Genomic DNA, 115,343 nt, shown 5'->3' on the forward strand with positions numbered 1-115,343 from the left:
GGGACAGCTCGGTGCGGTCTTTTTCCCTCTCCCCATTGGGGAGAGGGTCAGGGTGAGGGGGAAACCCCACATCCCTGTGCTATGATTCATCCAGGAAAAAAATAACAACAGAATGAATCACATGAATAAACTTGATGCCTTTATCCAGCACGCAGTCAGCTCTGTTCCCGTCAGCGGTACGTCGCTTATCTCCTCACTGTATGGCGACGCGCTTTCCCATCGCGGCGGAGAGATCTGGCTCGGCAGCCTGGCGGCCCTGCTGGAAGGGATGGGTTTCGGCGAGCGCTTTGTGCGCACCGCGCTGTTTCGCCTCAACAAAGAGGGCTGGCTGGACGTGTCCCGCATTGGCCGCCGCAGCTTTTACCGTCTCAGCGACAAGGGGCTGCGTTTGACCCGCCGCGCGGAAAATAAAATCTACCGTGCGGAATTGCCGGCGTGGGATGGTAAATGGCTGCTGCTGCTTTCCGAGGGGCTGGATAAAACCACGCTCGCGGACGTGAAAAAACAGCTCATCTGGCAAGGGTTCGGCACGCTGGCGCCGAGCCTGATGGCCTCGCCGTCGCAGAACCTGGCGGACGTACAGTCTCTGCTGCATGACGCGGGCGTGGCGGAAAACGTCATTTTCTTTGAAGCCCATTCGCCGCTGGCCTTGTCACGCGCGGCGCTACGATCCCGCGTGGAAGAGTGCTGGCAGCTGACCGAGCAAAACGCGATGTACGAAACGTTTATCAACTCGTTCCGTCCGCTGCTGCCGCTGCTGAAAGAGGCGCCGCCTGAGGATTTGACCCCGGAACGCTGCTTCCAGATCCAGCTGTTACTCATTCATTTTTATCGTCGCGTGGTGCTGAAAGATCCGCTGTTGCCGGAAGAGTTACTTCCTGCGCACTGGGCGGGCCAGAGCGCGCGACAGCTGTGCATTAACATCTACCAGCGCGTGGCGGCGGGAGCCCTGGCGTTTGTCAGTGAGAAGGGGGAAACCTCCGTGGGCGAGCTGCCCGCTCCCGGCACGCTTTATCACCAGCGTTTTGGTGGTCTGAATATCACATAAGGAGAGGGTATGCCTGTTTATCAAATTGATGGTCTGACGCCGGTCGTGCCTGAAGAGAGCTATGTTCACCCGACGGCGGTGCTGATTGGCGACGTGATCCTCGGCAAAGGTGTTTACGTGGGCCCTAACGCCAGCCTGCGCGGTGATTTTGGCCGGATCGTGGTGAAAGACGGCGCGAACATCCAAGATAACTGCGTGATGCACGGTTTTCCGGAGCAGGACACGGTGGTGGAAGAGGACGGGCATATCGGCCATAGCGCGATCCTGCACGGCTGCATTATCCGCCGTAATGCGCTGGTGGGGATGAATGCGGTCGTGATGGACGGGGCGACGATCGGCGAAAACAGCATCGTCGGGGCGGCGGCGTTTGTGAAGGCCAAAGCGGAGATGCCTGCGAATCACTTAATTCTTGGCAGTCCGGCGAAAGCGATTCGTGAGTTAAGCGCGCAGGAAATAGCGTGGAAAAAGCAGGGCACGCGGGAGTATCAGGTACTGGTGGATCGCTGTAAGCAGACGCTGCATCAGGTGGAGCCGCTGCGGGAAGAAGAGCCCGGACGCAAACGGCTGGTCTTCGATGATAATTTGCGGCCCAAGTCGGCTGGCCGGGATAAATAAGGCCGTTCGTTCGCGCACGTTGATCAAGGCGTGAAGATGAACTTAATACGCTTCCGGCAGGGGGCGGTCAATCGACACCAGCTTTCCGTGCTTCATGGTGATATAGCCCCCGGCTTTGAGATCTGCCAGCACGCGGAAGACATGCGTGCGTGACAGGTTAGTGCGCTTGATGATAAACAGCGCCAGGCCCTCATTCTCTCCCGTGTGGGTCTCCTGCCGATAAAGATAGCGATAGAGCATCGGTTTGATGGTCTGGTAGCTGGTGACCTGCCTGCGTTCATTGTGCAGGTCGATGGTAAAAATGGACATGTAGGTCAGTATGGTGGCCAGCGCCTGCATGCGCTCAGGCCCGCCCTCAAAAAATATCTGGTCGAAGTCGGCCCAGGCTATTCTCACCAGTTTCACCTTCGCACTGCTGCGATATTCATACTTCACCAGTGGACAATACCTTTCCATTAACCCTATCGGCATATACTCGATAGTATTGCCAATATTTAGGCCATCATCAGGCATTAATATCGTCAGCGACCCTTCAGTACAAAAATAGATATAGCCAGGCTCGACGGTGAATTTTTTATTTGCGGCAACGGTTAAGGCCTCGCCTTTACAAAGCATGTGCGGAAAGAATTGCTCAATATTGAGTTGCTGATAATAGGTATGGATATCCTGGAAATTCACGCTAAGCCTCTCCCCGCAACGTCTGCCGTGGTAGCGAGTATAGCAGCAATAGCCCCCGGATTACGAACCGATAAATAACCAGTCCCATATGGGACTATGATGGGAAAGTATTCTGATTAGAATGGTCGTCAATGAGTTCGCATTAAAATTATCCGCCAACCGTAAATATCCAGGCGGCGCAATTAATCTATGAGGCCATTCAATGAAATTAACTCTAATCGCTAAACAGCTGGCGCTTGCCGGTGTGTTGACGTCGCTGTCGCTTTCCGCGTTTGCGGAAGTACAGCCGCAGGATGCCACTGCCACAACACGACAGGCAAATAACGCCCTGTATAACAAATTACTGTTTGCCGATAAAACCGACTTTGAGAACGCCCATAAAGGCTTTATCGCCCCGCTGCCGCAAAACATGATTAAAGGCGAGCAGGGGAACGTTATCTGGAACCCGGCGAAATATGATTTCGTGAAAGAGGGTGAAATAGCCCCGGATACGGTAAACCCGAGCCTGTGGCGTCAGTCACAGCTGATCAACATTGGCGGGCTGTTTAAGGTCACCGACGGCGTGTATCAGATCCGTAATCTCGATCTCTCCAACATGACCATCATTGAAGGCGAGAAGGGCATCACCGTTATCGACCCGCTGTTAAGCGCTGAACCGGCGAAAGAAGCGCTGGATCTCTACTACGCAAACCGCGGCAAGAAACCGGTCGTCGCTGTGGTGATCACCCACAGTCACGTCGACCACTACGGCGGCCTGCGCGGTGTGGTTGACGAAGCCGACGTGAAGTCCGGCAAAGTGAAGATCTACGCCCCGGAAGGCTTTATGAAAGAAGCGGTTTCCGAAAACATTATGGCCGGGAATGCGATGAGCCGCCGTGCGAGCTATATGTACGGCAATCTGCTGAAGCCGGATGCAAAAGGCCAGGTGGGGGCGGGTCTTGGCACCACCACTTCTGCGGGTACGGTGACCCTGATCCCGCCGACCAACTACATTACCCATACCGGCCAGCAGGAAGTGATCGACGGGCTGACCTACGACTTTATGATGGCGCCGGGCTCAGAAGCCCCGTCCGAAATGCTGTGGTATGTCAAAGAGAAGAAAATGATCGAAGCCGCAGAGGACGTGACCCATACCCTGCACAACACCTACTCCCTGCGCGGCGCGAAAATCCGCGATCCGCTGGCCTGGTCTAAGTACATCAACGCCGCCATTGAGCGCTGGGGCGCGGACGCGGAAGTGATTATTGCCCAGCACCACTGGCCGACCTGGGGCAACGAGAATATCGTCAAGCTGATGAAAGGCCAGCGCGATATGTACCGCTACATCAACGACCAGACCCTGCGTATGGCCAACAAGGGGCTGACCCGCGACGAGATCGCCGCTGAATTTAAACTGCCGGAATCGCTGGAAAAACAGTGGGCGAGCCGCGGCTACTACGGTTCCGTCAGCCACGACGTCAAAGCCACCTACGTGTTTTATCTCGGCTGGTTCGACGGCAACCCGGCTACCCTCGACGAACTGCCGCCTGAACAGGCTGCGAAGAAGTTCGTGGAATACATGGGAGGGGCCGATGCCATCATGCAGAAAGCCAAAGCTGACTATCAGCAGGGCAACTACCGCTGGGTGGCGCAGGTGACCAGCAAAATTGTCTTCGCCGATCCGCAGAACGCTGCGGCACGTAATCTGGAAGCCGACGCGCTGGAGCAGTTAGGTTACCAGGCGGAAGCGGGCACCTGGCGTAACTTCTACCTGACCGGCGCGCAGGAACTGCGTAATGGCGTCAAGAAGCTGCCGACGCCGAACACCGCCAGCCCGGATACCGTGCGGGCGATGACCCCGGAAATGTTCTTCGACTACTTGGGCGTGCACATCAACGGGGTGCGGGCCGGTAACGCGAAAGCGGTCTTTAACATCGATCTCGGTAAGGATGGCGGCAAATACAAGCTGGAGCTGGAAAATGGCGTGCTGAACCATACCGCCAACGCGCAGGCGAAGGATGCTGACGCAACCATCACGCTGGATCGCACCACGCTGAACGACATCATCCTTAAGAAAGAGACGCTGAAGCAGGCGATGGATAAGGGTGACGTGAAGGTGAGCGGAGACGGAGCGAAGCTGGAAGAGATGCTGAGCTACATGGATAAGTTTGACTTCTGGTTCAATATTGTGACGCCATAAGTTTAGCGTTCATCCTGGTTAATCCTGGCGCCTTATTGCGATAAGGCGCCATTTTTTTATTCACGCATCGCCAGCGCGCTGGCGCTTGCCGGATCGAACAGCGAAATACTCTCGATCTGATCCAGCATGATCACTTTGCGAAAATCCATGGCGCTTTTGGGCTCTGAATCGAGCGTAATGTCATGCTCGGCATACCATTTGCTGTAATTATGTTCGATACAGAGCTGCATGTTCTTCCCGTCACGGTAGCCGCTCAGCATCGGAATAAGCACGATATTGGCCGTTTTTTCATACTCCAGCGTGGCGGTATGGATCATGCCAATATAGATCCGCCGCGATTTCAGCGTGACGTGCGCCAGTTCACCTTCCTCCATGCACTGATAGAGCAGCTGTTCAATCCCGCTCGACTGCGCCAGCCGCTTGTACAATCTTTTCCGGCCTTCACCGTCCAGCCGCGCGCTTCCGGCCCAGTTCGAGCGGTAGAGACAAAACAGGATCGCAAAAGTTAGCATCACCACCACCGGGGCCTGAATCCCCAGGAAGCTCCAGTTCATAAAATCAATTTGCCAGTCGGCATATTTTGCTGACGTGAAATGGAACGTGTTATCGGCGGCGGAGAGGGCGAACAACAGCAGCCACAGCAGGCCGGTGGCGATCACCCCCTGAAGAACAAAAATACAGCCATACAGCGCCACAAGAAAATAGACGTCCCAGCCAAAGGATCGCTTGATTTTAAACCGTGTTGAGAGGTCGCGGCTGGTGTACCAGTACCCGCATACCATTAATACCATGAATATTGCCGTTCCCATTTCAGGCCCTCTTCAGCGCGTTGACATGGCGCAGAAAGTCCTGCCGCACCTCATGGCTTTTGTAGTTAACCGAGGCGTTTCCATCCTGATCGATGATGATGCGGTCTCCATCCTCTACGGCTTCGATAATTTCCTGGTGACTCATGACCTGCAACAAGGATTCCGGGCTGGAAAAGAGCGTCATCAGTAAATGTTTCATCGCGTGACATCCTTATGAATTAAAAGGATAAGTCTGGAAGATAAATGGCACCTTTGCCTTAAGGTTATCCCTAAAAAAACGGCACTCTGGCGGCGAAATTCAAATTTTTGCACAAAATGGCTGCGCAAGGTGACATCGCAGGTAATTGAAAAATAATAAGAATAAAAAATATATCTGCGCAAACTTGGACAAATAACGTTAATTGTGTAAGTTTAAATTATGCGATTTCGCTACGTTGTTTACACCCAGGATGTGACCCATGAGCACGTTGCCGTCCGTCATCAGTCGGTTCGTTGATTACTACGCCACGCTGGATACCCAGCCACCTTCGGCGCTGGCGGGGATTTATCGCGCCGATGCCACGCTTATCGATCCCTTTGGCGAACACAGCGGGGTGTTCGCGATTCAGCGCTATTTCACCCATCTGCTGGCTAACGTCCAGCACTGTCGCTTTACCGTCGATGCACCGTTGCAGCAGGGCGATCGCTTTGTGGTCACCTGGGTGATGCACTGGTCGCACCCGCGTATCGCCCGGGGGGCAATGCGCCAGCTGCCGGGCTGCTCCGTGGTAGACATGCGCGACGATCGCATTGTTCGCCAGCGGGATTACTACGATGCCGGAGAGATGATTTATGAACATCTCCCGATACTCGGCTGGGCCGTGCGCGGCGTGAAGCGGAGAGTGAAATCATGAAAACGGTTCTGATCACCGGCGCAAGCTCGGGCATCGGGGCGGGGCTGGCGAAATCGTTTGCCGACGATGGTTACCGGGTGATTGCCTGCGGGCGCGATGCGCAACGTCTGGCAGCCGTCCATCAGCACAGCCCCAACATTACGGTGCGCCAGTTCGATATGACAGACAGGGACGCCTGTCGCCAGGCGCTCGCGGACTGTGCTGCCGACACGGTGATTCTCTGCGCCGGAACCTGCGAGTATCTCGACCGCGGCGAGGTGGATGCCGGGCGGGTGGCGCGGGTCATGACCACCAATTTCATCGGGCCGGTAAACTGCCTTGCGGCGTTGCAGCCGCAGCTGGTATCCGGCAACCGCGTGGTGCTGGTCAGTTCGATGGCGCACTGGCTTCACTTCCCGCGAGCCGAAGCGTATGGCGCCTCTAAAGCGGCGTTAACCTGGTTTGCCGACACGCTGCGCCTCGACTGGGCACCGAAAGGGATTGCCGTCACGGTCGTTTCACCCGGTTTTGTCGACACGCCGCTGACCCGCAAAAACGATTTCCCGATGCCGGGCCGGGTCAGCGTGGGGGACGCCGTCCACGCCATTCGTCGCGGTCTGGCAAAAGGGAAGGATCACATCGCGTTTCCCGCCGGATTCAGCCTGGCGCTGCGCCTGCTTTCCGGCCTGCCCGATGTACTTCAGCGCGCACTGCTGCGCAGGATGGTGCGATCATGAAAATCGCAATTATCGGTAGCGGCATCGCCGGGTTAACCTGTGCCTGGCGTCTCGCCGGACATCACCAGGTTACGCTGTTTGAAGCGCAGGCCACGCCGGGCGGCCATACCGCAACGGTGGATGTCGACACGCCGCAGGGCACCTTTGCCATCGACACCGGTTTTATCGTCTACAACGACCGCACCTATCCGCGCTTCATGGGGCTGCTCAGCGAACTGGGCATCTGCGGGCAAAAAACGCAGATGAGCTTTTCGGTGCACAACCCGCAGAGCGGGCTGGAGTACAACGGGCACACGCTGACGTCGCTTTTCGCCCAGCGACGTAATCTACTCAACCCGGCCTTCTGGACGCTGCTGAAGGAGATCGTGCGCTTTAACCGGCTGGCGAAACAGACGCTCAGGGGCGAAGTCGATGGTTCCGCCACGCTGGAAACGTTCCTGCGCCAGCACGGTTTTACGCCCTTTTTTGCGCGCCACTACATCCTGCCAATGGGGGCGGCTATCTGGTCGTCGTCGCTACAGGAAATGAAACGCTTTCCGCTGCCGCTCTTTTTACGCTTTTTTGAAAACCATGGTCTGCTGGACATCACCCATCGTCCGCAGTGGTACGTGGTGCCAGGCGGCTCCCGGGAGTATATCCGCGCGATGCTGGATACGCTCGGCGATCGCCTGACGCTGCACCTCAACGCGCCGGTCCAGCAGGTTATTCGCCACGATCGTGGGGTTGATATTGCGCGTGAGGGTGTAACAGACACCTTTGATCAGGTGATCTTCGCCTGCCACTCCGCTCAGGCGCTGGCGATGCTCGCCAGCCCAACGCCGGCTGAACGCGAGGTGCTGGGGGATATTGGCTGGCAGCGTAACGAGGTGGTGCTTCACCGCGATCCGCGCTGGCTGCCGGTACGCGAACGCGCGTGGGCGAGCTGGAACTACCGCCTCAGCGAGCAGGATCGGGCCAGCGCCTGCGTCACCTACAACATGAATATCTTGCAGGGACTGCCGCCGGGCAGCCCGCTGTTTTGCGTCACCCTCAACCCGGAAACGCCGGTGGAGGAACGCTTTGTGCTGCGCCGCTTTGTCTATGAGCATCCGCTTTTTAACCCGAAAAGCTGGCAGGCTCAGGCCCGGCGCGGCGAAATAAATGGTCGCCAGCGGAGCTGGTTCTGCGGCGCGTACTGGTACAACGGCTTCCACGAAGATGGCGTACGCAGTGCGCTGGACGTGGTCAACGCTATCGCGGCCGGGGAGGGCAACTAAGATGAACAGCTGCCTATACCACGGTACATTGCGCCATCGTCGGCTTGCGCCGAAAGCGCACCACTTTACCTACAGCGTGTTTATGGCCTGGCTCGATCTGGATGAGCTGGACGCGCTGCCCTCCGTCGGCGTGCGTCGTAACCGCGTTGCGTCCGCGGCATTTTATGATGCGGACTACCCGCTGGGTACACCGCTCAAAGCGCGTGTCCTTGAGCGTCTGGAAAATCTGACCGGCGAACGTCCGGCGGGGCGGGTCATGCTTCTGACTCAGCTGCGCTATTTCGGTTTTCATTTCAACCCGGTCAATTTTTACTACTGCTATGACGGGGAAGACACCCTGCGCTGGGTTCTCGCCGAAGTCCGTAACACGCCGTGGAATGAACGACATTACTACGCGGTAGCGGGGCGGGACGCCCCGCCGACGGAGAAAGCGTTTCACGTCTCGCCCTTTAATCCGATGGACATGATCTATCACTGGCGCTTCAACAGTCCGGACAGCACGCTGCGCATGCATATCGAAAACCATCAGGAGACGAAGGTGTTTGATGCCACCCTGACGCTGCGCCGGGCGCCGCTGACGCGCGCGGCGCTGCGTGCGCTGCTGGTGCGGATCCCGTTGATGACCCTCAAAACCGTTTTCGCCATTTACTGGCAGGCGCTCAGGCTGTGGCTGAAGCGCGTGCCGCTGCATAACCATCCCCTCAGCAGGAGTGAACGCTCATGACCAATCCCGTCTTTGCGCTTGAACCCGATATCCCGCGCAACGTCCGCGTCGCGCGATGGTTGCTCTTCCGCCTGCTGAATGGCCTGCGCGGTGGCTCGCTGACGCTGCGTGAAGGCGCGCAGACGTTCCAGTTCGGCGACGCCTCCGCCGCGCTTCACGCTGAGGTGCAGGTACTTGCTCCGGGCGTCTACTGGCGCATTTTAACCGGGGGCAGCCTCGCCGCGGCACAAGCGTGGATGGATGGCGACTGGGAGACGCCCCACCTGACGCCGCTGCTGGAGCTGATTGCGCGCAATAGCCAAATCCTCGGAAAGCTGGAAAAAGGGTTTCGCCTGCTCGGGAAACCGGTGGAACGGCTGCGGCACTGGATGCGGCGCAACTCCCGCGCGCAGGCGCGGGAAAATATTGCCGCCCATTACGATCTGGGCAACGCCTTTTACGCCCACTTCCTGGATGAGCACCTCCTGTACTCCAGCGCGCTGTTTAGCGGGGACGAGCAGGATCTGACCGCAGCCCAGCAGGCGAAAATGGCGAGGCTGTGCGACCAGCTGGCGCTCACGGCAAACGATCATCTGCTGGAGATTGGCACCGGCTGGGGGGCGATGGCGGAATATGCCGCCCGTCATTACGGCTGCCGGGTGACCACCACCACGCTGTCGCAGGAGCAGTACCACTGGGCCACCGCGCGGATCGCCCGGGCAGGGTTGCAGGATCGCGTTGAGGTGCTGCTCTGCGACTACCGCGATCTGACCGGGGTTTACGACAAGCTGGTCTCGGTGGAGATGATTGAGGCCGTCGGTCAGCGCTACCTGCCAACATTTTTCCGCACCTGCCAGGCGCGTCTGCGTCCGGGCGGGCGGATGGCGATTCAGGCCATCACCATTCAGGATCAACGCTATCGCGACTACAGCAAAAGCGTCGATTTTATTCAGCGCTACATCTTCCCCGGCGGCTTTTTGCCCAGCATCACCGCCATGAATGAACTCATGACCCGCCATACCGATTTTGTGGTGCGTAACCTCTTCGATATGGGACCGGACTACGCCCGCACGCTGGCGCACTGGCGTCAGCGCTTCGTTCACGCCTGGCAGGAGATTGAAAAGCTCGGGTTTGATGACCGTTTCCGCCGGATGTGGCTCTACTACCTCGGCTACTGTGAAGCCGGGTTTAATGCCCGCACCATCAGCGTGGTGCAGTTGACTGCGGAACGCGTATGAAGCGCTACGGGCAGGTATTTCTGCTGGCCATCGGGTTTGATCTCTACTGGACGCTGGTGGTGCTGTTTCGCGAGCAGGGGCTGGTCATCTGGATCGCGCTGGCGGTGCTTGCCTGGCTGTTGTTGCCGCCATCATACCGGGGATACGCCCTTGTGCTGGCGGCGTCGGGGGCGCTGCTGGACGCCCTCTGGGCGCTGACGGGGCTGATTGCGTTCACGGGCGCGTCCCTGATGCCGCTATGGATGGTGGCGCTGTGGCTGATGTTTGCCACCGTCTGGACGCAACTGACCCGCACGACCACCTTGCCGGGCTGGTTGCTGACGGTGCTGGCGACCCTGGGCGGGCCGGTGGCCTACCTGATCGGCGAGCGTCTGGGGGCCATTACGTTTCAGGAGCCGACCTTTATCGTCGTCAGCTGGATGTTCCCCGGCTGGCTGGTGCTGATGCTGTTTTTCCACCTGTTAATAGGGAGACGACAATGAGAAAGCGGGTACTGATGCTCGCGTTGTTCGTCTTCACCTGTACCGTGCAGGCGGCAGACTGGCTGAGCTGGCGCAAGGTGGGCGACGCCACTCTCACCTGGGGGCCGTTTACCGTTTATAGCTCTCAGCTTCTGACGCCCGACGGCCGCTATACAGAGTTAGACGGCGATAATGCGCTGATTATTACCTATGCCCGGGACATCGATGGTGACGACCTGGTTGAGGCGACCCGCGACCAGTGGCAGGCGCAGGGCATTTTGCAGCAGGAGCCGCAGAGTGAAGCCTGGCTGAGGATGCTTAAAGCGCTCTGGCCCGACGTCACGCCCGGCGCGCAGCTCGCGTTTGTGGTTAATAACGGCCAGGGGCAATTCTGGTATCGCCCCACGGCGTCGCAGAAAAAATTTACGCCACTCGGGCCACGCCAGACGGCAGCGTTTAGCTCACGCTTTCTGGCGATCTGGCTCGATCCTCGCACCGAGTATCCTGAACTGCGTCAGCAGTTAATCGGAGGAGCACAATGAAACGTTTCCTGTTAATGGCGCTTGCCCTGACGATGCTGGTGGCCGGATGTAGCACCGAGGTGACAGAGTATCGTCAGCAGCAGCCACGGCTTGATATTTTTACTTACTTCCAGGGGAAAACCGAGGCGTGGGGGATGGTGCAGGATCGCAGCGGTAAGCAGATCCGCCGTTTTCACGTCGAGATCGCCGGGGATGTTATCGGCGATACGCTGACCCTGAATGAACATTTTGTCTACGATGACGGCGAGAAGCAGCAGCGCGTCTGGCATATCCGCCGCGTTGGGCAGAATCGCTATGAAGGCACGGCGGGTGACATAGAAGGTGTCGCGACAGGCCAGGCGGCGGGCAATGCCCTTAACTGGCGCTACAGCATGAACGTGAAGGCGGACGGCAAAACCTGGCTGCTGCACTTTGATGACTGGATGTATTTGCAGGACAGCACCCGTCTGTTTAATAAAACCGAGATGAAGAAATTTGGCGTCACCGTCGCCACGGTGACGCTGTTCTTTACCCGCAAAGCGGGCGGTTAACCCTCTTCGGGCTGAGGTTTACTGCTTGAGTAGATGAAGAAGAGGGCAATACTCAGGCAGACGACGGCCCCGAAACGGCTCACTGAAAACGGAATGGCTTCATTGTTCAGCCAGCCAAAGTTATCAATCAGCATGCTCATGGCCAGCTGGCCCAGGATAACCGCTACCGTGGCAACGGCGGTCCCGATGCGCTGCACCGCGAGCACCATAATCACGATATAAGGCACGCCGCAGAGGGCGCCCAGAAGCTGCCATTTGGGTACATCCATCAGGCTGATCGCCTGTTTCGGCTCAAAAAAGAAGATCAGCAGGGCGGTCACCAGCGCGCCGACGGAAAACGTCAGAAACGCGCTTTTAAATACCCCCACGCTGCTGCCTAATTGCCCGTTAATAGCAGCCTGAATGCTCAGCGTTGCGCCGCCAATCACCGCCAGAATAATCATAATTACTGTCATAACGTTACCCCTGCGCCACGAGAATGAGCGCGGCGATGATAAATCCCAGCGCAATAATGCGTTTTGTATCGATCCTGCGGTGAGGCGTACCCAGCAGGCCATAGTGGTCAATAATCAGGCTTTTAAAAACCTGGCCTGCCAGAATGCCGATCATCGTCATGGCAATGCCGATCGCAGGCGTGGCAATGGTGAGAATGATGACGTAAACCGGGCCGAGCACGCCGCCCAACAGGTGCCATGAAGGCTGCGCAAAAAATGAGGGACTGTTGCGCGGGCTGAAAAACAGCATCAGCATAAACGTCAGCCCCGTTCCCACGCTGAATATGCTGAACGCCGCCCACAGGTCGCCCACCTCTGCGCCCAGCGGCCCCAGCAGTCCGGCCTCCACGGACAGCCCCATGCCACCGGCAATCACCAGTAAAATTAAAATAATGTGCATAACGCTTTTTCTCCTTTTTCCAGGCGGAGAAGATTACGTCTGAACATCATTGAGAAAAATGCCATAATGCAGGAAACACCTTTGCAGGAAATGCATTAATGATGGATGCCGGACATATCAGCATTCGCGCGCTGCTGATCTTTATCGACGTATATGAAACGCAGAATTTTTCCGTGGTGGCGAGGCGGGAAGGGATTTCTGCGTCGCAGGTTTCCCGCGTGATCCACCAGCTTGAGGACGCCCTCGGGCAACAGCTTTTCTACCGCAATACGCGGGCGATTATGCCCACAGAGAGCGGGCATCTTTTTGTGCGCTATGCCCGGGCGATGGCCGGGAATATGGAGGACGCGCGACGCGAGCTGGATGAACGCGCCCGCGAGCCGTCGGGCACGCTGCGTATCAATGGCCCGGTCTTTTTCGGACAGAGGCACATCGCGCCGGGCCTGCCGGGGCTTCTGGCGCGTTACCCTCGTCTCTCCATTGAACTGACCCTTACCGACGATTTTATCGATCCGCACCGTGACGCCGCGGACGTTATCTTTCGCATCGGCGCGCTGACGGACTCCTCGTTTCACGCCCGGGTGTTCGGTCAGCAGTTCTACCATCTGGCGGCCTCGCCGGACTATCTGCAAAAACATGGCGCACCCGAGGGGCCAGACGATCTCAGCCATCACCACTGTCTGGTTTACCGCGGTTCGTCCGGGCCTAACCGCTGGCTGATCCGGCAGCCGGGCGAGGCGTGGGTTCACTATCCCATCGTACCGCTGATGACCTCCAATAATGCGGAAACGCTCCTGATTGCGGCGCTGGGCGGCATGGGCGTTGTGCTTTTCCCGGACTGGATGGTGAGCGAACGGCTCAAAAGCGGTGAGCTGGTGGCGCTGCTGCCGGAAATGGAGTGTTCAATTAATACGGAGCCACTGACGATTGCGGCGATTTACCCGAACGCGCGTCATCCGCCCCTGAACGTCAGGGCGGTGATTGATTACTATATTGAGCGATTCGGTACGCCGCTGTACTGGCAAACCTGAAGGTTAGCGGGCAAGCTCGCGACGGATAATGTCAGCCCCGGCGCTTAACGCCTTCAGCTTACCGTTGGCGACCTGGCGGGAAAGGGGAGCCATACCGCAGTTGGTGGACGGATAGAGCTTGTCTGCATCAACAAACTGCAACGCCTTGCGCAGCGTATCGGCCACCTCTTCCGGCGTTTCGATGGTCTGGGTGGCGACGTCAATTGCCCCGACCATCACTTTTTTACCGCGGATAAGCTCCAGCAGATCCATCGGCACGCGCGAGTTGTGGCACTCCAGCGAGATGATATCGATCGTCGAGGTCTGCAACTTTGGAAATGCCTCTTCATACTGGCGCCATTCGGAGCCGAGCGTCTTTTTCCAGTCCGTATTGGCTTTGATGCCGTACCCGTAACAGATATGTACCGCGGTTTCGCATTTCAGCCCTTCAATGGCGCGCTCCAGCGCGGCGATACCCCAGTCATTCACCTCGTCGAAAAAGACGTTAAAGGCAGGTTCGTCGAACTGAATAATGTCCACGCCAGCCGCTTCCAGCTCGCGGGCCTCCTGATTGAGAATTTTAGCGAACTCCCAGGCCAGCTTTTCGCGGCTTTTATAGTGGGCATCGTATAGCGTGTCGATCATGGTCATCGGGCCGGGCAGCGCCCACTTGATCGGCTTGTCCGTCAGCTGGCGCAGGTATTTCGCGTCGTCAACAAACACCGGTTTCTGGCGCGTCACCGCGTCTACCACGGTCGGCACGCTCGCATCGTAGCGGTTACGGATGCGCACCGTCTGGCGGTTCTCAAAATCCACGCCGCTGAGATGTTCAATAAAGGTGGTGACGAAATGCTGGCGGGTTTGTTCCCCGTCGCTGACGATATCAATCCCGGCGCGGATCTGTTCATCCAGAGACAACCGCAGCGCATCCTGTTTCCCTGCCAGTAATTCCTCGTCCTGGAGTTTCCACGGCGACCAGAGCGTTTCCGGCTGCGCAAGCCAGGTGGGTTTCGGCAGGCTGCCAGCCGTTGATGTCGGGAGCAATGTTTTCATAAAAGAACCTTTTATCCGTATTAAATTAAAGCGTGAAGTGTTGAGACCACTGCTCAAGAAGGGTTTTATAGGGTTTGATAAACCGCTCTTCGGTATATTTACCCTGTTCAATGGCCAGCCGGCTGCGCTCTTCACGGTCATAGACGATTTTGGTTAATGAGTGATCTTGCTGATTCAGGTCGGGCTGATAGCACTGTCCCGCAGCGGAATTGGCGTTATAAATTTCCGGGCGATAGATCTTCTGGAACGTCTCCATGGTGCTGATGGTGCCGATCAGTTCCAGATTGGTGTAATCACGCAGTAAATCGCCGGTGAAGAAGAAGGCAAAAGGCGCGACGCTGTTTTCCGGCATGAAATAGCGAACCTTAAGGCCCATCTTCGCGAAGTACTGTTCCGTTAGCGACTCGCCGTCCGGCTGGTACTCATAGCCCAGCACCGGGTGGTGGTTACCGGTACGACGATAGGTGTCTTTGCTGGAGACGCTCAGGCAGATCACCGGCGCTTTTTTAAAGTTCGCCTGATATTCCGCAGAATGAACGAAGCTTTTAAAAATATTGCCGTGCAGCTCGCCAAAATTCTCGGGGAGGGAAAAACGGGCCCGATCTTTATTGTGTTCCAGCAGCAGGACGCTGAAATCATAGTCACGAACATACGATGAGAAGTTATTTCCGACGATGCCTTCGATGCGCTCGTGGGTTTTTTTATCCACGATTGTCGTTTGCAGAATTTCGATGGCCGGGAAAGTAAAATCGCCGCCGATGTTCATATCAACTGAAATAATCTCCAGCTCGACGGCATAGCGGTCAGCTTTCGGGTTATCCCAGCTCGCCAGCGCGTTAAAGCGGTTGTTGATCATCACCAGCGTATTGCGCAGGTTCTCCTGACGCTTCTCGCCACGCGCCAGGTTGGCGAAGTTGGTGGTGGTACGCGTATTTTCTGACGGGTTATAATTTTCATCAAAGCAACTGCGCTTAAGGGTAAATGTGAAAGCCTGACTCATTTGGTTATGCATCCTAAGTTCATGTTGCCGAAACGTTATCAATGCATAATTTATGCCTGAGCCTCTGGCGCAGGGGAAGTGACTTAATTTCACTGCGTCATGAGGGTTCTTCATGAACTGCGCGATTCAGGTATAATCCCCCGACATTTCCAACCGGTTTAAACGATCATGACAAAACTCACCCTGCAAGAGCAGATGCTGAAAGCGGGCTTAGTCAGCAGTAAAAAGATGGCGAAGGTTCAGCGCACGGCGAAAAAATCCCGCGTCCAGGCTCGCGAGGCGAGAGAGGCTGTTGAAGAGAACAAGAAAGCCCAGCTGGAGCGTGATAAGCAGCTGAGCGAACAGCAAAAACAGGCGGTGCTGGCAAAAGAGTTCAGGGCGCAGGTGAAGCAGCTGATTGAGATGAACCGCATCACCGTGGCGAAGGGCAACATTACATTCAACTTTACCGACGGCAACCTGATCAAAAAAATCGAGGTCGATAAGCAGACGCAAACCCAGCTGATCAACGGTCGTCTGGCGATTGCCCGACTGGTGATTAATGCGAAGGGCGACTGTGATTACGCGATTATCCCGGCGGTGGTGGCGGATAAAATTGCCCAGCGCGATGCGGACAGCATTGTGCTAAACAGCGCCCTGAGTCAGGAAGAGCAGGACGAAGACGATCCGTACGCAGACTTCAAAATCCCTGACGATTTAATGTGGTAATCCCCGCTCAGAACGGTGCGGCGTGACGGGCGTTTATCGTCTCGCCGCTCAGCGGATGAATAAAATTCAGAGCGCTGGCATGCAGCATCAGCCGGGGCGTATCTTCCGCGTCCGGCCATTCCAGACCACCATACAGATCGCACCCCAGAATAGGGTGGCCTAACTGCTGGCAGTGAATGCGCAGCTGGTGGGTGCGCCCGGTCTCCGGGGTAAGCTCAACCCGCGTCAGCGGCATTGTCGTATCCTGGTAAATACGTTCCACCACCCGATAGCGGGAGCGAGCGGGCTTACCGGTGCGGGCACAGATCGTCATCAGCGGAAACAGCGCCGGATCTTTGGCAATTGGCGCATCCACGGTCCCTTCGTCCTGTTCCACATGTCCGCACAGCAGGGCGGTGTAAACCTTGTTCACGGCGCGCTGACTGAACTGGTGGCAAAGCGCGGCGTTGATCGCTTTGTTACGCGCAATGACCATCAGACCCGAAGTGCCAAAATCAAGACGATGCACCAGCGTGCAGCCGGGAAAGGTTTGAACCAGACGGTGGTGGACGGAATCGCGGTTTTGCGGATTTTTCCCCGACAGGCTGAGCAGACCGGAAGGTTTGTTGATCAGCAGCAGATGCTCGTCCTGCCAGAGGATCTCAATGTCGTCGTGACAGGGTGGTGCAATAAACGTATCGATAATGACAGACATCAGGCCGCCGGGCTGGAGAGTGGGTGCGGATGATAACGAAATACGGGGGAAAAGAAAAACCCTCCCACCGGGCGGTGAGAGGGGGAAAACTTAGGCAGCGACCAGGCTGTCGATAGCGGCTTTCGCGTCGGTCTGCGCTTTGGTGGCCACTTCCGGGCCGTAAGCGATACCTTCAGCGAACACAAAGTTCACGTCGGTAATGCCGATGAAGCCCAGGAACAGCGTCATGTACGGTGCGACCAGGTCGGTAGGGGTATCTTTGTGAATACCGCCGCGGCTGGTCAGGACGATAGCGCGTTTACCTTTCACCAGACCTTCCGGGCCGTTCTCGGTGTAACGGAAGGTTACACCAGCGCGCGCCACCAGGTCGAAGTAGTTCTTCAGCTGGGTAGGAATGTTGAAGTTGTACATTGGGGCGTTGATCACGATAACGTCGTGCGCCTGCAACTCAGCAATCAGCTCGTCGGAGAGCGCCAGGGCTTCCTGCTGACGTGGGGTAAGAGGCGCATCGCTCGGACGCAGCGCGCCAACCAGCTCGCCGTCCAGAACAGGAATTGGGTTTGCCGCCAGGTCACGCACGGTGATTTCATCCGCGCTGTGCTGTTCACGCCACTGTTCAACGAAATAGTCAGACAGCTGACCAGACTGTGAATACCCTGCCAGAATACTGGATTTCAACACTAATACTTTGCTCATGGGAAATTCCTGTTTTGTATTTGATTGAGGGGGTTGCCCCGTTGCTTGTTGACACTTTATTCACAATCCTGCCACAGGGATAGCGCAATATATCGAAGCCTATGTTCGAATTTTTTGAATAAGGCGCGAAAAGCGCTGATGTGGTACTCTATAGCAATCATTAAAAAGAGATTTTATCCGGCAGTGCACTGCCCGTTAACGCTATGACAGAACACCAAAAATTGACCTTCCCGATGCTGATGCAAAAGCTTGATTCGCTGATGCTGCGCGATAAACAGCGGTTTGCGCGCCGTCTGCACGGCGTGAAGAAGGTTAAAAATCCTGATGCACAACAGGCCATTTACCAGGAGATGGCCAACGAGATTGAACAGGCGGCAGGGAAAGTTGTGCTGCGTGAAGCCGCACGTCCGGAGATTACCTATCCGGAAAATCTGCCCGTCAGCCAGAAGAAACAGGACATTCTTGAGGCCGTACGCGACCATCAGGTGGTGATCGTCGCGGGGGAAACCGGTTCAGGTAAAACCACCCAGCTGCCGAAAATCTGCATGGAGCTGGGCCGCGGGGTGAAAGGGCTGATCGGTCACACCCAGCCGCGTCGTCTGGCGGCGCGCACCGTGGCGAACCGTATTGCGGAAGAGCTGCAAACGGAGCCGGGCGGCTGCATCGGCTACAAGGTGCGATTCAGCGATCACGTCAGCGATAACACCATGGTTAAGCTGATGACCGACGGTATCCTGCTGGCGGAAATCCAGCAGGATCGTCTGCTGATGCAGTACGACACCATCATCATTGATGAAGCGCACGAGCGCAGCATGAACATCGATTTCCTGCTCGGCTACCTGAAAGAGCTGCTGCCCCGGCGTCCGGATCTGAAAATCATCATCACCTCCGCGACCATCGACCCCGAGCGCTTCTCAAAACATTTCAACAATGCGCCGATCATTGAAGTCTCAGGCCGCACCTACCCGGTTGAAGTGCGCTATCGCCCGATTGTGGAAGAGGCGGACGATACCGAGCGCGACCAGCTTCAGGCCATCTTTGATGCCGTCGACGAGCTGGGCAACGAGAGTTCTGGCGACATTCTGATCTTCATGAGCGGCGAGCGCGAGATCCGTGATACCGCCGATGCGCTCAGCAAACGCGATCTGCGCCATACTGAGATCCTGCCGCTGTACGCGCGCCTGTCGAACAGCGAGCAGAACCGCGTGTTCCAGCCCCATAGCGGACGCCGCATCGTGCTGGCGACTAACGTGGCCGAAACCTCGCTGACCGTACCGGGTATTAAATACGTGATCGACCCGGGTACGGCGCGCATCAGCCGCTACAGCTACCGAACCAAAGTTCAGCGCCTGCCGATTGAGCCGATTTCGCAGGCGTCGGCTAATCAGCGTAAGGGTCGCTGCGGCCGCGTGTCGGAAGGGATCTGTATTCGTCTCTATTCGGAAGACGATTTCCTGTCGCGCCCGGAGTTTACCGATCCGGAGATCCTGCGGACCAACCTGGCATCCGTTATCCTGCAAATGACCGCGCTGGGGCTGGGCGATATCGCCGCCTTCCCGTTTGTGGAAGCGCCGGATAAGCGCAATATTCAGGACGGGGTGCGGCTGCTGGAAGAGCTGGGGGCCATCACCACCGACGAACAGGCGACGGCCTACAAGCTAACGCCATTGGGTCGCCAGCTTAGCCAGTTGCCGGTCGACCCGCGTCTGGCGCGCATGGTGCTGGAGGCGCAAAAACACGGCTGCGTGCGCGAGGCGATGATCATTACCTCGGCGCTCTCCATTCAGGATCCGCGCGAGCGTCCAATGGACAAGCAGCAGGCGTCGGATGAAAAACACCGTCGCTTCCACGATAAAGAGTCCGATTTCCTCGCCTTTGTGAACCTGTGGAACTACCTTGGCGAGCAGCAAAAAGCGCTCTCGTCGAACCAGTTCCGCCGTCAGTGCCGGGTGGATTTCCTCAACTACCTGCGCGTACGCGAGTGGCAGGATATCTACACCCAGCTGCGCCAGGTGGTGAAAGAGCTGGGCATCCCGGTAAACAGTGAACCGGCGGAGTACCGCGAAATTCATATCGCCCTGTTGACCGGCCTGCTGTCTCATATCGGGATGAAGGATGCGGATAAGCAGGAATATACCGGCGCACGCAACGCGCGTTTCTCCATCTTCCCGGGCTCCGGTTTGTTTAAGAAGCCGCCGAAGTGGACCATGGTCGCCGAGCTGGTGGAAACCAGCCGTCTGTGGGGGCGTATTGCCGCGCGTATCGATCCGGAGTGGGTTGAGCCGGTGGCGCAGCACCTGCTGAAACGCTCATACAGCGAGCCGCACTGGGAGCGCGGGCAGGGCGCGGTGATGGCGACGGAAAAAGTCACCGTCTATGGCCTGCCGGTGGTCGGTGCGCGGAAGGTTAACTACAGCCAGATCGATCCGGCGTTGAGTCGCGAGCTGTTTATCCGCCACGCGCTGGTGGAAGGCGACTGGCAGACGCGTCATGCCTTCTTCCGCGAAAACCTGAAGCTGCGCGCCGAGGTGGAAGAGCTTGAGCACAAGTCTCGCCGTCGCGACATTCTGGTGGACGACGAGACGCTGTTTGAGTTTTACGATCAGCGCATCAGTCACGATGTGATCTCGGCGCGCCATTTCGACAGCTGGTGGAAGAAAGCCAGCAAAGAGACCCCGGACCTGCTCAACTTTGAAAAGAGCATGCTGATCAAAGAGGGCGCGGAGTCGGTCAGCAAGCTCGATTACCCGAACTTCTGGCATCAGGGCAACCTCAAGCTGCGTCTGACCTATCAGTTTGAGCCGGGCGCGGATGCCGATGGTGTGACGGTACACATTCCGCTGCCGCTGTTAAACCAGGTGGAAGAGAGCGGGTTTGAGTGGCAAATTCCCGGCCTGCGCCGTGAGCTGGTCATAGCATTAATCAAATCCCTGCCTAAACCGGTGCGGCGTAACTTTGTGCCGGCGCCGAACTACGCCGAAGCGTTTTTAGGCCGCGTCACGCCGCTGGAGCTGCCGCTGCTGGACGCGCTGGAGCGTGAGTTCCGCCGCATGACCGGGACCACCATCGACCGCGACGACTGGAACTGGGATCAGGTGCCCGATCACCTGAAAATCACATTCCGCGTGGTGGACGATAAAAACAAAAAGCTGCTCGAAGGCCGTTCTCTGACGGAGCTGAAAGAGGCGCTGAAAGGTAAAGTCCAGGAGACGCTCTCTGCGGTGGCCGATGACGGCATTGAGCAGAGCGGGCTGCACATCTGGAGCTTTGGTCAGCTTCCGGAAAGCTACGAGCAGAAGCGCGGGAACTATAAGGTGAAAGCCTGGCCCGCGCTGGTGGATGAGCGCGACAGCGTGGCGATTAAGCTCTTTGACAATCAGCAGGAGCAACAGCAGATGATGTGGCGCGGGCTGCGTCGACTGCTTCTGCTTAACATCCCGTCGCCGATTAAGTATCTGCACGAGAAGCTGCCGAACAAAGCCAAGCTGGGGCTCTACTTTAACCCGTACGGTAAGGTGCTGGATCTGATCGACGACTGCATCTCCTGCGGTGTGGATAAGCTGATCCACGAGGCGGGCGGTCCGGTCTGGACGGAAGAGGGCTTTGCTCAGCTTCATGAAAAGGTGCGCGCGGAGCTGAACGACACCGTGGTGGAGATTGCCAGACAGGTTGAGCAGATCCTTACCGCCGTGTTCAATATCAACAAGCGCCTGAAGGGGCGGGTGGATATGACCATGGCCCTGGGGCTGTCGGACGTCAAGGCGCAGATGGCGGGGCTGGTGTATCGCGGCTTTGTCACCGGCAACGGCTTTAAGCGTCTGGGCGATACGCTGCGTTATTTGCAGGCGATTGAGAAGCGTCTGGAGAAAATGGCGGTCGATCCGCATCGCGATCGTGCGCAGATGCTGAAAGTCGAAAACGTGCAGCAGGCGTGGCAGCAGTGGCTCAACAAACTGCCGCCGGCGCGTCGCGATGACGACGACGTGCGGGAGATCCGCTGGATGATCGAGGAGCTGCGCGTCAGCTTCTTCGCTCAGCAGCTGGGAACGCCGTATCCCATTTCGGATAAGCGTATCTTGCAGGCGATGGAGCAGATTCAATAATGATTTTTTTATATGTATTAGGAGAGAAGTTATGCTTTCAAAATTAAAACTGGAGAATTTTAAATCCTTTTGTTCCATGCAAGAGATAGAATTCGCACCTATAACACTGATTTTTGGCAAAATTCTTCTGGGAAAAGCTCCATAATACAAGCTATTCTTGGTTTAAAACAATCATTAGCTAATGCCTCAGGAACTGCTAATTTTGTTTCTTGCGGTAAAAATGTTGATTTAGGCGGTTTTTTAGCTGTAGTTAATGGCCATGACTCATCAAAGAAAATGAGACTTTCATTTTCATTTTCCATTGGTTTAACTGCTGAACAATATAAGGATGAATTTTCCGAAAAGCCCATATTTGCAAGTTCTGACATTAGAACTATGGATCTAGTTTTCCAAAGTATTAATGTTTCTGAAAAAGTAGATAATGTCTTGAGTGAGTGCAGATATACAGTTGCGACTCCAAATTCAAAACAATCAAAATTATATATAAACTTAGCTAAGGGTGCTAGTGGTTATACAAAATCATCTGACTGGAGTTATTATGCTGACGATAAGACAATAAACTCATTCTATGGGTATTTTGAACGTAAGAACAGTAGGATTTATGCTGAAGCAACAGATGATATAAACAAATGGATCTATGAATCGCTATCAAGTGGTGTATATAAGGTAAGAAAAGATCTGTCACTTCCTTTATTGCTTGCAAGCGAGTTCATGACAAATATTCCAAATGAAACATTGCAGTCTATTAGTGAAGAAATAAAATATGAGTTTTCAAAAGTAAAATATCTGGGCCCACTGAGAACGCATCCTAAACGTTTTTATTCTACAGCAAAGGATTCTATCTCAGAAACTAAAGGTGAAACAAATCTTGGCGGTGAGATTTATGAATCTGGCCCTGAGACAGTGGAAAAACTAAATGATTGGTTATGTAATTTTGAAATACCTTATATAATAAATGTTTCAAATTTGGGTGATTATACTACAGGACACGTTGTATCGCTTACGTTGCAAGATACCAGAACAAACACAATAGTTACACCTGTGGATGTTGGTTTTGGAATTGGTCAAGTGATGCCTATTATTACTGAGGCAGTAGTTTCAAAAAATACAACAATATGTGTTGAACAACCAGAAATACATTTGCATCCAAAACTTCAGGCACATCTTGCCGATCTTTTTATTGATTCTGTAAATGCGAAGAAAAATAACAACCAGTGGATCATTGAAACTCATAGTGAGGCTTTGATGCTTCGGATTCAAAAAAGAATAAGGCAAGAAAGAATAAATAAAAGTCTAGTGAAAGTGTATTATGTTATATCTGATACTGAAGGTTCTAAAATTATTGATTTACCATTGGATGATGAGGGGGACTTTACTGAGCTCTGGCCTGAGGGTTTTTTTGAAGAGCGTCTAAATGATTTGTTTGGAGGTTGAAATGATTGTTGACTTTCATTTCGATGAGGATTTTTTAGGTTGTGATGATCTTACATCAAATGGCTCAAATTTAGTAAATACAGTATTATTGAAATTTTGGTTCGAAAGAGGATGCTTAGTATATCCATCAGCATATTTAGAAAATTATAAAGAATGGATAGAATTTGTCCCAGTAAAATATAGGGAGCGCTGGCTAGCAGCTTTAAGTACGAACCTTACTAACAACATGATAACTGGATACCAAAGGATAAATGATTATCCATCTTTGATAGGCTTGAAAACACAGTGTGAACAATTTGGTGTTGATTTGGTTTTAGTTCCTCAATGCTTTAATAATCTAGGTATTAATGATGACTGCCCCAATATTTCCAATGGGTTTGATTTATGCAAGATCGATAGTTTTTTAGAATCGCCTTCAGTAACTAATAGTTTTACTTTATCCCAGCAGGGGATCTTCCCAGGTGATGATATAGATTTAATTTGGAAACGCCAATTTAGCAAGCTTGCCAAGCACTCGAAAGTTATTACTATAATAGATCGTTACTTCGGGGTAAATATTTGCGAGGATATTAACAAAAGGAAAACCACTCTTGAAAAGATAGTTTCGTTACTAAATGATGAAAATAAAAAATATAGCATTACGATATTTACTGTTGGAGATGTTATCGATTCAGTTATGCATACTGAACTTGTAAATTATATGAGGCGTTTTGTCGAAAAGCCTAACGTAAAAAAGATCCTAGCAACAATAAAAATTTGTTCTTGTCCAGATACTGTATTCAGAGACCATGCGCATGAACGTTTCATTAGTTTTGATAATTTTGTAGTAACCATAGACAAGGGTACGGAAATATTTAGAGATTTCCCATTGGTTGCAACGAATATAAGCATAAATCGAAAGGTTCCAGATTCAAATTTTAGCCATGCATTGAAACATCTTCAGGCAAAGAGACTTTGGAGTTATTGATTTTTAATAAAATAAATTCATTAATGATTTTATTAAATAATTGTGTGGGGGGGGGAATTCCATCCTCCGCCCAGCGCTTTATACAAATCAATCTGCGCCAGCAGCAGGTTGTTTTTCACCTGTACCACGCTGGTCTGCACCGAGAACAGCGTGCGCTGCGCATCGAGCACATCCAGGTAAGAAGAGTACCCATTGCGGTAGCGGTTTTGCGCAATCCGCAGCGTCTCCTGCGCGACCGTCTGCTGTGCCAGCAGCTCGGTAAGCTGTTCCTGATAGCGGGTGATGGCATCAAGGCTGTCATTCACCTCAGCAAACGCGTTACGCACGGTTTTTTCGTAGCTATACAGCGCCTGATTCCGCTGGGACTGGGAGATATCTACCTGAGCATTCAGCGCCTGACGGTTCAGCAGCGGCGCAAGAATACTGCCGCCCACGCTCCAGAGCTGGAGGGGGTTATCCAGCAATCCCGACAGCGTGCGATCCTGCACCGATCCCGTGGCCGTGAGGTTGATCGACGGCAGCAGGCTGGCGCGCGATGCCGCCAGCGTCGCGTCCGCCGCAATCAGCTGACGTTCAGCCTGGACGATATCCGGGCGCCGGTTCAGTAGCGTCGACGGCAGCTGGGAGGGCAGTTTCAGCGGCGTCAGGGCATCAAAGCTTTCACCGCGCGCAACGTCACCCGGGTTGCTGCCCAGCAGCAGGCTAAGCGCATTTTCCTGCTGCGCAATCTGGTGCTGAAGCAGTGGAACCTGGGCGCGGGTGGCGCGCAGCTCAGAATCCGATTGCATCAGCTCAAGGCGAGAGCTGTATCCCGTCTCAAACTGTCGTTTGGCGAGGTTGAACGCCTCTTCACGCGACTTCAACGTGGACCGGGTAACGCGGAGCTGTTCGTCCAGCGACAGCAGGGTGACGTACCCGGAGGCCACCGAGGATGCGACGGTAAGATCAGCCGCCGCGGCCGCCGCCTTTTGTGCCTCCAGCGACGCTTCAGCGGCACGGGAGGTGCTGCGGTTGACGCCCCAGATATCCACGTCGTAGCTGGCGGTCAGGCTGCCTTTGTACAACGTACTGTATACCGGAAGCCCCGTGACGGCGGACTGCGAACGCGCGCGCGTCCCGGTCACGCCCGCGTCAAGCGACGGGAACAGGCTGCCGTCGGCGGCGTACACCCGGGCCTGGTACTCGTTAATCCGCTCGCGGGCAATCAGCACGTCGCTGTTATTCTTCAGCGCCTGATCCACATAGCGATTCAGATTGCTGTCGTGAAAATTTCGCCACCAGAGCTGCTCTGTCGGGCTGGCTGGCCCCGACGTCGCGCGCCACTGGGCCGGTATGTGCAGGGACGATTTGGCGGGCTCAACGTCTACCGACTGGCATCCCGCCAGGAAAGCCATTATCAGCAGGCCAGCTATCGGGCGAAGCGTCATTGTTTCGCCTCCCGCGTGTCGATGGTCACCTGCACCGACATGCCAGGACGCAGCAACCGGTACGCCTCCGGCTCACCGAGTACCTCAATGCGTACCGGGATGCGCTGGGCGATTTTAACAAAGTTGCCCGTGGCGTTATCCGGGGTGATAGCGCTGAACTCGACCCCTGTGGCCGGGGATATGCTCTCCACGCGCCCCTGATAGGCTTTATCGTTTAAGGCATCGACGGTGAATTTCACCGGCTGTCCGACGCGTAAATTCGCCAGCTGCGTCTCTTTGATGTTGGCGATCACCCAGTGCTGCGGAGGGACCAGCGTGGTAAGGTGCGTCCCGGCGGTGACGTACGCCCCCAGACGCACCGCAATCTGCCCGAGCTGACCGTCACGCGGCGCGACAATGCGGGTGTTTTGCAGATCGATCTGCGCCAGCTCCAGCGCGGCTTTCGCATTCTCAACGTCCGCTTCCAGCGAACCGCGATTGACGATGACCGTTTGTAAATCCTGACGCGACATCTCAAGCGTTGCTTTCGCCTGGTCGATATCAGCGCTCCCCTGGGCGGCACTGGCCAGCGCCGAATCGCGCTCGCGAATGGAGAGGGAGCCGTCCGCGGTTAGCTCTTTCACGCGTTTCAAATCCGCCTGGGTTTTCAGACTTTGGGCACGGGCGTTTTTCAGCGCCGCCTCGTTTTTGGCAATCACCGCTTCCGCGCTTTTGCGCTGTTGCAGGTTGTTATTCAGGGCTGCAATTTTCATTGCCAGTTGCGCCTCGCCCTGATGGACGCGCTGGCGATAGATGCGGTCATCTATCTGCAACAGCAGCTCGCCTTTTTTAACCTGCGCGAAATCCTGAACATGGACCTCGGTAATGTAGCCGTTTACCTGCGGACTGATGAATGTGGTCTGGCCGCGCACGTAGGCGTTATCGGTAAACTGGGCATGACGCGTAAACGGGGGCAGCTGCCAGGCATAAAGGATCACCAGTACCCCGACAATGCCGATAGCCGCGGCGGTGAAAATGGAAACGACGCGCACATTTTTGCGGGTGTTGGCCTGCTCTTTGGCGGCATCCTGCTGACTCATAACTTCTCCTGATAAATAGTCATTACTTGTTGCCAGTGGCGTTCTTAAGGGCCATACGGGCGGTGATGCGCAGGCGTAGCAAGCGCCATAAAATCCAGACCAGCGTGGCAGTGGCAATGCTCGCCGTCAGGAGATAAGTATCGTTGTAAGCCAGAATGTTTGCCTCAAGCGCCGTCACCGTCTGGAGCTGGGTAATGGCCTGAGTTCCCAGCAGGGAACTGTCGCCAATCAGGCTTTTGTACATCTGGGTGTAAAGCTGTATGCGTTCGTTCACCAGCGGGTTAAGGGTGGTGAGCTGGTCAGCCAGCAGGCTGGAATGGTACTTCTCGCGCCAGGTCTGGAAGGTGCCGAGGATGGCGGACCCCAGCAGGCCCCCAAGGTTCTGACTCATGCCAAACATCACGGAAAAGCTGACCAGATTGCGCGGATCGGCGATCACCCCGCCAATGGCGGCCAGCATCGCAGGCGCAAGGAAGAACGCGCTGCCGAAGCCCAGCAGGAACTGGCTGAATATAAGCTGATCCGGCCGGGTCAGGTTGTTGGACTGGCTGTCCAGCAGCGAGGCAACGATCATCAGCGCCAGCGAGGTGATAATCGGCCAGGCCAGTTTAGTGGGCTTAATCGTCAGACAGCTGGTGACGATACCGCAGACGATCCCGGCGAAAATAGCCCACGCCAGATGGGTCATCTGTTCATTCTGTAGGCCCACATATTGCAGCCAGCCGATGACGCCCGTGTTCTGCTCCGCCAGTACGATGCGGATCAGCAGCATAATCAGCCCCAGGCGTACGATGCTGCCGCTGGAGAGCCAACGGGTATTGAGTAGCGGGTTGCTGCGGTTATGTTCAAACACGATCGCGGAGACAATCAGCACCAGCGAGAGAGCCAGCGCCCAGCCGATCCACGGCGCTTCAAACCACCAGTCCAGACGCCCTAACGACAGAACCGCGCACAGCAGCGCCATGCCGGGCGCAAGCAAAAAGAAGGTGATGAAATCTTTCTTCTCGAAGACTTTACGCCGATCGCCCGGCGGCAGCTTGAGCACCATCACGCAGGCCAGGGAGATCAGGGCCAGACCCAGCTCGAAGAAGTACAGCCCGCGCCACTCGTCAAGCTGTAACAGCTCGGTGGAGAACAGCCGCGCCAGCGGGATCGCCAGCGACGACCCGGTTATGCCGATGGTCAGCGCCTTCAGCCGGTGCTTCGCGGGCCAGGCCTGTATCTGGTAATAAATGCCGAGCGAACTCAGCGCGGCGGCGACCATCCCGTGTGCCGCCCGTACCATCAGCGCCGAGCTGAGATCGTTCACAAACAGGTGGAAAAAGGTGACCAGCACATACAGCACCAGGAAGCCTTCCGTAAAGGCGCGCAAACCGTACTGCTGGCGAAACTTTACCAGCAGCAGGTTGATGGAGACGTTGGTCATGACATAGACGGCAGGCAACCAGGCGATTTCAGTCGACCAGGCGCCAAAGGTGCCTTGCAGATTTTGCAGATTGGCGGTGACGACCGCGTTACCCAGCGCCCCGGTCAGACACACCAGCAGGCCGACCACGCCATAGGCGATCCGTTTCGACGTCGGATGTTCCGGGGTGGAAGGGGAACCCAGCAGGGCGGGTTTCTCGTGTGGCTGCCACTCGCGAGGAGCATAAGGGTCGCGTTGGGGCAGGCGCATAGCGTGGTTTACCTTTCTAAAAGTTGAATTGTGAGCGGGCTAATGATTCTAAGGCTGACGCAAATCATAATTCAAGTGAATACGATTTTCTCATGTTAATCAAATGTGAGTGCTTTTTGAGAACGTTCCGGCCCTCTTTTTTCAGCATTCATGCCATAGCATGACGCGCAGAAAGGGGGATAATCGAAGGCTCTGTATGTTGTAAGGAGGTAACGATGACAATGGCACTTTTCCCCTGTCTGCCTGGCATAACCCTCGACGCCGTGAATACCGTTGGGGCGTGGCTTGCTCAGGACGACTATCAGGACAACCAGCCCGTTGATCTGGTGATTCTGGCGGGTAACGCGGTGATCCCCGCGATTGATGCTGCCTGTAAAATCGCGGCTGAACAGGGTGTTCCTCTGATCATCAGCGGCGGGATCGGTCACTCGACGACCTTCCTCTACGCCGCGATTGCGAAACACCCCCGCTATAACAGGATACCCACCACCGGGCGTGCTGAGGCGGCTATTCTGGCCGACATCGCCCGTGAATTCTGGAACATTCCGGCCGAGCATCTTCACGTTGAGGATCAGTCGACCAACTGTGGCGAAAACGCCCGCTTCAGCCGGGCGTTGATGAAACAAGCCGGACTGAACGCCGCCCGGGTGCTGGTGGTGCAGGACCCGACGATGCAGCGTCGCACAATGGCTACGTTCGCCCGCGTATGCCGTGACGAGGCCGCATCGCCCGCATGGGTGAGTCATCCCGGCCTGACGCCCGTGCTGCAAAACAGCGAGGACGGTCTGGTGTTCAGCGGCCCGGTCGAGGGGTTATGGCCGGTAGAGCGCTACTTGTCGCTGGTGCTGGGTGAATTTCCGCGACTCAGGGACGACATCAACGGCTACGGTCCGGCGGGACGTGATTTCATTGCCCATGTCGATATCCCTGCAGAAGTGGACGCCGCGTGGCAGATCTTGCGAAACGACGTCATTCTCACCGACGCGCTGGTGAGCCGTTCCCTGCTGTAATACTCTGCCCGTTTGCGCCATCTTTTACGCAAACGGGCATCCTGTGTTGCCGATTTGTGATTTTGGAAACGGGCTGACCCGTTTCTTTTATGAGATATCTCACAAAAACAGACCCATAGAGTAGGCAATTGCCCCGGTAATTATAGTTTTTAACATTAAGTTTACTTGTTAAAAACAGTGTGATTACAGGAGCAGGTTATGACAGTACCCGTACAACATCCTATGTATATTGATGGACAGTTTGTTGCCTGGCAGGGTGATGCATGGATTGACGTGATCAATCCGGCCACGGAAGAGGTCATTTCCCGTATTCCCGACGGCAGCGCCGAGGACGCCCGCAAGGCCATTGACGCGGCAGAGCGCGCGCAGGCTGGCTGGGAGGCGCTGCCTGCCATTGAACGCGCCAGCTGGCTACGCAAAATTTCCGCCGGGATCCGCGAGCGCGTCAGTGAAATCAGCGCGCTGATTGTGGCCGAAGGCGGCAAGATCCAGCAGCTGGCGGAAGTGGAAGTGAACTTTACCGCTGACTATATCGACTATATGGCCGAGTGGGCGCGCCGCTATGAAGGGGAAATCATTCAGAGCGACCGTCCGGGTGAAAATATTCTGGTGTTTAAGCGCGCCCTTGGCGTCACCACCGGCATTCTGCCGTGGAACTTTCCCTTCTTCCTGATTGCCCGTAAGCTCGCACCCGCGCTGATCACCGGCAACACCATCGTTATCAAACCGAGCGAATTTACCCCAAACAACGCTATTGCGTTTGCCAAAATCGTCGATGAGATTGGCCTGCCGAAAGGCGTCTTTAACCTGGTGCTGGGACGGGGTGAAACCGTCGGACAGGAGCTGGCCGGGAACCCGAAAGTGGCGATGGTCAGCATGACCGGCAGCGTCGGGGCGGGCGAGAAGATCATGGCTGCGGCGGCGAAAAACATCACCAAAGTGGGGCTGGAGCTGGGCGGTAAAGCCCCGGCCATCGTGATGGACGATGCCGACCTCGAGCTGGCCGTGAAGGCCATTGTAGATTCACGCGTCATCAATACCGGACAGGTGTGTAACTGCGCGGAACGTGTCTATGTCCAGAAGGGGATCTACGACCGCTTTGTGAATCGTCTGGGCGAGGCAATGAAAGCCGTCCAGTTTGGCAATCCGGCTGAGCGAACGGATATTGCCATGGGGCCGCTGATCAACGCCGCCGCGCTGGAGCGCGTGGAGCAGAAGGTGGCCCGCGCGGTGCAGGAGGGGGCTAAAGTGGTCCTTGGCGGTAAAGCGGCAGAAGGTAAAGGGTATTTTTATCCCCCAACGCTGCTACTGGACGTGCGTCAGGATATGGCCATCATGCACGAAGAGACCTTTGGCCCGGTGCTGCCGGTGGTGGCTTTCGACACCCTGGAAGAGGCGCTGAAAATGGCCAACGACAGCGACTATGGTTTAACCTCGTCTGTTTATACGCAGGACCTGAACGTCGCGATGAAAGCCATTAAGGGGCTTAAGTTCGGCGAGACCTACATTAACCGTGAAAACTTTGAAGCGATGCAGGGCTTCCATGCGGGCTGGCGGAAATCCGGTATCGGCGGGGCGGATGGTAAACACGGTCTGAATGAGTATTTGCAGACGCAGGTGGTCTATTTGCAGTCGTGATCAGGCGCCCCCTCCATGCGAGGGGGTTCACATTTTCCGAAAAGGTGGTTATGTTGGCGCGATAATGGTTATTTATCGGGAAACAACATGCGCACAAAATATACGGGGCTGCAAATCAGCATCCACTGGCTGGTTTTTCTGTTAGTCATTATGGCCTATTGCGCCATGGAGTTCAGAGGGTGGTTCCCGCGAACCGATCGTCCGCTTATTAATATGATCCACGTTTCCTGCGGGATCAGCATCCTGGTGCTGATGGTGGCGCGCCTGCTTATCCGCCTTAAATTCCCGGCTCCGCCCATTCAACCGAAACCAAAAGCGATGATCACCGGGCTGTCCCATCTCGGGCATCTGGTTATCTACCTGCTGTTCATTGCGCTGCCGCTTATCGGCATGGTGATGATGTATAACCGGGGAAATGACTGGTTTGCGTTTGGCCTGACGATGCCGCATGCGGCGGAGGGGAATTTTGACCTGGTGGATACGCTAAAGGAGTGGCACGTGACGCTGGCGAATCTGGGGTATTTCGTGATTGGTTTGCACGCCTTTGCCGCGCTGATGCATCACTACTTCTGGAAGGACAACACGCTGCTGCGCATGATGCCGAAAAAGCGTCAGTAACCGATAATGCCCTGCGAACCCGCAGGGCATTTTTTTTGCGGCTTATTGCAGTTGCGCGCGCTCCAGCGCCGTTAAGTCCAGTTTCTGAGTTGTACCCGTTTCCGACGATTTTACCGCCGCTTCCAGCACCGCCATCACCGCCAGGGCCTCCACCGGAGGGACCGGGTTGTCAATCTTGCCATTCAGGGCATCGCGCACGTTTATATAGTATTGTCGCTGATCGCCTTTTGGCGCAGGGATAGCGCTGGCTTCACCCTGGGCATTAAACAGCACCATAGCGTCGCTATCTTCACCCCAGCTTTCGCTACCCGGAATGACGCCTGCCAGCAGCTGGGCTTCCTGCTGATCGATGCGCGCTTTCACCACGCTGGCCTTGTCACCGTGGACGGTAAAGCGGGCAACGCCACCCGCCACCAGCATGCTGCAATGGAGGACCACTTTGTGTTCCGGATAGTTCAGCACCACGTGCGCCCAGTCGTTAATCTCCGCGCCGTCACGCAGGGTGGCGATGTTGCCCTGTACCGACTGCGGCAGACCAAAAAGCTGTAGCGTCTGGTCAATCATGTGCGGGCCTAAGTCGAACCACAGTCCGCTGCCGGGCACGTTTTGCTCTCTCCAGCGCACACGAACCTCCGGGCGGAAACGATCGATATGCGATTCAAAATGTTTCACCTTGCCGATACGGCCTTGCTCAATCACCTGCTTAATGCCGAGAAAATCGCTATCCCAGCGGCGGTTATGGAAGACCGAGAGCAGGCGCTGTTTTTCTTGCGCCAGCGCAATCAGATCTATCGCTTCCTGCATATCCAGCGTAAACGGCTTATCCACTACCACATGCTTGCCGGCATTGAGCGCCAGGGTGGCCAGCGGCGCATGGGTCGCGTTAGGGGAGGCGATAACCACCAGGTCGATATCCGGGTGCTGAATGGCCTCTTCCGGCGTGGCGACAACGAGGACGTCCGGCAGGTCGCGTTTCACTTTCTCTTCATCCCGGGATGAGACCACCGCCAGCTTCAGGCCGTCGACGGACTGGATTAGCGGGGCATGGAACGTCTTACCTACAAACCCATACCCGATCAGCGCAATATTCATTGTCTTCACTTTATTCATGACCTTCTCCACGTTAATGCGCGCAAACGGTAACCTGCAAGGCGCCAGGGTCCCCGAGCTCTGCCCAGGGACGATCTAAAAACAGTTGATGAATCTCGGTTAACCCAGACACCAGATACGGTTCGCACTGGTTGAGTTTCAGATGGTCGGCGACTACCCAGTGCGCCTGGCTTGCGGCCAGCATGGCACGCTTTACCTCGGCATCCGCCTCCTGACTGGCGCTCAATCCGAGTTCGGCATGGATGGCGCATGCGCCAAGAATGGCAATATCCGCCCGGTAGCGAGAGAGCAGGGAAAGGGTGGCGCTTCCGGCAAACAGGCGCTGTTTCTGATCCCACTTTCCACCGAGCAGGATCAGGTCGATACCTTCCCGATCGCTCAGCTGTTGGGCGATATCAAGAGAAGGGGTGATGATGGTCAGCGGCCCCTGAAGGAAAGAGGCAACGGCCAGCAGTGTGCTTCCGGCGTCCAGAAAAAGCGTCGAGCCCGCAGGAACGCATTGCGCTACCTGTTTACCCAGCCGCTGCTTGATTTCAGGCAGCAAGGTATTCCTGCTTACTCGGCTCATCGTCGAGAGATTCAGCGCGATGGCGCCGCCATGGTTTTTTTGCGCCAGCCCCTGTTTTTCCAGGTCGGTCAGATCGCGACGGATGGTGTCCGCCGAAACCTGCAATCGTTCTGCCAGCTCGGTGATGCTGGCCTGGCCTTGTTCAGTAATGATATCAAGTACATATTTCTGTCTGGCGGTTTTATGCATGGGCGCAGTATCCTGCAAAATGTCGCAATACTTCGCAGTTTACAGCATTTTGCAGGAAAGGGAATCGGGACAGGTGCGGGATGTTATCCAAAAACAGTTTGATGGTGTGATTATTGATATTGCATTAATCAGTCATCAAAAACATGTATGTATCTTTTAGGGATGTTGTTATCGCTATGTTTTGCTTAGAAATTTGGCTTAAGTTGCCAGATTATTAGCCCTAACCAGAATGTTTAGCTAATTTGTAATTATAAATTAGTGCATATATCTATTAGTTTTTATTTTTAAAGTAAAATAATCCAATTTTATTCGCTGGATTACTTAAATTGACATTTCTTTGAAAATCTTTGTGTCTGATTCGGGGTGAAATTAACGCAAAAATGTACACCAGGACATTTTAGAATTTTCTTTATATTACAGGGGGTTTATTTGTTTCATCTGAAAGGCCTTTTATAACGCTTTGTCCGGAAAACCCATCTTTTTTCTTATTTGTAACACCACATTAACATCGCGGGTATGGTTGCTCATATCACATTTTGTTATGCTGCGAATCAATAAATATTTAAGTAAATTCTTAAAAGAAAAATAGATTGAACGGCTCTCATCTCAATTGAAATGGGTTTGGGGAACTATTACCCGAATTAATCGAGAAGGAGTAAGGGATTTTTGGCGAATTATTTGTACCTCTTCCTGGGTATTTATTTGGCTATCACCTGGAGTCGGGGGATATTATGAAGATGAAATGCAATAACAGGTTAATCAGAATATCTGCAACCCTGACCTTAATTTCGTTGGTGGTGACCGCGGCTAATGCAAATAGCGGCCAGACGGGGATATCTCCCGTTGCGGCAATGACGATGAAAGAAAGTATTCTTTTTGCTCTCGATCGTGACCCCTCCGTGAGCCAGCAGGCGGCACAGCTGGGGATCGGCCAGGCGCAAATAGACGAAGCGCGCAGTGGCTGGATGCCACAAATAGCCCTGAACGGGAGTACGGGTCACAGCCAGACCACCGATTCGAGCGGATCGTTGCGAAATTCCGCAGCCTGGGGCCTGAGCCTGACGCAGCTGGTGTACGATTTTGGCAAGACCAATAACAGCATCAGCCAGTCTTCAGCTCAGCGTGACAGCTATCGCTACCAGCTGATGAGCACGATGTCTGCCGTGGCGGAAAAAACGGCCCTCAGCTATGTGGAAGTAAAACGCTACAGCGATCTGTTGCAGGCGGCAAAAGAGAATGTGCAGGCGCTTAAAAACGTTGAGCAGCTGGCAAAACTCCGCGCCGATGCTGGCGTAAGCTCCACCTCTGATGAGCTTCAGACCCGCACCCGTATCGCCGGGATGCAGGCGACGGTAGAGCAGTACAATGCGTCCCTGAACAGCGCCCGCGCGCGGCTGGCGGTATTAACTGGCATACAGGCTGAACGCTATTCACCGGTTCCGGGAGGTCTGGCCGTGGAGCCGGACTCTCTCAATCGGATTGATTATTCACTGATCCCAACGGTGATGGCCGCGCAGAACATGGAGCGTTCAGCCCAGTACGGCGTAGAAACCGCGAAGTCTCAGCACTGGCCTACCTTAAGCCTGAAAGGGGGCCGCACCCGCTATGAGTCTGATAATCGCGCGTACTGGGATGATCAGATCCAGCTCAATATAGACGCACCGCTTTATCAGGGCGGCGCGGTCTCGGCGCGCGTCCGTCAGGCCGAGGGCGCAAGGGCAATGGCATCGTCCCAGGTCGATCAGGCCCGTTTTGATGTCCTGCAAAAAGCCTCCGTCGCACAGGCCGACTGGACCGGGGCGCGTGGACGAATGGAAGCCGGGAAGCGTCAGCTGGAAAATGCGTTGCGCGCCCGTGATGTCTACAAAAATGAATATACCCTGAGCAAGCGCAGCATTAACGATCTGCTCAGCATGGAGCAGGATGTCTGGTCTGCCACCTCAGCGAAAATAATGGCTGAATACGATGGCTGGAGTGCGGCGATTAATTACGCCTCCGCGGTGGATAATCTCATGCCGCTTATCGGAATAGAGAAAAACGCTGCCGCGAAATTACCTGATTTAAGTTAAAAAAAGGCGCGCCTTTCTGCGCGAAATAAGTCAGACAATAATGGGTGATTTTTCCCAAGGATAGCTACATCCCTCTGGTGGACATATCCACAGGAATACGCGCACCTGCAAGGAGAAGAATATGAGTACCGCAAAAGTTGTTGATGTCATCATTCGCAAAACGGCAGAGAAGACGAAATTAACCGGTGAAGGGAATCTCTCGGTCTCTATTTCCTCACCGAGCGTGATTGAAATTCAGGGTTCTGCTCAGGACGTGGTGCGTTATGTCCGCCAGGGGAATGACCTCCTCATTTATATGAAAGATGGCAGCGTGATCCGCTGCAATAATTATTTTGTCGAAGACACGGAAACCCATAATCATTCCGAACTGGTATTTAACGATAACCAGGAGCTGACGCATATATCATTTGCCGATGCCGGGGAAGCATCAGGCGTTGCCGCCACCGAATTAACCGCCCAGGCTGCACCCATTAGCAGCATTGAACCTTTCCTGGAGCAGGGAAGCGTCTTAAGCGATGCGCCGTGGGGCTGGATTGCCGGTGCGGCGTTAGGGGGCGGTGCGATCGGCGCACTGCTGGCTCACGGCGGCGATGGCGAAACCAAAACCAAAGTTATTGATAATACAAAAGAAGTCGAAAGCGCCACGCCGACATTTTTGCTGACGGACAACGCGGGTGACAAGCAGGGCGTGCTGAGTGCAAAAGCGGTCACGGATGACAACACCCCCACCTTCAGCGGTACCGGGCAGCCGGGCGCGACCATTCAGGTTAAAGACGGCAGCGGCAGCACTATCGCCAGCACCATGGTCGCGAAGGACGGCACCTGGACGGTAACACTCCCGACCCAGGCCGACGGGGAGCATACCTGGTCCGTCGTGCAGATCGACGGCAGTAAAACGACCTCAGCGGGCAGTATCACCGTAACCGTTTCTACAGCGGATGCCAGCGTGACGCTCGCCACCACAGCGGGCGATAACGTGATCAACGCCAGCGAGCAGGCCGCGGGCTTTACGCTGTCCGGCACCAGCAAAAACCTGGCGCAGGGAACGACGCTTACCGTCACGCTCAACGGTAAAACCTATACCGCAGAAGTGGGGGCAAACGGCGCATGGAGCGTGAAGGTGCCTGCTGCCGACGCACAGGCGCTGGGCGATGGCACCTGGACGGTCAACGTCAGCGGTAAAGACGCGGCGGGCAACACCGTGTCCGGCAGTCAGACGATTGGCGTCGATACCGCCTCGCCAGTGATCTCTGTCGACACGATCGCCCAGGACAACATCATCAACGCGGCTGAACATAATCAGCCGCTGACGCTGACCGGGAAAACCGATGCGGAAGCGGGCCAGATTGTGACGGTCACGCTGAACGGCAAAAATCACACGGCGACCGTGGGCAGCGACGGCACCTGGTCCGTTACGCTTCCGGCCAGTGAAGTACAGGCGCTGGCTAACGGCGAGCACACCCTGACGGTAAACGTCAGCGACAAAGCGGGTAACGGGTCCACCACCACCGCCGATTTCACGGTCGATACCGCAGCGCCGGTGGTCACCATCAACACCGTCGCGGGCGACGACATTCTGAACACCAGCGAGCAGGGGCAGGCGCAGATTATTTCCGGCCAGGCGAACGGCGCGGCGGAGGGCGACGTTGTCTCCGTGACCGTTGGCGGCAAGACCTTTACCGGTGTCGTCCAGGCGGACGGCAGCTGGAGCGTCGGCGTGCCTGCCTCCGTCATTGGCGTGCTGGGGGAAGGTAGCCACAGCATTACGGTCGCCGTGACCGATGCGGCGGGCAACACCGGCAGCGCGACGCACGGCATTACGCTGAGCGGCAACCCGCCGGAATTTACCCTTGACCCCATCAGCCAGGATAACGTCCTGAATGCGCAGGAGGCCATGCAGCCCCTGAGCCTGAGCGGGACCAGTAATCTGCCGAACGGCAGCGCTGTCACCGTGACGCTGAACAACGTTAACTATCAGACTACCGTTGAGAACGGTCGCTGGTCCGTTCAGGTACCGGTCTCCGACGTGCTGGATCTGGCGAATACCCTGTACACCGTCAGCGTCAGCGGCACCGACAGCGTGGGTAATAGCGGCTCTGCCGAGGCGAATCTGCTGGTCGATACCGCGCTGCCGCAGGTGATCGTCAACACCTTTGCCGGGGATAACCTGGTCAATAACGCCGAAGCGGCGGTTGACCAAACCCTCAGCGGACGCGTCACCGGCGCGGCGGCGGGCGATACTGTCTCTGTCACCGTGGGCGGCAAGAGCTACACCGCGACGGTTGGCAGCGACCTGAAATGGAGCGTGACGATCCCATCGGCCGACCTCCAGGTGTTTGGCGACGGCGATTTAACCTTCAGCGCCTCTGTCACCAATGCGCACGGCAATACCGGCACCGGCGAACGTGATATCAACATCAACGCCGAACTGCCGGGCCTGCGCGTGAACACGATCTCTGGCGATGACGTGATTAACGCCATCGAGCAGCAGCAGGATCTGGCCGTCACCGGCTCCAGCACTCATCTGGCTGAAGGCACACAGATCACCGTTACCATCAATAATGTCGAATACGTCACCACGGTTAACGCCAGCGGCAACTGGCAGATTGGCGTGCCGGCGGCAGATCTTCAGGCATGGACGGCGGGAGGCATGACCGTCAGCGTCAGTGCGGAAGATGCCTGGGGCAACACCGTGGCGGCTGAACACCCGATCGAGCTTGACCTGAACGCGGTGGCCGTCACCATCGATACCGTAACCACTGACGATATGCTGAACGCGGCGGAAAAAGGCGCGGATGTCACGCTTTCTGGTCAGACGCAGGGCGTGGAGGCCGGGCAGACCGTGGTGGTGAAATTCGCGGATCAAACCTTTACCGCACAGGTGCAGCAGGACGGCTCCTGGCGCCTGACCGTTCCGGCGAGCGCGATGGAAACGCTGATCGACGGGCGGGCGCAGGTGAGCGTCAGCGTGACTAACGTCAACGGCAACAGCGCGGACGCTTCACGCGTGGTGATCGTCGATACGCAGCCGCCAGCCATTACGCTTGATAACCTGACCGACGACAACATCATTAATGCGGCAGAAGCGCAGCAGGATCTGATGCTCAGCGGCAGCACAACCGCTGAAGTGGGCCAGACGGTCACCGTGACGCTGAATGGTAAATCTTACCAGACCACGGTCCAGGCGGACGGTCGCTGGCAGCTGAACGTGCCTGCCGCCGACGTTAGCGCGCTGAGCGATGGCAATGTCACCGTGACGGCCACCGTCAGCGACGTGGCGGGCAACAGCAGCAGCGCGGACCGCGTTGGGCTGGTGGATGCCACCGTGCCGCAGGTGACCATCAACGATTTCGTCACCGACACCAACACCGTTAACCAGCTGGCCCATGCTCAGGCGCAGATCCTGAGCGGCTCCGTCACCGGCGCGGCGGCGGGTGATTTGGTCATCATCACCATCAATAACGTGGACTACACCACCGTGGTGGATGCGGCAGGCAACTGGAGCCTCGGCCTGCCTGCGTCCGTCGTTCAGGGGCTGACGGACGGCACCTGGACCATTAACGTTTCCGTGACCGACCAATCCGGCAACACCGGCAGCAGTTCAGTGGATGTGGTGGTCAATACTGTGACGCCCGTTATCGGTATTAACACGCTGGCCGCGGATGACGTGATCAATGCGGCAGAGAAGGGCGAAGATCTGCTGCTTTCCGGCACCAGCAACCAGCCGGAAGGAACCACCATCACCGTCAATCTGAACGGTATCAACTACACCGCCACCACCGACGCCAGCGGCAACTGGAGCGTTACCGTCCCCGCCTCTGCGGTGAGCGCGCTGGGTGAAGCCAATTACACCGTGACGGCGAGCGTCACCGATAATGTGGGCAACAGCGCCGCGGCCACGCACGATGTGCTGGTGGACAGCTCGCTGCCGGTTGTGACCCTCAACAACTTCGCGGGCGACAATATCATCAACGCGGCGGAAGTGGCCGCAGGGCAAACCCTGACCGGAAAGGTTTCTAACGCGGCATCGGGCGATACCGTCACGATTATCCTCGGCGGGCAGACATACACGGCTACCGTACAGGACGATCTCACCTGGAGCCTGCCGTTAACCCAGAGTCAGTTAACCGCGCTCGGCAACGGCGACCTGACCGTATCGGCCAGCGTGACGAACGCGCACGGCAATACCGGATCGTCTTCCCTGGCTATCACCATTGACGCCCAGCTGCCCGGCCTGCGCATTGATACCGTCGCCGGTGACGACGTCATTAACGTTATTGAACACGCGCAGAACCTGGTTATCTCCGGCACCAGCACCGACCTGGCGGCGGGTAGCACCGTCACCGTGACCATCAACGGCAAGAGTTATTCCGCCTCTGTACTGGCGGATGGCAGCTGGCAGGCTGCGGTTCCGGCCGCCGACGTCTCCCGGTGGGCGGACGGGTCGCTCACCATCAGCGCCAGCGCGCAGGATACCTCCGGCAACCCGGTGAATATCGGTACCGTTGTGGATGTCGATCTCGCCCCGGTGGCGATAAGCATCAACAGCGTGACGGACGACAACGTGCTTAACGCGGCAGAAAAAGGCCAGGATCTGGTGCTGTCCGGCTCCTCCTCGAACGTTGAAGCGGGCCAGACCGTTACCATTATCTTTGCAGGTAAAACCTGGACCACGACGGTCGATGCCAACGGCGACTGGACCTGCACCGTACCGGCTGCCGATCTGAGCGGCCTGAAGGACGGCGACGCCAGCGTACAGGTCAGCGTCACCAACGTGAACGGCAACGCGGCCTCTTCCTCGCAGGCATTCAGCGTCGATACCGCCGCGCCTGCGGTCACCATCAACACCATCAGCGGCGACAACATGCTGAATGCGGCAGAGGCGGCGCAGGATCTGACCCTGAGCGGGACGTCGACTGCCGAAGCGGGCCAGACGGTCACCGTGACCTTCAACGGCAATCAGTACACCGCCCAGGTGCAGGCAAACGGCAGCTGGACGCTGGACGTACCGGCGGCGGATATGGCAGGCATCACCGACGGCAGCGCGGCGGTCACGGCGACCGTGTCCGATAAAGCGGGCAACCCGGCCAGCGCGGGGGCGTCCGTGCTGGTCGACACCACCGTGCCGCAGATTACCTTCAACAGCGTGGCGGGCGACGACATTGTTAATATTGCCGAGCACGGCCAGGCGCTGATTGTCACCGGCAAGGTGACGGGCGCGCAGGCGGGGGATGTGATTACCCTGACCCTGAACGGCAAAGACTACACCGCAATGCTGGACGCTGCCGGTAACTGGAGCGTGGGCGTTCCGGCGGCGGACGTGGGCGCGCTCGTTAACGGCGACCAGACGATTTCCGCGACACTCACCGATAAAGCGGGCAACAGCACCAGCGCGACGCACGCGTTTGACGTCTCCCTGACCGCGCCGGTGATTGCCATCAATACCCTGGCGGTTGACGACGTGATCAACGCGACCGAAAAAAGCCAGGACCTGCTGATCTCCGGCACCAGTAACCAGCCGGACGGGACCCACATCACCGTAACCCTGAACGGTATCAGTTACGCCGCCACCACCGATGCCAGCGGTAACTGGAGCGTCACCGTTCCGGCGGCGAACGTCTCGGCACTGGGCGAAGCGAGCTACAGCGTGACGGCCAGCGTGACTGATACCGCGGGTAATAGCGCGAACACCAGCCATAGCGTGCTGGTCGACAGCGCGCTGCCGCAGGTCACCATTAATGCGGTTGCCACCGACGACGTGATTAATGCGGCGGAAGTGGCTTCCGGACAAACCCTGAGCGGGAAAGTGAGCGGCGCGGCGAGCGGTGACACTGTCACGATCGGTATCGGAGGCAACACCTATACCGCGACGGTTCAGGATGACCTGAGCTGGGCGGTTAACGTGCCGTCTGACGTTTTAACCGCTATCGGTAACGGCGATCTGACCGTATCCGCCAGCGTGACCAACGGCCACGGCAACACCGGTACCGGCGAACGCGACATCACGATTGATGCCAGCCTGCCGGGCCTGCGCGTGGATACCGTGGCAGGCGACGATGTGATCAACAGCATCGAGCATGGTCAAAACCTGATTATCACCGGCTCCAGCGACGGGCTGGCGAGCGGATCGGCGCTGACGGTCACCGTCAACGGCAAAACCTACGCGGCAACCGTGCTGGCAGACGGCACCTGGACGGCGGCTATTCCGGCGGCGGACGTCGGCGCACTGAGCGCAGGCACAATCACCGTGATCGTTGACGGCCAGAGCGCGGCGGGTAACCCGGTTTCCATCAGCCACGACGTGAAAGTGGATCTGGCGGCAGTCGCCATCAGCATTAATCCGATTGCCTCGGACGACGTAATCAACGCGGCTGAGAAAGGCGCGGACCTGGTGCTGTCTGGCTCGACCACCAACGTGGAAGAAAACCAGACCGTTACCATCACCTTCGGCGGCAAGTTGTACACCGCGACGGTGGATGCCAGCGGCAACTGGACGGCGACCGTACCGTCTGCCGATTTGGGCGGACTGAAAGACGGCGACGCCAGCGTGCAGGTCAGCGTCACCAACGTGAACGGCAACAGCGCCTCGGCAGGCCGCGAGTACAGCGTGGACGCCACCGCGCCGACGGTGTCCATCGAGATCGTCAGCGACAACAACATCATCAACGCGGCCGAAGCGCAGCAGGATCTGGTGATTAACGGTGTCTCCAACGCCGAAGCGGGTCAGACCGTGACCGTGACGCTGAACGGCGTGGACTACACCACCACCGTACAGGCGAACGGCAGCTGGAGCGTCACCGTACCGTCTGCGGATGTCGGCGCGATTACCGACGGCGATTACACCATCACGGCAGCCGTCGCGGATAAGGCGGGTAACCCGGCCTCGGCGGATCGCGATGTGCTGGTGGATACCACGGTGCCACAGCTGACCATTAACACCGTTTCCGACGACGACGTGATCAACAGCGCCGAGCATGCGCAGGCGCTGATTGTCACCGGGTCCGTGACCGGTGCGGCGGCGGGCGACGTGGTGACTGTCACCATCAATAACAAAGATTACACCGCGACCCTGGACGCTTCCGGCAGGTGGAGCGTGGGCGTGCCTGCGGCGGACGTGAGTGCCCTGACCGCCGGGGAACACACCATCACCGCGGCGCTGACCGATAAGGCCGGAAACAGCAACAGCACAACGCACGAGGTTGAAGTCAATCTCACCGCGCCGGTGCTGACCATTGACACCGTGTCCGGTGACGATGTGATCAACAGCAGCGAGAAAACGCAGGATCTGACCATCACAGGTACGGCTTCCGGGCTGGCAGCGGGCGCGGTGGTCACCGTGATGCTCAACGGCAAAGCGTACAGCGCCACGGTGGACACCAATGGCCAATGGACCACAACCGTTCCGGCGAGCGAGGTGGGGCAACTGGGTGAAGCGCTTTACACCGTGTCGGCCTCCGCGACGGACAGCGTCGGCAACAGCTCCAGCACCTCACACACCGTGAACGTGGAATCCGTGCTGCCTGGCGTCATCATCAACACCGTGGCGGGCGACGACGTGATCAACGCAGCGGAGCTGGCAACCGGCCAGACCATTAGCGGCACAGTGGTGAATGCCGAAGCGGGCAACACCGTGACTGTGTCTGTTGGCGGCCACAGCTACACCGCAACGGTACAGGACAATCTCACCTGGTCCGTCAGCGTACCGGGATCTGTGCTCACCGCGCTGGGCAATGGCGATCTGACTGTGACCGCCAGCGTCACTAACGGCGTGGGCAACAGCGGCAGCGGCGAGCGCGATATCACTATCGACGCGAATCTGCCGGGCCTGCGCGTGGGCACCGTAGCGGGCGATGACGTGATTAACAGCATCGAACACGGGCAGAATCTGATTATCACGGGTTCAAGCGACGGCCTGACGGCGGGCACAGCGCTGACCATCACCGTTAACGGCAAAACCTATCCGGCCACCGTGCTGGCAGACGGCACCTGGAGCGCGGCGCTCCCTTCTGCGGACGTGAGTGCCCTTGCCGCAGGCACGGTCACCGTGACCGTTGAAGGCCAGAGCAGCGCGGGCAATCCGGTGACTATCAACCATGATGTGACGGTGGATCTGGCAAACGTCGCCATCAGCATTGACGCCATCGCTTCCGATGACGTGATCAACGCCGCAGAGAAGGGCGCGGATCTGGTGCTCTCCGGCACCACCTCGAACGTGGAGGAAAATCAAACCGTCACCATCACCTTCGGCGGCAAGAGCTACACCGCCACGGTGGACGCTGAGGGTAAATGGACCGCCACGGTACCGTCTGCGGATCTGGCCGGTCTGAAAGACGGTGATGCCAGCGTGCAGGTCAGCGTCACCAACGTGAACGGCAACAGTGCGTCTGCGGGACGCGAGTACAGCGTGGATGCTACCGCGCCGTCCGTGACCATCAACACGATTGCCACAGACGATATCCTGAACGCCTCAGAAGCGCAGTCCGACCTGGCAATCTCCGGCACCAGCACCGCCGAAGCAGGCCAGACGCTGACCGTATCGCTGAACGGCAAAGATTACACCACAACCGTCAGCGCGAATGGCAGCTGGACGCTGAACGTGCCGGCAGGTGACCTTGCAGGATTAACCGACGGCAGCGTCACCGTGACCGCGAGCGTCAGCGACAAGGCGGGTAACCCGGCGTCGGTGGACCACAACCTGACGGTGGACGTCACCGTTCCGGCAGTGACCATCCACACCGTGGCAGGCGACGACGTGATTAACGTGGCTGAACACAATCAGGCGCAGATCGTCAGCGGCTCCGCCACCGGCGCGGCGGCGGGCGATAAGGTCACCGTCACGATCGGCGGCCAGACTTATACCACCGTGCTGGACGCGGCGGGTAACTGGAGCGTGGGCGTTCCGGCGAATGTGATTTCAGGCCTCAGCGACGGTACGGTGACCGTCACTGCGTCAGTCACCGACGCGGCGGGTAATACCGGCAGCGGCACGCATAATGTGACCGTCGATACCGGTCTGCCGTCGGTCAGCTTCAACGCCATCAGCGATGACAACGTCCTGAATGCCGTTGAAAAAGGCCAGGATCTGAGCGTCAGCGGCACCAGCGCCAACCTGGCGGAAGGCACCGTGGTCACCGTGACCCTGAACGGTAAAAACTACACGGCAACGACTGGCTCAGACGGCACCTGGAGCCTGACGGTTCCGGCTGCGGATCTGGCCGGTCTCGGTCAGGCCAGCTACACCCTGAACGCGACGGCCACCAACGGCGTGGGCAACAGCGTGAGCAGTTCTGCGAACCTGCTTGTCGACACCGCGCTGCCAACCGTCACCATCAACACCGTGGCGGGCGACAACGTCATCAACGCGGCGGAAGTGGCGTCAGGCCAGACCCTGAGCGGCACCGTGGCGAATGCCGAAGCGGGCAACACCGTGACCGTGACTATCGGCGGCCACAGCTACACCGCAACGGTGCAGAACAATCTGTCCTGGTCCGTCAACGTGCCGTCTGACGTGCTGACCGCACTCGGCAACGGCAGCCTGAGCGTGACGGCGACCGTCACCAACGGCCACGGCAACACCGGCACCGGCGAACGCGAGATCGCTATCGACGCTAACCTGCCGGGCCTGCGCGTGAATACCGTGGCGGGTGACGACGTGGTCAACACCATCGAGCACGCGCAGAACCTGATTGTTTCAGGCTCCAGCGACGGGCTGGCGCCGGGCACGGCGCTGACGGTTACCGTCAACGGTAAAGATTACGCGGCAACGGTACTGGCAGACGGCACCTGGCGCGCGGCGATCCCGTCCACCGACGTGAGCGCGTGGCCGGAAGGCACCGTGAAAATCAGCGTTACCGGCGACAGCGCGGCGGGTAATCCGATCACCATCAGCCACGATGTGACCGTGGATCTGGCTACCGTTGCCATCAGCATCAATGCGCTTGCCACCGACGACGTGATCAACGCGGCGGAGAAGGGCGCGGATCTGGTGCTGTCCGGTGCGACCACCAACGTGGAAGCCGGGCAGACCGTGACCATTAGTCTGAACGGCAGGATCTACACCACCACCGTAGACGACAGCGGCAACTGGACTTACACCGTGCCGTCAGCGGATCTGGCTGGCCTGAAGGATGGCGACGCCAGCGTGCAGGTGAGCGTCACCAACGTGAACGGCAACAGCGCCTCGGCGGGCCGTGAGTACAGCGTGGATGCTACCGCGCCGTCCGTGACCATCAACACGATTGCCACAGACGATATCCTGAACGCCTCAGAAGCGCAGTCTGACCTGGCAATCTCCGGCACCAGTACCGCCGAAGCGGGCCAGACGGTGACCGTGTCGCTGAACGGCAAAGATTACACCACAACCGTCAGCGCGAACGGCAGCTGGACGCTGAACGTTCCGGCGGCGGATCTGGCAGGATTAACCGACGGCAGCGTGACGGTCACCGCCTCAGTCAGCGACAAGGCGGGTAACCCGGCGTCGGTTGACCACACCCTGACGGTGGACGTCACCGTACCTGCGGTGACCATCCACACCGTTGCAGGCGACGATGTGATTAACGTGGCTGAACACAATCAGGCGCAGATCGTCAGCGGCTCCGCCACCGGCGCGGCGGCGGGCGATAAGGTCACCGTCACCATCGGCGGCCAGTCGTACACCACCGTGCTGGATGCGGCGGGTAACTGGAGCGTGGGCGTCCCGGCCAGCGTCATTTCCGGCCTCAGCGACGGTACCGCGACCATCACTGCATCAGTCACCGACGCGGCGGGCAACACCGGCAGCGGCACGCATAATGTGACCATCGATACCGGTCTGCCGTCGGTCAGCTTCAACGCCATAAGCGGCGATAACGTGCTGAATGCGGTAGAAAAAGGGCAGGATCTGAGCGTCAGCGGCACCAGCGCTAACCTGGCGGAAGGCACCATGGTCACCGTGACCCTGAACGGTAAAAGCTACACGGCGACGACTGGCTCAGACGGCACCTGGAGCCTGACGGTTCCGGTTGCGGATCTGTCAGGCCTCGGTGAAGCCAGCTACACCCTGAGCGCGACGGCCACCAACGGCGTGGGCAACAGCATCAGCACTACGACGAACCTGCTTGTCGATACCGCGCTGCCAACCGTCACCATCAACACCGTTGCGGGGGATAACGTCATCAACGCGGCGGAAGTGGCCGCAGGCCAGACCATTACCGGTAAGGTGGCGAACGCGGACATCGGTAACACCGTGATGGTGAACATCGGCGGCAACACCTATACCGCGACGGTGCAGAGCGATCTCAGCTGGTCCGTCAACGTGCCGGATTCCGTCCTGACGGCGCTGGGCAACGGCGATTTAACGGTGTCAGCGACCGTCACTAATAACCATGGCAATACGGGAACGGGCGAGCGCGATATCACTATCGACGCCAGCCTGCCGGGGCTGCGCGTGGATACCGTGGCGGGCGACGACGTGATCAACAGCATTGAGCATGGTCAGAATCTTATCGTCACTGGCTCAAGCGACGGGCTGGCGGCGGGGACTACGCTCACCGTCACCGTGAATGGCAAGACCTATGCCGCGTCGGTACTCGCAGACGGCTCCTGGACCGCGGCGATCCCGGCGGCAGACGTGGGTGCTCTGGCCGCAGGCACGGTGACCGTCACCGTAGCGGGTCAGAGCACGGCGGGCAACCCGGTCTCTGTCAGCCACGACGTCACCGTCGATCTGGCAGCCGTGGCGATCAGCATTGATGCCATCGCCACCGACGACGTGATTAACGCGGCGGAGAAAGGCGCGGATCTGGTGCTTTCCGGCAGCACCTCCAATGTGGAAGAGAACCAGACCGTGACCATCACCTTTGGCGGCAAGTCTTACACCGCCAAAGTCGATGCCGACGGCAACTGGACGGCCACCGTACCTTCCTCGGATCTTACGGGTCTGAAAGACGGCGACGCCAGCGTGCAGGTGAGCGTGACCAATGTGAACGGCAACAGCGCGTCTGCGGGCCGGGAGTACAGCGTCGATGCCACGGCGCCAACCGTGACGATTGATACGGTGGCAGGCGATAACGTGATCAACGGCAGCGAAGCGGCTGCGGGCGTTGCCATTTCCGGCACCACCACGGCTGAAGTTGGGCAGACGGTCACCGTTAACCTCGGTGGAAACAGCTATACCGCGCAGGTTCAGCAGGGCGGTATCTGGAGCGTGAGCGTGCCAGCCGCCGATCTGTCCACGCTGGCGGATAACGGCTACACCGTGCAGGTGAGCGTGAGTGACGCCGCAGGTAACCCGGGCAGCGCGGGGAAAGCGATTACGCTTGATACCACGCCGCCGAGCGTCAGCTTTAACGTCGTGGCGGGTGATGACGTCATCAACAGCGTGGAGCACGGGCAGGCGCAGATCGTCAGCGGCACCGCAACCGGCGCCAGCGTCGGCGATAAGCTGGTCATTACGATAGGTTCGAACCAGTACACCACCACCGTTGACGCCAGCGGCAAATGGAGCGTGGGCGTTCCTGCCAGCGACATCTCTGCCCTGACCGACGGCACCGTTACCCTCAGCGCGACAATCACCGACAGCGCGGGCAACAGCAGTACCCAGACCCATGACGTGGTGGTAAATACCGCATCGGTCGCGCTGACCGTCAATACCCTCAGCGGTGATGACGTGATCAATGCGGCAGAAGCGGGCGCGTCGCTGGTCATCAACGGCTCCAGCGCGCAGTTTGCTAACGGCACGCAGGTCACTATCACCCTGAATGGTAAGAGCTATACGGCCACTATCCAGAGCGATGGCTCCTGGACAACCACCGTACCGGCCGCCGACGTGGGCGCCCTGGCCGACGGCGCGCGCTATCAGGTTACTGTTTCGGCGCAGGACAGCGCCGGGAACAGCGCCTCGGCAACGCATACCATCAGCGTGGATACTACCGCGCCGGTGATTAGCGTGAACACGTTGTCGGGCGACGACGTGCTGAATGCGGCGGAAGCCCAGCAGCCGCTCACCGTACACGGCTCTTCCAGCGCGGAAGCAGGCCAGACGGTGACCGTCACGCTGAGCGGCAAAACCTACACTGCGCTTGTGGCAAACGACGGCACCTGGACGCTGGATGTTCCGGCAGTCGATCTGGCTGCACTGAGCCAGGGGGCGCTGACGGTGACCGCGTCGGTGAACGACAAGGCGGGTAATAACGGCCAGACGACGCATACCTTAACGGTCGATACCGTCGCGCCAGCCGTGACCATCAGCACCGTGGCCGATGACGATATCGTCAACAACGCCGAGCAGCTGGCGGGGCAGACCATCAGCGGGACCACCACCGCGGAGCAGGGCCAGACGGTGACCGTCTCCTTCAACGGCCACAGCTATCAGGCGACCGTGGCGGCGAATGGCTCCTGGTCCGTCTTCGTGCCGGGGCGCGACTTCCTCGGACTGAGCGACGGGGATTACACCATTACGGCTACGGTGAGCGATAAGGCAGGTAACCCGGGCAGCACAACGCATAACGTGACGCTGAACGGTGACGTGCCGACCATCGCCATTAACACCTTTGCGCAGGATGATATCGTCAACGCCGCCGAGCACGGCACGCCGCTGGTTATCAGCGGCACCACCGATGCGCCAACGGGCCAGACGGTGACCATCACGCTTAACGGTAAAACCTACACGGCTACCGTTCAAAATGACGGCACCTGGAGCTATACGGTCGGCAGCGCAGACGTGACCGCGCTGGCGGACGGCGGTTCGTACGTGATTAACGCGCAGGTGAGCAACGCCATCGGCAACAGCGCCAGCGATAACCACACCGTCACCGTGGATCTCACCGCGCCGTCGATGGGGATCAGCATTGATTCCCTGCAAAACGATACCGGCCTCAGCGCGAATGACTTCATCACCAACGACAGCCAGGTGGTGGTGAACGGTTCCCTGACCGCGCAGCTCGGCAATAACGAGAAGGCGCAGATCAGCCTTGACGGCGGTACCACCTGGATTGATCTGACCGTCACCGGCACCACCTGGCGCTACACCGATGGCCGCACCCTGACCGACGGTACGTACCAGTACCAGGTGCGCGTGATCGACAATGCGGGCAACGTTGGGGCAACGGACAGCCAGGACGTGGTAATCGATCTGACGAAGCCTGCGGCGGCGACCATTACCGTGGATTCCGTCTCGCAGGATACCGGCCTGTCCGACAGCGACTTTATTACCAGCGACAACCAGATCAGCCTGAAAGGGACGCTCGGCGCGGCCCTGGGCAGCGGTGACCACGCTCAGATCAGCCTCGACGGTGGCGCAACCTGGACTGACGTCAGCGTCAGCGGCCTGAGCTGGACCTACGTTGACGGCCGCACGCTGGCCGACGGAGACTACAACTATCAGCTGCGGGTGATTGACGACGCGGGGAATATCAGCGCCACTACCAGCCAGGTGGTGACCATTGATACCGTCGCGCCGGACGCCAGCAAAACGATCGCTATCGACAGCATCAGCGACGATACCGGCCTGAGCAGCAGCGACTTTATCACCAATGATACCTCCCTGACGCTGCACGGCTCGCTCGGCGCAACGCTGGTCGACGGCGAATATGCCCAGATCAGCATCGACGGCGGCGTCACCTGGCAGAACGTGATCGTCACCGGCAACAGCTGGTACTACGTGGACGGGCGCACGCTGGGTAACCAGACCTATGACTACTACGTTCGCGTAGTGGATGCGGCGGGCAACGTGGGTGCCAGCGCTCATCAGCAGGTGACGGTCGATACGGTCGCGCCGGATGCGGCGATTACGGTGACCGTGGATAACATCACCGTCGATACCGGCTTCGACAATAACGACTTCCTGACCAGTTCGACCTCGTACACGCTCAACGGGACGCTCGGGGCCGAACTCGGGGCGGGTGAGTATGTGCAGGTGAGCATGGATGGCGGCACCACCTGGGTTTACGCCACGGTAAGCGGTACTCAGTGGCGTTTTACCGACGCGCGCACCCTGGCCGACGGCGATTACCGCTATCAGGTGCGGGTGGTCGATCAGGCGGGCAACGTCGGGGCCACCACCACGCAGGACGTGACGGTGGATACCCAGGCGCCGCAGTACGGCATCACCATTGACAGCATCAGCGAAGATACCGGGCAGTCCGGGAGTGATTTCATCACCATGGACACCTCGCTGACGATCAACGGCTCGCTGGGCAGCGCGCTGGCGAGCGATGAGCGGGTGCAGATCAGCCTCGACGGCGGAAACACCTGGGTTGACGCCACGGTGACTAATCAGCGCTGGAGCTATACGGATACCCGCGATCTGCCTGACGGGGATTACACCTACCAGGTGCGGATCATCGACCAGGCGGGCAACGTCGGCTCAACCTCTTCGCAGGTGGTAACGGTTGATACCACGCCGCCTGACACGGTGGGTACGGTGGTCAGCTATACCGACGGGGAAGGTGAACGTACGGGCAGCTTCGGCGCTTCGGTGGCAACAGATGACAACTCTCCAGTGATTAACGGGACACTTAACCGTGCGCCGGACAATGGCGAGATTGTGCAGCTGTATCGTGACGGTGTGCTGCTGGGACAGGTGACGATGAATGGCGCCGCCAGCTGGTCTTTCCAGGACAGTGGTCTGAATGACGGTAATCACGTCTATATGCTGCGTGTGACCGATCTGGCAGGTAACTTCACCGATTCAGATGAATTCGTGCTGAAAGTGGATACGAGCATCCCGACCACCACCGTGACCATTAACCCTCAGACGACGACAGATACCACCCCGATTCTGAGTGGTCTGGTATCGGCGGGACTGACCAACGGCGAGTACGTGGTTATCACCGTGAACGATAAAACCTACACCTCAGAGTCTGGCGGTGCGGTCGTGGTCGATCCGGATAACAACACATGGTATTTGCAGCTCCCGGACGGCGATGCGCTGAGCGTGAAGAATTATGATGTCACGGCACAGGTGAAAAGCAGCGCCGGCAACGGGAATACCGCTGGGTTGACCACAGGTAGCCTGATTGTAGGGAGTGAAGAGTCATTGACGCCGACCTGGTCATTTACCACCGCGAACTACTCCTATTCTGCCAGCTATATGCTGGATTCGGATGGGCTGTGGACGATTATGGCCAACCAGCAATTCGCATCCGCCAATGCCAGTAGCCGTAACGCTTACACCGTTTCAGGCAATTTCACAATGACGGGGAGTTACACAACCGGTACTTACGCGGATATCAACCGCGACGGGCTGGCTGACGTGCTGGCGGAAGGGACAAGCTACTCGTACATGGTGCAGCTGACTAACAATGGAGACGGTACATACACCTCCAGTACGCTGACCAATATGGGGGCTGCGGTATGGTATGGCGCGGTGGTCGCCATTGACATCAAGGGCGATGGTTACACTGACTTTGTCATCGGCGATGCTGGCGGGCCGGATTCCAGCACCGTCATGCTCAATAACAACGGCACGCTGACGGGCAGTTCGAAGTCAGGGACGTACTCCAGTTTTGTATCGGGATCAACGGTAGGTAACTACAACAGCCTGATTGAAACGTCCGGTGTGGATTTGAACAACGACGGGAAAGTGGATATTGCCCAGCATACGACCAACGGGGGCAACAACTATGCCCTGTCGACCATGTTTAACCAGGGCAATGGCTCATTTACGTGGGGGCAAAACTTCACCAATACCATGTATAGCGGCTATGGCTCCGCCGCAGCGTCCAATGCCGTGAGTATGACCTGGGCCGACTTTAACGGTGATGGTTACATGGACCTGTATATGAGCATGTCCCGTACCTCCAGCGGAACCAGCCTGGGTGGCGTGCTAATGCTGAACGACGGTAGCGGTAATCTTCTTGCCGGCACCGCGGTTGGAACGGCGACCACGGATAAGTTTGTGGGTAACGTCAGCGTGGCGGTGGACTGGAACCTCGACGGTAACATGGACATCATCAAGCTGGCGAATAGCGGGCAGTCCTATCTTTACACCAATGATGGACTGGCGGGTACCGCAAGCTTTACTGCTTCGAAATTCAGTACCGCTACGTCAACCCAGGTATCCGGCGCGGCTCTGCTTGATTACGACTGGGATGGCGCACAGGATCTGCTCATTTTCCGTCAAAACGGTACGGTTTTACTGGAGCGGAATACCAATACGGTCGCACCAGGTACGGCCTTGCATCTGAAAATTGTCGACAGCGAAGGGATTAACGCCTTCTTTGGCAACACTGTCCAGCTGTACAACGCGGCCGGTCAGCTGGTTGCCAGTGAAATCATCAATGCCCAGTCCGGGATTGGCATTAACGATTCCTCGTCGCTCATCAGTTTTTACGGCCTGGATCCCAGCGAGACGTATCACGCGGTGCTGGTTCGTGCCGTTAACGGTGTTTCGAGTAACGTAACCTGGGACGGGCTGACGGCAGGCGACGGTAAGGAAAGTTACGCCCTGACGGCTGAAGCTGCTACGGGCGGTCACCAGGGCACGCTGACAGGTACCGGCTACAACGATACCTTTATCGCTGAAGCAGGGACGTATACCTACAACGGTTCTGGCGGCTGGACGACGACCTCTGAACACGACACGTGGAGCAGTACGGGCGGCATGGATGTCGTGGATTATCGCAACGCCACTTCCGGCGTCACCGTCGATTTGGGACGCTCTACGGCGCAGAGTACCGGATTCGATACCGCGACACTGGTGAATATTGAAGGCATCAACGGCTCCGACTACGACGACGTGATCACCGGCAACAGCGGTGATAACCAGTTCGAAGGCCGGGGCGGAAACGACACCTTCAACATCGGCAGCGGCGGTCACGATACGTTGCTCTATAAGCTGATCAACGCGTCTGACGCGACGGGCGGCAACGGCAGCGATGTAGTGAACGGCTTTACCGTCGGTACCTGGGAAGGGACGGCGGATACGGACCGTATCGATCTGCGCGATCTGCTTTCCGACAGCGGCTATACCGGCACCGGTTCGGCGAGCTACGTGAACGGCGTGGCGACGCTGGACAGCAGCGCGGGCAACATCGCCGACTATATCCGCGTGGTGCAGAACGGCAGCAACACCGAGATCCAGGTTGACCTGGACGGCACCGGCGGTCAGTTCTCGCCCACCACGCTGGTGACGCTGAACGGGGTGCAGACGGATCTGGCGACGCTGCTGGCGAATCATCAATTGTTAATTGCGTAAAACACCGCCGCGGGGAGGGATCCTCGCAGCCTTTTGGCGTTTCTTTAACGAATTGCGTTAACCCGGAGATTATGAAGACACATCCACAGTACGAACCCTGGTTGCAGGGCATGCTCATCATCGCGAAATATTATCGGCTGGATTTTTCGGCGGAGCATGTTCGGGTCACGATTAACCATGAAAGCCAGTCGCCACGCCAGCTGGTGCTGGAGGAGATGGCGCGCCAGCTTGGGCTGGGGATGCGTTGGGTGGCGGCGGAAGCCGTATCGCTCGATCCCTGGCGCTTACCGCTGCTGGCGGAGTTTACCGGCGGGCAAATTGCGGTCATCAACCGTATGGACAACGACGGGAACGTCAGCGTGCAGTTTAGCGGCGACGGGGGGCTGGAGACAACGCTGACGCGCGACGAACTCGGTACGCGGTTAAAGGGGCTGATGGTGCTGCGTCCCCTGGAGTCCACGCCCGATGCGCGCGTGGATGATTACATCAAACCCTATGAGAAAAACTGGTTCTGGCAGCTGGCGCTGAAAGACTGGCGTCGTTACAGCGACATTATGCTGGTGGCGCTGGTCGCCAACGTGCTGGCGCTCTCCGGCATGGTCTTTTCCATGCAGGTGTACGACAGGGTGGTGCCGTCCCAGTCGGAGGCCACGCTGTGGGTGCTGTTTGGCGGCGTGATGATCGCCATCGTGTTTGAATTCATCATGCGCATGCTGCGGGTGCATATTTCGGACGTGGTAGGGAAACGCGCCGACCTGCGTATTTCCGAGCGCGTGTTTGCCCACGCCCTGAGGATCAAAAACGGCGCACGGTCGAAATCGACCGGGTCGTTTATCGCCCAGATCCGCGAGCTGGAGTCGGTGCGGGAGCTGATCACCTCCACCACCATTGCCGCCATCTCCGATCTACCGTTCTTCCTGCTGTTCGTTTTCATTCTGTGGATGATTGGCGGTCCGCTGGTGCTGGTGGTGCTGCTGGCCGTGCCGCTGCTGCTCATACCCGGCCTGCTGGTGCAGCGCCCGCTGGGAAAACTCTCCAGCGAAGGGATGCGTGAATCGGCGATTCGTAACGCCACGCTGGTGGAAGCGGTGCAGGGGCTTGAGGACATTAAGCTGATGCGCGCCGAGCAGCGGTTTCAGAACCAGTGGAATAACACCAATGATGTTGCCGCGAGCGTCGGCATGAAGCAGCGCTGGCTGACGGGGCTGCTGCTGACCTGGACCCAGGAGGTGCAGTCTATCGTCTACGCCGTGGTGCTGCTGGTGGGGTGTTATCTGGTCATCAGCGGCGATATGACCACCGGTGCGCTGGTGGGCACCTCGATTCTGGCGTCCCGCACCATTGCGCCGCTGTCGCAGATTTCCGGCGTACTTTCCCGCTGGCAGTCGGCAAAGGTGGCCCGCAAGGGACTGGATGACCTGATGCAGCGCCCGATTGACGATCCCCAGCACGGCAAAAAAGTGCATAAAGCCCACCTGCGCGGTGATTACCGGCTGGACGACGTCGGGTTTTATTACGACGAAGAAGAGAAGCTCACCGTGCTGAATATCAGCAAACTGCGCATTCGCGCCGGGGAGCGCGTGGCGGTGCTCGGGCGGAATGGTTCGGGGAAAAGCACCTTGCTGCATCTGCTGGCGGGAATGCAGGAACCGCAGCAGGGCAGCATTTTGCTGGACGATATTGCTCTTAATCATCTAGACCCGGCCGACGTGCGCCGCGACATGCAACTGCTCAGTCAGCAGGCGCGGCTGTTCTTCGGCTCCGTACGCGACAACATCCTGATGGGTAATCCGCTGGCGACAGACGAGGAAATCCATCAGGCGCTGGTCAACAGCGGCGCGCTGGAGTTTGTGCGCAAGCAGAAAATGGGGCTGAACACCATCATCAATGAGGGCGGAACGGGGCTTTCCGGCGGGCAACGTCAGGCGCTGCTGCTGGCGCGCGCGTTGATCACCTCGCCGAATATTCTGCTGCTGGATGAACCCACCGCCTGGCTGGATGAGGTCAGCGAGAAGCAGTTTATCCAGCATCTGCACCAGTGGCTCGGTAAGCGCCGGACGCTGGTGGTGGCGACGCATCGTCTGCCGATTCTGGACCTGGTTGACCGCATCATCGTCCTGGAAAACGGCAAAGTGGTGATGGATGGCCCTCGTGATGCCATTTTACGCCAGCACGGAATGGCCCCACAGCAGGCGCCGCAGCGCACGGTCAAACTGAAAACGGAGGGCGTGGCATGAATGATTTCTCCCGTTTTAACAGCCGGCTGAAGGAGCCCCGCCTGCCGCGATCGTCGCTGGTGGCATGGTCGCTGTTTGCCCTGCTGATGGTGTTTATTACCTGGGCCAGCCTGTTCCAGCTGGATGAGGTCACGACGGGCAGCGGCAAGGTGATCCCGTCCTCCCACGAGCAGGTGATCCAGTCCCTGGAAGGGGGGATAATCCACAGTCTGATGGTACGCGAAGGCGATATCGTCGAGCGTGGTCAACAGCTTGCCCAGCTGGACCGGACGAAAACCGAGTCCAGCGTGCTGGAGAGCGAGTCTCGATTAAACGCTGCGATGGCGACGGCCGCGCGTCTGAATGCCGAGGTGAACGACACCGCGCTGGTCTTCCCGGCAGAGCTGGATGACGACGTTGAGCTGGTTAAACAGGAAACGGCGCTTTATCAGTCACGTCGCGAAAGCCTTGAAAAAGGGCTGGCGGGTTTACGCCAGGGAGCAGATCTCGTGCAGCGTGAACTGGCATTAACGCGCCCGCTGGTGACGCAGGGGGCGGCCAGTAAGGTCGAAGTCTTACGCCTTGAACGTCAAAAAAATGAGCTGGAGAGCAAAATCACCGAGATGAAAAACCAGTACTACGTTCGCGCCCGCGAAGAACTGGCGAAAGCGAACGCGGAAATGGAAGCGCAGCGTTCGGTCATGAAAGGACGCGAAGATTCACTCACCCGCTTAACGTTTAATGCGCCGGTGCGTGGCATCGTGAAGGACATTGACGTGACGACGGTGGGCGGGGTGATCCCGCCGAACGGCAAACTGATGAGCCTGGTACCGCTTGATGACCAGATGGTGATAGAAGCGAAAATCTCGCCGCGCGATGTCGCGTTTATCCATCCCGGGCAAAAAGCGCTGGTGAAAATCACCGCCTATGACTACTCCATCTACGGCGGGCTGGAAGGGGAGGTGACGATGATCTCCCCGGATACCCTTCAGGACGAGGTGAAACGGGATGTTTATTATTATCGCGTTTATATTCGTACTGACAGTAACCATCTGACCAACAGGCAGGGCAAGGAATTTCCGGTGTTCCCGGGCATGATAGCCACGGTTGATATCAAAACCGGCAGTAAATCCGTCATTGATTATCTGCTGAAACCGTTGAATAAGGCGAAAGAGGCGCTGCGCGAGCGATAAAAAAGGCGTTCAGCAAACCGAACGCCCGTCAGATCAGAGTGTAGACGTCATGTTGACAGCATGGCGTCGTTCTTTTGGCACCACGTTGATGTAATGTGTAACATAGGCAAAATATAATCCGGCATAATTTTCGACCAGCTCGATAAAGGCCGGGTAAATTGACATCCGGCCATCGCCGCGATCTTTAAGATAACCTGCCTCCTGCGCCGATTTGATAATGCGGTTGACGTGAATACGCGAGACGAAAAATTCTTTTGCCAGCGTGCTGGCTGAATACGCTATTATGGCACCGTGTGCTGTTTTGTTTTTAATGGCCTGCAAATAGAGATAGAGCATAATCATTCGGCCACCATCCTTATCAATAAATAAACCCACCTCCGGAAGCACTTTCCTGAATGTTAATCCGCGGAAAAGGTACTCTGCGGCGCGTCGGAAAAAGTTGTGCCTCAGAATGTCATTGTCCAGAAGATTAACATTAATGTTGAATGCAGGATAAAGAATGCTGACAGGCGTAAACGCCCCGGACATATAGCGTTTAAGCTCATCGAGTCCTTTTTCCGTCGGCGCGATTTTTGTTTTTCGGCGATCTTCAATACAGCGCCAGGTCTTAATTCGCCCGGTGGTTTTAAGTATGGTGATGATCGCGATAACGCTGTTAGGGCTGGCGATATTATAGCGGGTGCATAGCGCCTTAATCTCTGAAACTGACTCAGCCTGATTGCCAAAAACAAAACAACACATGGACAGTATTATGTTGAAGCGTGATTCCTGAAGCATCGTTTTGTAGAACAAGGGTTGTTTTTTATAAATGGCATCATTAATTCTGTAGTGTTCTGTTATAGCTTCACCAAATCGCGGGTTGTTTTTAATGACATCCCTTCGATGTAGCAAAGCCCTGGATGAGATGTGATTATCCATAGCATTTTCTCTTTTTGTCTGGGCCGATAAGATGAAGTGTCCGGTCTTCTTTTTCTGAATTTTCATTATACCTTGAGAAGTGCATATTTACTGTCGTTATATGAAAAGAAAGTAATATTTATGCCGCATATGGATGAGTCGGTTGATTAACGCAAAGATGTTCATGTGCATAACATTGATAACGGTTTATTAACCAGGCAGGGTGCGATAAAATTATTCAACGCGACAGGGAATATTGGTTTCAATTACAGGTGGGAATACTATTTGCATTCTCAGGAGCAGGTTATGTCTCAAAATTTACCTTTTATACAAGGTACGTGCTACAAGCAACGGTTTGTTATTTCAGCCTGCGGTTTCACCTTCGAAGGGTATAGCCTGCTTCTCAAGTCTCGTGGCGTAAACGCCACGCGGCTCCATTTTGTAGAGGATGAAGTTTGCTCAGGTGATGTTCAAAAAATGATGCAAAATCAACGACCTGAGATTTCTGTTTTTCCTGGTCGCGACGTCGCTGCCTTTCTTGAAAGCCTGAAGCGATTGGTATCGGTGCTGAATGCACTGCCGGTTATTTGTAGCGTGACGCTGTATGGCGCAATACCAGAGAGATGGCTTTATGCCACGTTGAGAAGTCTCGTTAATAATACCAAGTCGTTATCGATGATCAGGATAGCGAATATTTCAGATGTAATGGACTGTGCAGACAACATTTATGACGCGCATGCCGATTCGTCACGCTTATTGCGTGAAGGACCTGAGAAAGAAAGTAAGGAAAGCCTGCATGGTTTAACAAAACGCGAATTAACCGTATTGCTGAATTTTTACCGGGGCATTTCGATTAAAGAGCAGTCTGCGAGGTTAGGGTTGTCAGATAAAACCATTTATACCCATCGAAAAGTAGGGCTGGGTAAATTATATCTTATCAGAGTATGGTTTAGCGATGCGCGTGTCTTCAGGGATGAAGTCTGTACAGTAAAAAATAAAGCGCAGGGGTTTTCGGATGCGGAAATAGATATTTTGCAGGCGTTACATAAGCGAGAGATCTTTGCGGCTTACCAAATTATTACCGATGGTGATAAAAAAGGAGTAGGCTTCGAAATTCTGCTGCGCTGGCATAAAAACGGTCAGGTTCTGAAGGCAGCCCAATTTCTGGACGGGGTAAAAAATGGCGAAATCTGGCTCAAGCTGACGGCGTTAGTCATCCACGCGGCCGTATCAGGTATCAACAGATATAATGGGAAATATTATTTCTCGGTGAATATTCCGCCTCCACTGGCTACCGGGAACGCGCTGCCGGGAATGGCGAAAAAAGCCGTTGAGATGTTACTGAAGCCGCAGTGGGCCGGAAAACTTGTCTTTGAATTAGCTGAAACGATTGACGTAACAAAGGACCCAAATATTCCTGTCACTCTCCAGCGTTTACGCGCCGAGGGGTGTCGGCTGTTTCTGGATGATTGCTTTTCCAGAGATCACGCTATGTTACCTATCCGACAGATTAACGTTGATGGACTGAAGCTTGACCGCGATATAGTTGAGCACTTTGTTGCTAACGACAATGACTATAGCATTATTAAAGCGATACAGATATACAGCGACATGACGGGAAGAGAATGCGTTGCGGAAGGCGTCGATAGCGAAGAAAAATTTGAGAAACTTGTCGCGTTAGGGGTTAAACGCTTCCAGGGATATTATCTTTCCCGGGCGGTTAAAGAAGAAGAACTGGATAGAATGGTACGTCTATTTAGTTAATGGCTTCACTGTGCTGGTGGTACGACAGACTTAACTCTTCGACCACCAGCAAAAACAGTCACTCACCAGCGCAATAATTTGTTATCAGATATCATCGCGCGTAAAACCGACAACAATTTCAAGCGTATTTCGAATGACATCGCAGGCTTCGGGCTCCTCGGTAATTTCGAGGGCGTGAATCAGTTGCAGGATAATCTCTTTATTTGAGAGATTGTCACCGGTCAGCATAATACAGCGTATTGCCGAGCCCAACACTTCAACCTCACCACTGAGATGTTTTCCTGCATTAAGAAAATGTTCCGCCAGTCCTTTATCGTGCAGGGCTTCAAAATTATACGTCTGCTGCATAATCGCTTTACTCATGGTGGTCACCGTTTCGGTTAAAATTAGTGTTTCTTGTCTGGGGTCAGAAGCGTGTTGTGAGTAAAGAGAGATCGCATGCGACCAATGTCATAATCGCCCATCACTCTTCCCCGGTCGTGCGAGACGCCGGTTACACGCTGGCGCACTTCATCTTCAGCGGCAATCAATGCATTTTTACGTTCATCATTTGATTCAACGTTAGCCATCGCCCGCAGGCGATTAGCAAGAGACACAAAGGTAATAGGTCCGTTCTCTTTCAGTATGGATAATACGGCCTCACCGATAAGGTCATCCTTAAGTCGTTCAAATTTAGTTCTATGCATAGCTTCAATCTCACTCTGCTACACGCGGCAGGCTGTAGCATGGGGTTAGTCATCGCATTCAGGAACTCTATTCTCACTCAGCATGACTAACTTAGTAAGTTAAAAAACAGTGTTCAGGTTAACGCTCGAAGAAGAGGGCTATCAGACCGTTGTAGTGCGCTTTCTCAACGTCTGACGTTGATTCTTCAATTCTGCGCAACAGCTTTGTACAAATTGTCATTCTGCTCAGTTGTACATTTTCTTTGATGATCTCACTGACGATGGCACCAAGGGTTTCCTGCTGTGTCGGGACGTTATCCTTGTTAAAATACAAGGTGATAGCGCTTTCTGCTGTAGAGGGAGCATGGTTGCGACGCATAATTTTCCACCGTTAACAAACAATTTTGTAACATCAGTGGCATCGAATTTATACTATATGGTCAAATCTGTACATCAAAATTGTACAACTTTTTCGTATGGATCGGGCTTTTATCAGGAGAACTATCAAAATTAGGGGGGAAGAGAAGGAAAGAGGGGGAAAAGAAAAGGCCCCGGAGGGCCTGAAATTATTTGCGTCCCAGCAGAAGTCCCAGAACGATACCTACCGCACCCGCAGCGATTAAGCCCGTTAACGGGTTATTTCTGACGGCTTCAGTAACATCCGAGACGGCATCACTGGCCTGGGCAGCATATTTTTTCGCTGCACCTTTCACCTGGTGTTTAGGGGAGTCAACGAATTCACCAAACTGCTGCTGCGCAGAGCCGGATAATTCATCAAGTTTGTTTTTGGCTTTATCGCCAGCGTATTGTGCATTTTTATCAGTGTCGAAATCAGACATTCCAGCCTCCTTTTGTTGATAGTCTAAGGATAGACGCTGATTTCAGGCGTGAGAGAGATTTCGCTGAAATCGACGCCTGATTGCCCCTTTTTAGGATATGTCTTTCTTACATGGCCACCCTAACGTCCTAAGGATGTCGTTGACCAATATTTCCCTCGCCATCTCTCTACGCAGCACCAGGAGATTATTTTTGTCGTGCGTGAGCGGGAAAGGTAACGTAATAGCCAAGGGATGCAGCAAGGCACAGCATATAGCCGAACGATTCCGAACCTTCCTCCACGGCGTTTTTCACGACACGCATATAGCCATGCTCCAGGATGGCGTGCCACAGCACCTGCATCCCAAAGAGGCGGGAGAAGACCAGTACAGCCAGCAGGCCGCTCAACAGAATACCGTACCAGGGGGATTGGGTATATTTTGCCAGCTGTTCCAGGGTAGCGCGAAAATGCATAACGGGGCGAATTAGCGCCAGCAGAGCGGTAATCAGCGCGAACCACACCCAACTCCCATGAGAAATGAGATCAAAAAGCGCGTCCAGTTCACGAATTAGCATTGTCAGGAAAAATCCGCCCACCAGAATATTACAGTAACGCATGGATTCGTCCATTTTCGCCAGACGAAAATGGAGAAAGACAATAGTCGCTAATACCGTTTCCTGCATAATTTCGGTCAGTGATAATTCCGGAATATCATGGCCGACAAACCGCATATCAACCCAAAGACAAAGTACAATAAGTGCGCAAGCGGCCGCCGCGCCAACGAAGAATAAAAAGCTCTTTAGTACAATCATTAACACCACCATTTTGTTTGTAGCGAGTATGTTAGGTGACGAGAATGTTATTTCTGTTCACATTGTGCCATATAAGTGCGGATTTTTAACATTTCGAGCTAAATAGGGTTGGTCACGACGAGACGAAAGCGTAAATATCGTCAACAACGTCTGTGCTGTTTAGGCGGGGCGATGTCATTGCGGAGGGTGCCATCAGGCAACGTGATGTCAGGGTATTGAGGGACCAGCGAGAGGTGGAAAACACAGCTGCGGAACTATCTTGTCGATGTTTTCTTAAGAACGTACTTTGATTGAGAAAGCGTTCAGTTCCACAAAAAATGCTGTTTCTCCACCCTGGGAATTATTTTTCTTCTGTGTACTCACCTTTTGATTTCAGTTTATCTCTAACCAGGTTGGCGCAACTGGTTGCATTCTGTAAACTCAGGTCGTTTACAATAGAAGATCGAGATTTTAAAACTTCGTTGTAAGCTTCTTTAACTTTCGGACTGACTGTTGCAGCAAAACTATCTGGTGGGAAGTTACCCAAAGGTTCTTTGTCACCGCTTAAGGCCTTAGCACAAGCATTATTAATTTGGTCATCAATGCTTAATTGATTAGCGATAGCTGATAACGAAAAAGATAAAACCAAAGAGGCGAGAACAATTCTTTTCATACTTAGTCATTCCTTAATGATGAAGCGTTGTGATCCGAATTCAATATGTAAAACCCAATTGTGATAGTAATATTTATCAGAGTGTATAAAAATTCTTTTGGATAAACCGGATCAGGACCAGTTTCAGCAATGTTTTCTGTCCGAACATGCTGCACCCGACTTATTTTGTTTACTACAGGCTACATGTTATCAAAGATAAATATATCCAACAGTATTAGTCTATTCTTTTTCGTATTCTTATGATACCTACGTTCTTTAGTGGGGGTTAGTGTGATTGCACAAGTCTTTTAAAGTAGGATTTTTAAGAAAGAATGATGATGTATGACTTCATCTGTACCACACTTGCATTACACTCAATAACAAGAACAACCAACACGTTAATTTTAAAGGGACAGTGCATGGCTGCAATGGATTTATCCAAAATGGGCAATGCCAAAGTGGTGCTGAATACCAGTGATTGCAATCATATAGTTATAGAAAAGTGGCCTGTCAGCGATGTTGAGTGGGCCTTTTATCTCTACGCGGCAACAGAGCTTAATCAGGCAGGAATTGCTATGCCAACGCTTTTGTCTGCTGATGCCACCTTACGCCAGTTAAGACTGGAGTATATTCCTTATAAGGTTAATCAGACCGCTGTGGCAAACGATTATGCCATAGCTATGCTGGGGCGCCTGCATCGCTATCCGGCAAATTCTGAATGGCTCTATCATACGCATACGTGGACAGAAACAGCGCTTGAAAACGCTCTCATGCTTTTGGCATTACCTGAAAAAAATGCCCGGCAGCTTCGACGATTTCAGCAGAATAGTAATGCGTTATTCGCCTGCCAAAGCCTGGTTTCAGGCGACAGCAATGCAGGCAACTGGGGAAGAAGAGAAAGCGGTAATTTAGTTCTTTTTGACTGGGAAAGGTTTGGCAAAGGGAGTCCTGCTATTGACCTGGCTCCCCTCATAAGGGGAATGGGGACAAAACAAGAATTTATAGACCTTGCAGGACGCTATTGCCAGCTATCCTCCCATCAAAATATCAGGGAGCTGGCCAGAGAAATTGCTATTGTCAAAGCCTGGATTGTCACGGAAGTGATTGTCCTGCTTCATATGCGGCAAAAGAGTGCATTTCCCTTGTATCTCAACTGGTATAGAGAACATCTTCCCGACTGGTTAGACAACGTGGAAAAAATGTTATGAAGCATGAATTCTAAAAATTCTGCTTTTTATAGCAATACCTATTTTTCGCTTCTGACGCACCTGATTACCCACTTCTGATATATCAGCGAGTCACTAATATTAACTCGCTGATTTTCACATTACCTACGGTTCTACTTAAAACCCACAATAAACTTCGTGTTTACATAAAATCGTATTAACAGATACAATACCCCCCTATAGTATCAGGAGGGCGTATGCCGCATTCACCCGAAGATAAAAAACGTATTCTGACCCGCGTCCGCCGCATTCGGGGCCAGGTTGATGCCCTTGAACGCGCCCTGGAATCGGGCGATCCCTGTCTCGCCATTTTGCAGCAAATTGCCGCCGTGCGCGGCGCTGCCAATGGCCTGATGGGGGAAATGGTTGAAATTCACCTCAAAGATGAGCTGGTGACGGGGGAGACCACCCCGGATCAGCGGGCTGTGCGGATGGCGGAAGTCGGCCATTTGCTGCGCTCTTATCTAAAATAAACCCACACACCTCACAACAAGGGAAAGACATCATGAAATCTCGCGCAGCTGTCGCGTTCGGCCCAGGCCAGCCGCTGAAAATCGTTGAAATTGATGTTGCTCCGCCGAAGAAAGGCGAAGTGCTGATCAAAATTACCCACACCGGCGTCTGCCATACCGATGCGTTTACCCTGTCCGGTGACGATCCGGAAGGCGTATTCCCGGCGGTGCTCGGCCACGAAGGGGGCGGTGTGGTGGTGGAAGTGGGTGAAGGCGTCACCAGCCTGAAGCCCGGCGACCATGTGATCCCGCTCTACACCGCAGAGTGCGGCGAGTGTAAGTTCTGCAAATCCGGCAAAACTAACCTTTGTCAGGCCGTGCGCGCCACGCAGGGCAAAGGTCTTATGCCGGACGGCACCACCCGTTTCTCCTATAACGGCGAGCCCATTTATCACTACATGGGGACCAGCACCTTCAGCGAATACACGGTGTGCGCCGAGATCTCCCTGGCGAAAGTGAATCCGCAGGCCCCGCTGGATAAAGTCTGTCTGCTCGGCTGCGGTGTCACCACCGGCATCGGCGCGGTGCATAACACGGCGAAAGTGAAAGAGGGTGACACCGTGGCGGTGTTCGGCCTGGGCGGGATCGGTCTGGCGGTCATCCAGGGCGCGGTACAGGCGAAAGCTGGCCGTATCATTGCTGTGGATACCAACCCGGAAAAATTTAAGCTCGCAGGTGAGATGGGCGCGACCGATTTCATCAACCCGAAAGACTACGACAAACCGGTTCAGGAGGTGATCGTTGAGCTGACCGACGGCGGCGTGGACTTCAGCTTCGAATGTATCGGCAACGTCGATGTGATGCGCTCAGCGCTGGAGTGCTGCCACAAAGGCTGGGGCGAGAGCATTATTATCGGTGTGGCTGGCGCGGGTCAGGAGATCAAAACCCGTCCCTTCCAGCTGGTGACAGGGCGCGTATGGCGCGGGTCGGCATTTGGCGGCGTGAAAGGCCGTACTCAGCTGCCGGGCATGGTTGAAGATGCGATGGTCGGTAAAATTCAGCTTGACCCGTTCATTACGCACCGCCTGCCGCTGGAGCAGATCAACGAAGCCTTCGATCTGATGCACGAAGGAAAATCTATTCGTACCGTTATCCATTTCGGCGACAACTGATTATTCTGCCAGCGGTTTTTTCCGCTGGCGTTTCTTCCCTGATCTTCTCTAAAGTGTGACCTGTCCGGCGCTTTTAGACGTAATCTAATTCCCTGGCGTGCCGATGACTCTTTTACAGGCGTGTTTTTACGCATCTTACCTATAAGAGAGTCGACGGTCATGGACAACACAACATCGATGCAGGCGCAGTATAAGCTGAGTTTCTTGCATCACATCCGGCTGGTTCCGCTGTTTTCCTCCATTCTCGGTGGCATTATTCTCCTGTTTGCTTTGAGCTCGGGTCTGGCAGGCTATTTCCTGCTCCAGGCCGATAACGATCAGCAGGATGTCACGGCAGAAATCCAGGTGCGCACCGGTCTGTCAAACAGTTCCAACCATTTACGCACCGCCCGTATCAACATGATCCACGCGGGGGCGGCGAGCCGTATCGCGGAGATGGAGGCGATGAAACAAAACATCGCTGAGGCTGAGACCCGCATCAGGCAGTCGCAGGATGGATTTGCCGCCTATATGAAGCGCACCGTTCGCACCCCGGCTGATGAAGCGCTGGACGGCGATCTGAAAGCCCGCTATGACGCCTACATCGCCGGTATGCAGCCGATGCTGAAATATGCCAAAAACGGCATGTTTGAAGCCATTATTAACCACGAAAATGAGACCGCGCGTCCGCTGGACGATGCCTATAACGCGGTGCTGCTGAAGGCGATAAAAATCCGCACTGAACGCGCCAACGCGCTGACGGCGCAGGCTCACACCCGCACCCGGCTGGGGCTGATGTTTATGTTCGGCGCGTTTGGCCTGGCGCTGGCGCTGGCGGTGATCACCTTCGTGGTGCTGCGCCGTACGGTGATAAACCCGCTCCAGCGAGCCGCTACGCGTATCGAAAATATCGCAAAAGGCGATTTGACCATGCCGGACGAACCGACCGGGCGCAGCGAAATTGGCCGCCTGACGCGCGATCTGCAAACGATGCAGCACGCGCTGGTGACCACCGTGGGCACCGTGCGGCAAGGGGCGGAGGAGATCTACCGCGGAACCAGCGAGATTTCTGCGGGTAACACCGATCTCTCTTCCCGTACCGAGCAGCAGGCGGCGGCGATTGAACAGACGGCGGCCAGCATGGAGCAGCTTACCGCGACGGTGAAACAGAACGCCGATAACGCGCATCATGCGAGTAAACTGGCAGAAGATGCCTCCGGTAAGGCCAGCCGCGGAGGGCAGATGGTCTCCGGCGTGGTGAAAACCATGGGTAATATTTCCACCAGTTCGAAGAAGATCTCTGAAATCACCGCCGTGATTAACAGCATTGCGTTCCAGACCAATATTCTGGCGCTCAACGCGGCGGTCGAGGCGGCGCGTGCGGGTGAACAGGGACGCGGCTTTGCGGTCGTGGCGAGTGAAGTCCGCACCCTGGCAAGCCGCAGCGCGAATGCGGCGAAAGAGATTGAAAGCCTGATTAATGAATCTGTGTCGCTTATCGATCAGGGTTCCGGGGAAGTGGTTGCGGCGGGCAATACCATGAATGAGATTGTCGAGGCGGTTAAACGCGTCACCGATATTATGCTGGAGATTGCCGCGGCGTCCGATGAGCAGAGCCGCGGCATTGTGCAGGTAAGCCAGGCGATTTCCGAGATGGATAAGGTGACGCAGCAGAATGCCTCGCTGGTGGAAGAAGCTTCTGCGGCGGCGGCCTCGCTGGAAGAGCAGGGCGCACGTCTGACGGAAGCCGTTGGCGCGTTTCGTCTCAACGGGGCGCGCGCAGGACGTACTACAGCCGCTGCAACCGCAGCGAAACCCGCGCCTTTAACCCCGGCGGCGGCCGTCTCAGGTGATAACTGGGAAACGTTCTGAGTAAGACAGACCCGCCCTCGCGGCGGGTTCTGCGTTTAGGGTCAGAGAGGCATTGATTTACGAATGGCGCTTAACAGCGTTTGGGCGCCTTCAGAGAGCGGGGCATCTACCCGCGTCAGGATCCCAATCGGTTCTCCCGCGCCGGGCGATGTTACCGGCAGCGCCGTAAGCACGCCGCGTCGCAGATCGTCCTTCACCGCGCCGGACGGCACAAACCATACGTAGTCATAGTCCACCGTAAGCTGGCGCGACAGCGACGCCGAGAGCGTTTCAATACACCCGGAAGGCAGCGTGCAGCCCTGCATTTGCAGCAACGCTTCCGCATTCTGACGCGGAACGGTTCCTTTTGGTGAGACCACCACCGGCCACTCCATCACGCGGCTCAGGGTTACGGTGTCCTGCAACAGGGGATGATTCGGACGCACCACCAGCTTCAGCGATTCCAGGAACAGCAGCTCGTAGTTAAGGCCGCTCATCAGTTCCGGATCGGACATCCGTCCAATGCCCAGATCCAGCTCGCCTGACTTCAGGCCCGCCAGCAGCATGGTATTATTCATGGTCGCGACCTGAAGCGTGGCGTGCTTTTGCTGACGGTGGAACTGGCCGATCGCCGCAGGCAGTATGCCCAGCGCCGCCGTTGGCAGCGCGCCCACGCGCACGATATCGCTGGCCGGTTCCTCTTTACGGTTTAACGCCTGACCGGCGGTATTGAGGGCATCGAGAACTTTAACGGCATGCGTCAGGAACTGTTCGCCCACGAGCGTAAGCTGTGCCCCCAGACGGCCGCGATCGAACAGGCGGGTCCCGGTAAGCTGTTCCAGTTCGTTCAGCGTTTTGGATAGTGCAGGCTGACTGAGGTTAAGGGTTTCAGCCGCTCGCCCCAGCGTTCCCTGTTGAGCGACGGCCACAAAAGTATGCAAATGGCGCAAGCGTATGCGCTGACTGAACAGACCATTTTTTTCCATAGGCGATGTTAAAAACAGAGCGACGCGGGTGACAAGTTAAGATGTTTGAATTTGATAACCTGATAGCAAAATATTTTTAACATTTGATCTGTTTGAGTTACAACCGTTTTTCGAAAATGCCCACGCTTTGACCACTCGTCTGCCTGGATCACAATTCGTAAATTCTTCCCAACGAAAGGAACGGGCTTCTCTACACTCCAGGTAGTATTCACTGGAGGCATGACATCATGGCGAACACCATCACGGCTGATGATATTCGGGAACACTTTTCGCAGGCTATGTCGGCGATGTACCAGCAGGAAGTTCCGCAGTACGGCACCTTGCTGGAACTGGTGGCGGACGTTAACCTGGCGGTTCTGGAAAATAACCCACTTTTACATGAACAACTGGCAAACGCAGACGAACTGGCGCGCCTGAATGTTGAACGTCACGGTGCGATCCGCGTGGGCACCGCGCAGGAGCTTTCCATCCTGCGCCGGATCTTCGCCATTATGGGCATGTACCCGGTCAGCTATTACGATCTCTCCCAGGCGGGCGTGCCCGTCCACTCGACGGCGTTTCGTCCGACAGACGATGCGGCGCTCTGCCGTAATCCGTTTCGCATTTTTACCTCGCTGCTGCGCCTGGAGCTGATTGAAAACGTTGCGCTGCGCGAAAGGGCGGCGGAGATCCTCTCCCGGCGCAACATCTTTACCCCGCGCTGCCTGGAACTGATCGACCTGCATGATGCTCAGGGACACTTTACCGAGACACAGGCGCGCGAATTTGTGCAGGAAGCCCTGGAAACCTTCCGCTGGCATCGCCATGCGACGGTCGATCAGGAAACCTATCTGGCGCTGAGCAACGAACATCGCCTGATTGCCGACGTGGTCTGTTTCCCGGGGTGCCACATCAACCATCTCACGCCGCGCACGCTGGATATCGACCGGGTGCAGGAGCTGATGCCGAAGTACGGCATTGAGCCGAAAATTCTGATTGAAGGCCCGCCGCGCCGCGAGGTGCCGATCCTCCTGCGCCAGACCAGCTTTAAGGCGCTGGAGGAGCCGGTGCTTTTCGCGGGAGAACACAAGGGCACCCATACCGCGCGTTTCGGTGAGATTGAGCAGCGCGGCGTGGCCCTTACGCCGAAAGGACGCGAGCTGTACGACAGCCTGTTAAACCAGGCCGGGACCGGCAAAGACAACCTGACCCACCAGCTTCACCTGCGCGAGATCTTCAGCGCCTTCCCGGATAGCGAAATGTTCCTGCGCCGTCAGGGGCTGGCCTATTTCCGCTACCGTCTGACCCCGACAGGTGAGGCGCATCGCCACGCGTTTCGTCCCGGCGACGATCCGCAGCCGCTGATCGAACGCGGCTGGGTTGTGGCACAGCCCATCACCTACGAGGATTTTCTGCCCGTCAGCGCAGCGGGGATCTTCCAGTCGAATCTCGGCAATGAAACGCAGGCGCGCAGCCACGGCAATGCCAGCCGCAATGCCTTCGAAGCCGCGCTCGGTTGTGCGGTGTACGACGAGTTTTCGCTTTACGAGGAGGCGGAAGCGCGCAGCAAACAGCGTTGCGGTTTGCTCTGAAACCGTTACTCTGCAAGGGTGTGATGGAAAAAGAAGGTTGGTATGGAAAATCCCTCCGCCCCTGTAATTGAAACGCGCCAGGGCGCATTGATTGGTTTTACTGAAGGCGATACTCATGTGTGGTGCGGCATTCCCTATGCGGCACCGCCCGTAGGCCAGTGGCGGTGGCGCTCCCCGCGTCCCCCCGCGCGCTGGGATGGCGTGCGTCCGGCGACGGCGTTCTCCGCCTCCAGCTGGCAGAGCAGCGAAAGCTGTCAGGAGCTGGGCGGCGGCGATCCCGGCCAGTTCTCTGAAGACTGCCTGTACCTTAACGTCTGGTCGCCAGTGGCTCGCGCCGATCCGCTTCCGGTGATGGTCTGGCTGCACGGCGGAGGATTTACCCTCGGCGCTGGCGGGCTGCCTCCGTATAACGGCAGGGCGCTGGCGAAGCGCGGCACGGTGGTGGTGACGATCAATTACCGTCTCGGACACCTCGGCTTTTTTGCCCATCCGGCGCTGGAGGGGGAAGAAGAGCGCGTGGTGCATAACTTTGCGCTGCTCGATCAGATCAAGGCCCTGGAATGGGTGCGCGATAACATCGCCGCATTCGGCGGCGATCCTGAGAACATCACCGTCTTTGGCGAGTCGGCCGGTGCGCGCAGCGTGCTCTCGTTGATGGCTTCCCCGCTTGCGGGAGGACTGTTCCATAAAGCCATTGTGCAAAGCGGGTACACACTGCCCGACACCCCGCGCGAGCAGGCCATGCATAAAGGCGAAGCGATTGCCGCCCATTTCGGCCTGCACAATGCCACCGCGGAACAGCTTCGCGCGATCCCGCCTGAGGCGTTCTGGCCGCTGACCTCACCGCTGAATATCGCTCCTGCGCCCATCGTGGGTGACTGCGTTTTGCCTGAGGCCATGCTCGACGTCTTTTTCGCGGCCCGTCAGCATCCTGTACCGGTGATGATTGGGTCAAACAGCGACGAAGCCAGCGTGATGTCGGTATTCGGGGTCGATCTTGCCGGGCAGATCCAGAAGCTTCGCCGTGAACGGCGCTTTGGCCTGGGGCTGATTAAGCTGCTTTATCCCGGCGTGAAGGGCGATGAGGAACTTGGCAGGCAGGTATGCCGCGATATGGCCTTCACCACCATGGGATACGTGGTGATGCAGGCCCAGCAGCGGGCGGGAGGCCTGTGCTGGCGATACTGGTTTGATTATGTGGCCGAAGCGGAGCACGCGACGTACATCAACGGCGCCTGGCACGGCAACGAAGTGCCCTACGTGTTCGATACCCTTGGACAGGTGGAACCCTCGCGGCAGTATGTGAATGAACGCGATCTGGCCTTCGCCGCTCAGGTGGCGGACTACTGGGTGAGCTTCGCCCGGGATGCGGGGGCACGCGATAGCCTGGCAGGGCCCACGCGCTGGCCCGCCTGCCGGAAAGGGCGGGACGTGCTGTTACGTATTGGTGTGAATAAACATGCAGGTTTTCGGCTTGAAAACCGCTTCATGCGTGCCCGTATGAGCCTCTTCAAACGGGTGATGAAACACCACGTCAGCCTCGACTGAGCAGACAGGCGCGAAACGCATCCAGCCCGTTCTCCGGGCCGGGTGCGTCGCGTAATACCAGCCGGTAGCTCGCCCCCGTCTTTATGCTCGTGTCAAAAGGCCGCATCAGCCGTCCGGCGCGCACATCCTCCTCCACCAGTGTTTCATCCGCGATGGCGATGCCCAGCCCCTGAATGGCGGCGGTAATGGCCAGATCCATGGTTTCGAAGTGTTGATTTTTGAGCATAGCTGGCGGCGGACCCGGCTGTTTCGCCAGCCACAGCGTCCAGTCCGTTTTGTCCCGCGTGGGGTGAAGGAAGGTGAGTGTTTCCAGCGCAGAACCGGCCCGCAGCGGGCTCATCACTGGAGTTAAGGCCTCTTCGAACAGCAGATCGCCGGCGCTTATGTGCGTCCCAAACACAATCGCCGCGTCACAGGATTCGGTTTTGAAATTGACGTTATGATCGGTGGTGGTGGTCAGCGCAATCTGGAGTTCCGGCTGTTCGCGCTCCACCTGTAGCAGACGCGGCACCAGCCAGCGCATCGCGCAGGTAGGCGCTTTCAGACGAATAACGGTCTGGTGCGTTCGCGCCTGTTCAGCAACGTTCAGCAGGTGCTCGAACGCAGATTGCAGCTCCGGCAGCAGGGCGCTTCCCTGTGAGGAGAGGCGCAGGCCGCGCGCATGGCGCTCGAACAGCGGGAAGCCGAACCAGCTTTCCAGCGAGGCAATTTTGCGGCTTACCGCCCCCTGCGTCAGACAAAGCTCCTTCGCGGCATGGGTAAGATTCAGGTGACGCGCTGTCACGATGAACGTCTCTACGGCATTGAGCGGAAATGAACGACGCGACATATCTCACCTTAGCTATGCGTTTTTGTCATGGCTATTATGACAACAATTCGATTGTCCCGGCAATGAAGTTGTTGTTTGAATAGTTATGCATTCACCACGAGAAGGGACAGAGGATGACTTTGAAAACGCCGGTGCAGACACGATCCAAATTGCCCGATGTGGGAACCACCATTTTTACCGTTATCGGCCAGCTTTCAGCCCGGCATAACGCCATCAACCTTTCTCAGGGTGCGCCGAATTTTTCCTGCGACCCAAAACTTATCTCCGGCGTGACCCGCGCCATGGAGGCAGGGCATAACCAGTACGCCTCCATGACCGGGCTGCAACCGCTCAGAGAGCGCATTGCGGACAAAATTGCCACGCTCTATGGCACGCGCTATGACCCGGCGAGTGAGGTGCTGGTGACCGCCAGCGCCAGCGAAGGGCTTTACTCAGCCATCAGCGGGCTGGTTCATCCTGGTGATGAGGTGATCTATTTCGAGCCCTCCTTTGACAGCTATGCGCCGATTGTGCGTCTGCAAGGGGCGACGCCGATCGCCATTAAGCTGACGGTACCGGATTTTGCCGTGAACTGGGATGAAGTTCGGGCGGCTATTACCCCGCGCACGCGGATGATCATCGTCAATACGCCGCACAACCCGAGCGGACAGGTGTTTTCAGCCGCCGATCTGCACCAGCTGGCAGCGCTGACGCGCCACACCGACATCATCATTTTGTCTGACGAAGTGTACGAGCACGTCGTTTTTGATGGCGAACCGCACCACGGAATGGCGACGCACCCGCAGCTGGCGGAGCGCAGCGTGATTATTTCTTCTTTCGGAAAAACCTATCACGTCACCGGCTGGCGCGTGGGTTATTGTGTGGCACCCGCAGAGCTGATGGATGAGATATGTAAGGTCCATCAATTTTTAATGTTCTCTGCCGATACACCGATGCAGTACGCGTTTGCCGAACACATGACCGATCCGCAAACCTGGCTGTCGCTCGCGGCGTTTTATCAGCGCAAGCGCGATCTGTTGCAAAGTTTGCTCGCCGACTCACCGTTCAGGCTGCTACCCAGTGCCGGTTCGTTCTTTCTGCTGGCAGATTACAGCGGCTTTAGCAACGAGCGCGACAGCGAGCTGGTGAAAAGGCTGATTGTCGAGTTCGGGGTTGCCACTATTCCGCTGTCGGCGTTTTATGCCGATGGCACGGACAATAAACTGATCCGTCTCTCTTTTGCGAAGGATGAGGCGACGTTACGGGCAGGTGCCCAGGCCCTTTGTCGGGTTACACCACGTTAAGGAATTTGAGATGAAATTACGCGCGTTAGTTGTCGGCATGGGACTGCTGTGTTCATTCTCGTCGTTTGCCGCTACCGAGTTGCGATACGGGCTGGAAGCGGAATATCCGCCGTTTGAAAGCCGCAATGCGTCAGGCGAGCTGGAAGGGTTTGACGTAGAGCTGGGGAATGCCATCTGTAAAGCCGCCGCGCTGAAGTGCAGCTGGGTTGAAACCTCGTTTGATGCGCTGATCCCCGGTCTGGTAGCGAAGAAGTTCGACGCCATAAACTCGGCGATGAACATCACCGAACAGCGTCGCAAGAGCATTGATTTCACCCAGCCCATCTATCGCATTCCCTCCCAGCTGGTGGGCAAAGCCGGTTCTGCGGTAGAGGCTACCCCCGAGGGGCTGAAGGGCAAAACCATCGGCGTTCTCCAGGGTTCCATTCAGGAAACTTACGCCAAAGAGCACTGGGAAAAGCACGGTGTCACCGTGGTGTCTTATAAAGATCAGAATATGGCCTGGGGGGATTTGCTGAATGGCCGCATCGATGCCTCGCTGGTGATGTCAGCGGCCGGGCAGGCAGGTTTCCTCAGTAAGCCGCAGGGTAAAGGGTTTGGCTTTATCGGCAAACCGGTGTCGGACGACACCATCCTCGGCAGTGGGATCGGCTTTGGGCTGCGTAAGGGGGATGAGGCCACCAAAAAGCAGCTTGATGCCGCAATTGATAAAGTACGTGCCGACGGCACGATCGCTAAACTGGCTGATAAGTACTTCCCGGGTATCGATGTCAGCGTAAAATAACCGCCTCGTTGGTCCCGGCTGTTGATGTCCAGCCGGGACACTTTTATACATAACTTTACCCCTTTTTCAGGCCGTTCTGGTCGACAGAAAATATTTCTCGGTTTGTTCAGATAATCACCCGCCAACAATTGGATTCTTAACCGTTTTTGTTTAGGCTGTGCGTTCTTTCTTGCCGTCATTTCGCTGCGCGCGAAACTCATTCACACGACCATAAGGACGTTTTCTCAGGCATGAATCGCAGACGTTTTCTCAAAGGTTCCCTGGCAATGGCTGCCCTGAGCGGCACTTCTGGCCTTGCTTCTCTGTTTTCCCAGGCGGCGTATGCTGCTGACTCCGACATTGCCGACGGTCAGAGCCGTCGCTTTGACTTCTCTGTTCTGCAATCCATGGCGCATGATCTGGCGAAAACCCCGTGGGGCGGTGCGCCGCGTCCGCTGCCGGAAACGCTGGCCACCATGACGCCGCAGGCCTACAACGCCATCCGTTACGATGAGAAGCAGTCGCTGTGGAATAACATTGAAGGCCGTCAGCTGGACGCCCAGTTCTTCCATATGGGGATGGGGTTCCGCCGCCGCGTGCGCATGTTCTCGCTGGATCAAACCACCTCTCAGGCGCGTGAGATCCACTTCCGGCCTGAGCTGTTCAGCTACGGCGATACGGGCGTGGATACCCGCCAGCTTGAAGGGCAGAGCGACCTCGGCTTCGCCGGATTCCGCGTCTTTAAAGCGCCGGAGCTTGCGCGACGCGATATCGTTTCGTTCCTGGGCGCGAGCTACTTCCGCGCGGTGGATGATACCTACCAGTACGGCCTCTCCGCGCGTGGGCTGGCGGTGGATACCTTTACCGACACCCCGGAAGAGTTCCCGGATTTCACCTCCTTCTGGTTTGAAACCGTGAAGCCGGGTGATACCACCTTTACCGTCTATGCGCTGCTGGACAGCCCGAGCATTACCGGTGCCTATAAGTTTGTGATCCACTGTGAGAAGAGCCAGGTGATCATGGACGTCGAAAACCATCTCTATGCGCGCAAAGACATCAAGCAGCTCGGCATCGCGCCAATGACCAGCATGTTTAGCTGCGGCAACAACGAACGCCGCATGTGCGACACCATTCATCCGCAGATCCACGATTCAGACCGCCTGGCGATGTGGCGCGGTAACGGGGAGTGGATCTGCCGACCGCTGAACAACCCGCAAAAGCTGCAATTTAACGCCTACCTGGATAAAAACCCGAAAGGCTTTGGTTTGTTGCAGCTTGACCGTGACTTCTCCCATTACCAGGACGTCATGGGCTGGTATAACAAGCGACCAAGCCTGTGGGTCGAGCCGCGCAACAACTGGGGGAAAGGTTCCATTGCTCTGATGGAGATCCCGACAACCGGCGAGACGCTCGATAACGTGGTCTGCTTCTGGCAGCCAGAGAAACCGGTGCAGGCGGGTGATGAGCTGGACTTCAAATACCGTCTCTACTGGAGCGCGCAGCCGCCGGTGCGTTCCCCGCTGGCAAATGTCTACGCCACCCGTACCGGTATGGGCGGCTTCCCGGAGGGCTGGGCGCCGGGTGAAAATTACCCGAAAGTGTGGGCCCGTCGCTTTGCCATTGACTTCGTGGGGGGCGATCTGAAGGCCGCCGCACCGAAGGGCATTGAGCCGGTGATCACCCTCTCCAGCGGTGAAGCGAAGCAGGTGGAGATCCTCTACGTCGAACCATTCGACGGGTATCGCATTCTGTTTGACTGGTATCCAACCTCTGACTCCACCGAGCCGGTGGATATGCGCCTGTTCCTGCGCTGTCAGGGCGATGCCATCAGCGAGACCTGGCTGTACCAGTACTTCCCGCCCGCGCCGGACAAACGTAACTACGTTGACGACCGGATCATGCGTTAGTCCTTATGGGTTTGTGCCGGGTGGCGACCCGGCCTGCTCCGGACGCATTTGTAGGCCGGGTAAGCGTTAGCGCCACCCGGCAATTAAGAGGCACTATGTCTTCAGAAATCATCCCCGTAACCCAGGAAATCGAGCTTCGCGCCGTCGACGAGCGCTATACCACCGATCTGCACAACCTCGTAATCAAAAACAAAACCTGGCTGCAAAGCGCCTTTGACTGGGCGCAGCATGTCGGCAGCGAAGAGGACACGCGCCGCAACGTGCAGAGCAACCAGATGCTGCACCAGCGCGGTTACGCCAAAATGTTCCTGATTTTTATGAATGACGAGCTGATAGGCGTGCTCTCCTTCAACGCGATCGAGCCTGCGAATAAGGCCGGGTATATCGGCTACTGGCTCGACGAAGCGCATCAGGGGCAGGGTATACTCTCTCAGGCGCTCCAGGCGTTTATGCGCTATTACGTTGAGCGCGGCGAGATCCGCCGCTTTGTGATCAAGTGTCGCGTGGATAACCAGAGCAGTAACCGAGTGGCGCAGCGCAACGGTTTCACGCTCGAAGGTTGTTTGCGGGAAGCGGAAATGCTCAACGGGCGTTTCGATGACGTGAACCTGTACGCCAGAATCTTCCCGCTATAGCGCCCCCAGCAGCGGCGTCCGGGTGATCCGCGTGTCGCCGTTGATCACTTTGGCTCCCCGGACGTGAATGCTTTCACCCTCCAGCGCCTCGATAACCGCATCGTCCGTTATTTCCACCTGATGCTCAATCAGGACATCGCCGCTGATACGCGCCCGTCCCTGAATGACCACCTTGTCGTCAATCAGGATCGGCCCGCCGCGTAACCACGCCTCGCCGCCTATTAATACGTGGTGTTTAATGACGCAGTTGCCTTCGACGAGAGCGTTTTCCGCGACCTGTGAACTGTACCGCACGGTCGGGATGGCATCCTCCTCCAGACCGGCCAGCAGACGGGCGTTGCCGTACACTTTGGCGCAGTCGCACACCCAGACGTTATTCAGCGCGTTGCCCTCAAGAATGGCGCGATCGAACACCTCGGCGCGGTGCTCAACAAAGGCCCAGGTCACCATGGCATCGCCGTAGATTTGCGCCTGATGCACAATACGCGACTGGCTGACCGTGGCTCGGTCATAAATTTGCAGGATCTGCTCACGGTCGGGTGTCAGCCCTTTGGCTGCAATCACCAGGCTGTTATGCAGCACCCGCGCGTCACCCGCGATACGGCATTCCCCGCGAACGGTGGAGTGCTGAATGGTGACGTTGTCACTTATTATCGCCCCGTGACTCACCTCTGCGGCGTCAAGCCAGCTGTTGCCGCCAATGTGTGCGTGGTGGCTTACGATGCAGGGTTGGGTGAGGCGGGCGTTACCGGATATCCTGGCCCCGGCAAACACCACGCTGTTTTCATCGTAAACCCAGCAATCCCCGTCCTGGGCGAGCGCGTGTTCATCCTCAACCCAACCGCCTTTAGTCCCGCTGGATACATCGTTAAAATCCATCACGGCAATAATTTGTCTGAGAGGCGTTGTGCACGGCGTTGATTCGTCCTGCCAGCGCCAGAGACGCGTTTCATTGCTGAGCCGATATTTTGTCATCGTGTTATCCCTGAAAAGCCTTTCAATAAACGTAGCAAACTTTTGGTTTTTCGAAGTGCTGGCGTCCGCTCAGGAAACCCCTTAAAATGGCATTTAAAATACATTTTAAAGTTTAAAAAAAATGCATAATCAAAACCAACGCGTTCTTAACTTGCCCGCCGGGTATTTCGGTATGGTCCTCGGGACCATAGGCATGGGGTTCGCCTGGCGTTATGCCAGCACCATCTGGCCAGTGACGCGCTGGCCGGGCGAGATCCTGGTGGCGCTGGCGGTGACGATCTGGTTCCTTCTGAGCGTGGCGTTTCTTACCCGTGCGGTACGGTTTCCACATAGCGTGCTGGCCGAGATGCGGCATCCGGTAATGAGCAGTTTTGTCAGCCTGTTTCCTGCCACCACGCTGCTGGTGGCCATCGGCTTTGTGCCGTGGTATCGCCCGGTGGCGCTAGGGTTGTTTAGCGTGGGCGTGGTGATCCAGCTTGCGTATGCCGCCTGGCAAAGCGCCGGGCTGTGGCGCGGCAAGCATCCGGAAGAGGCCACGACGCCGGGACTGTATCTGCCGACGGTAGCGAACAATTTTATCAGCGCGATGGCCTGCGGTGCGCTGGGTTTCCACGATGCGGGGCTGGTGTTCCTTGGCGCCGGGGTCTTTTCCTGGCTGAGCCTGGAGCCGGTCATTTTGCAACGCCTGCGCAGCGCGGGCGAACTGCCCGCGGCGCTTCGTACCTCGCTTGGGATCCAGCTTGCGCCTGCCCTGGTAGCCTGTAGCGCCTGGTTTAGCGTCAACGGCGGTGAAGCGGACACCTTCGCCAAAATGCTTTTCGGCTATGGTCTGTTGCAACTCCTGTTTATGCTGCGTCTGATGCCGTGGTATCTGTCACAGCCGTTCAACGCGTCGTTCTGGAGCTTCTCGTTCGGGGTGTCGGCGCTGGCGACCACCGGTTTACATCTTGGGCAGAGCAGTCCGTCAGGGTTCTTTCATGCCCTCGCGGTTCCCCTGTTTATTTTCACCAACGTCATCATCGCGATGCTGCTGGTCCGTACTTTTATCTTGCTGATGCAGGGCAAACTTCTGGTGCGCGCTGATAAGGCACTGCTTATGCAATCTGAGGAAAAATAATGACTGTCGATGAAAACTACTTTACTGAGAAATATGGGCTGACCCGCACGCACTCAGAGGTGCTGCTCAGCGCGGACATTGTTAAGCCGGGTAAAACGCTCGATCTGGGTTGCGGGAATGGCCGCAACAGCCTCTACCTCGCTGCCAACGGCTATGACGTGACGGCGTGGGATAAAAACCCGATGAGCATCGATAACATCGAGCGCATTAAGGCGGCGGAAGGGATCGCGAATCTGCAAACGGCGATTAAGGATCTGAACAACCTGACCTTTGACGGCGAATATGACTTTATTCTTTCCACCGTCGTGTTGATGTTCCTCGAAGCGAAAACCATCCCTGGTCTTATCGCCAATATGCAGCGTTGCACTAAACCAGGCGGCTATAACCTTATCGTTGCCGCCATGGATACGGAGGATTATCCGTGCACCGTCGGCTTCCCGTTTGCCTTCAAAACCGGTGAACTGAGCAACTACTACGAAGGCTGGGAGCTGATCAAGTACAACGAAGAGGTGGGGGAACTCCACCGTACCGATGCCAACGGGAACCGTATCAAGCTGCGCTTCGCCACCATGCTCGCACGCAAGCCCGCTTAACGCGCCGCCAGCAGACAGAGTTGCAGGGCAGTGCGAAAGGAGGCCTCGAACGACGACAGCGGTAAAAACTCAAACTTCGAGTGGAAGTTATGGGCGCCGGTGAAGAAGTTCGGGGTGAGCAGGCCTTTGGCTGACAGGGCCGCTCCGTCCGTGCCACCGCGCATGGGGATCGGTTTTGGGGTGATGCCGAGCGACTCCATCGCCTCGAACATCAGGTCGATCGCGCGGCGGTCTTCGCCAATCGCGTTGCTGATATTGCTGTAGGTATCCTCAATGCGGTATTCCACGTTTGCCGTGGGATGCTGCGCGGCTATTTGCGCCGCCACATCGGCAATGTGCTGCTTGCGGGCGGCGAAACCATCTTTGTCAAAATCACGAATATTGGCTTTCAGTATCGCTTCGTTCTGCCCGGCCTGGATGCCGTTAAACCAGATATAACCTTCGCGCCCCTCGGTGCATTCCGGGGTTTGCTGGCGATCGAAATGGCTGATGAAATCTGTTGCCATCAGCAGCGGATTGACCAGCACCCCTTTGGCGGACATCGGGTGAGCCGTGACGCCGGTAAAGCGAATTTCAGCCGCCGCCGCGTTAAAGTTCTCGTATACAATTTCCCCCAGCTCGCAGCAGTCGATGGTCCAGGCAAAATCGACGTCGAAGCGCTTCAAATCCAGCGCTTTCGCCCCGCACAGGCCAATCTCTTCATCGGGCACAAACGCCACCACAATATCGCCATGCTTGTGTTCAGCGGTGAGGTTTTCCAGCACCGTCATGACCACGGTGACGGCCGCTTTATTATCTGCGCCTAATACGCTGGTTCCGTCGCTGAAAATAATCTCCTCATCAGGATAAGCCAGAATTTCAGGGTGCTCATTTACGCGCAGCCAAATATCTTTCTCTTTATTCAGGCAGAGATCATCCCCCGTAAACGTTAATATTTGTGGATGAATATCCGGGGATAAACCGACGTCGACGGTGTCGATATGGGTAATAAAACCAATCCGCGGCGCGCCGGGAACATTGCCTTTTTTCACGGCGGTGACGGTGGCGAACTCATCAATCACAATATCGTCTAACCCCAGCGTTTCCAGCTCCTTCGCCAGCTCCCGCGCCATGTCGTGCTGGCCCGGGGTGGAGGGCAGCGTTTTGACTTTCGGGTCGCTCTGGCTGGTGATGGCGAGATAGCGGAAAAAGCGTTGGGTTAATTGTCTGGAGAGTTCTGAGCCCATAGTGTTTCCTTCTGTATTTATTTTTCATGTGTTTGCGCCATCACTTTAATGTTATTTATGAAATGGCAAAAGAAGTAATTAGCCGTCGAATTAAAAAGACAGGAATAAATGATGAAAAGCACATTCACAATGATAACGCTGACGCTTGCTGCGCTGACGGTCAGTTCCACCGTCGCGGCAAAAACGCTGGTGTATTGCTCCGAAGGATCGCCGGAAAATTTCAATCCTCAGCTCTATACGTCGGGGACCAGCGTGGACGCCAGCGCCGTACCGGTTTATAACCGTCTGGTCGATTTCAAACCGGGCACTACCGAACTGGTGCCGAGCCTGGCGGAAAGCTGGGAGGTAAGCGAGGATGGCAAGATCTACACCTTCCACCTGCGCAAAGGGGTGAAATTCCACAGTAATAAGCTGTTCACGCCGACGCGCGACTTCAACGCGGATGACGTGATTTTCTCGTTTATGCGCCAGAAGGATGTGAATCATCCCTACCATAACGTCTCCAACGGCAGTTATTCCAACTTCGAAAGTCTGGAGTTCGGCAGCCTGATTACCGCCATTGATAAAGTTGACGATCACACCGTGCGCTTCACCCTGGCGCACCCGGAAGCGCCGTTTGTCGCTGACCTGGCGTGGTACTTTGCCTCCATTCTGTCGGCGGAGTATGCCGATGCCATGCTCAAAGCGGGCACGCCAGAAAAGGTCGATATGCAGCCAATTGGCACCGGGCCGTTTAAGCTGGCGCAATACCAGAAGGATTCCCGCATCCTCTTTACCGCTTTCCCGGACTACTGGCAGGGAAAATCGAAGCTGGATCGTCTGGTGTTCACCATCACGCCGGACGCCTCGGTACGTTTTGCCAAAGTCGAGAAGAATGAGTGCCAGGTGATGCCGTTCCCGAACCCGGCGGACCTGCCGCGTATGAAGGCTAACAAAGACATCAACCTGATGAGCAAGGCCGGTCTGAATACCGGTTTCCTGGCGTTTAACACGCAAAAGCCGCCGCTGGATAACGTAAAAGTGCGCCAGGCGCTGGCGATGGCGATTAACAAACCGGCCATCATTGATGCGGTCTTCCACGGCACCGGAACGGCGGCGAAAAACCTGCTGCCGCCAGGCGTCTGGAGTGCCGACAGCGAGCTGAAAGACTACGATTACGATCCAGAAAAAGCGAAAGCGCTGTTAAAGGAGGCGGGATTTGCCAACGGCGTAAGCATCGATCTGTGGGCCATGCCCGTGCAGCGGCCGTATAACCCGAACGCAAAGCGTATGGCGGAGATGATCCAGGCGGACTGGGCGAAAGTGGGCGTGCAGACCAAAATCGTGACCTACGAATGGGGCGAATACCTGAAGCGCGTGAAGGGCGGGGAGCATCAGGCCGCGCTGATGGGCTGGACAACGGCGACGGGCGATCCGGATAACTTCTTCGGCCCGCTGTTTACCTGTACGTCCGCCAATGGCGGGTCGAACTCGGCCAAATGGTGCTATAAGCCGTTTGATAACCTGATTGCCGAAGCTAAATCGATAACCGATCGCGAAAAACGCGTGGCGCTGTATAAGCAGGCGCAGCAGATGATGCACGATCAAATGCCGGCGGTAATGATTGCCCACTCGACGATTTTTGAGCCAGTCCGTAAAGAGGTCACGGGCTATGAAATCGATCCCTTCGGCAAACACCTGTTCTGGCAAGTGGACCTTAAGGAGTAATTTTTCACTGCCCGGTTTCGGTCGGGCAGTTTTTTCGCTATTTGTGCTGTCTTCGTCATTTTTTGCCACAACACATCGCCCGGTTTTTTGTTATAACTTCAAGTGCATACTTGCAGATAACATGGAATACCATCATGCGTACTCACACTTTTTTTAAAGTTGCAGTGCTTTCTGGTCTGTTGGCCCTTTCCGGCTGTGCGTCCAAAGTCGCAGCCCCCGATCAATATTCAGGCTTTTTAAAAGATTACTCCGGCTTGCAGGAGATGAAATCTGCAACCGGGAAGCCAACCCTGCGTTGGGTTGACCCGTCCTATAATGAGGCGAATTACGACAGCATTATCTGGACCCCGATAACCTATTATCCGACGCCAAAACCGACCACTCAGCTTGGGCAAAAAACGCTTGATGAGCTGTTGAATTATACCAATACCAAACTGAAAACCGCGATTGGTCAGCGTAAGCCGATTGTGACGACGCCGGGCAAACATAGCCTGATCTTCCGCGGCGCCATTACGGGTGTGAGCTCAGACAAAGAAGGTTTGCAGTTCTATGAAGTGGTGCCTGTGGCGCTGCTGGTTGCGGGTACGCAGATGGCAACGGGCCATCGCACCATGGATACGCACCTGTTCTTCGAAGGTGAGCTAATAGACGCGGCCACGAACAAACCGGTGATTAAGGTTGTTCGTAAAGGTGAAGGGAAAGAGCTGGCGAACGAGAATACGCCGATGGGCTTCGGCACCCTGAAGCAGGTTGTGGATGACATGGCGACGGATGCCACCATGTTTGATGTCCATCAGACAACAAAATAATAAAAACGGCCTGCTTTTGCAGGCCGTTTTTTTATGCCGTCCGCAGGCGGCGGAACCAGGTTTCCGGCTTCGTAAACATCACCATATTTCCCCCCAGTATCAACAGCAGGCCGACGATCCCGTTGAGGTGCCACACGTAACCCTCGTACACCGTTGAAATCGACAGCGCCACCAGCGGGAACAGCAGGGTGCTGTACGCGGCTTTACCGGGACCAATGCGGCCTACCAGCGTAAAGTAGGCGCCGAAGGCAATCACCGAGCCAAACAGCGCAAGATAGAGCAGCGCCCCCATATAGCTCACCGTCCATTCCGGCATAAAGCTATCGCCCCTGAAGAGCGCGATAAAGCCCATCACGACGGTGCCATAAAGCATCGCCCAGGCGTTGGTGGTCATGGTTTCCAGCCCGTTTCGTTGATGACGCATGCTGATCATATTCCCCAGCGAGAAGCCGTAGGTGCCGAGGGCGGAAAGCCCGATGCCCGTAAGCAACGACGCGCTCCAGCCGCTGGCGAGCAGATCGTTCCAGAACAGGGTAATGATCCCGATAAGCCCCAGCGCTGCCGCCGTCCAGAAGCGGGCGGGTGGACGCTGGCCGAAGAAGATAAAGCTATTGATGGCGTTATACAGCACGGCCATCGAGAAAATCACCGACTCAAGGCCGGTATTGATATGGGCGGCGGCGGTGTAAAAGCACCAGAAGTTGAAACAGAAAACGCAGCAGCCCTGAAGCATGCAGTAGAGATGATCCCGCAGCGCCAGCCTGCGCAGACGGCGAAGGGCGACCAGGACGATCATCATCGTGGCGCTGGCCACGGCGAAGCGCCAGAAAATGGAGACCGGCGCTGCAACCGGCCCCTGTTGCAAAAAAATAGCGATCCAGGTCGTGCCCCAGATCACAACGACCAGCCCATAGAGTAATGCGTTCATGGTTTCTCTCTTCTCATACCGCGAAAAACAACAGTGTGGCGAAAGAAAGGGGGCCCGGCTTTCATCGTCTTGCGCCGGACTTGCAAATTCTTGCGCTTTTTTCTCGCGCGATGGCTGGTAACAGGCTGCAACACTTCTTAGACTGACAGTCTGATTAATCACCTGTTTACGGACATGTCTCTCGTTTACGACACCTTTGAAACGTTACGCCAACAAAATGCAGTGCTGCGGGAAACCGTCGCGCTCAATACTGGCATTCAACTGGCGGCGTGGTACAACAAGCACGACACGATCACCGTGAAAAGCAACCATCACACCCTTAGCCTGTACGTGGCGGATGGTTATGAAAGCTATCAAAAAACGCCGGGTGGCTGGAAAAATGGCGGCGGGCCGGACCGTTTTTGTCTGATGCCGGAAGAGAGCGAATCCACATGGGATATTCGTGACGACCTGTCGTTCGTGCACCTTTACTGCACCGATGAACACCTGCGGGATGTGGGGGAGAAAATCTGGGATAAACGACCGCTATCGCTGACGCTTGAGGAAAAAATCTTCGGCAGCGATCCGAAAATCACCGCCCTTTATCGCCAGTTTTTGCTCGGCTGCGACTGGCAGCAAAACGCCAATCAGCTCACCCTGAGCACCGCGTCGACCTTATTGCTGACGCATTTGGTCCAGCACTATTCCAGCGTACAATGGAAGCTGCCGGTGGTGACCGGCGGGTTATCGCCGTTTGTGCTGCGCAACGTGCTGGCCTTTATCGAGGAAAACCTGGCGCAACCCTTAACGCTGGCGGAACTGGCGGGCCAGGCCGCACTCAGTGAGTATCACTTTGCGCGGATGTTCCGCCAGTCGATGGGGCTGGCGCCGCATCAGTATGTCATGCAGCGCCGCATGGAGAAGGCCAAAGCGCTGGTGCAGCACACGACCACGCCGCTCACCGACATCGCGCTGGCCTGCGGATTTAACTCCGCCAGCCATTTCAGTAACCGTTTTCGCAGTATGACCGGCATCACGCCGTCACAGCTACGCGCGGCGAAGGCGTGAGAAGACGGCGTAACAGATCCCACCCAGCACCAGCCCCCAGAAGGCGGAGCCAATTCCCAGGAGCGTGACGCCGCTGGCGGTCATCAGGAAGGTAACGATCGCCGCGTCGCGCTCTGCTTCATGGTTCAGTGCCTGATACAAGCTGCCGCTGATAGTGCCGAGCAGGGCCAGCCCGGCCAGCGTCTGGATGCCGCTCAGCGGCAGGGCGGCCATCAGCCCGGAAATCGACCCGCCGAACACCCCCGCCAGCAGATAAAACCCGCCTGCCGCCGCCGCGGCCAGCCAGCGTTTACTGGCATCCGGATGGGCGTCCGGGCTCTGGCAGATGGCGGCAGTGATGGCGGCGATGCATATAGAATAAACGCCGAAGGGGGATAACAGCAGCGCCAGCCCGCCGGTGGCAACGATCAGCGGTGAGACCGCCAGCGGATAGCCCGATGCCTGCATGGTGGCGAAGCCGGGCGCATTCTGCGACGCCATGGTCACCAGGAAAAACGGTAAGCCGATGCTGATCAGGCTGGTGAAGGTGAACGCAGGAGCAATGAATTCCGGCATGATGATCGATAACGTCATCCTGTTCGTGACAACGTCACCTCCAGCCCAGGCCACGAACACCCCCACCAGCAGCGTGGCGACAATGGCGTACCGGGGCGCGACGGCTTTGGCTACCAGCCAGGCGGCCAGCATACTGCCGCAAAGAAAAATGTGTCCCTCAAGATTGCTGAATGCCTTCAGGCCAAACTGTAACAGCACGCCCGCCAGCATAGCGGCGGCAAGCGAGTGCGGGATCAGTTTCATCAACCGGGCAAACAGGCCGGTGACGCCGCACAGCAGAATCAGCGCATTCGCGAATATAAATACCCCGATGGTTTCCGCCAGCGTCACGCCTTGCAGGCTGGTGGCGAGCAGCGCCGCGCCGGGCGTCGACCAGGCGGTCAGCACCGGGGCTTTATACCACCACGACAATGCCAGCGTGCTGATCCCCATCCCGAGCCCCAGCGCGGTCATCCATCCGGCGATCTGCTGTGTACTGGCGCCAGCCGCCGCAGCCGCCTGCCAGATAATGGCGGCAGAGCTGGCATAGCCCACCAGCACGGCAACAAAACCGGCCAGCACGGCAGGAAAGAGAGAGGCAGTCGATCGCATAGAAACTCCGTTGTGCGTTATAACGTCCGGGATAAGGTATCACTGTGCGCTATAGCGTACAAGTGGTATGCTTTGCCGCAACGGGAGGAACTATGGATATCACTCAACACCTGGCAACCACACTGAAAGCGCTGCGTCAGGCGCGGGGCTGGAGCCTGTCGAAACTGGCGGAAGAGACGGGCGTGTCGAAAGCGATGCTTGGGCAAATCGAACGCAATGAGTCCAGCCCGACGGTCTCTACCTTGTGGAAAATCGCCACCGGGCTGAACGTACCTTTTTCGGCGTTTATCACTCCAGAGAGCGAACCGCAGGCGGTGTTCGATCCGCAGCAGCAGGCGATGGTGGTGAAACCGCTTTTCCCCTGGGATGAACAGCTTAAGTTCGACCATTTCTCCATCACCCTGTCACCCGGCGCGCTGAGTGAGTCCACGCCGCACGAAGCCGGGGTGATCGAACACGTGGTGGTGATAAGCGGTGAGCTGGACATGCAGATCGACGGTGTCTGGCGCACGCTATACGCTGATTCCGGCGTGCGTTTTGCCGGCGACAAACCGCACGCATACCGCAACAGCAGCGCCCGGACGGTGCATTTTCACTCTCTGATCCATTATCCCCGCTAAAGCGACGCAAAACGGTTTCACTGGCACAGACTTCTGACTACAATAGCCGCCATTTTGACCATAACGGATAACGACGAAGTATGCGCCTGCACTCCCATCATCTTGAACTGCTAAGCCCGGCCCGCGACGCCGCCATTGCCCGTGAAGCTATTCTTCACGGGGCGGATGCCGTCTACATTGGCGGCCCTGGCTTCGGCGCCCGTCATAACGCCAGCAACAGCCTGCGCGACATTGCCGAGCTGGTACCGTTCGCCCACCGTTTCGGGGCGAAGGTGTTCGTGACCCTGAACACCATTCTTCATGATGATGAACTGGAGCCCGCGCAGCGTCTGATTACCGATCTCTACCAGACCGGCGTTGACGCCCTGATCGTTCAGGATATGGGCGTTCTGGAACTGGATATCCCGCCGATTGAGCTGCACGCCAGCACCCAGTGCGATATCCGCACCGTTGAGAAGGCGAAGTTTCTTTCGGACGTCGGGTTTACGCAGATTGTTCTGGCGCGCGAGCTGAACCTGAATCAGATCCGCGATATCCACCAGGCGACCGACGCGACCATTGAATTCTTTATCCACGGTGCGTTGTGTGTGGCCTATTCCGGGCAGTGCAATATCTCTCACGCCCAGACGGGGCGCAGCGCGAACCGGGGCGACTGCTCTCAGGCCTGTCGTCTGCCGTATACCCTGAAAGACGATCAGGGCCGCGTGGTGGCATTCGAAAAACACCTGCTGTCGATGAAAGATAACGATCAGACGGCCAACCTCGGCGCGCTGATCGACGCCGGTGTACGCTCCTTCAAAATTGAAGGGCGCTACAAGGACATGAGCTACGTGAAAAATATCACCGCTCATTATCGTCAGATGCTGGATGCCATCATCGACGATCGCGGTGACCTGGCGCGCGCGTCCGCCGGTCGTACAGAGCATTTCTTTATTCCGTCGACGGACAAGACCTTCCACCGCGGCAGCACGGACTATTTCGTCAATGCCCGTAAAGGGGATATTGGCGCGTTCGATTCACCGAAGTTTATCGGCCTGCCGGTGGGTGAAGTGCTGAAAGTGGCGAAAGATCATCTTGACGTTCAGGTGACAGAGCCGCTGGCGAACGGCGATGGTCTCAACGTGATGATCAAACGTGAAGTGGTGGGTTTCCGCGCCAATACGGTGGAGAAAACCGGCGAAAATCGCTATCGCGTCTGGCCGAACGAAATGCCTGCCGATCTCTACAAAGCCCGTCCTAATGCGGCGCTTAACCGTAACCTGGATCACAACTGGCAGCAGGCCTTGCTCAAGACCTCCAGCGAGCGCCGCATTGCGGTGGATATCGCGCTGGGTGGCTGGGAAGAGCAGCTGATCCTGACCATGACCTGCGAAGACGGAATCAGCGTGACGCATACGCTCGACGGCCTGTTCGAGGTAGCGAACAATGTGGAAAAAGCGCTTAGCAACCTTAAGGATGGCGTGGCGAAGCTGGGGCAGACCATTTATTACGCGCGCAATATTGAGGTGAATCTGCCGGACGCGCTGTTCGTGCCGAACAGCCTGCTGAACCAGTTCCGCCGTGAAACGGCCGAGATGCTGGATGAAGCACGCCTGGCAAACTATTCGCGCGGCAGCCGTAAGGCCGAAACGGTGCCTGCGCCGGTCTACCCGGACACGCATCTCTCGTTCCTCGCGAACGTTTACAACCATAAAGCGCGTGCGTTTTATCATCGTCACGGCGTGCAGCTGATTGACGCCGCGTATGAAGCGCATGAAGAGAAGGGCGATGTGCCGGTGATGATCACCAAACACTGTCTGCGGTTTGCCTTTAACCTTTGCCCGAAACAGGCGAAAGGCAATATTAAAAGCTGGAAAGCGACGCCGATGCAGCTGGTGAATGGCGATGAAGTGCTGACGCTGAAGTTTGACTGCCGTCCGTGTGAAATGCACGTTATCGGCAAGATGAAGAATCACATCTTCAAAATGCCGCCGCCTGGCAGCATTGTGGCCTCCGTCAGCCCTGACGATTTGATGAAGACCCTGCCGAAGCGTAAAGGCAGCTAACCCGCAGAGTGGGTATCCGGTTTGCGCGATTTCTGCCAGGCATGGTGCTCGCGCAACCCCTCCGCAGACTCCTCAGCCGCGCTGCGTAACTCGTCGCTGTCAGCTTCATGACGAAGCTGATGGTCGGCGTTTTTCACAAACACAAATTCATGCCCTTTGTGCTCCGCCATAATCTGCCCTGAGAACAGGGCGCTAATCACCAGCAGTAGCGAAAATTCTTTTCTGAACATCCTTTATCCCCTGAAAATACGCTACGGTCATCGTAGGGATAATTTCATAGAGTAATTATTCGACTTTTTAAATTTGAGAAAATAGACTGTCAAAAATTGTGGTCGCAATAAAACCCACTTAAGACTATTCTTAAAAGCAATATCGCCGTTGTAAACTCCCATTTCTGGTATGCAAAGAGAAGCTAGATTTATTGGGAAATCATTTACAATAAGATTTTTCTGGCTAAGGATTGGATCGAATAAATGAAAAAAATAATCGTGCTATCACTTCTGGGCGTAGTGGTTGCGGTGGGTGCTGCGGCCAGCATCTATTCAAATGAAGAACCAGAATATATTCAGTCAGCAAAAAGCCGTGTCGGATCGTATTTAACCAGCGATTACGGACGTGTCGAATGTAATAGCACCCAGGTAAGTGAAGATCGCTGGGAGCTGGGCTGTACCAATAAGGCGAGGGGCAAAACCTTCCAGTTCGCCGTTTACCCATCTGAGCAGGCGCCGTATGGGGTCTCTCGTGCGTTTTATCTCGAAGCGATTAATGATGATGCCCGCCAGAGTGCAGAGCAGGGGCTGATGCGTTATCTGCAAATTAATACCAAAGCGGGTTAATCGATTCGTTTATGCTTCGTTGAGGCTCACAGTGGTAGATTGCAGGTGATCCACATCCCGGTATGGAATACCGGAGCGTAGATACCAAAATACAAATCTATCCATGCAAGCATTTACCGCCAGATTATGGCGGTTTTTTTTGCCCGTTTATCGTACCGGCTGCAAAAATTGTTTGCGATATTGCGCGGGCGAAAGCGCAAATTGCTGCCGGAAATGGTGGCGCAGCGTGGCGCTTTGCCCAAATCCGGTTTGTTCCGCAATATTGTCGATGCTGAGCCGACTGTTTTCGAGATAATCTTTTGCCCGCTGCAATCGCGCAGTTAATAACCAGCGCGCGGGCGTTGTTCCGGTTGCGTCCTGGAAACGGCGCAGAAAAGTGCGCTGACTCATACCCACCCGCAGGGCCAGCGATTCGACGGTATGGGAAACGGCCAGATGCTGGTGAAGATAATCAAACAGCTGGCCCAGGCGCTGGCTCTCCAGCAACTGAGCCACCGGTCGGCTAAGCTGCTGGGTTTGCGAGCCGTCCCGATGGGGCGGGATCACCAGCCGACGCGCCACGCGGTTTGCTGCCTCCATCCCGTAATTCCGGCGCACCACATGCAGACACAGATCAATCCCTGCGGCGCTTCCGGCGGAAGTGAGAATATCGCCTTCGTCCTGGTAGAGCACATCGTCGACCACGGTGATGGCGGGATAGCGTGCTTTCAGAGCTTGCGTGTAGCGCCAGTGGGTGGTTGCCTTCCGCCCGTCTAGAAGGCCTGAGGCTGCCAGAACGAAAACGCCAGAGCAGATTGAGAGTAGCTGACAACCCCGGGCATGCGCCGCACGGAGCGCCTGACAGAGCGCGTCGGGTACGGGTTCGTCCAGCCCTCGCCAGCCGGGTACGACAACCAGATCCGCCGTTTCCAGCAGACCCAGATCGCCATCGGCCAGAATACGGATCCCGCCCGTTGCCCGGAGTTCGCCGTCATCCACACTCGCCACGGCGAACTGATACCAGTCATCGCCCATCTCCGGGCGCGGCAAGCCAAAGATTTCTACCGCCACGCCAAACTCAAAGGTACATAAACCGTCATATGCCAGCACGACCGCGCGCGGCGAGGGATGTCTTAAGTTTGTCATCTTTTTGCTGTTTTCTGGCATAGGCGGACGCATTCATGAGCTGAATTAAGGGATAGAGTAGTGTTAACACAAACACCACAAATGAGGAAGATTCATGAGCTATGTTACTGAATTTCCGGCTGCTGAACCGCAGGAAGCCGTGGGGCATTTCCTGCGTCGTCTGAGCGTCGAGACGGACTGCGCCGATGTCCATCACGCGGTATCCAGCGGAGAGCAGGACTTTGTTCTGCTGCACGTTGTCGGGAAGCCTGAACATTTTGCCCGGCGGCATCTGCCCGGCGCGCTGCATTTACCCTGGAGCCAGATCACCGCCGAGCGGATGAAAGCGTGGCCAGAGGGCACGCTGTTTGTCGTCTATTGTGCAGGCCCGCACTGCAACGGGGCGGACAGGGCGGCGCTGAAGCTGGCGCGACTGGGTTTGCCGGTCAAGATTATGCTCGGGGGCATGACCGGCTGGGAAGATGAGCGGTTCGCGTTTGCGGGATCTTCATCACCCGCTCTGTGAACATGAATTTATTTCAACACAGATGAAATTTTCTCGTTTGTCGGCGGCGAGTCGGTATGACATCTTTTCAGGACGTTTAGACATCCAGAAGTCTAAAGATTCAAAAGATGAATTATCACTGTGGGCAATTAACGCCGACAGACAGAGGAGATTTCCATGCAGCGACACCACGCCCCGTACCGCGCCGATGTAGTCGGCAGTTTTTTACGCCCGGATTCCATTAAACAGGCCCGTCTGCAATTCGCCAGCGGTGAGATCGATGCCGGGCAGCTTCGCGCGGTTGAGGACGAGGCCATTCGCCATGTTGTCGAGCAGCAGTGCGCCTGCGGCCTGCATGTGGTAACGGACGGTGAATTCCGCCGCGCCTGGTGGCACTTTGACTTTTTTGACGGGCTACAGGGCGTGGAGCGTTATGATTCGCAGCAGGGCATTCAGTTCAACGGGGTGCAGACCAAAGCGCATGGCGTGCGCGTAACGGGCAAACTGGGCTTCGGCGATCATCCTATGCTGGAAGATTTCCGCTACCTCAAAAGCATCAGCGGTAACGCACAGCCGAAGATGACCATTCCGAGCCCGAGCGTGCTGCACTTCCGCGGTGGCCGCAAGGATATTGATGCCACGGTCTACCCGGATCTGAAAGATTACTTTGACGATCTGGCGACCACCTGGCGCGATGCCATTCGGGCCTTTTACGATGCAGGCTGCCGCTATCTGCAACTGGATGACACCGTCTGGGCCTACCTTTGTTCAGAAGACCAGCGCCGCCAGATCCGCGAGCGCGGTGACGATGCAGACGAACTTGCCCGAACCTATGCCCGGGTGCTGAATAAGGCGCTGGAAGGCAAACCGGACGATCTGACCATCGGGCTACACGTCTGCCGCGGTAATTTCCGCTCAACCTGGATTTCCGAAGGCGGCTATGAGCCGGTGGCGGAGGTGCTGTTCGGCACGGTGAACGTCGACGCGTTCTTCCTGGAGTACGACAACGACCGTAGCGGCGACTTCGCGCCACTGCGTTTTGTGCGACCGGGTAAACAGCAGGTGGTTCTGGGGCTGATCACCACCAAGCACGGTGAGCTGGAGAACCCGGAAGGGGTGAAAGCGCGTCTGGAAGAGGCCGCGCGCTACGTGGCGAAAGAGCAGATTTGCCTCAGCCCGCAGTGCGGATTTGCCTCCACGGAAGAGGGTAACAGCCTGAGCGAAGCCCAGCAGTGGGATAAAGTTCGCCTGGTGACGCAAATCGCCAGCGACGTCTGGTAACGCCATTCACAGCGCTGCATTATTACAGTGCAGCGCTGTACCATTCTGAGTCGTTTCCCGTAAATCCTCTCTTCGAACCCGTTTAAATCCTGCCTCTGTAACCTGGCACTCTTTTTGCTCTCCTGAAACTGACGTTACTTTTTTCTGCGTCCGGGCGGTAACGGACGTCTTCGCACAGCTTTCTTTTTCAGGAGTGAAAATATGCACCGTCGTACCTTTATAAAAGCGTTCGCCTTGTCCGCCTCCGTGGTCGCCATGGGAGTGAGTTTTGGCGTCCAGGCCGCAGAGACCATTAAAGTCGGGATCATGCACTCACTCTCCGGCACGATGGCCATTTCAGAAACGCCCCTGAAAGATGTCGCCCTGATGACCATCGACGAAATCAACGCCAAAGGCGGCGTACTCGGGAAAAAGCTGGAGCCGGTGGTGGTTGACCCGGCCTCCAACTGGCCGCTGTTTGCTGAAAAAGCGCGCCAGCTTCTGAGCCAGGATAAGGTCGCCGTGGTGTTTGGCTGCTGGACCTCCGTATCGCGTAAATCGGTTCTGCCGGTTTTTGAGGAGCTGAACGGTTTGCTGTTCTATCCGGTGCAGTATGAAGGTGAAGAGATGTCACCTAACGTCTTCTATACCGGCGCGGCGCCTAACCAGCAGGCGATCCCGGCGGTGGAGTACCTGATGAGCGAGGACGGCGGCAGCGCGAAACGCTTCTTCCTGCTGGGAACGGACTACGTTTACCCGCGTACCACGAACAAGATCCTGCGCGCCTTCCTGCACTCGAAAGGCGTGGAAGATAAAGATATTGAAGAGGTCTACACCCCGTTTGGTCATAGCGATTACCAGACCATCGTCGCCAGTATCAAGAAATTCTCTGCGGGCGGTAAAACGGCGGTGATCTCCACCATCAACGGTGATTCCAACGTGCCTTTCTATAAAGAGCTGGCGAACCAGGGGCTGAAAGCCACGGACGTGCCGGTGGTGGCGTTCTCGGTGGGCGAGGAGGAACTGCGCGGCATTGATACCAAACCGCTGGTGGGTAACCTGGCGGCGTGGAACTACTTTGAATCCGTCGATAACCCGACCAACCAGACCTTTGTCGCGGCCTACAAAGCCTACGCGAAAGCCCATAAGCTGCCGAATGCCGATACCGTCGTCACCAACGATCCGATGGAAGCGACCTACGTCGGCCTGCATATGTGGGCGCAGGCGGTTGAAAAAGCGGGGACAACCGACGTGGACAAAGTGCGCGCGGCAATGGCGGGCCAGTCGTTCAACGCGCCGTCCGGCTTTACGCTGACCATGGATGCCACCAACCACCACCTGCATAAGCCCGTCATGATTGGTGAAATCGAAGGCAACGGCCAGTTCAACGTCGTCTGGCAGACCGAACAACCGGTACGCGCTCAGCCGTGGAGCCCGTTTATCGCCGGGAATGACAAAAAACCTGACCAGCCGATGAAAACCGCCAGCAACTAAGCCACCACCAGGGAGAGACGTCATGAACGCCATACGCATGATGATTGCGATTGTGTGGCTTACCGGACTGCTGCCAGGGATGGCGCAGGCATCGGATGCCGATGATTTCGTTGCCGCTAGCCGTAGCCAGCAGACCGCCATGCTGACCCGCTGGGCAGCCACGCCGGAACCTGCACGTTTGCCGCTGCTTAAGGCGCTGCAACAGGAGAACCTCTACACCGACAGCCAGAAGAAGGCTTTTACCCGCATCGACGGTGAAATGGTTGCCCTGGGCGCGGCAAAACGCGCCGAAGGAACGACCAAAGCCGTGCGGCTGACCAACCGGCTGCGCGTGTTAACCGTCACGGCGCTGGCGACGCATCAGCTTGTCAGTGACAGTGTCACCGAAAGACGTCATGCTGCACGGCAGCTTCAGCGTGACGCCCAGCCGGATATGCTCGGGTTTCTGCAACAGCGGGCTAATCGCGAAACGGACGACGTCACCCGACAGTCGCTGAGGCTGGCGCTGGCAAATCTTCAGCTGGCGAGTCCGCAGGCGGAAACGCGCCTTAACGCGGTTGAACTGTTGGGACAGTCTGACGATCCGGACGTACAGGCCACGCTGACGCCGTTCACCCGGGCGCAAACCGAGCCGGACGCACGGGTACGTGCCGCCGCCGCTGAGAGCCTGGACCGTATACAGCACCGGCTGATGTGGGGCGAACTGCTGGGGCAGGCCTTCATGGGCCTGTCGTTGGGGTCGGTACTCTTGCTGGCCGCGCTCGGGCTGGCTATCACCTATGGTCTGCTGGGGGTGATTAACATGGCCCACGGCGAAATGCTGATGCTCGGGGCGTATGCCACCTGGATGGTGCAGCAGGTGATGGCGCAGTGGATGCCTCAGTGGCTGGCGCTTTATCCGGTGGTGGCGCTGCCGGTGGCGTTCTGCCTGACGGCAGGTATCGGGATGGTGCTGGAGCGCACGGTGATCCGCCATCTGTATGGCCGCCCGCTGGAAACCCTGCTCGCCACCTGGGGGATCAGCCTGATGCTTATCCAGCTGGTGCGCATGACCTTTGGCGCTCAGAACCTTGAGGTCGCAAACCCGGCCTGGCTGTCCGGCGGGGTGCAGGTTTTCGCCAACCTGACGCTGCCGTGGAACCGTATTGTGGTGCTCGGGTTTGTGTTGCTGGTGCTGTTCTTCACCTGGCTCATTCTGAATAAAACGCGTCTGGGGCTGAACGTGCGGGCGGTGACGCAAAACCGCAGCATGGCGGCCTGCTGCGGCGTCCCCACCGGACGGGTAGATATGCTGGCGTTTGGCCTCGGGTCCGGCATTGCCGGGCTGGGCGGTGTGGCGTTGTCCCAACTGGGGAACGTGGGACCGGAGCTGGGCCAGGGATACATCATCGATTCGTTCCTGGTGGTGGTGCTCGGCGGCGTCGGCCAGCTGGCCGGTAGCGTCGCGGCGGCCTTTGGTCTGGGGATCTTCAATAAAATTCTTGAACCGCAGATGGGCGCCGTGCTGGGCAAAATCCTGATTCTGGTGGCGATCATTCTGTTTATCCAGAAACGTCCACAGGGGTTATTCGCACTTAAAGGGAGGGTGACAGACTGATGAGCCAGCCATTGACCTTAACACTGGCGCGCAGGGCACCGCGCACCACGCAAATCTTCGGCAGTCTGCTGGTTGCGGCGCTGCTGGTGCTGCCTTTTCTCGCGCTGTTGCCCGCCACCCATCCGCTGGCCGTTTCCACGTGGATGTTGACGCTCATTGGCAAGATCCTCTGCTACGCGGTGGTCGCCGTGGCCCTCGATCTGGTCTGGGGCTATGCCGGTATGCTCTCGCTGGGGCACGGCATATTCTTCGCCCTGGGCGGCTATGCGATGGGCATGTACCTGATGCGCCAGGCGGCCGGAGACGGGCTGCCCGCGTTTATGTCGTTTCTCTCGTGGAGCGAACTGCCCTGGTTCTGGTGGGGAACGCAGCATTTCGCCTGGGCTCTGGTGTTAATTGTGACGATCCCCGGCCTGCTGGCGCTGGTCTTCGGCTGGTTTGCTTTCCGCTCGAAGATCAAAGGGGTCTATTTCTCCATCATGACCCAGGCGCTGACCTATGCGGGCATGCTGCTGTTCTTTCGCAACGAAACCGGCTTTGGCGGCAATAACGGCTTTACCGGCTTTACCACGCTGCTCGGATTTTCCGTCACGGCGACCACCACGCGGATCGCGCTGTTTCTCGCAACGGTCGTGCTGCTGCTTCTGGCCCTGGGTACAGGCTATGCGCTGGCGAAGAGTAAATTTGGCCGCATTTTAACGGCGGTGCGCGATGCGGAAAACCGTCTCACGTTCTGCGGCTACGATCCGCGCGGTTTCAAGCTGCTGGTCTGGACGCTTTCCGCCGTGCTGTGTGGCCTGGCGGGAGCGCTGTACGTTCCGCAGGTGGGCATTATCAACCCGGGTGAAATGTCGCCGACCAACTCGATTGAAGCGGCCATCTGGGTAGCGCTGGGTGGACGCGGCACTCTGGTGGGCCCGGTGATTGGCGCGGCGCTGGTCAACGGTGCGAAGAGCTTTTTCACCGTGGCGATGCCGGAGTACTGGCAGCTGTTTCTGGGGCTGATTTTCATCGCCGTGACGCTGTTTTTACCGCGCGGCGTGTTCGGTCTGTTTCGTAAGGGAGAGAATTAATGCAGCCCTCTGAAGGACTCTTTACCCGCCAGCTACCGGGCGACCGTTACCGCGAGCAGACCGATCCGGTGTTGCAGCTCGAGGCCATTAACGTCAGTTTCGACGGTTTTCAGGCGTTGACCGATCTCTCGCTGAATATCGGCGTCGGAGAATTGCGCTGCATCATTGGCCCTAACGGCGCCGGTAAAACCACGCTGATGGACGTGATCACCGGCAAAACCCGGCCAAAAAGCGGGAAAGCTATTTACGATCAGTCCATCGATCTGACTGTCCTGGAACCGGCGGCCATCGCCCGTCAGGGCATTGGCCGTAAGTTCCAGAAGCCGACCGTGTTTGAAGCGCTGACCGTAGGGGAAAACCTCGAAATCGCCATGAAAGCCGACAGGTCCGTCTGGGCGAGCCTGCGGGCCACGCTCAGCGGCGAGCAGCGCGACCGCATTGACGAGATGCTGGTTTTGCTGCGGCTTGGCAGCGAGCGCGATCGCCGTGCCGGGCTGCTTTCCCACGGACAGAAGCAGTTTCTGGAGATCGGCATGCTGCTGGTGCAGGACCCGCACCTGTTACTGCTGGACGAACCCGCTGCCGGTATGACCGACGCAGAGACGGAATACACTGCCGAGCTTTTCCGCACCCTGGCAGGCAAGCATTCGCTGATGGTGGTTGAGCACGATATGGGCTTCGTCGACACCATCGCCGACCACGTCACGGTGCTGCATCAGGGGCGCGTACTGGCGGAAGGTTCGCTTCGCGAGGTACAGGCCAATGAACAGGTAATTGACGTCTATCTGGGACGTTAAGGAGAGGGGATGTTACAGGTTAGCGAACTGAATCAGTACTACGGCGGAAGTCATATTCTGCGCGGGGTGAGCTTTGAGGCGGTCGTCGGGGAAGTGACCTGCCTGCTGGGGCGCAACGGGGTGGGCAAAACCACGCTGCTGAGGTGCCTGATGGGGCTGATCCCGGTGAAAGGCGGGGAGGTGGTCTGGCAGGGAAAGAGCATCACTCACAGTAAACCGCACCAGCGGGTACAGTCCGGCGTGGCGTATGTTCCGCAGGGGCGGGAGATTTTTCCGCGTCTGACCGTAGAAGAAAACCTGCTGATGGGGCTGTCGCGCTTCTCCGCGGGAAACGCAAGGAGCGTACCGGAGGAAATTTGGCAGCTTTTCCCGGTGCTGAAGGAGATGAAGCACCGACGCGGAGGCGATCTTTCCGGTGGTCAGCAGCAGCAGCTGGCGATTGGACGCGCGCTGGCGAGCCGTCCACGGTTACTGATTCTGGATGAACCCACGGAAGGTATTCAGCCGTCGGTGATTAAAGAGATTGGGCAGGTGATCCGCAGCCTGGCGAACCGGGGGGATATGGCGATCCTGCTGGTGGAGCAGTTTTATGATTTTGCAGCAGAGCTGGCCGACAGCTATCTGGTGATGTCGCGCGGCAGCATCGTCCAGCAGGGCCGCGGGAAGAACATGGAGCAGGAAGGCGTTCGCGGGCTGGTTGCGATCTGAAATGTTATAATATAACATCCTCATTCTTATAAAACGGAATGAGGATTTTGCTGTGGCTGCACAACTTGCAAAAATTGCGCTGACTCTGGGAACGCTGCTGGTAAGCGGCTCGCTTTTTGCCCATTCGCACGGTCATCAGATGACAGAGGCGGAACAGAAGGCGGCAAACGGCGTCTTTGAGGATAAAGACGTGAGGGACAGGAAGCTCTCTGACTGGGACGGGACCTGGCAGTCCGTTTATCCGTTCCTGCTTGATGGTTCGCTGGATCCGGTTTTCGAAAAGAAAGCGCAGAAGGGAGAAAAATCCGCTGCCGAGGTAAAGGCCTACTACCGCAAGGGGTACGCGACGGACGTGGACGCCATCGGCATTGAAAACAACGTGATGGAATTCCACCGGGGCAAAACGGTGAGCAGCTGCCGCTACGATTACAGCGGCTACAAAATTCTGACCTATGCGTCGGGGAAAAAAGGCGTGCGCTACCTGTTTGAGTGCAAGGACAAAACAAGCCAGGCGCCAAAGTTTGTGCAGTTCAGCGACCATATCATCGGGCCGAAAGCCTCTTCACACTTCCATATCTTTATGGGCAACACCTCCCACGAGGCGCTGCTGAAAGAGATGGATAACTGGCCGACCTACTACCCGAATGAGATGTACAAAGAGCAGGTGGTGGAGGAGATGTTGCACCACTAGGCTGTGGGTTTTGCCGGGTGACGCCTTCGCCTTACCCGGCTTACGATTAGGGTTTTGTCGGTCGGGTAAGCGCAGCGCCATCCGACACGCTATCTTCACTTTTCACGCGCATCCCGCGCAATATCATCAGCCAGGCCGCAATGATGGCGGCCATCATAATGATAAATAATGACCAGTGCGGCAGATGGGTCAGGATGAGCCCGGTGATCATCGGGTTCGCCGCCGCGCCGAGCCAGCCCAGCGCCTGGGCGGAGAAATAGCTCGCCTTCATGCCCGGCGGGGCGATATTGTCGATCAGCATGTATTCACCCGGCGCATAAATAATTTCACCCAGGGTGAAAATCGCCGCCGCGATCCCCCAGTAAATCAGGTTCTCGCCGGAAAGCATAAACCCGCCCAGCCCGAGGATGAAAAAAAGCGTCGCGGCGGTCATTAGCGGACGGATATTGCTGGCGGTGATCTTACGTCCAAGCGCGTATTGCAGGGTGACGACCACCGCCGCGTTGACGGGCAGCACAACGGCCACCACCTTTTCTGCGAAATCACTGTCCGCATGTGCAGCGAGGACATACTGGGAAATGCAGGTGGCGAACGATCCACCCACATACGACGCCAGCAGGCCGGAGAGCGTGTACCAGAACAGCGCCCGGTCTTTCAGCAGCACCGAGGGCTGCCACGGCATTTTCTCCTCAGGGCTGTCTGAGGCTATGCTTTTCTGCACAAAGAAATGGATAAACCCGAGCGGCAGTGCGGCGCAGAAGGCCGCCAGCCAGAACGGCAGTTGCAGGCTGTACATCACCAGCAGGGTGCCGATCGGCGGCCCGATCGTCCAGCCGATGTTCAGGAAACTGTAGTTGAGTGAGAAAACGCGCGCCTTTTCGCTGGAGGTCAGCACGTCGGCAAACCACGCTTTCAGCACCGTTGAGAAGACGGAATAGGCGCAGTTGATCAGGGCAAAGAACAGCACCACCAGCGTCACGTTATTCACCAGCGGAATCGCCACAAACCCGGCGATAAAGGCCACGATGGCGATCAGCATATAGCGTTTTTTGTCGAACTTATCCGCCAGGATGCCAAACCCCAGGCTAAACACCACGCCAATGGTCAACGCCACGGTAAGGGCATAGCCAATATTCTCCACGCTCATATCGTACACGCGTGTGAGATATATGGTCATAAAGGGCAGCGTTGCCCCGCGGCCAATTGTTAATAACAATGACGATGCCAGCAGCGCTGCGGTTGAGCGCCTGATTGATGGTTTCATTTTCCTGCCCGACAAATGCTTATGCTTTTTTTGTTGTGTTATTACAGGATTATCATGGGATCGGCAGCTTGTATAGCACCCAATTTATCCGCAAGTGCTTCTCTTCAGTACCAGAATTAATGATCTTCTCGCGGGGCTATTTTTTCTGTTACCTTGAAGTGTTTACAAAATTTTAATAATTCAGGGGCGGAAAATGACGCGGAAAGACGGGCTGTTAGCGTTGCTGGTTGTCGTGGTGTGGGGACTCAATTTTGTGGTCATCAAAATGGGGTTGCACAACATGCCTCCACTGATGCTGGCGGGGCTGCGTTTCCTGCTGGTGGCGTTTCCGGCGCTGCTGTTCGTCGCCCGCCCGAAAATTCCCCTGAAGCTGCTGCTGGGCTATGGCCTTACCATCAGCTTTGGTCAGTTTGCGTTTCTTTTTTGCGCCATCAAATTTGGCATGCCTGCGGGCCTGGCTTCGCTGGTGCTTCAGGTGCAGGCGTTCTTTACCATTATTCTCGGCGCATTTGTCTTTGGCGAACGTTTGCAGGGTAAGCAGCTGGCGGGCATTAGCCTGGCGGTCTTTGGCGTGCTGGTGCTGATTGAAGGCAGCCTTAACGGTCAGCATGTCGCGCTGCTGGGCTTTATGCTCACCCTGGCGGCGGGGCTGAGCTGGGCGTGCGGCAATATCTTTAACAAGCTGATCATGCAGCACGAAGCGCGTCCGGCGGTCTTATCGCTGGTGGTCTGGAGCGCGTTGATCCCCATCGTGCCGTTTATGGCTGCGTCGTTTATTCTGGAGGGTCCGCAGGCGATGCTGAAAAGCCTGGTGGAGATCGACCTGACGACCATTTTGTCGCTGATCTACCTGGCGTTAGTCGCCTCAATCATTGGCTACGGTATCTGGGGATCGCTGCTCGGACGATATGAAACCTGGCGCGTGGCGCCGTTATCGCTGCTGGTACCGGTGGTCGGGCTTGCGAGCGCCGCCCTGTTGCTGGATGAAACGCTCAGCGCGCTGCAACTGTGTGGCGCAGGGCTGATTATGGCCGGGCTGTATATCAACGTCTTTGGCTTGCGGGTGCGTCGGGCTGCGCGGGTGCGGGGTTAAGGCAGAAAAAAGCCCCGCATGAGCGGGGCAAAAACGAATTACAGGTCGTGGTTGTAATACGGCACGCCTAATTCGTCGGATTTGTCGCTGCCAGCGCCCATGTGATTGAAATCCCAGGGCGACTGGTTTTGCGTGGACGGCATAATCATGGTGTCGCGATTATTTTGCTGCCCCGCACTGGGGGTTTGCTCCGCGAAGCTCTGGCCGGAAACCAGCACCAGCAAGGTGAGGGCGGCGGAGGCGATAAATTTCATGATTTCCTCGGTTACGTCTTAACAGGCGATGATTAACTGCAATGTTTTAGCGGATACAGATAACGGGATTCACCCGGCATACTGGTAATACGATACTTATGAGGCGGCACGTCAAAGTAGTTCTTGAACGTACGCGTCAGGGTCTGTTGCGATTCAAATCCGTAGCGTTCCGCCAGATAGAGGATCGGCTCATTGCTTTCTTTCAGTTTTTGGGCAATCTCCGTCAGCTTACGGCTGCGAATATATTGTCCTAATGAATGGCCGGTCTCTTTTTTAAACATCCGTTGCAGGTGCCATTTTGAGTAACCTGAACGCTCAGACACTTTCTCAAGGGAGAGTGGAGATTCCAGGTTATCTTCGATCCAGTCCAAAATGCTATGAATGGTGATAGCGTCAGTATTGCGTCTGGACATCGTCATACCTCTTTTTCTGTTTACGGCAGGATTTTCTTGAGTAAAAGCTCAAGCGTTGCCACTTCATCTGCCGTTAAGTTTTTTGTCAGTTCCTGGTGCAGTGTTTGTCCTACTAATTGATGACATTGCTCACACATGGCCGCGCCATCGCTGGTCAGTTTCACCAGTACGCCACGTTTGTCATTCGGGTTAGGGCTTCGTTCTACCCATCCTTTGCAGACGAGACGATCCAGCATGCGGGTTAACGCACCCAGATCGACAGAGAGCACCTTTTTCAGCTCAACCGGCGTGATACACACTTCGCAGCGAATGGAACACAGCACTTTGAACTGTGTTGCGGTGATATCCAGCGGTGACAGATAGTCATTGAGCAGGCGATCTTTTTTCTGGTTAACCATATGAATAAGACGACCCAGTGGGATTATGTCGTTAAAGAGGTCACTGGTGCTTTTCACAATGGTTGCCCTGGCAAGTAGTTTAATCACGGCAGATATTATTGCTCAGGCAAGTATAAGTCAACTGAATGGATCGGCCGATGCCACGAAATGCTAAAACGCTTCAGGAACGCATTCTGTACGCTTTTAAATCATACAGATAATCTGGGGTTATCAATTACGCGAGACAATTATGGTTACGCTGCGTGGATGGCTCCGGACGAGGATTTGGCCCTATAATTGCGATGTTGAATAAGGATAAGGACTGCGGTGCACTATGTTGGATTTGATTAAAGCAGTGGGACTTGGGCTGGTGGTGTTGCTGCCGCTGGCGAACCCGTTAACGACGGTGGCGCTTTTTCTGGGGCTGGCGGGGAACATGAACAGCGCAGAGCGCAATCAGCAGTCGATGATGGCCTCTGTCTATGTCTTTGCCATAATGATGGTGGCTTATTACGCCGGTCAACTGGTGATGAATACCTTTGGTATTTCGATTCCCGGTCTGCGTATTGCTGGCGGGCTGATCGTGGCCTTTATTGGTTTCCGGATGCTGTTCCCGGCGCATAAAGCGCACGAATCCCCGGAAGCCAAAAGCAAATCAGAGGAGCTTGAAAGCGAACCGAGCGCCAACATCGCGTTTGTGCCGTTAGCCATGCCGAGCACGGCGGGGCCGGGGACGATTGCGATGATCATCAGTTCCGCCTCAACGGTGCGTGATGGGTCGACATTCCCGCACTGGGTTATCACCGTTGCGCCGCCGATCATTTTTGCGCTTATCGCCATTATCGTCTGGGGATCATTGCGCAGTTCCGGGGCGATTATGCGCTGGGTGGGCAAGGGGGGGATCGAAGCTATCTCCCGTCTGATGGGCTTCCTGCTGGTCTGTATGGGTGTGCAGTTTATTATTAACGGCGTGCTGGAGATTGTTAAGACGTATCATTGAGAACGTTGCCGGGTGGCGGCTTCGCCTTACCCGGCCTGTTCGCAATGTATATAATTCTTATGAATATAAATGCATTCTGAAAATCGAATTTTTTCAGCATTAATATAATCCACTGCCTTGCTGTGTATTACCGCTTAAAGTAACGTTCAGCACTCATTTCTTTTCGGGTTATAGACATGCGAGCAAAATATTCATTTATCGCAGTGAGCACACTGCTTTTTTCATTAAATGCCAATGCTGGGTTGTTTGATTCCACGCCAGATTTCAAATGCGGTCGCGATGATGCCATCTCTGCTGCTCAGTCAAAAATAAGAGATGATGCAGTCAGTAAGTTACAGGTAGCTTATCTCGCTAACCCCTCAGATTTCTACGGTAAACCGCTGAAGGACTACATTGCAAAAGCTAATGAAATCGCAATTGCAATGGCGAATGTCACAACAAAATCGTCTGATGACAAGGTGCAGGCGCGCAGCTGTAGCGCCACTGTCACGCTCACGGTGCCTTCTGAAATCATGGGTTACATTGCATCCTACCCTGACAGACTGAGACGTATAATTAACGATGGCGGAAAGGTGCTTAACAATAGCGTTCAGTGGGACAAGTTTACCTACTCGTTATCGATGGCAGATAACGGAAAAGATATTTCAGTTTCATATGAATACAGTAATAAAGATTATATTTCTGAATCAATAGCGGCGATGGCTACCCTCGCCATGAATAAAGATGAACTGCAAAAGGCCGAACTCAATAATAAATTAAATATTGCCGCGGGTGATTATCTTGAAAGCGATCGCCAGTTAAACCAGCTATGGAAGTATCTTTCTGATTCCGTCAAAGCTTCGATGAAAAAGGAGCAAAACGTGTGGATCAATGAAAAAGCAAAAAAATGCGGCAAAATAAGCGATGCGTCTTCTGCGACCACCCCTCTGGCAACGAGAATCAGTATCTATGAATGCCAGACCAAAATGACAGATGAAAGATTCCGTTATCTTGGCGGTGATGAAGAACACGGATATTAATGCTTCGTAGGCCGGGTAAGGCGAAGCCGCCACCCGGCACAACAAACGTCAACCTTGGCTGGTCTGTTCTTCCATCGCGACCGGCCATTTACGGAAGATAAGCACCGACCAGATCAGCGCGATCAGCGCCGGAATCGCCCCGAGATAGCCAATGGCCGACATCGATACATGAAGGCTGATCTGATTGCCCACCAGCGCACCGGCGCCAATACCCAGATTAAAAATCCCGGAGAAGAGCGACATCGCTACGTCCGTGGCGTCCGGGGCCAGCGCCAGCACTTTGACCTGCATTCCCAGACCAATAATCATGATCGCCACGCCCCAGAAAAGACTGAGGATCGCCAGATGACTCTCGCTGCCTGCCGCAGGCAGCAGTAACAGCAGGCATGCCAGCAGCAAGCCAATCGCACTGCTTACCAGCGCAGACGCGTGCTGATTGCCCAGCTTACCGAACAGGATGCTGCCGATAATCCCCGCGCCGCCCAGGATCAGCAGCAGAACGGTGGCGAAGTTAGCGCTAAAGCCCGCCACAACCTGAACAAACGGCTCAATATAGCTGTAGGCCGTGTAATGGGCGGTCACCACAATCACGGTCAGCAGATAGATGCTCATCAGCGCCGGTCGACGCATCAGCAGCGGCAGGCTTTTCAGCGAGCCGGAGTGTTCGCTGGGCAGTTTTGGCAGCAGTTTGATCAGACACACCAGGGTGATCAGCGCCCCCATGCCGATGGCAAAGAAGGTGGTGCGCCAGCCGAAGTATTGTCCCACAATGCGCCCGATCGGCAGGCCTAACACCATCGCCAGCGCCGTTCCGGTGGCAATCAGGCTCAGCGCCTGGGCGCGTTTTCCCGCCGGAGCCAGACGAATGGCGAGCGACGCGGTGATCGACCAGAAAACGGCATGGGCAAACGCGATGCCAACGCGGCTGATCACCAGCACGGTAAAGTTCCATGCCATAAATGACAGCACATGGCTGGCAATGAACACCACAAACAGCCCAATCAGCAGCTTACGACGTTCCATCTGGCTGGTCAGCAGCATAAACGGCAGCGACATCAGCGCCACCACCCATGCATAGATGGTCAACATAATGCCAACCTGTGCCGTTTCCATATGGAAGCTGGCGGCGATGTCGGACAGCAGCCCAACCGGAACAAATTCCGTGGTGTTGAAAATAAACGCTGCGATGGCGAGCGTGACCACGCGTAGCCACGCGACCCTGCGGGAAACCGTGTGTGTTGTCATAGGGATATCTGGGATTCGTTGCCTGAAAGATGAGGAGACGATCTTAAAGCCTTAAACGGCGAAAACTCAACCGTTATGTGATGTGAATCACAAAATTTACCTTCATGCAGCGGTAGCGAACGGGGGTGTTTTCATCGAAGATAAAGAACAACACAACAAAAACAGGCGGTAACACGATGCAGGAGATTGATTTTTATCTGGTAGATGCGTTCAGCGCGTCCTCCTTTGGCGGCAACCCGGCGGCGGTGTGCCCGCTCGACGCGTGGCTGCCGGATGAGACGTTACTGCGGATGGCACAACAGCATAACCAGTCGGAAACCGCGTTTTTTGTGTGCACCAAAGGGGGGATTGAGCTGCGCTGGTTCACCACGCTTACCGAGGTCAATCTCTGTGGTCACGCGACGCTTGCCGCGGCGTATGTTCTGTTTCACGAACTGGATTATCCGGACTCACGCCTTCATTTTGACACCGCCTCTGGTCGCCTGACCGTCAGCCGTGAAGGGGACTGGATGACGCTGGATTTTCCGGCCTGCCCGACGCAGGCACAGACGCCGCCACCGGAGATGCTCACCGCACTCGGTATCAGCCACTACGTCGAAGCGCGAAAAGGCCGCGCCTGGGTGCTGGTACTGGAGAGCCGCGAGCAGGTTGAAGCCCTTAATCCGGATTTCTCCGCCATGACGCCGGGCGAGCATAAAGTGGCCGTCACTGCCCGGGACGAGGGGGAATACGACTTTGTCAGCCGTTTCTTCTCACCGGGCGTGGCCGTGCCGGAAGATCCTGTCACCGGCTCCGCGCACACCATGCTGATCCCGTACTGGAGTGAACAGCTTGGCAAAACACAGATGTTTGCCCGCCAGGTTTCTGCCCGTGGTGGCGACGTACGCTGCGAACTGAAAGGTGACCGCGTGCGGATGGGCGGGCAGGCGGCGCTGTATCTGAAGGGCACAGTATTTCTGCGCTGAATAAATCTAAGAGGAACAAACGATGCAGGAAATTGATTTTTATCTGGTAGATGCCTTCAGCGACAGGGCGTTCGGTGGCAATGCGGCGGCGGTGTGTCCGCTGGAAGCGTGGCTGCCGGATGAGACGCTGCTGAAGATGGCGAAGCAGCATAATCAGTCAGAGACGGCGTTCTTTGTCCGAACGGATAACGGGTTTGAACTGCGCTGGTTTACCACGCAGGATGAAATTAACCTCTGCGGCCACGCAACCCTCGCGGCTTCTCACGTTATTTTCGAATACCTGGATTATCTGCATACGGAAATCACCTTCACCACGCGCTTTGTCGGCGATCTGACGGTACAACGCAGCGGCGACTGGCTGACGCTTAATTTCCCGGCGTGGTCAACCGAGGTTGTTGATACTCCACCCGCAGTGCTGTTCAGCGCGCTGGGCATTAACGCAGCAGACGAGGTGCGTGTGGGGCGTGACTACATGGTGGTGCTCGACAGCCAGCGGCAGGTGGAAGCGCTGACGCCGGATATCGCGGCTATGCTCCCGCTGGGGAAAATGGTCTGCGTTACGGCGCCGGGGGATGAGTATGATTTCGTCAGCCGCTTCTTCTGCCCGGGGGAAGGGGTGCCGGAGGATCCGGTGACGGGATCAGCTCACAGCATGCTGATCCCGTACTGGAGCGAAAAGCTCGGTAAAACGCAGATGTCGGCCCGCCAGGTCTCCTTGCGCGGCGGGGATCTGCGCTGCGAGCTGAAAGGCGACCGCGTGCTGATTGGCGGGCAGGCCACGTTGTATATGAAGGGGAAAATTTTCCTTCGACTCCAGGACTACGTTCAACATTAACAACTGGGCGCTGGTGGCTGACGCTCGTTCAGCAGCGCGATAAACGCCTCAAGCTGGCGGGTCATCGCCCCGCGTCGCCACACCAGCCAGGTGGTGAGCCAGCGCCAGTTTTCCGCCAGCGGCCACGCCGCCACCTGATGATGCCCCGGCATGCTCTCCAGCATGGAGCGGGGCATCAGCGCAATGCCTGCCCCGGCAATCACGCAGGCGAGCATCCCGTGATAGGACTCCATCTCATGGATCCGTCCCGGCGTGACGCGGTCGGCATGGAACCAGCTCTCCAGATGACGCCGGTAAGAACAGTTGGCGCGAAAGGCATACACGTCGCTGCCGCTCACCTGCGTGGCTTTTGACACTTCCGCGTGACCCGCAGGGGTGACCAGCATCATCTCTTCCCGGTAAACCGGCATTCCTTCCAGTTCCGGGTGCGAGAGCGGCCCGTCGACAAAGGCGGCGCTGAGCGTCCCCTCAAGTACGCCGTCAATCATCGTACCGGAAGGCCCGGTGGACAACGCAAACTGAATGCGCGGATAGCGCTGGTTAAACCGCGCCAGACTTTCCGGAATGCGCACGGCGGCGGTACTTTCCAGCGCGCCGAGCGAGAATAATCCCTGCGGTTCATCCCCGGCGACGACCATTCGCGCTTCGTCGACCAGCGCCAGGATCTGCTTGCTGTAGCGCAGAAAATTGTGCCCGGCGGGGGAAAGCCGCAGGCGCTGATTCTCGCGAATAAACAGCTCCACGCCAAGATCCGCTTCTAGCTGTCGGATGCGGGTGGTGAGGTTTGACGGCACCCGGTGTACCTTCTGCGCCGCCTGGGTAATGCTGCCGGTCAGTGCGACGGCGTTAAACATCTCAAGCTGTGTTAAGTCCATACCGTTCTCTATTCGTGAATAAGGTGGTGAGTATTATTCATTTTTAAGAAATAGCAGAGTAGGCCACAATCAATCAACTGTTATTTCGTGGAGAACATCATGACCTATTCATCTGCTACCCATGCCCACTCTGTCAACCCGGCTACCGGCGAAACGCTGGCTGCTTACCCGTGGGCAACGTCCGGTGACGTTGAGCGTGCCATTGCGCAGGCGGATACCGGTTTTCGTCAGTGGCGACGCGAAAGCGTGGCGCACCGGGCGCAAAAACTTCGCGATCTGGGTACGGCGCTGCGTAGTCGTGCGGAAGAGATGGCGCAGACTATCTCCCGGGAGATGGGCAAGCCCATTATGCAGGCGCGTGCGGAGGTGACTAAGTCCGCCAGCCTTTGCGACTGGTACGCTGAACACGGCCCGGCGATGCTGCATCCGGAATCTACCCAGGTCGAAAATGCGGTGATTGAGTACCGCCCGCTGGGGCCGATTCTGGCTGTTATGCCGTGGAACTTTCCGCTCTGGCAGGTGCTGCGCGGTGCGGTGCCGATCCTGCTGGCAGGGAACAGCTATCTGCTTAAACATGCGCCTAATGTGCTCGGCTCGGCGGAGCTGATCGGGAAGGTGTTTGCGGATGCCGGTTTCCCGGAGGGGGTCTTTGGCTGGGTGAATGCGACGAACGACGGCGTCAGCCAGGCGATTAACGATCGTCGTATCGCGGCGGTGACCGTAACCGGCAGCGTTCGGGCTGGTGCGGCGATTGGTGCGCAGGCGGGCGCGGCGCTGAAGAAATGCGTGCTGGAGCTGGGCGGTTCCGATCCGTTTATCGTTCTGAACGATGCGGATCTGGATTTGGCCGTCAACGCGGCGGTGGCCGGACGTTATCAGAATACCGGACAGGTTTGTGCGGCGGCGAAACGCTTTATTGTGGAAGCGGGCGTGGCGGGCACCTTTACCCAACGCTTTGTTGACGCGGTCAAGGCGCTTAAGATGGGCGCACCGGATGAGGAAGATAACTATATTGGCCCGATGGCGCGATTTGATCTTCGCGATGAACTGCATCAGCAGGTGCAGGCTACGCTGGCGGAAGGGGCGACCCTGCTGCTCGGCGGAGAGAAGCTTGCCGGGAGCGGTAACTATTATGCCCCAACCGTACTCGGCGACGTCACCCCACAGATGACGGCCTTTCGTCAGGAGCTGTTTGGCCCGGTGGCCGCGATTACCGTCGCGAAGGATGCGGCGCATGCGTTGCAGCTGGCTAACGACAGCGATTTTGGCTTATCGGCGACGGTCTTTACCGCGAACGATGCGCTGGCAGAAACCTTCTCTCGCGAGCTGGAGTGTGGCGGGGTGTTTATCAACGGCTACAGCGCCAGCGATGCGCGCGTTGCGTTTGGCGGGGTGAAGAAGAGCGGCTTCGGGCGAGAGCTTTCTCATTTCGGTCTGCATGAGTTCTGTAATGTGCAGACGGTGTGGAAGGATCGCGTCTAGTCTTGTTGCCGGGTAAGGCCAGGCCGCTACCCGGCAGTTCACGTTTCCTGTCATTTTTGCGTAATGGTTCTGTCATTTTCGTTTCGTAGACTCGCTCGCGTCTAACGTATTGTTACAGAAGAGAATTATGAACCTAACGCAAATTTTTCGCCGTCTTGCGCCGCGCTTTATTCCTCGTCAGTTTGGCCTGCTGACCGGCATCTTTTGTATTATTGGCCTTTTCTCCGCCCTGCAACTCTCTTCCTCCTTCCTGCTCACCGCCTCCCTGAATCAAGCCCAGCGTAACGAACAGCGCAATCAGCTGGCCTGGCAGCAGCAGAGCAGGCTGGATCAGGCCCGTATTTCCCTTCTGGCGGCAAGCGATCTGCTCAACCGCGCCGGCGTGTACTTTATGCAGGACAAGGAGACCGGCTCGGAAGGGAGCTGGCATAGCCTGATGGACGAGGCGCAAAAATCCCTGGCGGCGTCACAGCAGGCATGGCAGGCCTGGCTCGCGCTTAACCCGCCGAAAGACGAGGGGCTGGTTAACAGCTATCAGCTGTTTTTCGGCGCCATCAAAGAGCAGGCGGAGGGGCTTAAGAAAACCAACAGCATCGACCTCTTTTTCGCTGTACCCGCCCAGGCGTTTCAGACCGATTTTAATGACAACTTTGCACGCTATCAGCAAGGGAGTGAGAAGCAGGCGATACAGGGGCGTCAGTCGTTGATGGAGCAACTCTCAGGCCTGCAACGGCTGTTCCTGTTTGCGCCGCTGGTGCTGCTGACCATTGCCCTTGCCGTCTGGTTCGGAATGGCGAAGTGGGTGATATCCCCGCTACGCCGTCTGATTATTCATATTAATCAGCTTGCGGCAGGGGATTTGTCAGGCACGCCGCCTGACGTCGTGCGCTTTAACCGTGAAATCAGCCAGCTCAGCGGCAGTATTACCGCCATGCAGCGCGGGCTACAGGAGCTGGTGACCCAGGTCAGCGAGGCCACTACCTCCATGGTTGAAAATATTGGGTCGCTTGCGCAGGGGAATCAGAAGCTTTATCAGCAGTCTACGCGACAGGCCAAAGAGCTGGAGGAGGTGACCGCGCACATCGCCGATCTCGAAACCCACGTTGAGGGGAACACGGGTTATGCAAAACTCGCCCGCTCGCGCGCGGATGAAGCCCGACAGGCTGCCGCTGGCGGGGAGCAAATGATGTCAGCGGTGAATGGCTCGATGCAGACGATCGTCGACCGATCCTCAGAGATGCGCGGGATCGTCGCGATGATCGAGAGCGTGGCGTTTCAGACCAATATTCTGGCCCTCAATGCTGCCATTGAAGCCGCCCATGCAGGAGAGCAGGGGCGCGGGTTTGCGGTGGTCGCCCGGGAAGTGGGGCTGCTGGCCAGAAAAAGCAGTCACTCTACGCAAACCATCCAGGCGCTGATTAACCACTCGCTACAGGGCATTGAAGAAGGTTCTCAGGTGGTAAACCGTCTGGAAGAGAATTTGCAACAGGTCACCGGGCTGGTGGCGAATCTGAGCAGCCTGCTGAACGATATTTCGCTGGCTACCCTGAATCAGGGGGACAGCATTCATCAGATGACCCGTCAGCTTCAGGCGCTGAATCAGGTATCGCGTCAGACAGATGTGCTGGTTAGCGAAGCGTCAAATGCCTCTGAGCGCCTGCATCAGCAGTCCGATCTTTTGTTGCAGGCCGTTTCGCGTTTTCGTCTCCCTGCCTGACGTGACGTATAAGCCTCTGTTATACTCGCAGCCCGTTTTAGCCTGAGGGCAAGGAGCAAAGTGTGGCTGCGGTCATCCATAATGAGATGCTGGACGAGATTCTGGCGCAGGTTCGTCCGTTACTGGGGCAGGGTAAGGTTGCCGATTACATTCCCGCGCTGGCCTCGATCAGCGGTAATAAGCTCGGTATCGCCATTTGTACTATTGACGGGCAGCGTTTTCAGGCGGGAGACGCGCTGGAGCGCTTTTCGATTCAGTCGATCTCAAAAGTGCTTAGCCTCGTTGCCGCCATGCGCCAGTATGACGAGCAGGAGATCTGGCAGCGGGTGGGCAAAGATCCGTCCGGTCAGCCGTTCAACTCCCTTCTCCAGCTGGAAATCGAGCAGGGTAAGCCGCGTAACCCGTTTATTAACGCCGGGGCGCTGGTGGTGTGCGATATGCTGCAAAGCAGACTGAGCGCGCCGCGTCAGCGGATGCTCCAGATTGTGCGGCAGCTTTCCGGCGTGCAGGACATCGCCTACGATCCGGTGGTAGCGCGCTCTGAGTTTGAACACTCTGCACGTAACGCCGCCATCGCCTGGCTGATGAAATCCTTCGGCAATTTTCATAATGACGTCGCCACGGTGCTGCAAAACTATTTTCATTACTGCGCGCTGAAGATGAACTGCGTCGAACTGGCGCAGACTTTTCTGTTTCTGGCGCATCAGGGCCATGCCCCGCATCTCGGCGAGGACGTTGTCTCCCCGATGCAGGCCCGGCAGATCAACGCCTTAATGGCAACCAGCGGCATGTATCAGAATGCCGGGGAGTTTGCCTGGCGCGTGGGGCTGCCGGCTAAATCCGGCGTTGGCGGTGGGGTCGTGGCGATTGTCCCCCACGAGATGGCGATTGCCGTCTGGAGCCCGGAACTGGACGAGACCGGCAATTCACTGGCGGGCGTGGCGGCGCTGGAGCAGCTGACCAAACGCCTTGGACGGTCCGTATACTGATGTCCACGTTAGATCCTCTGTTCGCGCGCCTGGCTCGCTCCACGTTTCGTTCACGATTTCATTTAGGGACGAAAGAGCGGCAATACTGCTGGGATAAGGGCGCGGAGACTATCGATAAGCATGCCGCCGATTTTGTCGCCGCGCGGCTGGCGCCTGCACACCCGGTCAATGACGGTAAGCAGACGCCGATGCGCGGCCATCCGGTTTTTATCGCTCAGCATGCCACGGCAACCTGCTGTCGGGGCTGTCTGGCTAAGTGGCATGCTATCCCGCAGGGCGTGCCGCTGAGTGCGCAGCAGCAACAGTATATCGTCAACGTAATTCATCATTGGCTGGTCATAGAGGTAAATCGTGCCTCCTGAACTGACAATGTCTCTGTTTAAGCTACGCTTTTACTAATGCTCAGCGTCAGGAGACGTTATGAAAGCACCTCAAATTCCCGTTAATGAAGCGCAGCGCTTAAATGCTCTGCGCGAGTCCGGTCTGCTTGAGATCGACAATTATCCCGCGTTTGATCGTCTTACGCGGCTGGCAACACGTTTTTTCAGGGTGCCGCTGGCGATGATTACGCTGGTGGATGACCACGCCGCGATCGTGAAGTCTGCCGACGGCCGGGCACTCGCCAGCCAGCCTCGCGATCTCTCGTTTTGTGGTCATACGATCCTGGGTGACGCGCCGCTGGTGGTGAGTGACACGCTGCTGGACGAACGCTTTGAGGATAATCCGCAGGTGGCGGGAGATCCGGGCGTGCGCTTTTATGCCGGTTTCCCGCTGCGTTTACGTGACGGGGCGTGCGTGGGATCGTTGTGTCTCATTGATTACGCACCGCGTGAGTTTACCGCGGCGGATGCCGCCGTACTGGCCGATCTCAGCGCGCTGGCAGAGGATGAATTTGCGGCCGTTAGCGCGGCCACAACCGATGAACTCACGGGGTTGTTTAACCGTCGCGGGTTTAACCAGTTTGCGCAGTTTGCACTGTCGGTTTCGCAGCGTCGGGCAGAACCGTTAACCCTTGGCTGGCTGGATCTGGACCATTTCAAAACCATTAACGATCGCTTCGGGCATCAGGAGGGTGATAAGGCTCTGAAAGCGATGGCCGCCCTGATGCGTTCCTCGTTCCGCGAGGCCGATCTGCTGGTACGTTTCGGGGGAGATGAGTTCGCGGTGCTGTTTGCGGATACCGATGAACCTGGCGCCTGGATCGCCATGCAGTATCTTGTCGAACAAACGGAAAAGTATAACGCGCGTCAGCTGCATCCGTGGTCGTTACAGTTCTCCTGGGGGCTGAGCGAGTTCGATCATTACCGCAACGATATGCAGGCATGGTTAAAACACGCGGATGCGCAAATGTACGCCATGAAGCGGCAACACTACGGCGAAAAATGACATAACGAAATCCTATGTCATCGCTTATTGCGTTACAAAAATGTTAATAGCAAAGTGGAGAGATCAACCTAAGGACGCGAAATGAACTCTCCCATGCTGATTAAACCTCTCTCCCGGCAGGACATCCTCACCCACATCGATGCCCTGAACGATATTCTTGTCAACTGTGTCAACGGCGGCGCCTCCGTCAGCTTTATGCTGCCTTTTTCTGCCGGGAAAGCCCATACCTTCTGGCTCGGCGTCGCAGACAGCGTCGGGCGCGACGAGCGTACTGTCCTGGGCTGTTTTGATGCGGAGCAGGGACTGGTTGGCACGGTCCAGCTGATCACCGATCAGCCTGAAAACCAGCCGCACCGGGCAGATGTCGCGAAACTGCTGGTTCATGAGAAGGCGCGCCGTAAAGGGGCGGCAATGGCGCTGATGGAAGCCCTGGAGGCGGTTGCGCGTGACAAAGCGCTTACGGTGCTGGTGCTTGATACCTCGACCGGCAGCGGCGCGGAGACGTTTTACCAACGTGCGGGCTGGCAAAAGGCGGGGGAGATCCCACGCTACGCCCTGATGCCGAACGGGGACATGACGGCGACCTCGGTGTTCTATAAATTTCTGTGATTATTTTTCACCATCGCGTCCTGAGTTGATCCAGACAGGGGTTATGGTCCTGAAGTTTTGATAAGTTATCACACCAATCTTATCAGGCTGTATGACTAATCATAAAGGACCTCCATTGTGAACACACTCAACCGTCGTGATTTCCCCGGTGCGCGCTACCCTGAACGTATCATCCAGTTTGGCGAAGGTAACTTCCTGCGCGCGTTCGTTGACTGGCAAATCGACCTCTTAAACGAGCATACCGATCTCAATTCAGGTGTGGTGATTGTGCGGCCGATCCAGAGCGATTTTCCCCCGTCGCTGAGCACCCAGGAGGGTCTGTATACCACGATTATTCGTGGTCTGAATGAGCAGGGGGAAGCAGTAAGCGATGCGCGTCTTATTCGTTCCGTGAATCGTGAAATCAGCGTTTACAGCCAGTACGATGAATTCCTTAAACTCGCCCATAACCCGGACATGCGGTTTGTCTTCTCCAATACCACGGAGGCGGGGATCAGCTATCATGCGGGCGATAAGTTTGACGATACGCCAGCTGTCAGCTATCCGGCCAAACTGACGCG

The 115,343-nt window shown here is 56.4% G+C and carries 97 protein-coding genes (1 of these 97 running past the window's edge); 62 read left to right on the forward strand and 35 right to left on the reverse strand.

All coding sequences use genetic code 11. From position 1 onward, the window contains the following. The first annotated feature begins 112 nt into the window (after positions 1 to 112). Positions 113 to 1,048: a phenylacetic acid degradation operon negative regulatory protein PaaX gene (gene paaX, locus ACOTW6_RS00905; protein ID WP_032103751.1), complete on the forward strand. Its 936-nt coding sequence runs from the start codon at positions 113 to 115 to the stop codon at positions 1,046 to 1,048. Between the two features lie 9 nt (positions 1,049 to 1,057). Further along, positions 1,058 to 1,663, forward strand: a complete 606-nt coding sequence (gene paaY, locus ACOTW6_RS00910; protein WP_213788731.1) for a phenylacetic acid degradation protein PaaY — start codon at positions 1,058 to 1,060, stop codon at positions 1,661 to 1,663. A gap of 42 nt (positions 1,664 to 1,705) precedes the next feature. On the opposite strand, the gene ACOTW6_RS00915 is transcribed toward paaY, so the two are convergent. Next, the gene (locus ACOTW6_RS00915) at positions 1,706 to 2,341 is read right to left on the reverse strand and encodes a helix-turn-helix domain-containing protein (protein ID WP_213788732.1); all 636 of its coding nucleotides are present in this window, start codon (positions 2,339 to 2,341) and stop codon (positions 1,706 to 1,708) included. Positions 2,342 to 2,543: 202 nt separating this feature from the next. Here ACOTW6_RS00915 and ACOTW6_RS00920 point away from each other — a divergent pair, with 202 nt between their 5' ends. Then, positions 2,544 to 4,520 (forward strand): alkyl/aryl-sulfatase, encoded by a 1,977-nt coding sequence (locus tag ACOTW6_RS00920; RefSeq protein WP_213788733.1) that lies wholly within the window; start codon positions 2,544 to 2,546, stop codon positions 4,518 to 4,520. A gap of 56 nt (positions 4,521 to 4,576) precedes the next feature. On the opposite strand, the gene ACOTW6_RS00925 is transcribed toward ACOTW6_RS00920, so the two are convergent. Next, positions 4,577 to 5,329 (reverse strand): hypothetical protein, encoded by a 753-nt coding sequence (locus ACOTW6_RS00925; RefSeq protein ID WP_047733405.1) that lies wholly within the window; start codon positions 5,327 to 5,329, stop codon positions 4,577 to 4,579. 1 nt (position 5,330) lies between these two features. After that, positions 5,331 to 5,528, reverse strand: a complete 198-nt coding sequence (locus ACOTW6_RS00930) for a hypothetical protein (RefSeq protein ID WP_003857318.1) — start codon at positions 5,526 to 5,528, stop codon at positions 5,331 to 5,333. A gap of 259 nt (positions 5,529 to 5,787) precedes the next feature. On the opposite strand from ACOTW6_RS00930, the gene ACOTW6_RS00935 reads away from it, so the two are divergent. The 8 genes from ACOTW6_RS00935 to ACOTW6_RS00970 are packed head-to-tail and all read left to right on the forward strand — an operon-like array spanning position 5,788 to position 11,668. Continuing rightward, positions 5,788 to 6,222, forward strand: coding sequence for a nuclear transport factor 2 family protein (locus ACOTW6_RS00935; protein WP_090278275.1), 435 nt, complete (start codon positions 5,788 to 5,790; stop codon positions 6,220 to 6,222). Next, positions 6,219 to 6,938 carry an SDR family NAD(P)-dependent oxidoreductase gene (locus ACOTW6_RS00940; RefSeq protein ID WP_047050854.1) on the forward strand — a complete coding sequence of 240 codons (720 nt, stop codon included), beginning with the start codon at positions 6,219 to 6,221 and terminating at the stop codon, positions 6,936 to 6,938. Before ACOTW6_RS00935 ends, ACOTW6_RS00940 begins: the two co-directional genes overlap by 4 nt. Next, complete coding sequence (locus tag ACOTW6_RS00945; protein WP_213788734.1) at positions 6,935 to 8,194, forward strand: NAD(P)/FAD-dependent oxidoreductase; 1,260 nt, start codon at positions 6,935 to 6,937, stop codon at positions 8,192 to 8,194. Before ACOTW6_RS00940 ends, ACOTW6_RS00945 begins: the two co-directional genes overlap by 4 nt. Before the next feature lies 1 nt (position 8,195). After that, positions 8,196 to 8,918, forward strand: coding sequence for a DUF1365 domain-containing protein (locus ACOTW6_RS00950; protein ID WP_213788735.1), 723 nt, complete (start codon positions 8,196 to 8,198; stop codon positions 8,916 to 8,918). Then, positions 8,915 to 10,135 (forward strand): SAM-dependent methyltransferase, encoded by a 1,221-nt coding sequence (locus ACOTW6_RS00955; protein ID WP_047050858.1) that lies wholly within the window; start codon positions 8,915 to 8,917, stop codon positions 10,133 to 10,135. Before ACOTW6_RS00950 ends, ACOTW6_RS00955 begins: the two co-directional genes overlap by 4 nt. Further along, positions 10,132 to 10,617: a DUF2878 domain-containing protein gene (locus tag ACOTW6_RS00960; protein WP_062932669.1), complete on the forward strand. Its 486-nt coding sequence runs from the start codon at positions 10,132 to 10,134 to the stop codon at positions 10,615 to 10,617. The genes ACOTW6_RS00955 and ACOTW6_RS00960 overlap by 4 nt, the downstream gene beginning before the upstream one ends. Continuing rightward, positions 10,614 to 11,138 carry a hypothetical protein gene (locus tag ACOTW6_RS00965; RefSeq protein ID WP_213788736.1) on the forward strand — a complete coding sequence of 175 codons (525 nt, stop codon included), beginning with the start codon at positions 10,614 to 10,616 and terminating at the stop codon, positions 11,136 to 11,138. Before ACOTW6_RS00960 ends, ACOTW6_RS00965 begins: the two co-directional genes overlap by 4 nt. After that, positions 11,135 to 11,668, forward strand: a complete 534-nt coding sequence (locus ACOTW6_RS00970) for a DUF3833 domain-containing protein (protein WP_062932671.1) — start codon at positions 11,135 to 11,137, stop codon at positions 11,666 to 11,668. Before ACOTW6_RS00965 ends, ACOTW6_RS00970 begins: the two co-directional genes overlap by 4 nt. On the opposite strand, the gene ACOTW6_RS00975 is transcribed toward ACOTW6_RS00970, so the two are convergent. Beyond that, the gene (locus ACOTW6_RS00975; protein WP_213788737.1) at positions 11,665 to 12,123 is read right to left on the reverse strand and encodes a DMT family transporter; all 459 of its coding nucleotides are present in this window, start codon (positions 12,121 to 12,123) and stop codon (positions 11,665 to 11,667) included. The two genes, ACOTW6_RS00970 and ACOTW6_RS00975, sit on opposite strands and share 4 nt — an antisense overlap. 4 nt (positions 12,124 to 12,127) lie before the next feature. Then, positions 12,128 to 12,562, reverse strand: coding sequence for a DMT family transporter (locus ACOTW6_RS00980; protein WP_213788738.1), 435 nt, complete (start codon positions 12,560 to 12,562; stop codon positions 12,128 to 12,130). A gap of 98 nt (positions 12,563 to 12,660) precedes the next feature. Here ACOTW6_RS00980 and ACOTW6_RS00985 point away from each other — a divergent pair, with 98 nt between their 5' ends. Continuing rightward, positions 12,661 to 13,593: a LysR family transcriptional regulator gene (locus tag ACOTW6_RS00985; protein WP_213788739.1), complete on the forward strand. Its 933-nt coding sequence runs from the start codon at positions 12,661 to 12,663 to the stop codon at positions 13,591 to 13,593. Positions 13,594 to 13,596: 3 nt separating this feature from the next. On the opposite strand, the gene ACOTW6_RS00990 is transcribed toward ACOTW6_RS00985, so the two are convergent. After that, complete coding sequence (locus ACOTW6_RS00990) at positions 13,597 to 14,625, reverse strand: methionine synthase (protein ID WP_213788740.1); 1,029 nt, start codon at positions 14,623 to 14,625, stop codon at positions 13,597 to 13,599. A 25-nt stretch (positions 14,626 to 14,650) separates the two neighbouring features. Beyond that, complete coding sequence (locus tag ACOTW6_RS00995; protein WP_023296571.1) at positions 14,651 to 15,625, reverse strand: DUF1852 domain-containing protein; 975 nt, start codon at positions 15,623 to 15,625, stop codon at positions 14,651 to 14,653. A gap of 168 nt (positions 15,626 to 15,793) precedes the next feature. On the opposite strand from ACOTW6_RS00995, the gene ACOTW6_RS01000 reads away from it, so the two are divergent. After that, positions 15,794 to 16,333: a DUF2058 domain-containing protein gene (locus ACOTW6_RS01000; protein ID WP_003857300.1), complete on the forward strand. Its 540-nt coding sequence runs from the start codon at positions 15,794 to 15,796 to the stop codon at positions 16,331 to 16,333. 7 nt (positions 16,334 to 16,340) lie between these two features. Here the strand turns inward: ACOTW6_RS01000 and ACOTW6_RS01005 are convergent, their stop codons facing one another. Beyond that, the gene (locus ACOTW6_RS01005) at positions 16,341 to 17,027 is read right to left on the reverse strand and encodes an RluA family pseudouridine synthase (RefSeq protein WP_121478987.1); all 687 of its coding nucleotides are present in this window, start codon (positions 17,025 to 17,027) and stop codon (positions 16,341 to 16,343) included. 90 nt (positions 17,028 to 17,117) lie between these two features. Next, positions 17,118 to 17,723 carry an FMN-dependent NADH-azoreductase gene (gene azoR, locus ACOTW6_RS01010; protein WP_045622270.1) on the reverse strand — a complete coding sequence of 202 codons (606 nt, stop codon included), beginning with the start codon at positions 17,721 to 17,723 and terminating at the stop codon, positions 17,118 to 17,120. Positions 17,724 to 17,926: 203 nt separating this feature from the next. Between azoR and hrpA the strand changes: the two genes are divergently transcribed. The 3 genes from hrpA to ACOTW6_RS01025 all read left to right on the forward strand — a co-directional run bounded on the left by hrpA (position 17,927) and on the right by ACOTW6_RS01025 (position 24,227). Next, a complete protein-coding gene (gene hrpA, locus ACOTW6_RS01015) occupies positions 17,927 to 21,826 on the forward strand; it encodes an ATP-dependent RNA helicase HrpA (RefSeq protein ID WP_062932674.1) in 3,900 nt (1,299 codons plus the stop codon). Between the two features lie 69 nt (positions 21,827 to 21,895). Next, a complete protein-coding gene (locus ACOTW6_RS01020) occupies positions 21,896 to 23,260 on the forward strand; it encodes an AAA family ATPase (RefSeq protein WP_421766219.1) in 1,365 nt (454 codons plus the stop codon). Position 23,261: 1 nt separating this feature from the next. Next, positions 23,262 to 24,227, forward strand: a complete 966-nt coding sequence (locus ACOTW6_RS01025) for a hypothetical protein (RefSeq protein ID WP_062932676.1) — start codon at positions 23,262 to 23,264, stop codon at positions 24,225 to 24,227. Positions 24,228 to 24,259: 32 nt separating this feature from the next. On the opposite strand, the gene ACOTW6_RS01030 is transcribed toward ACOTW6_RS01025, so the two are convergent. Genes ACOTW6_RS01030 through ACOTW6_RS01040 form a run of 3 tightly spaced genes read right to left on the reverse strand, consistent with a single transcriptional unit; the run spans position 24,260 to position 28,408 of the window. Then, entirely contained in the window at positions 24,260 to 25,654 is a 1,395-nt protein-coding gene (locus ACOTW6_RS01030; protein ID WP_062932677.1) for an efflux transporter outer membrane subunit, read from the reverse strand. Next, positions 25,651 to 26,733: an HlyD family secretion protein gene (locus ACOTW6_RS01035; protein WP_121478985.1), complete on the reverse strand. Its 1,083-nt coding sequence runs from the start codon at positions 26,731 to 26,733 to the stop codon at positions 25,651 to 25,653. Before ACOTW6_RS01035 ends, ACOTW6_RS01030 begins: the two co-directional genes overlap by 4 nt. A gap of 22 nt (positions 26,734 to 26,755) precedes the next feature. Beyond that, a complete protein-coding gene (locus ACOTW6_RS01040; protein WP_062932678.1) occupies positions 26,756 to 28,408 on the reverse strand; it encodes an MFS transporter in 1,653 nt (550 codons plus the stop codon). Positions 28,409 to 28,623: 215 nt separating this feature from the next. On the opposite strand from ACOTW6_RS01040, the gene ACOTW6_RS01045 reads away from it, so the two are divergent. The 3 genes from ACOTW6_RS01045 to cybB all read left to right on the forward strand — a co-directional run bounded on the left by ACOTW6_RS01045 (position 28,624) and on the right by cybB (position 31,674). Next, positions 28,624 to 29,418, forward strand: a complete 795-nt coding sequence (locus ACOTW6_RS01045) for a YdcF family protein (RefSeq protein ID WP_062932679.1) — start codon at positions 28,624 to 28,626, stop codon at positions 29,416 to 29,418. Positions 29,419 to 29,616: 198 nt separating this feature from the next. After that, entirely contained in the window at positions 29,617 to 31,056 is a 1,440-nt protein-coding gene (aldA, locus tag ACOTW6_RS01050; protein WP_047050872.1) for an aldehyde dehydrogenase, read from the forward strand. A gap of 87 nt (positions 31,057 to 31,143) precedes the next feature. Next, positions 31,144 to 31,674, forward strand: a complete 531-nt coding sequence (gene cybB / locus ACOTW6_RS01055) for a cytochrome b561 (RefSeq protein ID WP_015570570.1) — start codon at positions 31,144 to 31,146, stop codon at positions 31,672 to 31,674. A gap of 42 nt (positions 31,675 to 31,716) precedes the next feature. On the opposite strand, the gene ACOTW6_RS01060 is transcribed toward cybB, so the two are convergent. Together ACOTW6_RS01060 and ACOTW6_RS01065 are read right to left on the reverse strand one after the other, a co-directional pair. Further along, entirely contained in the window at positions 31,717 to 32,784 is a 1,068-nt protein-coding gene (locus ACOTW6_RS01060) for an oxidoreductase (protein WP_213788741.1), read from the reverse strand. A gap of 13 nt (positions 32,785 to 32,797) precedes the next feature. Then, positions 32,798 to 33,541, reverse strand: coding sequence for a DeoR/GlpR family DNA-binding transcription regulator (locus tag ACOTW6_RS01065; protein WP_213788742.1), 744 nt, complete (start codon positions 33,539 to 33,541; stop codon positions 32,798 to 32,800). A gap of 731 nt (positions 33,542 to 34,272) precedes the next feature. Between ACOTW6_RS01065 and ACOTW6_RS01070 the strand changes: the two genes are divergently transcribed. The 4 genes from ACOTW6_RS01070 to ACOTW6_RS01085 all read left to right on the forward strand — a co-directional run bounded on the left by ACOTW6_RS01070 (position 34,273) and on the right by ACOTW6_RS01085 (position 57,194). After that, positions 34,273 to 35,610 carry a TolC family outer membrane protein gene (locus tag ACOTW6_RS01070; RefSeq protein WP_213788743.1) on the forward strand — a complete coding sequence of 446 codons (1,338 nt, stop codon included), beginning with the start codon at positions 34,273 to 34,275 and terminating at the stop codon, positions 35,608 to 35,610. A gap of 121 nt (positions 35,611 to 35,731) precedes the next feature. Continuing rightward, positions 35,732 to 53,785: an Ig-like domain-containing protein gene (locus ACOTW6_RS01075; protein WP_213788744.1), complete on the forward strand. Its 18,054-nt coding sequence runs from the start codon at positions 35,732 to 35,734 to the stop codon at positions 53,783 to 53,785. A gap of 71 nt (positions 53,786 to 53,856) precedes the next feature. Then, positions 53,857 to 56,022 carry a type I secretion system permease/ATPase gene (locus tag ACOTW6_RS01080; protein WP_032648253.1) on the forward strand — a complete coding sequence of 722 codons (2,166 nt, stop codon included), beginning with the start codon at positions 53,857 to 53,859 and terminating at the stop codon, positions 56,020 to 56,022. Next, entirely contained in the window at positions 56,019 to 57,194 is a 1,176-nt protein-coding gene (locus ACOTW6_RS01085) for an HlyD family type I secretion periplasmic adaptor subunit (RefSeq protein WP_048982874.1), read from the forward strand. Before ACOTW6_RS01080 ends, ACOTW6_RS01085 begins: the two co-directional genes overlap by 4 nt. A 33-nt stretch (positions 57,195 to 57,227) precedes the next feature. Here ACOTW6_RS01085 and ACOTW6_RS01090 read toward each other — a convergent pair whose 3' ends face one another. Further along, positions 57,228 to 58,112 carry a MarR family transcriptional regulator gene (locus ACOTW6_RS01090; protein ID WP_116329832.1) on the reverse strand — a complete coding sequence of 295 codons (885 nt, stop codon included), beginning with the start codon at positions 58,110 to 58,112 and terminating at the stop codon, positions 57,228 to 57,230. Positions 58,113 to 58,397: 285 nt separating this feature from the next. Here ACOTW6_RS01090 and ACOTW6_RS01095 point away from each other — a divergent pair, with 285 nt between their 5' ends. Continuing rightward, a complete protein-coding gene (locus tag ACOTW6_RS01095) occupies positions 58,398 to 59,855 on the forward strand; it encodes an EAL domain-containing protein (RefSeq protein WP_062932684.1) in 1,458 nt (485 codons plus the stop codon). An 84-nt stretch (positions 59,856 to 59,939) separates the two neighbouring features. On the opposite strand, the gene ACOTW6_RS01100 is transcribed toward ACOTW6_RS01095, so the two are convergent. The 6 genes from ACOTW6_RS01100 to ACOTW6_RS01125 form a co-directional block, all read right to left on the reverse strand. Continuing rightward, positions 59,940 to 60,218: a biofilm development regulator YmgB/AriR family protein gene (locus ACOTW6_RS01100; RefSeq protein ID WP_044596271.1), complete on the reverse strand. Its 279-nt coding sequence runs from the start codon at positions 60,216 to 60,218 to the stop codon at positions 59,940 to 59,942. A gap of 23 nt (positions 60,219 to 60,241) precedes the next feature. Then, positions 60,242 to 60,541, reverse strand: coding sequence for a hypothetical protein (locus ACOTW6_RS01105; RefSeq protein ID WP_023296588.1), 300 nt, complete (start codon positions 60,539 to 60,541; stop codon positions 60,242 to 60,244). A 118-nt stretch (positions 60,542 to 60,659) separates the two neighbouring features. Further along, positions 60,660 to 60,899: a regulatory protein YcgZ gene (gene ycgZ / locus ACOTW6_RS01110; protein ID WP_003857265.1), complete on the reverse strand. Its 240-nt coding sequence runs from the start codon at positions 60,897 to 60,899 to the stop codon at positions 60,660 to 60,662. Positions 60,900 to 61,086: 187 nt separating this feature from the next. Next, complete coding sequence (locus ACOTW6_RS01115) at positions 61,087 to 61,359, reverse strand: DUF883 family protein (protein ID WP_003857263.1); 273 nt, start codon at positions 61,357 to 61,359, stop codon at positions 61,087 to 61,089. A gap of 184 nt (positions 61,360 to 61,543) precedes the next feature. Then, positions 61,544 to 62,149 (reverse strand): hypothetical protein, encoded by a 606-nt coding sequence (locus ACOTW6_RS01120; RefSeq protein ID WP_062932685.1) that lies wholly within the window; start codon positions 62,147 to 62,149, stop codon positions 61,544 to 61,546. Positions 62,150 to 62,489: 340 nt separating this feature from the next. After that, the gene (locus tag ACOTW6_RS01125; protein WP_032648262.1) at positions 62,490 to 62,801 is read right to left on the reverse strand and encodes a hypothetical protein; all 312 of its coding nucleotides are present in this window, start codon (positions 62,799 to 62,801) and stop codon (positions 62,490 to 62,492) included. 398 nt (positions 62,802 to 63,199) lie between these two features. Here ACOTW6_RS01125 and ACOTW6_RS01130 point away from each other — a divergent pair, with 398 nt between their 5' ends. From ACOTW6_RS01130 to ACOTW6_RS01145, 4 genes are all read left to right on the forward strand, one after another. Further along, the gene (locus ACOTW6_RS01130) at positions 63,200 to 63,988 is read left to right on the forward strand and encodes a phosphotransferase family protein (protein ID WP_121478981.1); all 789 of its coding nucleotides are present in this window, start codon (positions 63,200 to 63,202) and stop codon (positions 63,986 to 63,988) included. A gap of 215 nt (positions 63,989 to 64,203) precedes the next feature. After that, positions 64,204 to 64,479: a metal/formaldehyde-sensitive transcriptional repressor gene (locus ACOTW6_RS01135; RefSeq protein ID WP_003857256.1), complete on the forward strand. Its 276-nt coding sequence runs from the start codon at positions 64,204 to 64,206 to the stop codon at positions 64,477 to 64,479. 32 nt (positions 64,480 to 64,511) lie between these two features. Continuing rightward, positions 64,512 to 65,630 (forward strand): S-(hydroxymethyl)glutathione dehydrogenase/class III alcohol dehydrogenase, encoded by a 1,119-nt coding sequence (locus tag ACOTW6_RS01140; protein ID WP_003857251.1) that lies wholly within the window; start codon positions 64,512 to 64,514, stop codon positions 65,628 to 65,630. Between the two features lie 159 nt (positions 65,631 to 65,789). Then, positions 65,790 to 67,481, forward strand: coding sequence for a methyl-accepting chemotaxis protein (locus ACOTW6_RS01145; RefSeq protein ID WP_213788746.1), 1,692 nt, complete (start codon positions 65,790 to 65,792; stop codon positions 67,479 to 67,481). A 41-nt stretch (positions 67,482 to 67,522) separates the two neighbouring features. On the opposite strand, the gene ACOTW6_RS01150 is transcribed toward ACOTW6_RS01145, so the two are convergent. Further along, positions 67,523 to 68,446, reverse strand: coding sequence for a LysR substrate-binding domain-containing protein (locus ACOTW6_RS01150; RefSeq protein ID WP_003857247.1), 924 nt, complete (start codon positions 68,444 to 68,446; stop codon positions 67,523 to 67,525). A 227-nt stretch (positions 68,447 to 68,673) separates the two neighbouring features. Between ACOTW6_RS01150 and hglS the strand changes: the two genes are divergently transcribed. Then, positions 68,674 to 70,017, forward strand: coding sequence for a 2-oxoadipate dioxygenase/decarboxylase HglS (gene hglS / locus ACOTW6_RS01155; RefSeq protein ID WP_213788747.1), 1,344 nt, complete (start codon positions 68,674 to 68,676; stop codon positions 70,015 to 70,017). 42 nt (positions 70,018 to 70,059) lie between these two features. Beyond that, the gene (locus ACOTW6_RS01160) at positions 70,060 to 71,565 is read left to right on the forward strand and encodes a carboxylesterase/lipase family protein (protein WP_213788748.1); all 1,506 of its coding nucleotides are present in this window, start codon (positions 70,060 to 70,062) and stop codon (positions 71,563 to 71,565) included. On the opposite strand, the gene ACOTW6_RS01165 is transcribed toward ACOTW6_RS01160, so the two are convergent. Then, positions 71,552 to 72,394, reverse strand: coding sequence for a LysR family transcriptional regulator (locus ACOTW6_RS01165; RefSeq protein ID WP_196063993.1), 843 nt, complete (start codon positions 72,392 to 72,394; stop codon positions 71,552 to 71,554). The genes ACOTW6_RS01160 and ACOTW6_RS01165 overlap by 14 nt on opposite strands. Before the next feature lie 113 nt (positions 72,395 to 72,507). Here ACOTW6_RS01165 and ACOTW6_RS01170 point away from each other — a divergent pair, with 113 nt between their 5' ends. The 4 genes from ACOTW6_RS01170 (at position 72,508) to rimL (ending at position 76,982) form a co-directional block, all read left to right on the forward strand. Further along, positions 72,508 to 73,677: a pyridoxal phosphate-dependent aminotransferase gene (locus ACOTW6_RS01170; protein ID WP_213788749.1), complete on the forward strand. Its 1,170-nt coding sequence runs from the start codon at positions 72,508 to 72,510 to the stop codon at positions 73,675 to 73,677. 10 nt (positions 73,678 to 73,687) lie between these two features. Next, on the forward strand, positions 73,688 to 74,461 hold the full coding sequence (locus tag ACOTW6_RS01175) for an ABC transporter substrate-binding protein (protein WP_003857237.1): 774 nt from the start codon (positions 73,688 to 73,690) through the stop codon (positions 74,459 to 74,461). Positions 74,462 to 74,691: 230 nt separating this feature from the next. Continuing rightward, positions 74,692 to 76,347, forward strand: a complete 1,656-nt coding sequence (locus ACOTW6_RS01180) for a glucan biosynthesis protein D (protein WP_032619695.1) — start codon at positions 74,692 to 74,694, stop codon at positions 76,345 to 76,347. A gap of 95 nt (positions 76,348 to 76,442) precedes the next feature. After that, complete coding sequence (gene rimL / locus ACOTW6_RS01185; RefSeq protein WP_213788750.1) at positions 76,443 to 76,982, forward strand: 50S ribosomal protein L7/L12-serine acetyltransferase; 540 nt, start codon at positions 76,443 to 76,445, stop codon at positions 76,980 to 76,982. Here the strand turns inward: rimL and ydcK are convergent. Continuing rightward, complete coding sequence (ydcK, locus tag ACOTW6_RS01190) at positions 76,977 to 77,957, reverse strand: YdcK family protein (RefSeq protein ID WP_213788751.1); 981 nt, start codon at positions 77,955 to 77,957, stop codon at positions 76,977 to 76,979. The genes rimL and ydcK overlap by 6 nt on opposite strands. Before the next feature lie 121 nt (positions 77,958 to 78,078). Between ydcK and tehA the strand changes: the two genes are divergently transcribed. Then, positions 78,079 to 79,074 (forward strand): dicarboxylate transporter/tellurite-resistance protein TehA, encoded by a 996-nt coding sequence (tehA, locus tag ACOTW6_RS01195; RefSeq protein WP_213788752.1) that lies wholly within the window; start codon positions 78,079 to 78,081, stop codon positions 79,072 to 79,074. Then, positions 79,074 to 79,667 carry a tellurite resistance methyltransferase TehB gene (tehB, locus tag ACOTW6_RS01200; protein WP_023296596.1) on the forward strand — a complete coding sequence of 198 codons (594 nt, stop codon included), beginning with the start codon at positions 79,074 to 79,076 and terminating at the stop codon, positions 79,665 to 79,667. The genes tehA and tehB overlap by 1 nt, the downstream gene beginning before the upstream one ends. Here tehB and pepT read toward each other — a convergent pair. Continuing rightward, positions 79,664 to 80,893 (reverse strand): peptidase T, encoded by a 1,230-nt coding sequence (pepT, locus tag ACOTW6_RS01205; protein WP_219241145.1) that lies wholly within the window; start codon positions 80,891 to 80,893, stop codon positions 79,664 to 79,666. The genes tehB and pepT overlap by 4 nt on opposite strands. A gap of 111 nt (positions 80,894 to 81,004) precedes the next feature. On the opposite strand from pepT, the gene ACOTW6_RS01210 reads away from it, so the two are divergent. Further along, positions 81,005 to 82,600, forward strand: a complete 1,596-nt coding sequence (locus ACOTW6_RS01210; RefSeq protein WP_213788838.1) for an ABC transporter substrate-binding protein — start codon at positions 81,005 to 81,007, stop codon at positions 82,598 to 82,600. Positions 82,601 to 82,734: 134 nt separating this feature from the next. Next, positions 82,735 to 83,409, forward strand: a complete 675-nt coding sequence (locus ACOTW6_RS01215) for a DUF3313 domain-containing protein (RefSeq protein WP_015570552.1) — start codon at positions 82,735 to 82,737, stop codon at positions 83,407 to 83,409. Positions 83,410 to 83,440: 31 nt separating this feature from the next. Here the strand turns inward: ACOTW6_RS01215 and ACOTW6_RS01220 are convergent, their stop codons facing one another. Next, on the reverse strand, positions 83,441 to 84,337 hold the full coding sequence (locus tag ACOTW6_RS01220; protein ID WP_047719569.1) for a DMT family transporter: 897 nt from the start codon (positions 84,335 to 84,337) through the stop codon (positions 83,441 to 83,443). Between the two features lie 174 nt (positions 84,338 to 84,511). On the opposite strand from ACOTW6_RS01220, the gene ACOTW6_RS01225 reads away from it, so the two are divergent. Continuing rightward, positions 84,512 to 85,384, forward strand: coding sequence for a helix-turn-helix domain-containing protein (locus ACOTW6_RS01225; RefSeq protein WP_006810606.1), 873 nt, complete (start codon positions 84,512 to 84,514; stop codon positions 85,382 to 85,384). On the opposite strand, the gene ACOTW6_RS01230 is transcribed toward ACOTW6_RS01225, so the two are convergent. Further along, complete coding sequence (locus tag ACOTW6_RS01230) at positions 85,364 to 86,530, reverse strand: benzoate/H(+) symporter BenE family transporter (RefSeq protein ID WP_213788754.1); 1,167 nt, start codon at positions 86,528 to 86,530, stop codon at positions 85,364 to 85,366. The two genes, ACOTW6_RS01225 and ACOTW6_RS01230, sit on opposite strands and share 21 nt — an antisense overlap. A 92-nt stretch (positions 86,531 to 86,622) precedes the next feature. On the opposite strand from ACOTW6_RS01230, the gene ACOTW6_RS01235 reads away from it, so the two are divergent. Both ACOTW6_RS01235 and ACOTW6_RS01240 read left to right on the forward strand, forming a co-directional pair. After that, positions 86,623 to 87,150, forward strand: a complete 528-nt coding sequence (locus ACOTW6_RS01235; RefSeq protein ID WP_015570550.1) for a helix-turn-helix domain-containing protein — start codon at positions 86,623 to 86,625, stop codon at positions 87,148 to 87,150. 80 nt (positions 87,151 to 87,230) lie between these two features. Continuing rightward, complete coding sequence (locus ACOTW6_RS01240) at positions 87,231 to 89,195, forward strand: peptidase U32 family protein (protein WP_421766220.1); 1,965 nt, start codon at positions 87,231 to 87,233, stop codon at positions 89,193 to 89,195. On the opposite strand, the gene ACOTW6_RS01245 is transcribed toward ACOTW6_RS01240, so the two are convergent. After that, positions 89,192 to 89,425, reverse strand: coding sequence for a DUF2554 family protein (locus ACOTW6_RS01245; protein ID WP_121478976.1), 234 nt, complete (start codon positions 89,423 to 89,425; stop codon positions 89,192 to 89,194). The two genes, ACOTW6_RS01240 and ACOTW6_RS01245, sit on opposite strands and share 4 nt — an antisense overlap. A 243-nt stretch (positions 89,426 to 89,668) precedes the next feature. On the opposite strand from ACOTW6_RS01245, the gene ACOTW6_RS01250 reads away from it, so the two are divergent. Beyond that, entirely contained in the window at positions 89,669 to 90,031 is a 363-nt protein-coding gene (locus ACOTW6_RS01250; protein WP_015570547.1) for a hypothetical protein, read from the forward strand. A 147-nt stretch (positions 90,032 to 90,178) separates the two neighbouring features. Here ACOTW6_RS01250 and ftrA read toward each other — a convergent pair whose 3' ends face one another. Further along, positions 90,179 to 91,177: a transcriptional regulator FtrA gene (ftrA, locus tag ACOTW6_RS01255; protein ID WP_213788755.1), complete on the reverse strand. Its 999-nt coding sequence runs from the start codon at positions 91,175 to 91,177 to the stop codon at positions 90,179 to 90,181. A 73-nt stretch (positions 91,178 to 91,250) separates the two neighbouring features. On the opposite strand from ftrA, the gene ACOTW6_RS01260 reads away from it, so the two are divergent. The 8 genes from ACOTW6_RS01260 (at position 91,251) to zinT (ending at position 99,260) form a co-directional block, all read left to right on the forward strand. Then, entirely contained in the window at positions 91,251 to 91,661 is a 411-nt protein-coding gene (locus ACOTW6_RS01260; RefSeq protein ID WP_023300088.1) for a rhodanese-like domain-containing protein, read from the forward strand. Positions 91,662 to 91,817: 156 nt separating this feature from the next. Beyond that, on the forward strand, positions 91,818 to 92,921 hold the full coding sequence (locus ACOTW6_RS01265) for a cobalamin-independent methionine synthase II family protein (protein ID WP_023324640.1): 1,104 nt from the start codon (positions 91,818 to 91,820) through the stop codon (positions 92,919 to 92,921). Between the two features lie 201 nt (positions 92,922 to 93,122). Continuing rightward, positions 93,123 to 94,394: an urea ABC transporter substrate-binding protein gene (gene urtA / locus ACOTW6_RS01270; RefSeq protein WP_213788756.1), complete on the forward strand. Its 1,272-nt coding sequence runs from the start codon at positions 93,123 to 93,125 to the stop codon at positions 94,392 to 94,394. A 22-nt stretch (positions 94,395 to 94,416) separates the two neighbouring features. Continuing rightward, the gene (gene urtB, locus ACOTW6_RS01275) at positions 94,417 to 95,991 is read left to right on the forward strand and encodes an urea ABC transporter permease subunit UrtB (RefSeq protein WP_049019451.1); all 1,575 of its coding nucleotides are present in this window, start codon (positions 94,417 to 94,419) and stop codon (positions 95,989 to 95,991) included. Beyond that, positions 95,991 to 97,064, forward strand: a complete 1,074-nt coding sequence (gene urtC / locus ACOTW6_RS01280) for an urea ABC transporter permease subunit UrtC (RefSeq protein WP_047747333.1) — start codon at positions 95,991 to 95,993, stop codon at positions 97,062 to 97,064. The genes urtB and urtC overlap by 1 nt, the downstream gene beginning before the upstream one ends. Beyond that, positions 97,064 to 97,861 (forward strand): urea ABC transporter ATP-binding protein UrtD, encoded by a 798-nt coding sequence (gene urtD, locus ACOTW6_RS01285; protein WP_213788757.1) that lies wholly within the window; start codon positions 97,064 to 97,066, stop codon positions 97,859 to 97,861. Before urtC ends, urtD begins: the two co-directional genes overlap by 1 nt. A gap of 9 nt (positions 97,862 to 97,870) precedes the next feature. Further along, on the forward strand, positions 97,871 to 98,569 hold the full coding sequence (gene urtE, locus ACOTW6_RS01290; RefSeq protein ID WP_213788758.1) for an urea ABC transporter ATP-binding subunit UrtE: 699 nt from the start codon (positions 97,871 to 97,873) through the stop codon (positions 98,567 to 98,569). A 52-nt stretch (positions 98,570 to 98,621) separates the two neighbouring features. After that, complete coding sequence (zinT, locus tag ACOTW6_RS01295) at positions 98,622 to 99,260, forward strand: metal-binding protein ZinT (RefSeq protein ID WP_213788759.1); 639 nt, start codon at positions 98,622 to 98,624, stop codon at positions 99,258 to 99,260. A gap of 46 nt (positions 99,261 to 99,306) precedes the next feature. Here zinT and ydeE read toward each other — a convergent pair whose 3' ends face one another. After that, positions 99,307 to 100,524, reverse strand: coding sequence for an efflux MFS transporter YdeE (gene ydeE / locus ACOTW6_RS01300; protein ID WP_213788760.1), 1,218 nt, complete (start codon positions 100,522 to 100,524; stop codon positions 99,307 to 99,309). A 193-nt stretch (positions 100,525 to 100,717) separates the two neighbouring features. On the opposite strand from ydeE, the gene eamA reads away from it, so the two are divergent. After that, positions 100,718 to 101,617, forward strand: coding sequence for an O-acetylserine/cysteine exporter (gene eamA, locus ACOTW6_RS01305; protein WP_213788761.1), 900 nt, complete (start codon positions 100,718 to 100,720; stop codon positions 101,615 to 101,617). A gap of 38 nt (positions 101,618 to 101,655) precedes the next feature. Here the strand turns inward: eamA and marB are convergent, their stop codons facing one another. The 3 genes from marB to marR are packed head-to-tail and all read right to left on the reverse strand — an operon-like array spanning position 101,656 to position 102,739. After that, positions 101,656 to 101,871: a multiple antibiotic resistance protein MarB gene (gene marB / locus ACOTW6_RS01310; RefSeq protein ID WP_003857184.1), complete on the reverse strand. Its 216-nt coding sequence runs from the start codon at positions 101,869 to 101,871 to the stop codon at positions 101,656 to 101,658. Positions 101,872 to 101,903: 32 nt separating this feature from the next. After that, positions 101,904 to 102,284 carry an MDR efflux pump AcrAB transcriptional activator MarA gene (marA, locus tag ACOTW6_RS01315; protein WP_001303241.1) on the reverse strand — a complete coding sequence of 127 codons (381 nt, stop codon included), beginning with the start codon at positions 102,282 to 102,284 and terminating at the stop codon, positions 101,904 to 101,906. 20 nt (positions 102,285 to 102,304) lie between these two features. Beyond that, positions 102,305 to 102,739, reverse strand: coding sequence for a multiple antibiotic resistance transcriptional regulator MarR (gene marR / locus ACOTW6_RS01320; RefSeq protein ID WP_003857182.1), 435 nt, complete (start codon positions 102,737 to 102,739; stop codon positions 102,305 to 102,307). A gap of 256 nt (positions 102,740 to 102,995) precedes the next feature. Between marR and ACOTW6_RS01325 the strand changes: the two genes are divergently transcribed. Next, complete coding sequence (locus ACOTW6_RS01325) at positions 102,996 to 103,661, forward strand: MarC family NAAT transporter (RefSeq protein ID WP_003857180.1); 666 nt, start codon at positions 102,996 to 102,998, stop codon at positions 103,659 to 103,661. Between the two features lie 176 nt (positions 103,662 to 103,837). Beyond that, entirely contained in the window at positions 103,838 to 104,680 is an 843-nt protein-coding gene (locus ACOTW6_RS01330; protein WP_213788762.1) for a lysozyme inhibitor LprI family protein, read from the forward strand. Positions 104,681 to 104,728: 48 nt separating this feature from the next. On the opposite strand, the gene ACOTW6_RS01335 is transcribed toward ACOTW6_RS01330, so the two are convergent. Beyond that, a complete protein-coding gene (locus tag ACOTW6_RS01335) occupies positions 104,729 to 105,925 on the reverse strand; it encodes a sugar transporter (protein WP_213788763.1) in 1,197 nt (398 codons plus the stop codon). A gap of 176 nt (positions 105,926 to 106,101) precedes the next feature. On the opposite strand from ACOTW6_RS01335, the gene ACOTW6_RS01340 reads away from it, so the two are divergent. Both ACOTW6_RS01340 and ACOTW6_RS01345 read left to right on the forward strand, forming a co-directional pair. Continuing rightward, positions 106,102 to 106,890, forward strand: a complete 789-nt coding sequence (locus tag ACOTW6_RS01340; RefSeq protein WP_213788764.1) for a PhzF family phenazine biosynthesis protein — start codon at positions 106,102 to 106,104, stop codon at positions 106,888 to 106,890. A gap of 22 nt (positions 106,891 to 106,912) precedes the next feature. Beyond that, entirely contained in the window at positions 106,913 to 107,725 is an 813-nt protein-coding gene (locus ACOTW6_RS01345) for a PhzF family phenazine biosynthesis protein (protein ID WP_213788765.1), read from the forward strand. Here ACOTW6_RS01345 and ptrR read toward each other — a convergent pair. Next, the gene (ptrR, locus tag ACOTW6_RS01350) at positions 107,722 to 108,600 is read right to left on the reverse strand and encodes a putrescine utilization regulator PtrR (protein WP_017382364.1); all 879 of its coding nucleotides are present in this window, start codon (positions 108,598 to 108,600) and stop codon (positions 107,722 to 107,724) included. The two genes, ACOTW6_RS01345 and ptrR, sit on opposite strands and share 4 nt — an antisense overlap. Before the next feature lie 99 nt (positions 108,601 to 108,699). On the opposite strand from ptrR, the gene sad reads away from it, so the two are divergent. The 7 genes from sad to ACOTW6_RS01385 form a co-directional block, all read left to right on the forward strand. Continuing rightward, a complete protein-coding gene (sad, locus tag ACOTW6_RS01355) occupies positions 108,700 to 110,082 on the forward strand; it encodes a succinate-semialdehyde dehydrogenase (protein ID WP_213788766.1) in 1,383 nt (460 codons plus the stop codon). 127 nt (positions 110,083 to 110,209) lie between these two features. Further along, positions 110,210 to 111,799 carry a methyl-accepting chemotaxis protein gene (locus ACOTW6_RS01360; RefSeq protein ID WP_213788767.1) on the forward strand — a complete coding sequence of 530 codons (1,590 nt, stop codon included), beginning with the start codon at positions 110,210 to 110,212 and terminating at the stop codon, positions 111,797 to 111,799. Between the two features lie 62 nt (positions 111,800 to 111,861). Continuing rightward, complete coding sequence (glsB, locus tag ACOTW6_RS01365) at positions 111,862 to 112,788, forward strand: glutaminase B (RefSeq protein ID WP_047050929.1); 927 nt, start codon at positions 111,862 to 111,864, stop codon at positions 112,786 to 112,788. After that, complete coding sequence (locus ACOTW6_RS01370; RefSeq protein ID WP_003857163.1) at positions 112,788 to 113,150, forward strand: DUF4186 domain-containing protein; 363 nt, start codon at positions 112,788 to 112,790, stop codon at positions 113,148 to 113,150. Before glsB ends, ACOTW6_RS01370 begins: the two co-directional genes overlap by 1 nt. Positions 113,151 to 113,208: 58 nt before the next feature. After that, positions 113,209 to 114,174: a sensor domain-containing diguanylate cyclase gene (locus ACOTW6_RS01375; protein WP_213788769.1), complete on the forward strand. Its 966-nt coding sequence runs from the start codon at positions 113,209 to 113,211 to the stop codon at positions 114,172 to 114,174. A gap of 81 nt (positions 114,175 to 114,255) precedes the next feature. Continuing rightward, a complete protein-coding gene (locus ACOTW6_RS01380) occupies positions 114,256 to 114,783 on the forward strand; it encodes a GNAT family N-acetyltransferase (protein WP_213788770.1) in 528 nt (175 codons plus the stop codon). Positions 114,784 to 114,900: 117 nt separating this feature from the next. After that, positions 114,901 to 115,343, forward strand: the beginning of a protein-coding gene (locus ACOTW6_RS01385) for a tagaturonate reductase (RefSeq protein WP_213788771.1). It continues 1,009 nt past the right edge of the window; 443 of the gene's 1,452 nt are visible here — the first part of the coding sequence; it begins with the start codon at positions 114,901 to 114,903; the stop codon falls past the right edge of the window.

The organism is Enterobacter cloacae complex sp. IR5403 (assembly GCF_049238705.1).
GTDB classification, from domain to species: Bacteria; Pseudomonadota; Gammaproteobacteria; order Enterobacterales; family Enterobacteriaceae; genus Enterobacter; species Enterobacter hormaechei_C.

Excerpts from the sequence above, each read along its gene's own strand:
- paaX (WP_032103751.1), top strand. The coding sequence starts at position 113 with ATGAATCACATGAATAAACTTGATGCCTTTATCCAGCACGCAGTCAGC.
- paaY (WP_213788731.1), top strand. The coding sequence starts at position 1,058 with ATGCCTGTTTATCAAATTGATGGTCTGACGCCGGTCGTGCCTGAAGAG.
- ACOTW6_RS00920 (WP_213788733.1), top strand. The coding sequence starts at position 2,544 with ATGAAATTAACTCTAATCGCTAAACAGCTGGCGCTTGCCGGTGTGTTG.
- ACOTW6_RS00925 (WP_047733405.1), bottom strand. The coding sequence starts at position 5,329 with ATGGGAACGGCAATATTCATGGTATTAATGGTATGCGGGTACTGGTAC.
- ACOTW6_RS00930 (WP_003857318.1), bottom strand. The coding sequence starts at position 5,528 with ATGAAACATTTACTGATGACGCTCTTTTCCAGCCCGGAATCCTTGTTG.
- ACOTW6_RS00935 (WP_090278275.1), top strand. The coding sequence starts at position 5,788 with ATGAGCACGTTGCCGTCCGTCATCAGTCGGTTCGTTGATTACTACGCC.
- ACOTW6_RS00940 (WP_047050854.1), top strand. The coding sequence starts at position 6,219 with ATGAAAACGGTTCTGATCACCGGCGCAAGCTCGGGCATCGGGGCGGGG.
- ACOTW6_RS00945 (WP_213788734.1), top strand. The coding sequence starts at position 6,935 with ATGAAAATCGCAATTATCGGTAGCGGCATCGCCGGGTTAACCTGTGCC.
- ACOTW6_RS00950 (WP_213788735.1), top strand. The coding sequence starts at position 8,196 with ATGAACAGCTGCCTATACCACGGTACATTGCGCCATCGTCGGCTTGCG.
- ACOTW6_RS00955 (WP_047050858.1), top strand. The coding sequence starts at position 8,915 with ATGACCAATCCCGTCTTTGCGCTTGAACCCGATATCCCGCGCAACGTC.
- ACOTW6_RS00960 (WP_062932669.1), top strand. The coding sequence starts at position 10,132 with ATGAAGCGCTACGGGCAGGTATTTCTGCTGGCCATCGGGTTTGATCTC.
- ACOTW6_RS00965 (WP_213788736.1), top strand. The coding sequence starts at position 10,614 with ATGAGAAAGCGGGTACTGATGCTCGCGTTGTTCGTCTTCACCTGTACC.
- ACOTW6_RS00970 (WP_062932671.1), top strand. The coding sequence starts at position 11,135 with ATGAAACGTTTCCTGTTAATGGCGCTTGCCCTGACGATGCTGGTGGCC.
- ACOTW6_RS00975 (WP_213788737.1), bottom strand. The coding sequence starts at position 12,123 with ATGACAGTAATTATGATTATTCTGGCGGTGATTGGCGGCGCAACGCTG.
- ACOTW6_RS00980 (WP_213788738.1), bottom strand. The coding sequence starts at position 12,562 with ATGCACATTATTTTAATTTTACTGGTGATTGCCGGTGGCATGGGGCTG.
- ACOTW6_RS00985 (WP_213788739.1), top strand. The coding sequence starts at position 12,661 with ATGATGGATGCCGGACATATCAGCATTCGCGCGCTGCTGATCTTTATC.
- ACOTW6_RS00990 (WP_213788740.1), bottom strand. The coding sequence starts at position 14,625 with ATGAAAACATTGCTCCCGACATCAACGGCTGGCAGCCTGCCGAAACCC.
- ACOTW6_RS00995 (WP_023296571.1), bottom strand. The coding sequence starts at position 15,625 with ATGAGTCAGGCTTTCACATTTACCCTTAAGCGCAGTTGCTTTGATGAA.
- ACOTW6_RS01000 (WP_003857300.1), top strand. The coding sequence starts at position 15,794 with ATGACAAAACTCACCCTGCAAGAGCAGATGCTGAAAGCGGGCTTAGTC.
- ACOTW6_RS01005 (WP_121478987.1), bottom strand. The coding sequence starts at position 17,027 with ATGTCTGTCATTATCGATACGTTTATTGCACCACCCTGTCACGACGAC.
- azoR (WP_045622270.1), bottom strand. The coding sequence starts at position 17,723 with ATGAGCAAAGTATTAGTGTTGAAATCCAGTATTCTGGCAGGGTATTCA.
- hrpA (WP_062932674.1), top strand. The coding sequence starts at position 17,927 with ATGACAGAACACCAAAAATTGACCTTCCCGATGCTGATGCAAAAGCTT.
- ACOTW6_RS01025 (WP_062932676.1), top strand. The coding sequence starts at position 23,262 with ATGATTGTTGACTTTCATTTCGATGAGGATTTTTTAGGTTGTGATGAT.
- ACOTW6_RS01030 (WP_062932677.1), bottom strand. The coding sequence starts at position 25,654 with ATGACGCTTCGCCCGATAGCTGGCCTGCTGATAATGGCTTTCCTGGCG.
- ACOTW6_RS01035 (WP_121478985.1), bottom strand. The coding sequence starts at position 26,733 with ATGAGTCAGCAGGATGCCGCCAAAGAGCAGGCCAACACCCGCAAAAAT.
- ACOTW6_RS01040 (WP_062932678.1), bottom strand. The coding sequence starts at position 28,408 with ATGCGCCTGCCCCAACGCGACCCTTATGCTCCTCGCGAGTGGCAGCCA.
- ACOTW6_RS01045 (WP_062932679.1), top strand. The coding sequence starts at position 28,624 with ATGACAATGGCACTTTTCCCCTGTCTGCCTGGCATAACCCTCGACGCC.
- aldA (WP_047050872.1), top strand. The coding sequence starts at position 29,617 with ATGACAGTACCCGTACAACATCCTATGTATATTGATGGACAGTTTGTT.
- cybB (WP_015570570.1), top strand. The coding sequence starts at position 31,144 with ATGCGCACAAAATATACGGGGCTGCAAATCAGCATCCACTGGCTGGTT.
- ACOTW6_RS01060 (WP_213788741.1), bottom strand. The coding sequence starts at position 32,784 with ATGAATAAAGTGAAGACAATGAATATTGCGCTGATCGGGTATGGGTTT.
- ACOTW6_RS01065 (WP_213788742.1), bottom strand. The coding sequence starts at position 33,541 with ATGCATAAAACCGCCAGACAGAAATATGTACTTGATATCATTACTGAA.
- ACOTW6_RS01070 (WP_213788743.1), top strand. The coding sequence starts at position 34,273 with ATGAAGATGAAATGCAATAACAGGTTAATCAGAATATCTGCAACCCTG.
- ACOTW6_RS01075 (WP_213788744.1), top strand. The coding sequence starts at position 35,732 with ATGAGTACCGCAAAAGTTGTTGATGTCATCATTCGCAAAACGGCAGAG.
- ACOTW6_RS01080 (WP_032648253.1), top strand. The coding sequence starts at position 53,857 with ATGAAGACACATCCACAGTACGAACCCTGGTTGCAGGGCATGCTCATC.
- ACOTW6_RS01085 (WP_048982874.1), top strand. The coding sequence starts at position 56,019 with ATGAATGATTTCTCCCGTTTTAACAGCCGGCTGAAGGAGCCCCGCCTG.
- ACOTW6_RS01090 (WP_116329832.1), bottom strand. The coding sequence starts at position 58,112 with ATGGATAATCACATCTCATCCAGGGCTTTGCTACATCGAAGGGATGTC.
- ACOTW6_RS01095 (WP_062932684.1), top strand. The coding sequence starts at position 58,398 with ATGTCTCAAAATTTACCTTTTATACAAGGTACGTGCTACAAGCAACGG.
- ACOTW6_RS01100 (WP_044596271.1), bottom strand. The coding sequence starts at position 60,218 with ATGAGTAAAGCGATTATGCAGCAGACGTATAATTTTGAAGCCCTGCAC.
- ACOTW6_RS01105 (WP_023296588.1), bottom strand. The coding sequence starts at position 60,541 with ATGCATAGAACTAAATTTGAACGACTTAAGGATGACCTTATCGGTGAG.
- ycgZ (WP_003857265.1), bottom strand. The coding sequence starts at position 60,899 with ATGCGTCGCAACCATGCTCCCTCTACAGCAGAAAGCGCTATCACCTTG.
- ACOTW6_RS01115 (WP_003857263.1), bottom strand. The coding sequence starts at position 61,359 with ATGTCTGATTTCGACACTGATAAAAATGCACAATACGCTGGCGATAAA.
- ACOTW6_RS01120 (WP_062932685.1), bottom strand. The coding sequence starts at position 62,149 with ATGATTGTACTAAAGAGCTTTTTATTCTTCGTTGGCGCGGCGGCCGCT.
- ACOTW6_RS01125 (WP_032648262.1), bottom strand. The coding sequence starts at position 62,801 with ATGAAAAGAATTGTTCTCGCCTCTTTGGTTTTATCTTTTTCGTTATCA.
- ACOTW6_RS01130 (WP_121478981.1), top strand. The coding sequence starts at position 63,200 with ATGGCTGCAATGGATTTATCCAAAATGGGCAATGCCAAAGTGGTGCTG.
- ACOTW6_RS01135 (WP_003857256.1), top strand. The coding sequence starts at position 64,204 with ATGCCGCATTCACCCGAAGATAAAAAACGTATTCTGACCCGCGTCCGC.
- ACOTW6_RS01140 (WP_003857251.1), top strand. The coding sequence starts at position 64,512 with ATGAAATCTCGCGCAGCTGTCGCGTTCGGCCCAGGCCAGCCGCTGAAA.
- ACOTW6_RS01145 (WP_213788746.1), top strand. The coding sequence starts at position 65,790 with ATGGACAACACAACATCGATGCAGGCGCAGTATAAGCTGAGTTTCTTG.
- ACOTW6_RS01150 (WP_003857247.1), bottom strand. The coding sequence starts at position 68,446 with ATGGAAAAAAATGGTCTGTTCAGTCAGCGCATACGCTTGCGCCATTTG.
- hglS (WP_213788747.1), top strand. The coding sequence starts at position 68,674 with ATGGCGAACACCATCACGGCTGATGATATTCGGGAACACTTTTCGCAG.
- ACOTW6_RS01160 (WP_213788748.1), top strand. The coding sequence starts at position 70,060 with ATGGAAAATCCCTCCGCCCCTGTAATTGAAACGCGCCAGGGCGCATTG.
- ACOTW6_RS01165 (WP_196063993.1), bottom strand. The coding sequence starts at position 72,394 with ATGTCGCGTCGTTCATTTCCGCTCAATGCCGTAGAGACGTTCATCGTG.
- ACOTW6_RS01170 (WP_213788749.1), top strand. The coding sequence starts at position 72,508 with ATGACTTTGAAAACGCCGGTGCAGACACGATCCAAATTGCCCGATGTG.
- ACOTW6_RS01175 (WP_003857237.1), top strand. The coding sequence starts at position 73,688 with ATGAAATTACGCGCGTTAGTTGTCGGCATGGGACTGCTGTGTTCATTC.
- ACOTW6_RS01180 (WP_032619695.1), top strand. The coding sequence starts at position 74,692 with ATGAATCGCAGACGTTTTCTCAAAGGTTCCCTGGCAATGGCTGCCCTG.
- rimL (WP_213788750.1), top strand. The coding sequence starts at position 76,443 with ATGTCTTCAGAAATCATCCCCGTAACCCAGGAAATCGAGCTTCGCGCC.
- ydcK (WP_213788751.1), bottom strand. The coding sequence starts at position 77,957 with ATGACAAAATATCGGCTCAGCAATGAAACGCGTCTCTGGCGCTGGCAG.
- tehA (WP_213788752.1), top strand. The coding sequence starts at position 78,079 with ATGCATAATCAAAACCAACGCGTTCTTAACTTGCCCGCCGGGTATTTC.
- tehB (WP_023296596.1), top strand. The coding sequence starts at position 79,074 with ATGACTGTCGATGAAAACTACTTTACTGAGAAATATGGGCTGACCCGC.
- pepT (WP_219241145.1), bottom strand. The coding sequence starts at position 80,893 with ATGGGCTCAGAACTCTCCAGACAATTAACCCAACGCTTTTTCCGCTAT.
- ACOTW6_RS01210 (WP_213788838.1), top strand. The coding sequence starts at position 81,005 with ATGAAAAGCACATTCACAATGATAACGCTGACGCTTGCTGCGCTGACG.
- ACOTW6_RS01215 (WP_015570552.1), top strand. The coding sequence starts at position 82,735 with ATGCGTACTCACACTTTTTTTAAAGTTGCAGTGCTTTCTGGTCTGTTG.
- ACOTW6_RS01220 (WP_047719569.1), bottom strand. The coding sequence starts at position 84,337 with ATGAACGCATTACTCTATGGGCTGGTCGTTGTGATCTGGGGCACGACC.
- ACOTW6_RS01225 (WP_006810606.1), top strand. The coding sequence starts at position 84,512 with ATGTCTCTCGTTTACGACACCTTTGAAACGTTACGCCAACAAAATGCA.
- ACOTW6_RS01230 (WP_213788754.1), bottom strand. The coding sequence starts at position 86,530 with ATGCGATCGACTGCCTCTCTCTTTCCTGCCGTGCTGGCCGGTTTTGTT.
- ACOTW6_RS01235 (WP_015570550.1), top strand. The coding sequence starts at position 86,623 with ATGGATATCACTCAACACCTGGCAACCACACTGAAAGCGCTGCGTCAG.
- ACOTW6_RS01240 (WP_421766220.1), top strand. The coding sequence starts at position 87,231 with ATGCGCCTGCACTCCCATCATCTTGAACTGCTAAGCCCGGCCCGCGAC.
- ACOTW6_RS01245 (WP_121478976.1), bottom strand. The coding sequence starts at position 89,425 with ATGTTCAGAAAAGAATTTTCGCTACTGCTGGTGATTAGCGCCCTGTTC.
- ACOTW6_RS01250 (WP_015570547.1), top strand. The coding sequence starts at position 89,669 with ATGAAAAAAATAATCGTGCTATCACTTCTGGGCGTAGTGGTTGCGGTG.
- ftrA (WP_213788755.1), bottom strand. The coding sequence starts at position 91,177 with ATGCCAGAAAACAGCAAAAAGATGACAAACTTAAGACATCCCTCGCCG.
- ACOTW6_RS01260 (WP_023300088.1), top strand. The coding sequence starts at position 91,251 with ATGAGCTATGTTACTGAATTTCCGGCTGCTGAACCGCAGGAAGCCGTG.
- ACOTW6_RS01265 (WP_023324640.1), top strand. The coding sequence starts at position 91,818 with ATGCAGCGACACCACGCCCCGTACCGCGCCGATGTAGTCGGCAGTTTT.
- urtA (WP_213788756.1), top strand. The coding sequence starts at position 93,123 with ATGCACCGTCGTACCTTTATAAAAGCGTTCGCCTTGTCCGCCTCCGTG.
- urtB (WP_049019451.1), top strand. The coding sequence starts at position 94,417 with ATGAACGCCATACGCATGATGATTGCGATTGTGTGGCTTACCGGACTG.
- urtC (WP_047747333.1), top strand. The coding sequence starts at position 95,991 with ATGAGCCAGCCATTGACCTTAACACTGGCGCGCAGGGCACCGCGCACC.
- urtD (WP_213788757.1), top strand. The coding sequence starts at position 97,064 with ATGCAGCCCTCTGAAGGACTCTTTACCCGCCAGCTACCGGGCGACCGT.
- urtE (WP_213788758.1), top strand. The coding sequence starts at position 97,871 with ATGTTACAGGTTAGCGAACTGAATCAGTACTACGGCGGAAGTCATATT.
- ydeE (WP_213788760.1), bottom strand. The coding sequence starts at position 100,524 with ATGAAACCATCAATCAGGCGCTCAACCGCAGCGCTGCTGGCATCGTCA.
- eamA (WP_213788761.1), top strand. The coding sequence starts at position 100,718 with ATGACGCGGAAAGACGGGCTGTTAGCGTTGCTGGTTGTCGTGGTGTGG.
- marB (WP_003857184.1), bottom strand. The coding sequence starts at position 101,871 with ATGAAATTTATCGCCTCCGCCGCCCTCACCTTGCTGGTGCTGGTTTCC.
- marA (WP_001303241.1), bottom strand. The coding sequence starts at position 102,284 with ATGTCCAGACGCAATACTGACGCTATCACCATTCATAGCATTTTGGAC.
- ACOTW6_RS01325 (WP_003857180.1), top strand. The coding sequence starts at position 102,996 with ATGTTGGATTTGATTAAAGCAGTGGGACTTGGGCTGGTGGTGTTGCTG.
- ACOTW6_RS01330 (WP_213788762.1), top strand. The coding sequence starts at position 103,838 with ATGCGAGCAAAATATTCATTTATCGCAGTGAGCACACTGCTTTTTTCA.
- ACOTW6_RS01335 (WP_213788763.1), bottom strand. The coding sequence starts at position 105,925 with ATGACAACACACACGGTTTCCCGCAGGGTCGCGTGGCTACGCGTGGTC.
- ACOTW6_RS01340 (WP_213788764.1), top strand. The coding sequence starts at position 106,102 with ATGCAGGAGATTGATTTTTATCTGGTAGATGCGTTCAGCGCGTCCTCC.
- ACOTW6_RS01345 (WP_213788765.1), top strand. The coding sequence starts at position 106,913 with ATGCAGGAAATTGATTTTTATCTGGTAGATGCCTTCAGCGACAGGGCG.
- ptrR (WP_017382364.1), bottom strand. The coding sequence starts at position 108,600 with ATGGACTTAACACAGCTTGAGATGTTTAACGCCGTCGCACTGACCGGC.
- sad (WP_213788766.1), top strand. The coding sequence starts at position 108,700 with ATGACCTATTCATCTGCTACCCATGCCCACTCTGTCAACCCGGCTACC.
- ACOTW6_RS01360 (WP_213788767.1), top strand. The coding sequence starts at position 110,210 with ATGAACCTAACGCAAATTTTTCGCCGTCTTGCGCCGCGCTTTATTCCT.
- ACOTW6_RS01370 (WP_003857163.1), top strand. The coding sequence starts at position 112,788 with ATGTCCACGTTAGATCCTCTGTTCGCGCGCCTGGCTCGCTCCACGTTT.
- ACOTW6_RS01375 (WP_213788769.1), top strand. The coding sequence starts at position 113,209 with ATGAAAGCACCTCAAATTCCCGTTAATGAAGCGCAGCGCTTAAATGCT.
- ACOTW6_RS01380 (WP_213788770.1), top strand. The coding sequence starts at position 114,256 with ATGAACTCTCCCATGCTGATTAAACCTCTCTCCCGGCAGGACATCCTC.